A 111,127-nucleotide genomic window follows, 5' to 3' on the forward strand; every position below is an offset into this window, starting at 1 on the left:
TTCTCGAACAAGGACGAATTGAACGACGATCTTCTGGCGTTTATCGGTCGGTGACACCTCAAAAGGGCCGCTGATCAGCGGCCCTTTTTCATTTCACGAAAGTGACGAATGCCTCGATCGGTTCGCGCTCGGACCGAAGCGTATTCTCCGGTTTCGTCGTGTCCTCATGCCCCAGCGCCATGCCGCAGACGACGATTTCCTCGTCGGGAATGTCCAGAACGGGCCGTATCTGTCGGTGATACGGCGCGAAGGCGGCCTGCGGGCACGTATGAAGCCCCCGCGCCCTGGCCGCGACCATGATCGACTGCAAAAACATGCCGTGATCGACCCACGACCCCATGTTCAACCGCCGGTCGATAGTGAAGATCAAACCGACAGGTGCATCGAAGAACACGAAATTGCGATCATGCTGCTCGCGCATGCGGTCCGTTTCCCGCTTGCCGATTCCAAGCAGGCCGTAGAGGGCGAATCCGACGGCACGGCGGCGCGATAGATAGGGTTCGAAGAACTGGTCGGGATAATATTTGTATTCGTCCCACGCGGCCTTTTCGGCACGAACGCCCGAATTCAGGATGGCATCGGAAAGCTCCTGCTTCCGGTTCCCCTTCACCACGTAGACTTTCCATGGCTGCATATTGGTGCCTGACGGAGCGCGCGCCGCGACCTCCAGAATGTCGCAGATCGTCCGGTCGTCGACCGGCGTCGGCAGGAACGCGCGCACGGACTTGCGCGAGGTGATCGCCTCGTCCACAATCGCCGTCTTCTCATGCCCGGACGATTTCATGCTTTCGCCTCTTGGATGATGATTCATCTCTCCGCCTTGGTCGCTTTCGTGCGGTCGGGCATAGGCCATGCCATGCCAGCACGCAATTCCTTTGATCCAACGGCTGAAAACCCACCTGCTCAAGAACCGAATTGATAGAACATCGCGACACTCCTAATTCCAAGGACACTTGACGTGCCAAACCCCTCTTCGCGTATTTCCGGCATCGTTCCATCCGGCAAGGATGGTTGGGAGGTCCATTTCACCGCCTATCAGCGCAAGCAGGCGGGCGAAGCGATCACCATGCTGTCAGTCGGCGATCATGATTTCGACACGCCGGCACAGACCGTGGAAGCCTGTGTTCAGGCGGTGCGCGCCGGACATCACCACTATACGCCATTGCCGGGAATGCCGCGCCTGCGCGCCGCGATGGCTGCAGTCTCGGCCGAATGCACCGGCGTCGAAACCCTGACTGAAAACGTGCTCGCGACACCCGGCGGCCAGTCCTCGCTCTTTGCGGCCGTCATGGCGACATTGGACGCAGGAGGGCATGCGGTCGTGGTCGCGCCCTATTATGCGACCTATCCGGGCACGTTCCGCGCGGCAGGCGCCGGCTTCACGGTGGTCGAGACACGCGCCGAAGAAAGTTTCCAGCCCGACGCGGCGGCGATCGAAAATGCGATCGAGCCGAATACGCGCGTGATCCTGATCAACACGCCGAACAACCCCACCGGGGCCGTCTACACGCGCGAAAGCCTTGCCCACCTTGCCGACATCTGCATCAGACATGATCTGTGGCTGCTTTCGGACGAGGTCTACTGGTCGATTGCCGGAAGCAGGCAGCATCTGTCGCCGCGCGCGTTTCCGGGGATGCCGGAACGCACGCTCGTCATCAATTCGATGTCCAAGAGCCACGGCATGACCGGGTGGCGGATCGGATGGCTGACGGGGCCGAAAGCGATCATTTCGCGCCTGATCGACCTCAATCTCGTCACGACCTACGGCCTGCCCGATTTCGTATCCCGTGCGGCGATCGAGGCGCTGGAAAATCGCTATGGGGTGGCTGAAATCGCGGCGCGCTATGCCGAGCGACGCGAGATATTCCTACAAGCCATCGACGGCGCCGACGGTTTGATCGTGCGCGGATCGCAAGGCGGCATGTATGTGATGCTCGATATCTCCGCGGTCGATCCGGATTGCGAGGCCTTCGCCTGGAAACTGCTCGATACCGAGAAAATAGCCGTCATGCCCGGATCGAGTTTCGGTGATGCCGCGAAGGGCCATATTCGGGTGAGCCTGACCCAGCCCGACGATATTTTGCGCGACGCCGGCAATCGACTAAAGCGATTTGCCGCCCGATACGCCGACCTGAAGGTCAGTTGATGCTGACGTCTCCGGGACTCAATCCCAATCGATAAGCGGCTGATCGCAGCGATAGACCGGGCACTGATCCGTGTCGGCGGATGGTATCGTCGTATACCGGGCAACCTCCGGACTGAAGCAGAAGCGCCCGTCGACGACATACCGGTCATAGGTATATTGGCCGGTCGTCAGCACGATCGCGCCGCGCTGGTCGATCAGCGATTGCACGCTACGGCAGTCGAGTTGCCGCGCATCGACCCGGTGCTGGGCCATAGCCGGCGCCGCCGCAAGCATCGCCATCATGAACATCAGACCACGCATCGCAAATGTCCTTTCAACAGGGCGGGCGTCGTTTGCCCATCTTGGCCGGCACGGCTCGAAGCCTATATGCCCGCCCCCAATCCAACGATGTCGGCGCATCGCGCGTTCCACGAGTTCAAGCAAGGGTGACCATGACCGGCACAAAGCCTCTTTCGAGTTTCGACCTTCCCTGCCCCGTCGAGCAACTGGCGATCTTTCTGGACTTCGACGGCACGCTGGCCGATATCGTCGATCATCCCGATGACGTCCATCTGCCCGGCGAGATGATCGAAGCACTCGACATGCTGGCAAAACGTACCTCCGGTGCACTCGCCATCGTAACGGGTCGCCCGATCGAACAGATCGACAGGCTTTTGTCGCCCCTGGTTTTGCCGGTCGCCGGCGTGCATGGAATGGCACGGCGCGCGTTCGACGGAAAGCTGCATACGGCCGATCACGATCCGTCTGTTTTTGCCGAAGTGCAGGCACGGATGACGCATCTTCATACGGAGCATGCCGATACGATGATCGAGATCAAGCCGGGTTCGATCGCCTTTCACTACCGACGCCGGCCGGACCTGAGCGAAACGGTGGCCGAGCTCGTCCATGAAGCGCTCGGCGACCTTGACGGTATCGATATTCTGCATGGCAAGATGGTCGTGGAAGTGAAGACCGGCCACGCCAACAAAGGCAGCGCCATCCGTGCCTTCATGGAGGAGCCGCCTTTTGCAGATCGCGTGGCGGTCTTCGCGGGCGACGACGTCACCGACGAATTCGGGTTTCAAGCCGTTGCGGAAATCGGCGGCGTCGCGATCAAGATCGGAAGCGGAGAAACCCGCGCGAAATTGCGCACGGATACTCCAGCAGAATTTCGCGATTGGCTGGCAGCGACGGCAAGAGATCTTGCCTAAATTTTACCTCCCCGAAAAATCCTGCTACAAATTTGCGCAATCACACTTTCAGCCTCGACGGATCATTTGGCCGTCCTGAAAGTTTTGCCGCAGAAGAACGAGGGAGATGGTATTTTGGGAAGACTGGTGGTCGTCTCGAACAGGGTCGCGGATTTGACGCGATCCATGCAGTCGGGTGGCCTTGCGGTCGGCATTACCGACGCGCTGAAGAATCGTGGCGGTCTCTGGTTCGGCTGGAACGGTGAAATCTCGCAAGCTGGTGATGATGCTGCGCCGACGGTCGTTGAGGCAGGCAACGTCTCCATGGCGACGATCCCGCTGACGGAGGCGGACTACGCCAACTATTATCTCGGCTTTTCCAACAGCGTGCTTTGGCCCCTTTTTCACTACCGGCTCGATCTGGTTGATTTTCATTCCAGATTTCTGGACGGATATCGCCTGGTCAACCGACGCTTCGCACAGGCGCTTCTTCCTCTTCTGCGCGACGACGACACGATCTGGGTACATGATTACCACCTGATCCCGCTGGCGTCCGAATTGCGCAGGCTGGGTTGCAGGCAGCGGATCGGTTTCTTTCTCCACGTCCCCTTTCCGCCACCCGAAATCCTCGCTGCGGCACCGGGGCACAAATGGCTGGCCGACAGTCTTCTGGCTTACGATCTCGTCGGCTTCCAGACTCAGACGGACGTTTCAAATCTGGCGCGATATGCGGAAGACCATCTGCAGATGTCGCCACCGAAGGCCGGCCGGATGACAGGTCCGGCGGGCGATCTGCATCTCGATGCCTTTCCGATCGGCATCGATGCGCAAGCCTTCGCGCAGCTTGCCGCATCGCCTTCCGACGACGTCCAGATCGATTCGATGCGCCGCGAGACGCTCGGCCGAAAGCAGATCATCGGCGTCGACCGGCTGGACTATTCGAAGGGACTGCCCGATCGCATGAAGGCGTTCGGGCGCCTGCTCGAACTCCACCCCGATCACATGAAGAAGGTGACGTTTCTACAGATCGCGCCGCCGACCCGTGAGAACGTCAACGCCTATGCGGATATCCGCAGCGAGCTCGAACATCTTTCAGGCTCGATCAATGGGCAGTTCGCGGACTTCAACTGGACGCCCATCCGTTACATCCATCGCTCCGTGCCGCGTGAAATCCTGGCTGGGCTCTATCGCGTCAGCCGCGCCGGACTGGTCACACCCTTGCGGGATGGCATGAACCTTGTCGCGAAAGAATTCGTCGCCGCCCAGAATCCCGATGACCCCGGTGTTTTGATCCTGTCGAAATTCGCAGGCGCCGCGGAAGAACTGGTCGAGGCGCTGATCGTCAACCCCTATGATATAGACGCGATGGCAAGAGCCATCGACAATGCGCTGACGATGCCGCTTGAGGAACGCAAGGAACGGCACGCCGCCTTGTTCGAACGCGTCTCTCGGCGTGATGCCATCGCATGGCAGCAGGCATTTCTAAACGCGCTCGAGCAGCGATCGAGCGATGCCCGGATGAATGTCGCCTGATCACGATTTCTTGTTCGGCAATTTCTTCCGCTTGGTTTCGGCAAGTTCCTCAAGCTGCTTTTCCGACATCGATTCGACCATCTGTTTAGAGGCCCCTTTCAGGTCGGATTTGGCCGTCTCTCCGCGCTTGGCGGATAATGCGGCACCGGCCGCTTTCTGTTGGGCTTTCGATTTGGCAGGCATGGCGAACTCCCTGTTTCTCCTGTCATCAAAATCGCCGGGATGCTCCAATGTTCCTGTCGTTCTGAAACGCGCTGTGACCGGATCGACACGATGTAGATTGGACACCGCACCGGCCAGCCGGTAGGTTGCAGGGTGGAAACCGTCGCAGTTTGTTAGGAATTCATTATCAATATCACCAGCTTGGGTTTGGTATTGATGTGCGAATGTCCGCGTGCGGTTCGGACGAGGGAGAGGCAGGGCGATGGTTTGTGCGCCTGCCGGTTGTACGAGTTCGGGGAATAACGTGTCAGCAAAGTTCGGGTCCTGCCGTCGACGTCTTGCCCTTGTTGCTTCGCTGAGCATCGCGGCCGCAGCCCTACCCGCATCGCAGGCGTCGGCGTTTTTCGGCCTGTTCGGCTCGAACGACGATGCCGAGGTCGACGTTATCGGCGAACCTCAAAACTACTCGGCCGAATTTACGGTGCAGAACGATGAAAACGGGCTGGAACGCCGGTTGCGATCCACGTCCACCCTCTGGAACGATCGGGATGAACCGGCGTCGGGCTCCGGTGGCCTGCTTGCCAAGGCACGCGGAGATTATCGGCGCCTGCTCGCAGCTCTTTATGCCGAGGGCCGATATGGCGGCACGATCTCGATCCTGATCGACGGCCGCGAGGCTGCGGACCTTCCGCCGGACACGGTGCTCAACAATCCGGCGACCGTGGCAGTCTCGATCGATCCGGGGCCGGAATTCCTGTTCGGCGAAGCTGCCATCGTTAACCAGGCCCCGCCCCCGCAAAGCTGGCGCGACGAAGTGGACGATCCGCGCGAGGAGGGCTTCGCCACCGGCGAAATTGCACGTTCGACGGCGATCCTGCGCGCCGAACGTCTGTCGGTCGAAGCCTGGCGCCAGCAGGGCCATGCGAAGGCTGAGGTCGTCGATCGCCGCGTCGAGGCAGCCCACGACGCCGACATCGTCAATGCGCGCATCACGGTCGAACCGGGACAAAAAGCCTATTACGGCCCGATCACCGTCGAAGGCACGGAACGGCTCGATCCCGATTTCATCGCCTTCATGGCCGGCCTGCCCCTCGGCGCCGAATACGACCCCGACTACATCCGCCGCGCCGGTGAACGCCTCGCGCGGCTCGACGTTTTCCGCGCCTCCCGTTTTCAGGAAGCCGACACCATCGGGTCCGATGGCCTGTTGCCCATCGACCTGATCGTTCAGGAACGCGAGCGCCGCCGCATCGGCATCGGCGGTTCCTATTCGACGCTCGATGGCCTGGGCATCGAAACCTATTGGCTGCATCGCAATCTGTTCGGACGCGCCGAGCGACTGCGGGTCGACGCACGCGTCGCCGGTATCGGCCGCAATCTGGATGGCGGAAGCTTCGATCCCAAAGGCTTCAACTACCGTGTCGGGGCCAGCTTCGAAAAGCCGGGCGTCTTCACGCCGGACACGAACTACTTCGCATCGGTCTACGGGACCCGGGAGGTCCTCGACAACTACACCCGCACCGGTGTCGATGCACAGTCCGGCTATTCGCACATCTTCAATGAGGAACTGGCGGGCCGTTTCGCGGTTCAGGCGGGCCATGCCCGTTTCGAAGACGACGCATTCGGGACACGCGAATTCACTACCGCGGGCCTCTTCGGGTCGCTCACCTACGATTCGCGGGACGATGCAGCGAACCCGGCGCGCGGCTACTTCGCCGAAGCGGTGGTCGAGCCGTTTTACGAGTTCCAGTTCAACAACGCAGCCTTCCGCTCCACGGTCGAAGGCCGGACCTATTACGGATTCGGCGCGGAGAACCGCTTCATTCTCGCCGGGCGCGCGAAGGTCGGCACGCTCGTTGGTCCGTCCATCAGCGAAACCCCGCCGGATAAGCTGTTTTTCGCGGGCGGCGGCGGCTCGGTGCGCGGTTATGCCTTCCGCAATATCGGCGTCGAAGGGCCGGGCGGCACCGTCGTCGGCGGCAAGTCGCTGATCGAGGGATCGGTCGAGGCGCGCGTGCAGGTCACGGATACGATCGGCCTCGTCGGCTTCGCCGATGCCGGTCTTGTCGGCGCGGATTCGGTGCCGGACTTCGGCGAGGACGTAAAGATCGGCGTCGGCGCGGGCCTGCGCTATTTCACTGGGCTCGGGCCCATCCGTCTGGATGTCGCCGTGCCGCTCGACGCGCGCGAAGGCGATCCCTCCGTCGCCTTCTATGTCGGAATAGGACAGGCGTTTTGACCAGATTTCTCATCGCCCTCGCGTTCGTTTTCTTTTCCGCTCCCGCCTTCGCGCAGGAGACGGAAGCCGAGACGCGGTCGCTGTTCACGAATTTCATCCAGAACCAGCTCTCCACGCCCAATCGCCAGATCAGCATCAGCGGTATCCAGGGTGCTTTGTCGTCCAATGCCCGCATCGGCTCGATCACGGTCGCGGATCGCGAAGGCGTGTGGCTGCGCATCACCAACGCCTCGATCGAATGGAGTCGTACGGCGCTGCTCCTGCGCCAGCGGCTGGAAATCTCGTCGTTGCGCGCCGATCGTATCGATGTTTTGCGAAATCCTGTGCCAGAAGAAGGCTTGCCGCCGCCCGAATCCTCGGGTTTCGCGGTGCCGGAACTCCCGGTCGCCGTGAACCTTCAAAGCCTTGAGATACCGGTCGCCGCGTTCGGACCGACCGTGTTCGGCCTGGAATCGGAATTGTCGCTCTCCGGCCGTCTGCGTCTGGAAGACGGGTCGCTCGATACCGCGCTGGACGTTCAACGGCTCGACGGCCCCGGCGGACAGCTCGGCCTCACCTTCGTCTATTCCAACGCAACGGAAGTGGTCGATCTCGACCTCAATCTTTCCGAGCCCGAAAACGGCATTCTTGCCAATCTGCTCAATATCGATGGCCGCCCGCCTGTCGATCTGACGCTGGCCGGCAACGGTCCGCTCGGCGACCTCAACGTCGATCTGGCGCTTGATGCCGAACAGGAGCGGATGCTGACGGGTCAGGCGCAGGTGCGCGACGGCAATGGCGGCCGCGGCTTCTCGACACGACTTGCCGGGCCGATTGCCCGGCTGATCCCGGAGCAGTTCCGCGACTTTTTCGGAGCCGAAACAAGCTTGACCGCGCAAGGTTTCATCCGCGACGAAGGAGGCCTGCGGCTTGATGCGCTCGACCTCAACAGCGCGGCCATGACCCTGAGCGCATCGGCCGAAACGACCGCCGACAACTTCCTGCGCCGTCTCGCCATCGACGCGACCGTCGAGGATCCGCGCGGCGACGTCGTCGTCCTTCCGGTGCCCGGCGGCGACACGACGGTCGAGCGCGCAAGCCTCGTTCTGTCCTACGGCGAAGGCGCGTCCGACGACTGGTCCGGCGCCCTTGATATCGGCGCATTGAAAACCGCGGAATTCGCCGCCGAGACGATGGAACTCGATCTGACTGGCCTGGCACAGAATCTCGACCAGCCCGATGCGCGGCGCGTCACCTTCGACTTGTCGGGCGCCATCGACGGCGTGACCGCCACGCAGGAGGAAATTTCCCAGGCACTCGGCCAGCGCATCGCCCTCACCTCGTCCGGCGAATGGAATGCCGGTCAGCCGCTCGTTCTTTCGAACACCGAAGTCGAAGCGGAAGCGCTGATCCTGCGCCTTGCCGGCGAAATCGCCGAAAACGTCTTCGACGGCGACATCTCTGTCGAAACGTCGAGCATCGCGCCGTTTTCGGGCATTGCCGGGCGAGACCTGTCCGGCGCGATGACGCTGGGCGCTTCCGGCACGATCGCCGCGCTCTCGGGTGGCTTCAACCTGACGCTCGACAGCACGATCGACGAGTTGCGCATCGACAACGAAGCCGCCGACAACCTCATGGGCGGCCGCACGACGATTTCGGGCCGCGTCGAGCGCGGCGAGCAAGGTCTCGTCACGGACAATCTGCGCGTCGAGAACGAACAGTTCGACGTTCTGGCCGACGGCAGCTATGCAACGGGTGCGGCTGATTTCGATTTCAGCTTCAACCTGACCGATCTCGCGCTCGTCACCTCGCAGGCGTCCGGCGCGCTTGCCGCCGAGGGCCGCGCAGCCGGCGGCGACGGCATCATCAACCTGACCACCTCGGTGCGCGTGCCTTCTGGACGGCTCGCTGAAAAGCAGTTGCGCGATGCCGCCATCGCCTTTGACGGCACGCTGGAGGACGGCAACCTCGATGGAACGCTGGGCGGCAGCGCCTTTCTCGATGGCGTGCGGGTCGACCTGTCGACAGGCATCGCGCTGGTCGAAGAGGAACGCCGCCTGACGGACCTGACATTCACGGCGGGCGGTGCACGCCTGACCGGCGGCGTGGTCCAGGGGGCTGATGGGCTTTTGACAGGATCGCTCGACATCGACGCGGCCGATATTTCGACGCTCGCGGCGCTTGCCTTGCAGGAAGCATCGGGCGCCGTCCGCGCCTCGGTCGAACTGACGCCTGTCGATAACGAGCAGCGCGCGACGATCGACGCAGCCATCGACGGCTTCGAACTGGGCGAAACGGGGATCGAGCGCGCGCAGATCGAAGCGGCCATCGATGATCTGTTCGGCGTTCCCCGCATCGATGGCTCGGTGGACGCGGCCGGCATCGCAGCCGGCGGCGTCAACGTGGAAACCCTCCAGGCGAATGCGAACCGTCAGGGCGACGCGACCGAGTTCAGCGCCGATGCGCGTCTCGACAATGCGACGACCGCAGCCGTTGCCGGCACGCTGACGCCCGAGGGCGACGGTTTCAGGCTGGACCTGACCCAGGCCGATCTGGCACAGGGCAATCTTGCCGCGCGGCTGCGTCAGGCCGCGAGCCTGTCCATCATCGGCGACGTGATCACCATCGACCGCCTGGCACTCGATGTCGGCGGCGGCAGCATCGATGCGACAGGCCGCATCGCCGACGAAATCGATCTCAACGCGACGATCGCAGCCCTCCCTTTGTCGATCGCCAACACGGTGCGCCCCGATCTGGAACTTGCCGGCACAATCGACGGGACGGCGCGCGTGACCGGATCGCGCGACCGCCCGAATGTCGCCTTCGACATTCGCGGCGATACGATCCGCGCCGCCGCGCTGCGTCAGGCGGGCCTGTCCGCGCTGAACGTGACGGCGCGCGGAACGACCTCCGGCGAAAGCCTGAACATCGATGCGCGCGCCACCAGCCCCGAAGGGCTCGACGCGGCCGTGCGCGGCACTGCCCCTCTTGGCGACGGCCAGCTTGCGCTGGACGTGAACCTTGCGGCCTTCCCGCTGGGCATAGCCAATGCCGTCGTTCCCGACCAGAACCTCGCCGGAACGCTGACGGGAACCGCGCGCGTCACCGGCACCACATCCGATCCCCGCGCGGCGTTCGATCTCAACGCGGCCGGCCTTTCGGCCGCTCCCCTCGCTGAAAACGGGATCGACCCGCTTACCGCATCGGCCGCCGGCAATTTCGGCGACCGGACGGTGACCCTCTCGTCCGTCAACGTCTCGAATGGTCAGGGGATCGCCGTGTCCGCGAGCGGCCGCGTTCCGCTCGACGGTGCGGCACTCGCCGTCAATCTGACGGCCGAAGCGCCATTGTCGCTGGCCAATCGCTTCCTGATCGACCGCGGAACGCAGCTTTCGGGTACGGTCGCGTTTCAGGGGCAGGTCGCCGGCTCGACCAGCGATCCGCAGATCAATGGAACGGTCTCGACGCAAGGCGCGCAAATCGTCGATCCGGAGGCGAATGTTTCCGTGCAGTCGCTCAATCTGGCGGCGAGCATCGCCGGCCAGACCGTCACGATTCAGACCGCCAACGCCACGCTCGGCGCGGGCGGCACGATCACCGCCGGCGGAACGGTGTCAATCGCGGAGGGCCTGCCCGCCAACATCACGGTCGCGCTCAACGAGGCGCGCTACAATGACGGCAACATGATCGCAGCCACGGCGTCCGGCAATCTGGCAATCGTCGGTCCGCTTGCCGGCGATGCGCGGATCAGCGGCACGATCAACGTGGCGCGGGCCGAAATCAGCGTTCCCGACAGTTTCGGCGGCGCAGCCGCCGGCATCGACGTCGTCCACCGCAATCCGCCTCCGGGCGTGACCGCGACGCTGCAGCGCGCGCGTGCGAATGACGGGACGCCGGTTCCAACATCCCGCCCGAGCGTTATTCAGCTCGACGTAACGGTGAATGCCCCCAACCAGATTTTCGTGCGCGGCCGCGGTCTCGACGCCGAACTCGGCGGCAGCGTGAGAGTGCTTGGCCCCGTTACCAACGTGCAGCCGGTCGGTGCTTTCGAACTCATTCGCGGCCGGCTCGGCATTCTCGGCCAGCGGATCGAATTCGAGGAAGGCACCATCACCCTGATCGGTGATCTCGATCCGGTGCTGAACTTCGTCGCGAGTTCGAGTGCCGGTAGCGGAACCACGGTCTTCATCACCGTTTCCGGCCGTGTTTCGGATCTCGACATCTCCTTCTCTTCGACACCGCAACTGCCCGAAGACGAAGTGCTTGCGCAATTGATCTTCAATCGCAGCATCGGCGAACTCTCGCCCTTGCAGATCGCCCAGCTTGCCGCAGCGGCGGCCGAGCTTGCAGGCGGCGGCAACTCGTCGCTGCTCGGCAGCCTTCGCGGCGCAACCGGCCTCGACGATCTCGACATCATCACCGACAGCGAAGGCAATGCGGCCGTGCGTGCAGGCCGCTACATCCAGGACAACATCTATCTGGGCGTCGAAGCGGGCGCCGGTGGCACAGCACGCGGCACGATCAATCTCGACATTACCGACGAGTTTACGGCGCGCGGCGCCGTCGGTTCGGATGGAGATTCCAGCCTCGGCCTGTTCTTCGAACGGGACTATTGAACGAAGTGCTGAAACCGAAAAAAGGCGGCCACGGGCCGCCTTTTTCTATGGAAATCGCCATTGCATCACTTGTTTTTCGATTTGTCGCCCTTCGGCGCGCCGGTGATGCTCGACCCCGTCACGGAAACGGGATCGCTTGCCGGAAAGGAATCTTCGAGACCTTCCTGCAATTCGTCCTCCTTGCGGGTCTTGTCGTTGTTCTTTTCGATATCGAGATGACGTTTTTTCTCGTTCTCAGGCATGAAAGCCTCCTTTTCCAATCGGTCGCATCAGAAACGCCGATGATCGTTTGCCGGTTGCACGGCATGCCGCGTCATTCAGCCGCTTCGCGCCGGTCGGTCTGACTTGGGTGTTCGTGCTGGTCCGCCAATGGCGATATCTCGGCCATGGGAAAGGCATCGACTGCAACGACCTTGGCGATCGCGCCCTGCGCCTCATCCAGTCGGCGCTTTTCGTCGGCGGAGATCAGCCCCGTTTCCAGCGCCCTTTCAGGCTCCCGCACCTTCGCGTCGCGCATCTTGCGTTCGATTGGAGCGACCTGCGCGGCAAGGTCGAACGCGTGTTCGAGGTCCTTGAGGGCGTGCTCCGCGTCACCTTCGCCCAGATAGATGTCGGGCGTCAGCCGATCACGCTGCGAGCCTGGCTCCATCAGCATCTCCGCAACGCGCGACCGGTCCGTGTCTTTGGGTTCGGGATGCGGAACACCCAGAGGAAAGGCCACGAGTCGCACCAGAAATGACGCCCAACGCGCCGGAAGATTCGCCAGGATTCCCTTGAATGCGACGCCCATGCGCTGGCGCCCACGCACCATGATGAAGTCGACGAGCGGACGATCGGCGTCCGGCCGTCCCTCGTCCTCGAACCGCTTGAGCACAGCGGCGCCAAGGTAAAGTTCTGCCAGAATATCGCCGAGGCGGGCGGACAGCATTTCCTTGCGTTTGAGCGCGCCGCCAAGCGTCAGCAGCGACAGGTCGGAAAGAAGCGCGAAGGCTGCGGAATAGCGCGAAAGCTGACGCCAATGGCGTGACATGGAAGCTGTGGCCGGTGCCGGTGAGACCAGCCCCCCTGTCCAGCCGCGAACGAAAGCCCTAAACGCGTTGACGATGGAGTGTCCGGCATGACGCCAGAACTGCCGGTCGAATTCGGCAAGCCCCCGTTCACCGTCTTCATCGGAAAGAGCCAGCAACTCCTTGAGCATATAGGGATGCGAGCGGATGGCGCCCTGTCCGAAGATCATCAAATTGCGGGTGAGGATGTTCGCACCCTCAACCGTGATGCCGATCGGCACGGAGCGATACTGAGCTCCGAGATAGTTTTTCGGCCCGTCGATGACGGCCTTGCCGCCATGAATGTCCATCGCGTGCTCGATCGAGCGGCGCATGCGGTCGGTCGCGTGAAACTTCATGATCGCCGAGATGACCGATGGTTTGTGCCCCTCGTCGAGCGCGGCGACCGTCAGACGGCGCGCTGCATCGATCTGGTAGGCATTGGCCGCGATTTCGGCCATCGGCTCCTGAATGCCTTCGAACTTGCCGATGGGCACATTGAATTGGGTGCGCACGCGTGCATAGGCACCGGTGGCTCGGGCGCACATGGCGGCCGACGCGGCCGATTGCGAGGGAAGCGAAATCCCCCGCCCCGCTGCAAGCGCCGTCATCAGCATCTTCCACCCTTGCCCGACGCGCTCGGGAGCACCGAGCACCCAGTCGAGCGGAACGAACACATCCTTTCCGTATAGCGGCCCGTTCTGGAAAAACGTGAATTGCGGAATGTGCCGGTCGCCGTGGCTCACGCCCGGCGTCGCGGTCGGCAAGAGTGCGACCGTGATGCCGCGATCCGCACCGCCGCCGAGATGGTTTTCCGGGTCCAGAAGCTTGAAGGCAAGCCCCATGACGGTCGCGACCGGGCCGAGCGTGATATAGCGTTTCTCGAAATTGAGCCGGATGCCGAGAACGCGTTCCCCTTCATGCTCGCCATATTCGATAACGCCCGTATCCGTCATCGCCGCCGCATCGGACCCCGCTTCCGGCGAGGTCAGACCGAAACATGGAATTTCGCGCCCGTCGGCCAACCGTGGCAACCAGTGTTCGCGCTGGGCGTCCGTGCCGAAATGCATGAGAAGTTCGCCGGGACCGAGCGAGTTCGGCACCATCACGGTCACGCCCGCCACGACGCTCGCCGACGAAAGCGTCCGAACGACTTCCGAATGCGCGGTGTTGGAGAAACCGAGGCCACCGAACGCCTTGGGGATGATCATGCCGAAGAATTTCTTCTCGCGCATGAAGTCCCAGACCGGCTTCGGCAGGTCGCGATCCTCCCATGCCAGCTTCCAGTCATCGACCATGGCGCACAATTCGCGCACCGGACCTTCCATGAAAGCGCGTTCCTCGGCGGAAAGCGCGGCAGGCTTCATGGCGACCAGCTTGCTCCAGTCGGGCGTGCCGGTGAAGAGTTCACCATCCCACCAGACCGTACCGGCATCGATCGCGTCACGTTCGGTTTCCGAAATGGGCGGCATGACACCTTTGGCCCACCCGAAGATCGGTTTGGAAATACGGTCTCGCCGAAAGTCGCGGAAACTCATCTGTCACCCGAAGATCGTTTTTCTCGATCTTCGTGGAATGCGCGGCACCCGCGATCGTTCCCGCGTCAGTTCATTGCGTCAGATGCAAGGTGGCGACATCGCGGCCGATCTTGGCAAAAGCCTCCTCCAGAGCCACGGTATTGGCAGCCATGTGGAAATTCCCGGTCCGGCTGGCACACTGGCGAAAGAGGGTCGTTACAGCGGAATTCGTCGTATTGTAAAGGACGGTATAGACCTCGACGCCTTGTTCCTTCATTCGCGTACACATCGTCCTTGTGTAGGTGTTGAGCGCCGTTTCCGCCGCCCCCTGGCTCGTCGCGCCGCTGATCCGTCCACCCGAACTGCCTGCTGCGGGCGTGTTCAGAAATCCGTAGGATCCGTAATCCGACCTGTTGATCGTGTTGCTCGCGCCAAAGGAAACGTTGGTGCCATCGGTCATCAGGACGAGGAACTTGGAGACATTCTCGGCCTCGAAAGGCGCCGCGCCGGCAAACGGCTCGCCGGGTGACAACAGACGCCAGCCCCAGGCGAGTCCTTCCGAAATATTCGTGCCGGAACCGTTCCAGAACTGCATCGCATCGATGCCGGCATTCACCTTCGCCATGTCGGTCGTCAGCGGAGTGATGGGCGTCGGGCAGGCCCGGTTGGGACCGATCGTCAGGTTGTGCGTATCCTTGACTGATCGACCCGGCTTGCGATTGCCGGTCATGTCCTCGATCACATATTTCAAGGTCGACCGCTGAACCACATGACGGGTCGCATCCTGGTCGAGCGACAGGTTCACCGTCTTGTGGTCGAGCCAGACATTGTTGAAACGGCTGCCGTCGTTGCCGCCATTCGTCATGCGCTGCGCTGCCGGTTCGCTTGGCGCGAAGTAGGGAACGAACAAAGTGTCAGGCTTGGCGGGATCGGGCGGCGTCAAATCGAGATTGTACGGCGCGGGACGCGCCTCGACGCATCCCTTCCAACTCGTGCCGGACTGCCTGAACAGTTCCTGATGGTGGGGGTACTTTTTGACATTGGCGCAAACGCGGCGCATGTCGTCGGCCAGCGCTCCGGTCTGGGAGGTGGAGCACGTCATCAAACCGCGATGCTCCCAATTGTTGACGATCGCATCACGCGCCGCGTTCGTAAGATCGGCGCTACGCTGGGCAGGCGTCTGCGCCAATCGCACGTTGCGCATCTGATCGCTGATGAAGTTCCAGCCATTGTAAAGGGCTTCGCCCCTGGTATCGATCCAGTCTTCGTCGAACCCCTCCGCATTGATGTTGACCGCCGTCACGAACGGAACGACGCCGATATGGACCTCCTGGCGAGGGTCGCCATTGTTGTCGACGGCAGTGACCAGCGCCTTCGACGCCCGCTTCAGCGCATCGATGCCGGCCTGCCCCATCGACCCGGTATTGTCGAGAACCATCGCGATCTCGAGTGTCTTGGTGGATCGGAACGTCGTCGCCGATACGGTGATGTCCTGATTGCCGAAGCGGTCCATCAGGAAGAGACCGATCCTGGCTTCGACGTGGCCGGTGAGCTGAACGTAGTTCAGGCCCTCATCGATGATCAGACGGGTTTGGGCGGCTCCGACGATAAAGTTCGCCCCTTGCGAGGCGACGAAACTGTCGAAAAGGTCGCGGCGCTCCTTGTCGGACGCGTTTTCCTGCGAAGCGGCAAGAACGGCGCTGTCCACGATGTTTTGCAGCCGGCTTTTGGAATTGACGATGTTCGCCGTGTCGATTGCCACGCCCACGCCGGCCAGCAGCGCAGGAAGAATCACGGCAGTCATCATCGCGAAATTGCCTGACTCGGATCGCCAGAACGTCTTCATCGAACCCCCCGCATTGTCGCGAGGGAAATCTGCCCATCGAAACTTAACGAAATCAAACCGACATCATCGCTTCGGAAATGTCGGTTAAAACTGCGCTAAATTTATTGCATCAAATTTTCTAGACATGTCATCACGGATCAATATACGGCGCGCCCGCCCGAAATATCGAACACGGCGCCCGTCGTGAAGGAGCAGTCGTTCGAGGCGAGCCAGGCGATCATGGCCGCAACCTCCGACGGCTCGACGAACCTATTGAGCGGGATCTTCGACAGCATATAGTCGATATGCTCCTGCGTCATCTGATCAAAGATCGACGTGCGCGCCGCAGCCGGCGTCACGCAATTGACGAGGATGCCCGATCCGGCAAGTTCCTTTCCGAGCGACTTCGTCAGCGCGATCAGCCCGGCCTTCGACGCCGAATAATGCGACGCATTGGGATTGCCCTCCTTGCCAGCGATGGACGCCACATTGACGATGCGGCCATATCCTGCCTTCGCCATGAGCGGCACGAGCGCGTGGCAGGTCAGATAGGGCGCAACGAGATTGACCTCGATCGTGCGTCGCCAGATGTCGGGCGCCAGTTCCCAGGTCTTCGCATTGCCGCCCGTGATGCCTGCATTGTTCACGAGAATGTCGACCGGCCTTGCGTCGAACGTCTTTCCGGCAGCAACCGCAACCACCTTTTCATCCGTCAGTTCAACGACGTTGCCGGTGGCCTGGTCGCCAAGAGATTTGACGGCCTCGTCGATCGCTGCGGCGTCGATATCCCATAATTCGACGAAAGCGCCGCTTGCGATCATCCGCTCCGCAGTTGCATAGCCGATACCGCGCGCGCCGCCGGTGATGATCGCTTTTCGGCCTTCGAGATCGATGCGGTTCATGCGTGATTGTCCTTCGTGGTGCGGCGCACGCCGTTGAGTTCGGCGACGACGTCGGCCAGCATCGGCACGAAATCGTCGCCCCGTCCTATGGCCTCGGCCGTCGCAAAGCTGTTCTTGACGCCGGATGCGAGATGCGAGGCGATGCCGCTTTCGTTGGCAAGCCCCGTCACGTAACGCATATCCTTGTGAGCGTTGCGCAATGTGAATTTGTGCGCGTCACGGTCGCCATCGACGGCGTATTGCATGAAGGTCTGGAAGAAGCCGCAATCCATCCGGCTGCCATTGATGATGTCCCGGACCGTAGTTGCTTCGACACCGTTTTTGGCCGCGATCACAAGAACTTCCGAATAGAGCGCAGCATAGCCGAGCGCCACGAAGTTGTTGAGAAGCTTGACGGTGTGCCCCGCGCCAACGTCTCCGACCCGAACGATCCGGGCGGCCCAGCTTTCGAAAAGCGGTTCCAACCGCTCGAAATCCGCCGCATCGGCACCGACCATAGTGTCGAGTTGCCCTGCCCACGCCTCCTTCGGCGTTCGCGCCAGGGGTGCATCGACCAGCGTCACGCCCGCCTCTTTGCAGGTATCCGAAAGCGCACGGGTCGAGACCGGATTGCTTGTCGAGCAATCGACGATGGTGTGGACCGCGCCCTTGGCGGCAAGAATGTCCTGCACGGCTGCCTCGACCTGCGGGCTGCCCGGCAGGCACAGGAAAACGATCTCGCATCCCGCCGAGAGTTCGCCAATCGTTTCGGCTTCTCTCGCTCCCCTTTTCCGCAGATCCTCGACAGGCTCGCGGTTGCGATGCCCCATCACCGTCAACGGATACCCCGCCTCGACGATGTTCTTGGCAATGCCATGCCCCATCAGCCCGACGCCGATGAAACCGACCCGTTCCTTTTCGCCGCTCATGCTGCATCTCCATTCATTTGCGCCGCCCTGGCGCGCTCGTCAGCGATGTGCGCCCGCACGATCGCCGCGAAATCCGGGTCGGCGACGAAACCCGCCGCCTCGGCCCGCTCGGCGGAAAAGTCGCGCGGCCAGCCGGCAACGATCTTCTGGATCGCGGCGTCGGGCGTGCGCCTGATCAACGCCGCCGTTTCCTCGCCGGCGATTTCGCGCAGCGTCTCGATCATTTCGCCCACGGTGATCGACAGCCCCGGCATCGTCAGCGAGCGCCGGTTGCCCAGCGCCGCAGCGTCAAGCGTGGCGGCATGGAGGAGAAAGCCGACGGCAGCGGCCGGGCTTGCGACCCAGTGCCGGACATCGTCATCGACCGGCAGCACCGCCTCTATACCGGCCAGCGGCTCCCGGATGATGCCCGAAAAGAAGCCCGACGCCGCCTTGTTCGGCTTGCCCGGTCGCACGACGATGGTCGGCAGGCGTATCCCGACGCCATCCACGAACCCCTTGCGGCTGTAATCGGCGAGCAGCAATTCGCAGATCGCCTTTTGCGTGCCGTAGCTCGTCAGCGGCGCATGGAAGAAGCTGTCGCGGATCGGCTCCTCGAACGGCGCGCCGAAAACCGCGATCGAGGAGGTGAAAACGAGACGCGGGCGGTAATCGTCGCCCGCCTTGCGGATCGCCTCCAGAAGGTTCTGCATGCCGTCGAGATTGATGCGGTAACCTTTTTCGAAATCGATTTCCGCCTCGCCCGAAACGATCGACGCCAGATGGAAGATGACGTCCGGGCGCCCCTCCACCAGTCCTGTGATCGTTTTCGCATCGGCGATGTCGCCTGCCTGCGATGAAACCAGTGGGGAATCGAACGCGCCCTCGACGACATCGAAGGAATGGATGGCATCGATGCCGTGTCCGGCCAGTTCACCGCTCGCGACGAGCGCGTCGATCAGCCTGCGGCCGATCATGCCCGCGCCTCCAAGAACCAGTATACGCATCGCGCTCTCCCGTAATGTCAGTGATTGTCGCGCGGAACGAGCGGCATCGTGCCGGTCACCCCGCCCTGTGCGAGCCGGCGATAGGCGACGGCCGGTTCCAGCACCATGCCCGTTTCGAGCTGCGAGACGATGCCGCGCTGGATTTCCTGCCATGGCGTCTGGTGGGCGGGAAATTCGTATCCGCCGCGCGCCATCAGTTCGCGCCGGCGCGTATCGAGTTCGGCATCGTCGAGCAGCATGTCCGCCGACCCGGCTTTCAGATCGATGCGCACGCGATCGCCGGTCTTCAGGAGCGCCAGACCGCCGTTCAGCGCGGCTTCCGGCGACGCATTGAGGATCGACGGCGAGCCGGAAGTTCCCGATTGACGTCCGTCGCCGATGCAGGGCAGCGAGTGGACGCCGCGCTTGATGAGATAGTCCGGCGCGCGCATGTTCACGACCTCCGCCGCGCCCGGATAACCGATCGGCCCGGCCCCGCGCATGAAGAGGATGCAGTGCTCGTCGATCTTCAGCGCCGGATCGTCGATGCGGTGATGATAATCCTCAGGCCCGTCGAACACGATCGCCCTGCCCTCGAACGCCATCGGCTGCGCCGGGTCCGACAGATACCGGTCGCGAAATTCCTGCGAGATCACCGACATCTTCATGATCGCGCTGTCGAAAAGATTGCCGCGCAGGACGCGGAACCCGGCATTGGTCTTGAGCGGCTGGTCGAACGGGCGGATGACGCGTTCGTCCTCGATGGTCGCATTGCGGCAATTGTCGCCGATCGTGCGCCCGTTGGCGGTGATCGCATCCTCGGCGATCAGCCCGTTCGCCATGAGTTGCGCGACGACGGCCGGCACGCCGCCGGCGTGGTAATAATCTTCACCGAGATATTCGCCCGCCGGCTGGAGATTGACGAGCAGCGGCACATGCTCGCCCTGTTCCTGCCAGTCGTCGATCGACAATTCGACGCCGACATGGCGCGCCAGCGCGTTGAGATGGACCGGTGCGTTGGTCGAGCCGCCGATCGCCGAATTGACTCGGATGGCATTGACGAAGGCGTCGCGGGTGAGAATATCGGAAGGCTTCAGATCCTCCGCGACCATCTCCACGATGCGCTTGCCCGTCAGGTAGGCCATCTCCTGCCGGTCCCGGTAAGGCGCGGGAATGGCGGCAGAACCGGGAAGCTGCATGCCGAGCGCCTCGGCAAGACTGTTCATTGTGGTGGCCGTGCCCATCGTGTTGCAATAGCCGGTCGACGGTGCCGAACTCGCAACCAGCTTGATGAAGCCGGCATAGTCGATCTCGCCCGCCGCCATCATCTCGCGGGCTTTCCAAACGATGGTGCCTGACCCCGTGCGCTCGCCGCGAAACCAGCCATTGAGCATGGGACCGACAGACAAGGCGATGGCCGGAATATTGACCGTCGCCGCCCCCATGAGCATGGCCGGCGTGGTCTTGTCGCAGCCGATGTTCAGCACGACACCGTCGAGCGGATAGCCGTAGAGCACCTCCACGAGGCCGAGATAGGCAAGGTTCCGGTCGAGAGAGGCCGTCGGCCGTTTTCCGGTTTCCTGAATCGGATGGACCGGGAACTCGATCGCGATGCCGCCCGCCTCACGGATGCCCTCGCGCACCCGCCTGGTCAGTTCCAGGTGGTGCCGGTTGCACGGCGACAGGTCCGATCCGGTCTGCGCGATGCCGATGATCGGCTTGCCGGACTGGAGCTCGTCCTGGGACAGGCCGTAATTCAGGTAGCGCTCGAGATAAAGCGCCGTCATGTCGGGGTTCAGCGGATTGTCGAACCACGCACGCGAGCGCAGTTTCGAACCTTTACCATTCGTCGTCATGAACCCTCCCGATCTTCGTCAGCGTGACGATATTCAAGTTTGGCAGCGCTGCCAATCCATATAAAGCCGCTTTCGCGGATACAATTGCGAACCTTTGTCACGATGCGGCCGCGCCCCTCGACTGAAACGCCCGGTAGAGGACCGAGGCCCATATCAGGAAGAGGCCGACGGCGAGAACGGCGGCGATCGGTCGATCGACGAATGTGATGAAAGACCCGTCCGATTTGATCATCGTGGTGATGAAGTTGTGTTCCAGAATTGGCCCGATGACGATACCGAGGATGCACGGCGCGATCGGTATCTCGTTCTCCTCCATGAAGAACCCGAGAATGCCGAAGACCAGCATGATGATGATGCCGTAGACCGCGTTGTTCGAAGCGAAGGCCCCGACGATGCAGAAGATCAGGATGATCGGCATCAGGATGGAGCGCGGCGTGCGCAAGAGCCCCCGCGCCAGCTTGATGACCAGCCAGCCGAGCGGAATCATCAGGAGGTTGGCAAGGAGGAAGATGAGAAAGACGGCGTAGATCAACTGCGGATTGAAGATGAAAAGCGTCGGCCCCGGATTGAGCCCCTTGACGTAGAGCACGCCGATGACGATGGCGGTGATCGTATCACCTGGTATGCCGAAGACGAGGGCCGGCACCCACGCGCTCGACAGCGACGCGTTGTTCGACGACGTCGCCTCGACGACACCTTCCAGATGTCCGGTTCCGTACTTCTCCGGCGTCTTCGAAAAGCGCCGGCTCACCGCGTAGCTGACATAGGCGGCGACGTCGGCCCCCGCGCCCGGCAGAATGCCGATCGCCGTGCCCGTGACGTTGCCCCGCAGTTGCTGGCGCCAGTAAGTGACGACCATTCCGCCCCAGTTGCGGAATATGTTGCCGACCTTGACCTGAACATTGTCCCAGGCGGGCGCACCCGCAGCCACCGTACGGAAGACTTCCGACACGGCAAAAAGGCCGATCATCGCGGGGATGAAGTCGATGCCGGCCATGAGGTCCGTCGAGCCGAACGTAAAGCGCGGCACACCGGCCGCATTGTTGAGACCGACCGTCGCCACGAGCAGACCGATGAGCAGGCTCACAAGTCCCTTGATCGGTGATGGCGAGCCGATGAACGCCGAGCAGGTCAGACCCAGCATCGCCATCCAGAAATATTCCTGCGAGGAGAAGTTCAGCGCGAACTCCGCCAATGTCGGGGCCGCGAAGATCAGCACGGCCGTACCGAACAGCCCGCCGATGGCCGAGAAAAGGACGCAGGCACCGAGCGCGGTTTCCGCCTCGCCCTTGCGCGTCATGGCGTAAGCTTCGTGCGTGTAGGCGGCAGAGGCCGGCGTGCCGGGGATGCGCAGGAGCGCGCCCGGTATGTCGCCAGCGAAGATAGCCATGGCCGCGCAGGTGACCATGGCGCCGACGGCGGGGATCGGGTCCATGAAGAAGGTGAGCGGCACGAGCAACGCCGTCGCCATCGTCGCGGTCAGTCCAGGCACCGCCCCGACGAGCAGGCCGAACAGTGCCGCCCCGAGGATCGTGGTCATTACAGGCCATGTGAAGACCAGTTCGAATGCCTGGATGATCGCGTCCATTTCGCGCCTCCTACCAGGGCATTCGCGGCATCATGCCGAACGGCAACGGCACCAGCAGCAGGCTTCGAAAGACGTAATCGGTGACGAGCGTCGCCGCCACGGCGAAGAAGATCGTCTTTCCCCACGAAACCGAAAGCAGGCGGAACAGAACGACGAGAATGGCGACCGATACCGGTATGAAGCCGACGCGGCGCGCCAAAAGCATGTAGGCCACGATGCACAGGATCGTGACCCCGACGGCCACGAGCGCGCCCGGCTGACGGGTCCATTCGGTGAAGGAAACGAGCGGCACGGACCGCGCCTTCAGCCCTTGAACGAGGAGGATGAGCGCGCAACACACAAAGCCGACTCCTATGAGCGTCGGGAAGGCTGCCGCGCCGTATTGCTGGCCGGGAACGGCGGGCAATGTGCGCGCATAGGCCGTGACGGCGATACCCAAAATGAGAAGCATCGCGCCGAGCATGGTGTCGCTGAACCGCATGAACGTCTCCGCCTGATCGGTCTGGTACGTTTTCGACGATCCCTGCCGGCCCGGATGACCGGCAGGGCCGAAATCGAGCGCTAGCGGGCGAGGCCCACCGCTTCCATCGTCTGGCCAAGCGAAGCGTCCGCCTGTTCCATGAAGGTCCCGAACTCCTCGCCTCTGGCCCAGCGGACGCCATAGCCTTGCGCGGCCATGAAGTTCTTGTAGTCGTCGCTGTTGTAGACGGCTTCGAGCGCCACGATCAGACGTTCGGCGACGTCGTCAGGCAGACCCTCCGGCCCGACGATGCCGCGCCAGGCGCCGATCTGCCAGTCTGAACCGACCGCTTCGGAAACGGTCGGCACGTCTGGAAAGAGTTCAGCCCGCTCCGGTCCCATGAGGCCGAGCGACTTCACGCGACCCGCTTCGATCAAACCGCGCGCTTCGACGAGCGAACAGGGAACGATGCTGACACCGCCGGCCATCAGATCCTGCAGGCCCGGCGCAGCGCCTTCGCTCGGAACCCAGGGCACCTTCGTCGGATCGATCCCGCGATCGTTCAGCAGGCCCGCGATGGCGAGATGCCAGATGCCGCCCTGCCCCGTTCCCGACGCCCGAAACGTTCCCGCCGGCGAACTGTCGATGGCTTCGAGAAGGCTTTCCAGCGTCTCGTATTCGGAGTTTGCAAGAACCTGCACGCCCGCGGCGTCCTCGTTCATGAGCGCGAGCGGGGTGTAATCCTGGTGGGTCAGCTCCGTCAGCCCCTGCCAGTGCATCATGCCAATTTCGACGGTGGCGATGCCGATCGTGTAGCCGTCCGGATCGGCCTCGGCGATAGCGGAGTGGCCGACCACGCCCGAACCGCCGGTGCGGTTGACCACGCTGATCGACTGCCCCAGTTCACGCTCGAGGCCGGACCCGATGATGCGGGCCGTGGCGTCGGTGCCGCCGCCCGCGCCCCAAGGCACGATCAGCGTCAGGGGCCTGTCGGGATATTGCGCGGCTGCATGCGGAATGCTCCACACCGATGCGGCAAGCGCGGCGCTCAGTATCAGGATCGTTCTTCCAGTCATCTTCGGTCTCCTCCCTTTGATGATGATGCAAGTTTCTCGCCCGATGCCTCCTCGCACCGGTCGTCAGGTCGTCGCTCCTTCCAAAATTTCGAACGGCAGATCGACGACTTGCGGGTCGCCGCCTTCCATGACCATGCGCGCGCCGATCTCTCCGATTTCGGTGCGCGGCGTCAGCAGCGTCGTCAGCGGTTGCGGGGCGAACCTGCCGATATCCAGTCCGTTGTAGCCCATGATGGCCAGTCGCGACGGCACGGCGATGCCCTTGGCAAAACAGTGGAACAACCCGCCAACCGCGAAATCGTCATTCGAGAAATAGACCGCGTCGAGGTTGGAATTGCGGGCGAGCATGCGTTCGAGCGCAGCGCGGCCGGCCTCCGTCGATGAGGTCCGGCCGATCAATTCCGTCTCGGCCGGTTCGATACCGGCTTCCGCCAGAACCTGACTGAACCCCTCGAAACGCTTCCGCGCGCGCGGGTCGAACGAGAATTGCGGCCCGATATAGCCGATCCGACGATAGCCGCGCTCCAAAAGGTGACGGGCGCTGACGGCTCCCGCTTCGCGCTGCGAGAAGCCGACGACGAGGTCGATTCCCTCACCGTCGGTGTCAAGAAGCTCGGCAACGCGCACGCCGCTGTTCTTCAGCATCGAGCGGGTACGCCCGGTATGTTCGAGCCCCGTGACGAGGAACGCTGCCGGCCGCCATGCCAGCATCGACTGGATGACCTTCTGCTCCTGTTCAATGTCGTAGTCGGTGACGGCGATGACTGTTTGAAAACCGATGGGATTGAGCGCCACCGCCGCGCCACTCAACAGATCGGGAAAGACGATATTGTGCAGCGAAGGGATGACGATACCGACGAGATTGGAGCCGGAGGATGCGAGTGCTCCCGCGATCCGGTTGGGAACATAGCCGAGTTCATCGACCGCCTTCATCACCCTGTCGCGGGTGGCCTTGGAGAATGAGCCGTGATTGCGCAGAACCCGCGAGATCGTGCTCATTCCGAGGCCCACGGCCGCGCTCACATCGCGCAGCGTGACCTCGTTCCTGTGCTTGTGATCGTCGTCCTGGTTCATGCGACCGGCATCCTAGCCACGCTATTGCAGAACGGCTACCACATAATTGGCAGCGCTGCCAATTATTGCTTGCCAGCCTTTTGACGATGCGTTACCCGTTTGATCGAAGGTGCCGTTAAGGCAGTTTCCGAACGGCAGAATTGTCTCGGGAGGAGATCAATGACACCGGCGAAGCGGATGTTTCCGCATGGCTAGAACCGGCGACACAATGTCGGTCGCGCTCGTGACGGGCGGCGGCACGGGCGTCGGATTGGCGGTTGCCCGCGCGCTTGCCGAAGCCGGATGGCAGGTGGTCGTCACGGGCCGCCGCGCGGAAATTCTCGAAGGCGCGGTATCGACCCTTTCCGGTGAAGGCCTTGCCGTTTCGGCCATCCGGGCGGATGTCTCCGATCCGGACTCCGTCAAAATTCTTTTCGATGAAATCGTCGATCGTTTCGGCAGGCTCGATCTGCTCGTGAACAATGCCGGGATCAACGCACCGCCCGTGCCGCTCGAAGAGATTTCCTTTGCCGATTGGAATGCCGTCGTCGCATCCAATCTCACCTCCGCCTTCCTGTGCACGCAGCACGCGGTGCGGCTGTTCAAGTCGCAGCAGCCGAAGGGTGGACGCATCATCAACAACGGCTCGATCTCGGCGACGACGCCGCGCCCCAATTCCGCGCCCTATGCGGCCACGAAGCACGCGATCACGGGCCTGACTAAAGCCACGTCGCTCGAGGGTCGCATGCACGATATCGCGTGCGGCCAGATCGACATCGGCAACGCTGCCAGCGAAATGACGCAGACCATCTCGACAGGTGTCTTGCAGGCCGACGGAAGCATCGCAGCGGAGGCGACGATCGATCCGCGCCACGTCGGCGAAGCGGTCGTTTACATGGCCGGCCTGCCTCTTGGAACGAACGTACTGACCATCACCGTCATGGCGAACGCGATGCCGTTCGTCGGGCGAGGATAGGCGCTCGCAACGAACGGCGACGCGAAGGGACATGCAGGGAGGTTTCCAATGGCGTCAGTCGAAATCGACGACGTACGAAAGTCTTTCGGGAACCATCCCGTCATCAAGGGAGTGAGCGTCGCCATCGAGGACGGCGAATTCGTCATCCTGGTCGGCCCGTCTGGCTGCGGCAAGTCGACCTTGCTGCGCATGCTGGCCGGGCTCGAACACATCAGTTCCGGCGAAATCCGTATCGGCGACCGCGTCGTCAACGACCTGCCGCCCAAGGAACGCGACATCGCGATGGTGTTCCAGAACTATGCGCTCTATCCGCATATGACCGTGGCCGACAACATGTCGTTCTCGCTGATGCTCGCGGGCGTCCCGAAGGCGCAGATTCAGGAGCGCGTGAAGCCGGCAGCGGAAATTCTGGGGCTTTCCAGCCTGCTCGAACGCTATCCGCGCCAGCTTTCCGGCGGTCAGCGCCAGCGCGTCGCCATGGGACGCGCCATCGTTCGCGATCCGCAGGTCTTCCTGTTCGACGAACCGCTCTCCAATCTCGACGCCAAGCTGCGCGTATCGATGCGCACCGAAATCAAGAACCTGCATCAAAGGCTGACCACCACGACGGTCTACGTCACCCACGATCAGATCGAGGCGATGACGATGGCCGACAAGATCGTCGTCATGCATGACGGCATCGTGGAGCAGATCGGCGCACCGCTCGACCTTTACGACAAGCCCGCAAATCTCTTCGTCGCCGGCTTCATCGGCTCGCCCGCCATGAACATGCTGAGCGGTAAGCTGGACGAGGCCGACCCGTCGCGGTTCGTCACGGGCGACGGCATCGTCCTGCCTGCACCGCCGGGCATCGCGTCCGCACGCGGAAAAGAACTCGTCTACGGCATCCGGCCAGAGGGCGTCTCGCTCGGCGGGACGGTCGATCTCAAGGTGCAGGTCATCGAGCCGACCGGGTCGGAAAGCCAGATCGTCGCCCTTTTGGGAAAGACGCAGGTCACCTGTGTCTTTCGCGAACGCGTGATGCTGCAACCGGGCGAAATCCTGAACGTGTCGATCGATCCGCGCGCGGCGCATCTCTTCGACGCAAAATCGGGCATGCGACTGACGGACTGACGAAAAGGCAAGGAAACGGACGAAGAGGGTGGAGGACCCGAAGCGTCCAGAACAATGGGAGGAAACGATATGAGAATGAACCGCAGACAGATCATGACGGGTGCCGCAGGCCTCGTCGGCACGGCAGCTCTCGGCAAGCTCGCCATGCCCCGACGCGCATTCGCGCAGAACGGCATCCCCACCTACACGCCCGAAGAAGGCGCGCAACTCAGGCTCTTGCGCTGGGTGCCGTTCGTTCCCGCCGAAGAGGAAGCCTGGAACGCCAACACGCAGGCATTCACCGAAGCGACCGGCGTTCAGGTCCGCATCGAGCAGGAAAGCTGGGAGGACGTACGCCCAAAGGCCGCCGTTGCCGCCAATATCGGCTCAGGACCGGATCTAGTCATGGGCTGGTTCGACGACGCGCACCAATATCCCGATAAGCTGATCGACGTTACCGAACTTGGAAATGCACTCGGCGAAGCCCATGGCGGCTGGTATCCGGGGCTTGAAGGCTACGGGAAACGCGGCGACCAGTTCATCGCGCTGCCGCTTTGCACGATCGGCAATGCCATCTGCTATCGCGCCAGCCAGGTCGAAGCGGCGGGATTCTCGGAATTTCCGAACGATACCGCAGGCTTTCTGGAACTTTGCACCGCATTGCAGGCCAACGGTACACCTGCCGGCTTCCCGCACGGAAAGGCGGTCGGCGACGGCAACAATTACGCGCACTGGCTTTTGTGGAGCCATGGCGGACGGGCGGTCGACGAGAACGGTGCGGTGGCGATCGACAGCCCAGAGACGCTTGCGGCCATCGAATACGCACAGGCGCTCTACGCAACCTTCATCCCCGGCACGGAAAGCTGGCTCGACATCAACAACAACCGCGCATTTCTCGCCGGCCAATGCTCGCTCGTGGCCAACGGCGTCTCGCTTTACTACGCCGCGCGCAACGATCCCGCGATGCAGGAAATCGCCGACGACATCCGTACCACGACGATGCCGATCGGGCCGGTCGGTGAATCGGTCGAACTTCACCAGACTTCGACGCTGTCGATCTTCAACCACACGCCCTACCCTGAAGCCGCAAAAGCGTATCTCGCCTTCATGTACGAGGCGGACAGGATGAATGCCTGGATCGAAGGCGCCAGCGCCTATTGCTGCCAACCCTTGCGGGCATATGAATCCAACCCGGTCTGGACGGCCTCGCCGATTCACGAACCCTATTCCAAGGCTTCGGAAAGCCTGCGTCCGAACGGCTGGCCCGGCCCGCTGGGCACGGCATCGGCAGCGACGATGGCCGACTACGTCCTGGTCGACATGTTCGCCGAGGCCGTCACCGGCCAGCGTTCGCCTCAAGAGGCGATCGCCAACGCGGAACGGCGGATCGGCCGCTACTACCGAACCTGACGCACGGTTGCCGGGTTCTCACGAGAGCCCGGCATCTTCATGCCGGCGGGTTCGCCGCCGGTCGGCCCGCAACGGGCAACGGTGATCCAGCGACGGAGATCGGCCACACATGTCCACGACCATGGAAAACGGCAAGGCCGCGCCCCGGCCAGGCACGTCGATGCTGATGCGGCTGACCGAAAGCCGCAACGGCCTCGGCCTGTTCTTCATGCTGCCGGCGGCCGCCTTCCTCCTGTGCTTCCTGACCTACCCGCTCGGACTGGGCGTCTGGCTCGGCTTCACGGATACGTCGATCGGCCGTCCGGGCGTATTCATCGGCCTTGAAAACTACCAGTGGCTGTGGGACGATTCCGTATTCTGGATGTCCGTATTCAACACCCTGCTCTACACCTTCGTCGCATCGGTTCTGAAATTCGTGCTCGGACTTTGGCTGGCGCTGGTGCTCAACGAGCATCTGCCTTTCAAGAATTTCTTTCGTGCAATCATTCTGTTGCCGTGGGTCGTTCCCACAGTGCTTTCGGCGCTCGCCTTCTGGTGGATCTTCGATTCGCAATTTTCCATCATTTCCTTCGTCCTGATGGAATGGGGGTGGATCGACCGACCGATCAACTTCTTGGGCGATCCAAACAACGCGCGCGCCTCGGTCATCGCGGCCAATGTCTGGCGCGGAATTCCCTTCGTCGCGATCTGCCTTCTGGCCGGCCTTCAGACGATCCCGCAATCGCTGCACGAGGCGGCGGCACTCGATGGCGCGAGTTCCTGGCAACGCTTCCGCCATGTGACCTTGCCGCTGCTGACGCCCATCATCGCCGTGGTGATGACGTTCTCGGTCTTGTTCACCTTCACCGACTTCCAACTGATTTACGTGCTGACGCGCGGCGGGCCGGTCAACGCGACCCATCTGATGGCGACGCTGTCTTTCCAGCGCGCGATACCCGGCGGGCAACTGGGAGAAGGCGCGGCCATCGCGGTCGCGATGATCCCCTTCCTGCTCGGCGCCATCCTGTTCAGCTTCTTCGGACTGCAACGCCGCAAATGGCAGCAGGGCGGCGCGGATTGAGGACACATCGATGACCGATCAAGTATCCACCGCACAGCCTGCCCAGGACGACATCGTCGGCATGCGCCAGTACGACACGCTGATGCGCCGCATCGTGGTGATCTACCTGCCGCTCGCCCTCTTCGTCTTCGTGCTGCTCTTCCCGTTCTACTGGATGGCCGTAACGGCCGTGAAGCCGAACCACCAGCTCACAAACTACCGCGACTACAGCCCGTTCTGGGTCGTCGGACCGACACTGGAGCACATCCATTATCTCTTGTTCCGCACGTCCTATCCGGGATGGTTGTGGAACACGATGATCGTATCCGTCTTCTCGACAATCCTGTCGCTGGCCGCCTCGGTCTTCGCCGCCTACGCGATCGAACGCATTCGCTTCACGGGCGCCCGCGTCACCGGCCTGATGATCTTTCTGGCCTATCTCGTCCCGCCGTCGATCCTGTTCATTCCGCTCGCCTTCATGGTCTTTCAGGTCGGCATCTACGATTCCCGGCTTGCGCTGATCCTCACCTACCCGACCTTCCTGATCCCGTTCTGCACCTGGCTTTTGATGGGTTATTTCCGCTCGATCCCGTTCGAACTGGAGGAAAGCGCGTTGGTCGACGGGGCAAGCCGCTGGCAGATACTCACGAAGATCGTGCTGCCGCTTGCCATTCCGGGCCTGATATCGGCCGGCATCTTCGCGTTCACCCTGTCGTGGAACGAATTCATCTACGCCCTCACCTTCATCTCCTCTTCTGAGAACAAGACGGTGCCCGTCGGCGTGCTGACCGAACTCGTGCGCGGCGACGTCTATGAATGGGGAGCGCTGATGTCGGGCGCGCTGATCGGTTCGCTGCCCGTCGTCATCCTCTACTCTTTTTTCGTCGACTACTACGTCTCGTCGATGACCGGCGCCGTGAAGGAATAGGTCGAAAGCACAGCCTCCCAGGGCGAGACGCAAAAGGCCGGCGCTCGGATGCGCCGGCCTTTTCTGCGTTCGCAATAAGGTAGCTCAATCCGCTGCCGTCACCTGCCGCTGTTCGCCAAGCCCCTCGATGCCGAGCCGGATCGTCTGGCCGGCCTTGAGATAGACGGGCGGCTTCTGGCCCATACCGACACCCGGAGGCGTGCCGGTCGCGATGATGTCGCCCGGATGCAGGCTCATGAACTGCGAGAGATAGGAGACGAGATGGGCGACGCCGTAGACCATCGTCTTCGTCGAGCCGTCCTGATAGCGATGACCGTCTACGTCCAGCCACATGCCGAGCGCCTGCGGATCGGCGATCTCGTCGCTCGTCACCATCCAGGGACCGATCGGCCCGAACGTGTCGCAGCACTTGCCCTTATCCCAGGTGCCGTGCCGCTCCAGCTGGAATTCGCGCTCGGACACGTCGTTGACGACACAATAGCCCGCGACATGCGACAGCGCATCGGCTTCCGAAACATATTTCGCCGTCTGGCCGATGACGATGCCGAGTTCGACTTCCCAGTCGGTCTTCTTCGATCCACGCGGAATGCGAACCGTGTCGTTGGGGCCGACGATCGCGGAGGTCGGCTTCATGAACATGATCGGCTCGGGCGGCACCGCAGCGCCACTTTCGGCTGCGTGATCTGCGTAATTGAGACCGATGCAGATGAACTTGCCCACGTCGCCGACGCAGGGGCCGATCCGCGGATCGCCTTCGACAAGCGGCAGGCTCGACGGATCGATCCCGGCCAGTTTGTCAAGTCCCGACGGCGTCAACACATCGCCGGCAATGTCGTCGATTTTGTTGGAGAGATCGCGGATTCGTCCGTCATCGTCGAGCAGTCCGGGCTTTTCTTGCCCCACCTCGCCGTACCGCAGAAGCTTCATGAAATTCTCCTCTCGATTGAAAAGTCCTCAAATGGCCCAGCCGCCATCAACCAGATGAATGGCGCCCGTCGTGTAGGTTGCACCGGCGAGATAAACAACCAGGTCCGCGATCTCGTCGGCATGACCAATGCGGCCGATCGGCTGGCGTGAAATGAAAGCCGCGCGTGCGGCCTCGTAGTCGCCCTGCGCCCTCAGCCGCTCATGCAGTGACGGGCTATCGACCGTTCCGGGGCAGATCGCGTTGCAGCGGATTCCCTGCGCGACGTAGTCTGCCGCGACGGACTTGGTGAGACCGATCACGGCAGCTTTCGACGCGCTGTAAAGGCAGCGGTTCGGCACACCCTTCACGCTCGAGGCGACGGACGCCATATTGATGATGCAGCCGTCCTTGCGGTCGAGCATCCCCGGCAACACCGCCTGGATCATCCGTATCTGCGCCTTAACGTTGAGCGAGAATGCGAAGTCGAACTCCTCATCCGTGCAGTCGAGAACCGTGCCGGCATGAACGATGCCCGCGCAATTGAACAGGATATCGACCCGCCCGATCTCTTCGACGAGCGGCTGGATGGAATTCCTGTCGAGCACGTCGAGACGGCGCGTGACGATCGCAGCTTCACCATCCAGTTCCCGCAACATGTCGACATTGATATCGGTCGCGATGACCCTGGCCCCCGCTTTTGCCAGCGCGACGGCGCTTGCACGGCCGATGCCTTGCGCCGCAGCCGTAACCAATACCGTTTTCCCGCTCAAGTCGGTCATAAGCGATCCCCTCCTCTACAACGTCGAACCGAAATGAAATCGGTCCTGGACGATTCCTGCTCGATCAAGGCGTTCGAGATACGGCACAGATCAAACGAGACTTTGTCGACCTTTCGATATCACCCCATCCATCAGATGAGAACCGAAAATTGGCAGCGCTGCCATTGTTGCATGCTGTACGTCACGCGATGGCCTGCGAACAATCAAGTCCGGCGACCAGACCTGCATTCAACTGGATCGGTTGTACGTTGCCGTTCCACGGTCAACCTATCAGCGCGCCATGAGAAGCCAGGCAGGTGGCGGCTGTGCGATGTCCCTTCACAGCAGCTTCGCGGGCATCTTCTCCTGTCAATCGCGCAGCCAGATATGCACCGTTGAAACTGTCCCCCGCTCCCGTCGCATCGACGACATTCTCGACTTCTTGCGCCCCGACCTTGAAGCACCTTTGGCCGGTGTCGACATAGGCAGGCTGCCGTCCGTTCTTGACCACGATCTCGCTCACGCCCGCTGCCCTGTAGCGGACAGCCGTCGCGGCCGGATCGTCATCGCCGAACAATTGCGCTTCGTCGCCGAAGGTCGGCAGCGCGATGGTCGACACGCGTGCGCCTTCCATGAGCCAGTGGCGCATCTCGTCCTCATCGCGCCAGAGTGACGGACGGATATTGGGATCGAAGGCGACCCGCGTTCCCCTGGAAACGGAAGCGCCGAGTACGTCCAGAAACGCGCGCCGATCCGTATCGCTCAGGATCGCGAGCGTTATGCCCGAAAAATAGACGACATCCACCGCTGAGATCGCGTTGGCCAAAGCCGATCGATCGCGCGCAAGCAGCCTGGCGGCCGATGCGTCGCGCCAATAGGTGAAGTGACGGTCGCCATTTTCCTGATGGATGAAGTACAGGCCCGGACGGCGTTCGGGAATGGTCGCGATCAGGCCGGTCTCAATCCCGGCCCCGTCGATGAAATCGCGGATCGTGCCGGAATAGCGATCCTCGCCGAGCGCAGTGAAGTAGGAAACGCGCCAGTCGGCTCCCAGATGGCGGCGCGCATACCAGGCCGTGTTCAAGGTGTCGCCGGCCACGCCCATATTCCAATTGCCCTGCGAACCGCCCGCCATCTCGATCATCGCCTCGCCGATGGACAGGAAATGCCCGCTCATGATGCCGCCCCCGCGATATCGTCATAGGCCCTCACAGCCGAACGCGCCCTTTTATGCACCGCCGAAGCCACGTCGCCGGGTTTGTAAAGGTTCGATCCCAAGCCGAAAACGCCGACACCGGCTTTGGCATAGGCAGCGAAGTCCTGCGATGCAATTCCTCCAACGGCCGCCGTTACCGTATCGCCGGGCAGGACGGCACGGATGGCGGAAATGCCGGATGGACCAAGCGCGGAAGCGGGAAATATCTTGAGCGCGGACGCGCCGCAGCGCAGCGCCAGAAACGCCTCGGTCGGTGTAAAAACGCCCGGCATCGACACTAGCTTCAGTGCCGCCGCGCTTTCCAGAACGGCAGGATCGACATTCGGGCTCACGACCAGTTGCCCACCGGCCTCCGCGAGCCGTTTGACGTCTTCGCAAGTCAGCACGGTTCCCGCACCGATCAGGCAGGATTTGCCATGCCGTTCAGCGAGGATTCGTATGGAGGCGAACGGATCGGGCGAATTCAGCGGCACCTCGATCATGTCGATCCCCGCCTCGACAAGCGCGTCGGCGATGCCGGCGACTTCAGCGGGCGTGATGCCGCGCAAGATGGCCACGAGGCCGCGCCTCGACACCGGCCATGGCCGGCAGCTCGATGCAATTCCACTCATTCAGCCATCCTCTCCGGCCAGATACTACGCGCGGCGCGCAACAGTCCCGACAGCGCCGCATCGTCTGCGTCCATATGACGAAATTCGAAGCCTTCGTCTGCGAGCGCGCTCCGATAGAGCGCGGCGAGCGGACCGGAGGCGACAAGGACAAACTTCGATCCGCCCCCATGCAAACGCCGCGCCGCGGCGATCTCCGCTCCGATCAACAGGCCGGACAGATGCGCCGCTCCATCCGCGCGCTCCATCTGCCCCAGAAGCTGCGATGCCCGCAATGCGAACAGCCTCGTCCAGACGAGTTCGGGTGCAGCACCAGCAATGCGAACGGCCGACCGGAAGACGTCGTTCGCTACGGTGTCGCCCTTTTCGACCGCATGTTGCAGGATCGAATATGTGGACAGCACGTCGAAAAGCTCGCCCGTCAGGAAAGTCGAGAAGCGGCTCACGATCCCATCTTCGATTTCCACCCATTTGCAATGGGTGCCGGGCATGCAGACAAGCGTTTTTCCCTGTGCAGTTCCAAGTCCCAGAAGCTGCGTTTCCTCTCCGCGCATGACGCTCGGCATCGCCGGATCGCCGTGGGAAATTCCCGGCAGGATGCGTATGTCGCCAAGGCGGCTGTCCACCATGACCGAACGATCGACGAGCTGTGCGAGTGGTGCCGGCGTTTCGACATAAGCCGCCTCACGCCAGCCCTGGCGTGCGCCCGCCATTCCGCAGATCAGCACCGGCAGGCCGGACGGCGCGCCGGTCTGCGCTAGATGACGTTCGAGCACATTTTCGAAGCCCTGCCGGACAGCGTAGGTCATGCCCTCGCGCCCGTTCGCGCGGGCAACCACTTCGCCGGCCGCGTCCACGAGCCATAACCGGAAGCTTGTCGTGCCCCAGTCGACGAGGGCGAAGCGATGGTCGCTCAATTGCGAAACGCCACGATGGCTTCGATCTCGACGGTGATGTTGTTCGGCAAAGAGCCGAATCCCACGGCCGATCGCGCGTGCCGTCCCGCGTCGCCGAAGACGTCAACGAGCAGGTCGGAACACCCGTTGATCACCTTGGGATGGTCACCGAAATCGGGAACGGCGTTCACCATGCCCAGAAGCTTGATCACGCGCCGCACGCGGCCGAGATCGCCCAGCGCTTCCTGAATGACGGCCAGGAGGTTGACGCCCGTCAGGCGCGCGTCGGCATAGGCCTGATCGATGCCTATTTCGGCGCCGACCTTGCCGGTTCGCAACGTTCCGGCGGCCTCACGCGGCCCTTGGCCCGACAGGTAGAGATAATCGCCCTCGATCACGAACGGTACGTAGTTGGCGACGGGCCTTGGAGCGGACGGCAATATGATGCCGAGTTCGGCCAGACGGGAGGCGGGCGAATTGGTCAAGTCGTTTTCCTCGGATTGCGGCATTCAATTGTAAAGGTGGCACGCTACCTTTCGGCCACCCGTTTCGATAGCCTGCGGCGGTGTCGTCTTGCATATCGCCATAGCGCTTGGGCAACGGGTGTGGAAGGCACACCCCCTGGGTGGTGAAGCGGGGCTCGGAATATCGCCTTTCAAGGTAATGCGTTTTTGCGCCCCGCGCCGGCCCGGAATGGCCGACATCAAGGCCTTCGTATAGGGATGCAACGGCTCCTCATAGAGCGCATCGCGCGATGCCGTTTCCACGACCTCCCCCAGATACATGACCGCGACGCGGTCGCAAATGTGTTTCACGACGCTCAGATCGTGCGAGATGAAGATGTAGGACATTCCGTGCTTGGCCTTCACGTCCTGCATCAGGTTGATGATCTGGGCCTGCACCGAAACGTCGAGCGCGGAGACCGGTTCGTCGGCCACGATCATCTTCGGATTGAGGATAAGCGAGCGCGCGATGCCGATCCTCTGGCGCTGCCCTCCCGAAAATTCATGCGGATAGCGCGCGGCGTGGGCTGCCTGCAATCCGACCTCGGCGATGATGTCCATGACGCGCTCGCGTCTTTCGGCTGACGTGCCGATTTTCTGGATACCTAGTGGCTCGGTCAGAATCTGCTCGACGGTCATTCGGGGATCGAGCGAAGCGTAAGGATCTTGAAAAATGATCTGAAGATCCTGACGCAAGCGCCGCATGTCGCGTGCGCCAACTGAGGCGAGATCGACACCGTCATATTCGATGGAACCGGAAGACGGCTCGATCAGGCGGATCGCCGCGCGGCCGGTGGTCGACTTGCCGCAACCGCTCTCCCCCACCAGCCCAAGCGTCTCGCCCTTGTTCAGGACAAAGGACACGCCGCGAATGGCTTGCACCGTCTTGCGCCTGAACATGGGACCGACAACGAAATCCTTGCGCAATTCGTTCACGCGCAGAAGAGCCTCAGGCATGGTGCACTCCGCTGATCTGTCGGGCCTTCCAGCATTTGACCTTTTGTCCGCCGATGACTTCGACAGGCGGATCGCGACGGCAGCCGTCGTCGGCATAGGAACAACGCGGGCGGAAACGACAGCCCCGCGGCATATCGAAAAGAGCCGGAACCGAACCCGGGATCGTTTCGAGACGCTCCTGCCGAGTATCGAGCGAGGGAAGCGAGCGCATCAGCCCCTGCGTATAGGGATGCCTCGGAGATGACAGGACCTCGTCTGTGCGCCCTGTCTCCACTACCTTGCCGGCATACATGACCACCACGCGGTCGCAGATTTCCGCGACGACCCCAAGATCGTGCGTGATGAACAGGATCGAGGTTCCGAACGTGTCGCGTGCCTCCACCATCAGGTCGAGAATCTGGCCCTGGATTGTCACATCGAGCGCCGTCGTCGGCTCGTCGGCGATGATGAGGCTCGGATTACAAGCCAGCGCGATCGCGATCATCACACGCTGGCGCATACCGCCCGACAATTGGTGCGGGTAATCCGGTAGGATATTGCGAGACCGGGGAATGCCGACCTTATCCAACACGTCGAGCGCATGTTCGGTAACCGCCGCTCCTTTCAAGCCAAGATGCAACCGGATCGGTTCGGCGATCTGATCGCCGATCGGCATGATCGGGTTCAGGCTCGTCATCGGTTCCTGAAAGACCATCGCGATGTCGCGGCCACGCATCTGCCTTCGCTCGCGCGGCGGAAGCGTAAGCAGATCATCGCCTCTGAACTCGATGCTGCCGCCCATGACGCGCGTGGTCCCTTCCGGCAGGAGCCCCATCACGCTGAGCGCGGTTATGCTCTTGCCGCACCCGCTTTCGCCCACGATACCGACGATTTCGCGTTCGCCTACCTCGATGGAAACGCCGGCAAGCGCCTGAACGTCGCCGCGATGCGAACGGAAGCCGAGTTGCAGGTCACGGATTGCAAGCATCGGCGGGGAAGTCTCGCCTGCAACGCTCATTGATTTTTCACCCTTGGATCGATGAACCCGTAGAGAATGTCGACGAACAGGTTGATGAAGATGAAGGTCAGCGCCATGAACAGCACCACGCCCTGGATGACCGGGTAATCACGCCGCGCCACCGCATTGACCAGCAATCTGCCGATACCGGGAATATTGAACACCGTTTCGATCGCGATCGCGCCTCCCATCAGGACGGCGAAGGTGATTCCGATGACCGTGAGCACAGGAATCAACGCGTTCTTGAGAGCATGGCGCAGGATGACCACACGCGATGGCAGGCCCTTGGCGCGCGCGGTGCGAATAAAATCTTCGCCGATGACGTCGAGCATACTGGAGCGCGTTATACGTGCGATGAAACCGGCCTGCACGAGACCGACCGAAACGGCTGGAAGGGTCAGGGACCAGATGCACGCCCAGAAGCCCTGATCGAGCGGTGTGTAACCTGCAACAGGGAACAGCCGGAACTCGACCGCGAACACGACGATGAGCATCAGCCCGAACCAGAATTCAGGCATTGAGACACCCACCATAGCGACCGTCATCGACACTTGGTCGAGAACGCCGTTGCGGTTGACCGCGGCCACGATGCCCGAGACCATGCCGACCACCACGGCGATCGTCAGCGCATAAAGCGTAAGCATGATCGTGGGTTCGAGGCGCTGCAAAATGGCGTCCATCACGGGCATTCGCAGGAAGATGGAGTCACCCAGGTCGAGCGTCGCCATGCGGCCGAGCCAGGTGAACAGTTGCACGAGGAATGGGTCGTTGAGACCAAGCTGCTCGCGGAGCGCCTGAACCTGCTGGGCGGTGGCGTCAGCGCCAAGCATCACGGCCGCCGGATCGCCTGGCGACAGATGCAGCAGGGTGAAGACCAGGAAAAGAGGCACGATCAGCGTCGGCAGCAGCGTTATGAGACGCCGCATGATGAAGAAAATCATGGCGCGGCATCCTCCCGGCAGCGTTCGCCCAGAAGACCGTCCAGCGACGCGCCGGCCGCCACGCTTGTCTCGCGCATGTCCATTTCACGGTAGACCTTGAAGTCCTTGAAGCCGTGGCCGGTAATCATGCACACGATGCTGGCCTTCCGATCGATGATGCCGGCAGCGATCAGTTTTTCAGCCGCCGCCACCGAGCTCGCCGCCGTCGGTTCGGCAAAGATGCCGGTCCCGGCCGCCAGCCGGCGCATGGCAGCGCGAATTTCATCGTCGCTGACCGCTATCGCAACGCCGCACGTCTCGCGGACAAGGCGGAGAGTGTAGCTTCCGTCCTTCTCGTATCCGATCAGCGGGTCGGAGATGCCGGAGGCGATCGTCGTCGGCTCTCCCCATGCCGTCACAGCCGACAGCCCCTTGTCGTAGGCGTCGACGACGGGGGCGCATCCCTCGGCCTGCACGGCAACGACGCGTGGCATGCCTCCTGCCTTGTCGGCGAAACCTTGCACGACACCCTTGACGAGCGGCCCTGCACCGGTGGGAACCAGAACCCAGTCCGGCACGTCGCCGTTCAGTTGATCGGAGAGTTCGCGGCCGACGACGCGGAGGGCGTCCGTGCCGTAAGGATTGATGTAGGTGGTGGTCAAATTGACGTAACCCGCTTCCCGCGCGATACGCAGCGCAAGGTCGTAGGAGTTGCTGTAGTGGCCCTCTACCTTGATCAGTTGCGCGCCATAGGCCCCGATCTGCGTCATCTTCTCCAATGGCGTGCGCTGCGGCACGACGATGATCGCCGGCAGGCCGGCCCGGGCCGCATAGGCCGCCGCCGAGGCTCCCGCGTTGCCGCTCGACGCACACACCACGCCGTTTGCACCGAGAGCGATAGCACGCGTCAAGGCGGCAGCAACGTGACGGTCCTTGAAGGACCCGGACGGATTGCGCGTCTCGTCCTTGAACCACAGCCGACCCGAAAAACCGATCTCGGCAAGAAAATCATCCGGCGCGCGCAGAAGAGGAGTTTCACCTTCGCCGAGGCTGACGCGTTCGGAAATCAGCCCATCAAGGCGGGCTGTGCTTTTTTCATCGCGCACCAGTTCCAGAATGTCGCCGCAAGCGGCGCACTCGTAGATGAGCGCACACGGGTAGCGCGCACCACAATCCACGCAGGACAAATGCTCTTCGTTCATTTCATCGACCTTTCAATTTCGGATCGAGCGCATCGCGCAAACCGTCGCCGAACAAGTTCAGCCCGAGCACGGTGATCATGATGGCCAGGCCAGGAAACAGCGCCATCCACCACGCGAGCACGATGAAGGTGCGCGCTTCGGCGAGCATGTTCCCCCAACTCGGCTGCGTCGGCGGCACGCCGACTCCGAGGAACGACAGCGCCGCCTCACCAAGAACGGCGTAGGAAAAGATGAAGGTCGCCTGGATGATGATAGGCGACATCACGTTCGGCAGCACATGCCGGAAAAGCACGTAAAAGCGTGTCGCTCCCAGCGCGAAGCACGCCTCCACGTAGGAGAGTTCCCGCACCACCAGAACCGCGCTGCGGATGATCCGCGCGACGCGGGGCATGTAGACGATGCCGAGCGCGAGCACGACCGTCGTGCTGCTCGCACCCATGACGCCCGTCATGGCGATCGCGAGCACGAGGCCGGGAAACGACATCAGGCCGTCCATTATACGCGACAGGACCATGTCGACGCGATTGTAGAAGCCGGTGACGAGACCGATCAGGGTTCCGATACCCACAGCGAAGGCGACGATTGCGATGCCGATTGCCAACGAGGTGCGCGCGCCATGGATCACGCGCGACAGGACGTCTCGTCCGAACTCGTCGGTTCCCAGAAGATGCGCCGCACTGCCGGGTGGCTGCAGGCGATTGGCGATGTTCAACGCATTGGGATCGAACGGCGCAATCCAATGGGCCAGAACCGCGGTCAGCACCATGAGCGCGATCAGAAACGAGCCGGCAATGACGCTGCCGCGCGAAAAGAGCAGAACCAGAAAGGACGGTTCGCGAGATGTCGATACGGCAGGCTGTTCGGCTGCAATGCTCATTGGACGGCTCCGTCCCGTGACGACATGTCGATCCTGTAAAGGGTGGCGGGGCGTCCCTGACCGACGGCTACGCTTTCGCCGACCGAGCGCGCGAACCCGGCCTCGGCCAGACGTGCGAGCACCCGGCGGGCCGTACGCGACGTGGTGTCGAGTATCCTGGCAAGCTCGATGGCGCTGTAATTCGCGTTGCGATCGGTCTCCAGCGCTTCCAGGATTCGCGCCAGATTGGCCGAGGTGATGCCGATTCTGTCGGCCAGGCGCGTGATTTCCACATCCGCGACCCGGATGATGCGGCTGCTCGATCCCGCTCCGAGCGGTCCGATCAGGCGATCATTGTCGAAGACGACGAACACGCTGTCATTTTGGTCGAGTTCCGCCCGATAAAGGGCCTTGCGCGCGCCTTCCTCGGCAATGGCCGCGCTCGGTCCCGTGCCGATTCCCATCTGGAAACTGTAATTGCCCAGTTGCGGTGACGACTGGAAATAGGGCGCCGTGGTGAAATCCTGCGTCTGTGTCTTCAACGCGCCGTAAGTCGAGTAAAACAAATGCAGCCCGTTGCCGATATCCACGAGATGGACACCGAGGCGGTCGGCGGATTCCAGAAGCTGGCTTTCCATTTCCAGCGCCATGCGCCGTGTTTCGGCGATCGACGCGTTGACGCTGGGGATGCCAACCCGCAGCAGGCCGACCGCGATCTGCGACCCCCGGTAGCGGGCCTGGATGTAGCGCGACACCAGAAGATCGAGCGCCTTCAGGATCGTGTGCTTGGTCCAGAACATGAAATGGCAGGGGATGCCCGCTTCGTCCAGTTTCGCTTTCACCACGGAACGGCAGGTGAGCGCATGGGTGGTGCGGCCAGAACGATAATTCTCGATATGAAAGCTTGCGAAATCGTCATGGATTCCGCCCTCGACGAGCGGCATCGTGCGGATGCCGCTCGGGTCGATCCCGATCTCGCCGCAGACATCGCGCACCGTGGCGGTCGATATCGTATCGACGCTGATGGTCGACAGATCGGTATTGCGACTTGCAAGATCGAAAAACGCCTTGAGAAGGGAGACCTCGTCATAGACGACGAAATCGGCGGGCACGGACAAAGCTCCCCTCTCTTCGAGAGAAATATAATAGGGCACCGGCCCGGAGAACAGAATCGCATCGACGATGGGTTCGAGTTCGGCGGCATAGCCACTCGCCTCTTCCTGATGCGCATAGCAGCGCACCTCGAATTGCAGGCGAGGATCGGCATCGGCCAAAGCGGCGTCGAGCCTGTCCCGAAAATCGGCATTGCAAACGATGCCGATCCTGATTTCGTTCGTCATATCCGTCTCCTGCCGGATCGCCCCATTTTCGCGGGAAGCAACCAGCGTCACTCTTTCCAGACGTTCCAGTAGAACGGGAAGGGCGTGGCTTCGAAATTCTGCACCTGGGTGCTCTTGACGCCCAGGATGAAGAAATCGCCGAATTTGGCCATAGGCGCGGCCTCCCAGAAATGAGTTTGCAACTCTTCCCACACGCCAAGACGGGCTTCCGGGTCCATCTGCGTGTTCAGGCGCTGCACCAGATCATCCTTGACGGAGTCTTCCCAAAAACCAGGCCACGCGCTGTCAAAGCAGGGCCACACGCCGGGATCGGGTGTGAAGGTCGTCGCGCCGCTGAAGATGTGATAGGCCTCAGGATCGTTGCGCTGCTGCACGATCGTCGCCCAATCCACGACCTCCAATTCGATGTTGAAACCGACGGCGCGCAACTGATCGACCGCCACGAGCGCATTGCGATACATGAAATCGTATTCGCGCGTCGTCAGCCATTTCAGCGGCTCGCCGTCATAGCCGGCTTCTTCAAGAAGGGCGCGAGCGCGTTCGACGTCATTGGCGCCGTACATGCCGCCATCGGCATCGGTCCACCAGTTCGCCTGCTCCTGAAAGAGGATGCCGGGGTCGAGGCGATAGAAGTCCTGCGACGCGAAGGCCGCGCCCATGATCTCCTCATTGTTCACGCCGAGTACGAAGGCCTGCCGCACGCGCTGATCATCGAAGGGAGCGCGGCTCTTATTGAAAACCGCCATAGTCCACCAGTAGGGCTTAGTGATCGTGGCTTCGACATTGGGATAAAGATCGATCATCGGCGCCATGTCCTGGCTGACCTGATCGGTGATGTCGAAGAGACCGGTCTGGACACCTTCGAGACGGACTGACACTTCCGGCGTCGGGACGAACGTCAGTTGTTCGAAATGCGCCGTGCGCGCTCCCCCCATTCCGTCCGCCTCGCCTTCAAGAGCGGCATAATCTTCAAACCGCATCAGGCGGATATGCTGGTCGGGAACATGCTCGTCGAACCTGAATGGTCCGGTTCCGACATAGCTTCGGATTTCGCCTTCGCCATATTCCTCGATGACGCTGGCGGGATAGATCGCCGCCTGTTGATTGGGAAAGGCCAGCATCATGGGAACGATCGGCGAAGCTTCGGCAAGCTCGATCTCGATCGTCAGATCACCGGTCTTTCGAAGCTCGACGACATTGTCGAACATCAGGCGACCGTAGTTCGACTTGTCGCTCCAGCGTTCGAGAGAGGCGATGACATCGTCCGCGTCAAGGACCGTTCCGTCGTGAAAAGGCACGTCGGCTCGGATGTCGATTACATAGGTATTTCGGTTCTCGTCGAACTCATAGCTCTCGGCAAGCATCGGAACGGCATCGTAATTCGCGTCGAGCGTGAACAACCCTTCGTAGATGTGCCAGCCGATCGACTGCGTGATGAAGGCCGTGGATTGATGGGCATCGAGCGTCGGCGGCTCGCCCGTGATCGCAACGTTGAGCGTTCCTCCCGAAGCCTCCTGCGTCCAAGCCGCCTGCGGGACGGCCCAAACCGTCGCCGCAAGACCGATCACCGCCGAAAACCGGCCAATCGTCGTCGTGATGTCCATTTCCTTCTCCCTTTTTTGCTCGTCGTGTTCCCGTTGATGGATGCGCCGGGCTCTTGCGGATCAGTGGCTCGAATGCAGACCGCCATTGCAGCAAACGCAGCCGAAGCGCTGGAGACGTCCGGGCCGCTCGGCGGAAATGCTGCCCGCGCTCGCAACAAGCCTGCCGTTGACGTGGACGCTGTCGAGCCCGACCGGAAATCGGCGCGGGTCCTCGAAAGTCGCCTTGTCCTCGATATCGTTTTCATCGAAGACGATGAGGTCGGCGTGAGCCCCCTCCGCGATCAGGCCGCGCCCAGACAATCCGAAACGACGCGCTGAGATCGCCGTCATCTTGCGGACGGCGTGCTCGACGGACATGATGTTTTCCTGGCGCACGTAGCGCGCGATCATGCGCGGAAACGTTCCATAGTGACGCGGATGGACGCGGCCGGTTTCGAGAGGAATGCCATCGGAGCCGACCATCGCGAAGTCCGAACGCAGCACCGACTTCACGTCCTCGTCGGACATCTGATGAAGAATCATCGTGATCTGCGCCTGCTCCTCCACGAGAAGATCGAGCATGCAGTCGACTGGATTCTGACCACGGGAACTTGCGATCGCGGCCATGTTCATGCCTTCCAAGGAGCGATTGGCCTCGCCGGCAACGCCCGAGATGACAACCCTGTCCCAGCCGAGCATCAGGGCGAAATTGTCCCAGCCGGGAACGCTCGTCTCCATGTCGCGCTTGATGCGCGTCCGCGCATCCTTGTTCGCCAGCCTCGCCATCACGTCGGCGCCGCTGCCCGACGACACCCAGGGCGGCAGCACGGACATCAGCGTGCTGGAGCCGGCCGTATAGGTGTAGATATCGCAAGTCACATCGAGCCCGGCCTGCCGACGCTGATCGATCATTTCCAGCGCCCGGCCGATCGTGCCCCAGTTTTTCAGGCCGACGACCTTCAAATGGCTGATGTGAAGCGGCGAGCCCGCCGCCTCGGCGATCTCCATGACTTCGGTTAGCGAGACCAGTAGGCTGTCGCCTTCGGTGCGGATATGGCAGTTGAGAATGCCGCCGTGACGCGCCGATGCCGCGGCGAGCGCGACAAGCTCGGAGCGGTCGGCATAGCATCCCGGCGCGTAAAGAAGGCCGAGCGACAGCCCGATCGCGCCGGCCCGCATGGCCTCCGAAACCATCGCGCTCATGCGCTCGATCTCCGCCGGCTTCGCATGACGGTTTTCAAACCCCATGACCGCTATGCGAACTGCACCATGGGCGACCTGTGAAACTGAATTTATCGTCGACGGCGTCTCGTCGAGCGTGTTCAGATAGTCACCGAAGCTCGACCAGGAGGCCCTTTCCGGCAATTTGCCGAGGACCGGGCTGGCATATCGCGCAAGGTCACTTTCTCGGCCCGCGCCCAGCGGGGCCGCTCCAAAACCGCAATTTCCAAGCACGACGGACGTGACGCCCTGCAAAAGCTTGGGCGCGTGCGTTTGATCGCGCAGGACCGCAATGTCGTCATGGGTATGAACGTCAATGAACCCTGGCGCCAGAATCTGGCCATCGAGGTCGACCACTTCGACCGCATCTCCGGCGACCGCGCGGCCGACAGCGACGATCCTGCCGTCGCGTATCGCAACCTCGCCGAACATCCAAGGGCTGCCTGTCCCATCGATGATCTTCGCATTGACGAACTTCAAATCAAACACTGTGGCTGCTCTCAATATGTCACTAAATGTCCATTAATAAATATCCTCTTATCGTGTTCAAGTCAATTGGTCGCCAGCGCCCTTACCGTGCGCACGATCTCTGATGCTGAAAATGCGCCTTAAGCTGGTAGCCCGGCGCCGCAAACCGGAGCTACGACCGTCTGCCCCTTCTCCACCGACACTTTCCCGGTGGACAGGGCGGCGATAGCCGCTGCGCCGCTCAGATCCGCGGCCAGTCCGCATTCAAACCAGAGCCAATTCGCAGCAGCCTGCATATCGGCGTCACTGACCAGAACGACCTCGTCGATCACAGTCCGCGACAGCTCGAACAAGGCGTCGTCCGTGCGCTTGCACGCCATCGTCGGAACGGTCGTCGTGATCTGCGGCAGCGAAACCACTTCGCCGGCCGCCAGTGAAGCGTAGAGCGTCGGGGACCCGACAGGCTCGACGCCGATGACCCTGACGGACGGCTTCACCGCTTTTAATGCCACGCCGGCGCCGGTTATGAATCCACCGCCGCCGACAGCGATGACAACCACATTCACGTCCGGCAAATCCTCGAGGATTTCGAGGCCGACGGTTCCCTGCCCGGCGACGATGAGCGGATCGGCGAAGGAATGGAAATAGGTTGCGCCCTTCTTCTCGGCAAAGGCACGCGCGCCCGCATTGGCTTCATCGTAGCTGGCGCCGCCAACGATAGCCGTTGCACCCCAATCCCGGATTTTAGCGATCTTGTCGGCCGCGACATTGTCCGGCAGGAACAAGGTGGCCTGAATACCTGCAACATGAGCGCTGCGCGCTACCGCCAGCCCGTGGTTACCGCCGGAGGCTGCGACAAGGCCTCGGCTTAGTTCCTTCGCCGACAAGGATAGAAGCTTGTTGGTCGCGCCCCGCGCCTTGAAGGAACCGGAAGGCTGAAGGCATTCCAGCTTGAGGTGAAGATCGCCATCGGTCACCGGACGGCGCAGCCCCGTCGCGGCCAGAAGAGGCGTCCGCCTTACGAAGGGACGAATGCGCTTATGCGCGGATCGGATATCATTCAAATCGATCATGCGAGATCTCCCTGAAACGGTGAAGCAACGACGATGCAGCAATTGCCGGGCTTGACGCGTCCCGGTTGTCGCCGTGCATAGACAATCCCGTCCTGACGATAGATCAATTCGGCAGGCAGACGCATGGGATCGTCAAGGAAGTGGACACGGCCCGCAGGCTGACCGGCCGAAATTTCCGTCCCGTTCGCATGAAATGGCTCGAAAACGCCATCACCGCTCGCCAGCACGTAGCTCTGCGAACCGGCGACTTCGAAGAGAGTACGATCCTCGCGCACAGCGCTCTTGTTTTCGACAAGTCCGAGATGAGCAAGGACATTGTGAATGCCGCGCCGGCAGATGGCCAGCGCCTCCAGCCCGACCGTACCGCCGCCGCCCATTTCGGTGCCGACCGTCGTGAGCCCGGCACGCACTGCGCTTGCCGTCGACGTGCGCGTCTCGCCGAGATTGGAAACCACGACGGTCAGCGGGGCATCGAAAGCAAGAACGGCTTCGACGTTTCGCTTCTGGTGAGCCGGATCAAGGGCCGGCTCGACGATCGCGCTTGGTAGAATATCGAGCGACGAGCCACCCGAATGCAGGTCGAGGAAGGCATCACCATGCGGATAAACGACATCGTTCATGAAGGCCGATATCTGCTGGGAAATCGTGCCCTCGGGATTTCCAGGATAGGTGCGATTGAGGTTCAACCCATCGACGGGAGAAGTACGCGTACCTGCCATGACGGCAGGAATGTTGAGCGCGGGAAGAACGATCAGGCACCCCTGGATGGCGCCGGGGTCGATGTCACGGATAAGTTCCCCAAGCGCGATCGGCCCCTCATATTCGTCACCGTGATTGCCCCCCGATAGAATAAGCGTCGGCCCTGTTCCGTTCTTTACGACGGCGATCGGCAAGACCGTCGCTCCCCACGCATCGCTGTGAGGAGAATGGGGGATATTGACGGACCCGACCTGCTTGCCGTCCTTTCCGAAATCGACGGTCATATAGGCCGTGCTGCGCCTGGTCATACTGAGTTATCTCCTTCTTCAGCGCATGGACAATTTTGGACATTGCCAATGCTGCAGATAATGATAACGTTGTCATATGCGCCATCCTGCTGGCCCGCAAGGGCGATACAGAGGCTTGAGAAAATGATTTTGGGTGAAGACTTGCTGATCGATGGACGAATACGAGGCATTCCGGTCGACCTGACATGTGAAGACGCCACCGATATAATCGGCCTGCGCCCAAGCGCCGGGGAGACGGCATTTCCGGTACTCACAGTCTCACGCAGCGCGTTCGTGGCGAACGCGCGCGCCATGTTCGCATACGCCCGGGCGGCAGACGTCGATCTCGCCCCTCACGCGAAGACACCCATGGCCCCGGAACTATGCGCTGATCTCGTTGAATCGGGAGCTTGGGGCTTGACCGTTGCCGATGCGCGGCAGGCCAGAGTACTTCTGGAAAGCGGCTTTCGGCGCATCGTCGTCGCGAACCAGATCGGCGGATTGCGCAGTGCAGAGCGTTTCGGGCGCATGTTGGGACATTATCGGAACGCGGAAATTCTCGTCTTCGTCGACAGTATCACGGCGCTCGAATCGGTTGCCGCCGCAGGGCGTGAAGCTGAACTCGAAGTCGGCGTGTTGATCGAGGTAGGCGGCGCACGAAGCGGGGCGCGCGATATCGACACGGTCCGCGAAATCGCAGCGCGCGCAGCCGCCACGCCAATGATCGAGCTTGCCGGCGTGTCCGCCTATGAAGGAGCCTCGGCTCTTGCCGACCCGCAAGCCACTCGCGAGGCGATCGGCCGGCTTCACGAACTGGCGAGGCAGGCATTCGACCTAGTCCGCCAGATGCGCCCCGCCGGCCGTCTCATCCTGTCATCGGGCGGCTCGTCATTTTTCGATCTAGTAGTGGATGATCTTGCCGGTCTCGTGCGTGCCGACAGCAATGCACGCCTTCTGTTGCGCAGCGGCGCGATTTATTTCCACGATCACGGCGTCTACAAGCGCGGCTTGGCCGCGATGGACCATCGCGGCGGTTTCGAGCCTGCGGGCCTGGGCCGTGCCGTCGACGCATTCACACCCGCGCTTCGACTATGGGCCGAAATTCTGTCGCGGCCGGAGCCGGGATTGGCGATCTGCGGCATGGGCATGCGCGACGTCTCGTTCGACCAGGACCTCCCCTGCCCGCTTTCGCTATGGCGCGACGGCGCATCGACCGACGTGTCCAGCACGGCGCGGGTTCGAAAGCTCAACGATCAGCATGCCTTCATCGACATCGGCGAAGCGGCCGATTGGCAGGTCGGCGACATCATCGAATTCGGCATATCGCATCCCTGCACCAGTATCGACCGTTGGCGATCGATCTTCGAACTTGACGACAATGGCGCGGTGCGGCGCATCCTTCCAACATTTTTCGGCTAGATCGACATGGGAAATCTGAATTTTCGGCCGCTATGGCGCTACGAGGATGCTTTCATCGAAGGTATCCTGAACACGCTGTGGCTGACCGTCATAGCGGCCGGTATCGGGCTGATCATCGCGATCGCATGTGCCGCGATCCTGCGTAGCGGGCCCAAACTGCTTCGCTATCCCGTCCTCGGCTACATCGAGTTGATCCGCAACACGCCACCGATCATTCAGATCTTCATCGTCTTCTTCGTGTTTCCCGGTTTTGGCATCAGGCTGCCGCCATTTACGGCAGCTTCCATAGCTTTGGCACTCTATTTCGGCGCATATGCTGCGGAAATCATACGCTCCGGCCTCGATTCAATTCCCCGCTCGCAGGTCGAAGCGGGTCATTGTCTCGGCATCAGCGGCTTTCAGGTGTTCATGCATGTCGTCCTGCCGCCGGCCTTGCGCAACATCTATCCCTCGATCACGAGCCAGTTCGTGCTTCTTCTTCTGGGCACGTCGATCGCCTCGCAGATTTCTGCGGAAGAACTCTTTCACACCGCAGGTGTGGTCGAGAGCAGGACGTTCCGCAGTTTTGAAATCTACGCCCTGATCGCCGGAATCTATGTCTGTCTGGTCATGGCTTTCCGTGTGTTTTTCGCCGCGCTCGGCCGTCTGGCCTTCCGCTGGCCGACACGGCGCTGAAGGAGGTCACATCCATGCGCTCCTTGTCAACGATCGATCTCATCGCCTTCGCGACCGGCCTGCAATATACGCTTCTGCTGGTTTTGATGGCTCTGGCCTTCGGCGCGCCGTTCGGCCTTTTCCTGGCGCTGTTGCGAACGGCGAATATGGCTGTGCTGCGTTGGGCCTCGGCACTCTTCCTTCAGGTCGTGCAAGCCGTTCCACTGCTTGCGCTTCTCATGTTCTTCTATTTCGGGCTTCCGGTCTTTCTGGGCATCCAGATACCCGCTCTGGCCGCCGTCACCGTCGCGTTCACCATCTACACGGCCGTCTTTCTCGGCGAGATCTGGCGAGGCGGCATCGAGGCGGTGAAGCAAACGCAATGGGAGGCCGCCGCCTCGCTCGGCATCAGCCGCTGGCAGCAATTCCGCTACGTCATTGCCCCCCAAGCCTTCAAGATCGCCCTGCCGGCGACGGTCGGCTTCCTCGTTCAGCTCATCAAGGGAACGTCGCTCGCCGCTGTCGTCGGCTTCATCGAACTGACGCGAGCCGGGCAGCTAGCCAGTGCAGCCACCTTCCAGCCCCTTCTCGTCTATTCCGTCGTCGCAGCGATCTATTTCGCGATCTGCTTCCCCTTGACCCTTTGGTCGCGCAATCTGGAGACCCGTCTCAATGGCTCTCGTTGAAATCAACAACGTCCACAAATCCTTCGGCGCCGTGGAGGTGCTGAAGGACGTCTCCTTATCCGTCGAAGAGGGCGAGATCGTTACCATTATCGGCCGGTCTGGCTCCGGAAAATCGACGCTGCTGCGTTGCATCAATGCGCTCGAACCGATCAATTCGGGAAGGATCACGATCGAGGGCCAGCAAGTCGCCGCGGGCATGCGCAATCTGAAGGAACTGCGTCAGCGTGTCGGAATCGTCTTTCAGGCGTTCAACCTGTTTCCGCATCTGAAGGTCGAGCGCAATATCACGCTGGCTCCAACGCTGACCGGGCGCGTTTCGAAGCGTGAGGCGCGGGCGCTCGCCCTCGAATGCCTGACCAAGGTCGGGCTGGCCGAAAAAATAGACGCCTTCCCGGAACAGCTTTCCGGTGGACAGCAACAGCGTGTCGCGATCGCGCGGTGCCTGGCCATGCGCCCGCATCTGATGCTTTTCGACGAGGTCACGTCCGCACTCGATCCCGAACTCGTCGGCGAAGTGCTGAAAGTCATGGAAGACATGGCCCGGCAGGGCATGACCATGATCCTCGTCACGCACGAGATGAACTTCGCCCGCAATGTCGCGAGCAAGATCGTCTTCATGCATCAGGGCCGCGTCTGGGAAGAAGGCCCACCTTCGAAGCTTTTCACGAATCCGCAAACCCCGGAACTCAAGGCCTTTATCGGCTCGACCCGGCACAATTAAACCCAACTAAAACAAGGAGTGAGGATTGATGTACGCTTTCAAATCGATGGTCGTGGCAGCCGCTTTCGGCATGGCCGCGTCGCTCATGCAGCCGGGTCCGGCACACGCCGACAAGCTGCAGGACATTCTCAATTCCGGAACGGTTCGCATAGGCGTGTTGCTCGACGTCCCGCCATGGGGGTTTACCGATGAGGAAGGCCGTCCGTCGGGTCTCGATGTCGAAGTCGCCGCTCTCATGGCAGAAGAACTCGGCGTTGACCTTGAGCTTGTCCAGCTTACCGGCACCAACCGGATTCCCAGCCTTCTGGCGAACCAGGTCGATGTGATCATATCCGCCATTGGCGCAACCTCCGAACGGGCGCAGCAGGTCATGTTCTCGCAGCCTTATGCGGCCGTCCAGCTGGGTGTCTACGGTCCGGCAAGCATCGAATCCACCGAGGACGTCTCCGATCTAGACGGTCGTCAGATCGCGGTTGCGCGCGGGACCACACTGGACCTTTGGCTGACTGACAACGCGCAGGGCGCCAACCTGGTCCGTTTCGAGGACGTGCCGTCGACGCTCGCCGCCTATCTCGCTGGCCAGGCCGAAATGTTCGCCGAAAACAGCGCCATTGTCGTCAATGCCCAGAACGATCATCCCGGCGCGGAAATGGAACTGAAATTCACCATTCGCCAATCTCCCGCGCATGTGGGGATGCCGATGGGCGAACATAATCTGCTGCAATGGGTCAATACGTTCGTTTTCGCCAATAAGCTGAACGGGCGCCTGCCGGAATTGCAGGAGAAATGGTTCCGCGAGGAACAAGGCGTGTTGCCGGCGCTGTGACGTCTATCGAGTGAAGCGATGGAGTTCTCATCGCTTCCGACTCGAAAAAACAAACGGGAGTGCCTTTGCTTCAACGACATGCGAAGGCACTTTCGCACGGGAAATCGAAGCGAAAACACATCACATTGTTCCGCTTCCGCAAAATTCAGAAAGACAGAACATGAGTATCAAGCGTTATCAGGTCGGCTCGCGCATGAGCCAAGGCGTCGTTGCAAATGGCGTTTTGCACATCGCCGGACAGGTTCCAAATGACCGCAAGGCATCAATCGAGAACCAGACGAAGGACGTCCTGGCGAAAATCGACGCATTGCTTTCGGAGGCCGGGACCGACAAGTCCAAGCTCGTTGCCGTCAACGTGTTCTTGCCCAATATCGTCGATTTCGACGCGATGAATTCCGTCTACGACGCCTGGATCGATCCTGCCAATCCGCCTGCCCGCGCCTGCGTGGAAGCGCGCCTTGCCGATCCGGATCTGCGCGTCGAAATGACGGCGATGGCTCTCGTCTGAAAATACCCAATTCCGGGCGGCTGATGACGTCGCCCGTTCAAGGAATTCGCATTTGCACACCGGTCTCTTCCATTCGATCGATTTCAATGCCGAGGGCCGTCAGGACGGCTTCCTCAGCATTCCGTTCTCGATCGATCGATCGCCCTATTTTCAGGTAAAAATCCCGATCGTCCGCATCAAGAACGGCAAGGGACCGCGCCTGCTTCTGATGGCCGGAAACCATGGCGACGAATATGAGGGCAACATAGCGCTGTCCCGCCTGTGCCGACGCCTCGATGCCGCCAGCATTCGCGGCGAGATCACGATCCTGCCTTTCGCGAATGCACCCGCCGTATTTGCCGCGAAGCGACGTTCTCCGCTCGACGGAGGAAATCTCAATCGTCTGTTTCCCGGCGATCCTGCCGGCAAGCCAAGCGCGCGGCTGGCGCATTTCCTCGAACACGAGCTTTTGCCACGCCACGACGTGTTCATGGATTTGCATTCGGGCGGAACCAGCATGGCGCACATGCCGATCGCGCTCATGGAGCGGCAGGGAAACACCGAGCATTTCACCCGAATGCTCGACCTGATGCATGCGCTTGGACTGCCGTTCGGGTTTATTGCAGAAAACGGGCCGGACGCGCCAACCTCGCTCGGCGCCGCCGGGCGCGCTGGCGTGATCGGCCTGAGTGGGGAATTCGGCGGCGGCGGAACCGTCACGCCCCTTAGCATGCGCTCAACCATGGCAGCACTCGACAACCTGCTGCATGCACTCGGCATCGTAAGCTCACCTGTACTTCTCGACCGCTTCGAGGTCGCCGAGATGCGCCTGCTGGCACTTACCAGTCACGATCAGGCCATCTATGCGACGCGACCGGGCTGGTACGAGCCTGCGCGTGACGTTGGTGAAGAGGTTCGCGCTGGCGACGTCGCGGGCTGGTATCATGATTTTACACGCCTGGATGCCGCGGAAGATGTCCTGCATTTCAGTTGCGACGGCGTCGTCCTGTCGCAACGTCTTCACACCATGTGCGAGGCTGGCGATTGCCTTGTCCAGGTCGCCGTACCATACAGTTGAATTGCATATCAGTTGAGGGAGAGAGCCCCGAATGACGATTGGTTCTCCACCTTTCGCAGCAACGCTTGATCCGGTTTTGCGGGTCGGCACACGGATCGAGCAAACCGGCGCATCGTCGAAAAAGCGTGTGCGCATCGAGGAAGTCGCCCGGCTCGCGGGCGTTTCGCCAATCACCGTGTCCCGCGCCCTTCACAGTCCCCACATGGTCTCGGAAGCACGCCGGCTTCGCATCGACGAGGCCGTCACGCAAACCGGCTATGCTTCGAATCCGCATGCGCGGGCTCTGAAAAGCGGTCGATCGAATATCGTCGCAGCATTCCTGTCGACGCTTGCCAGCCAGCAATACACACAGGCAGCCGATGGTTGTGCGCGAGTGCTGGAAGATGCCGGATATCACATGGTGATGGGGCGTACCTTCTATTCCTATGCGCGCGAAACGCCGCTCATCCACGCCATCATGGATATGCGCCCGGCCGCCGCGTTCATCACCGGCGTCATGGAACTGGAGGAAAACCGCAGCTTCCTGCGCAATCTGAAGATCCCCATCGTGGAGAGCTGGGCCAACGCCTCGGATCCGATCGACATGCTCGCCGGTTTTTCCAACGTCGACGGGGTCACGCTGGTCATCGATCATCTGGCTGCTCGGGGCTATCGAAGGCTCGGCTTTCTTGGCCGTAACAGTGGTCGCGGACAAATCCGCCAGAATGCATTCGAGCAACTGGCCGCACAGCGTGGTCTCGAGATCGCCGGCACCCTCAGCGTTCCGAATGTGGCCGGAATCGCAGACGGGCGCAGGGCATTTCGCCGGTTGATCGAGAGCGCATCGGGAATCGAGGCCGTTTTCTGCGCCAACGATCTTCTGGGAATCGGCGCCATGCTCGAAGCGAGGACGATGGGCCTCACGATGCCCGGCGACATCGCGATCGTCGGTTTCGGCGACAGCGACGTCGCCTCCGAGGTTCCTCCCGGCATGACGACCGTTTCCGTTGACGCCTACGCCCTCGGCGCGGCGGCCGGCGAGATGATCCTGACGCGCTTGAGCGGTGATCTGCCCGATGCCCCCAGCCGGATATTCCCGGTCACGCTCATCCAACGCGGATCATCCTGAGTGTGATTCGGGCGCACTGCCCTGACGATCCAAAACAGAACGAAAAGACCTCCAAAGAGACAGCCGCCAGATAGAGGTGGTCCCGCCTGGTGAGACAGTTTGGCGGCTGGCTAAGGTGGATCGAGTTTGGAGCTTACGCCGCCTGTTGTCGAAAGCTCACGGTCAATGAGCATGGGTCCTGCGATCCGGAGCGGGCATTTCCAAATCTAGTCCATGACCGCTTCGATGAGGAAAGGTCCCTTGCGGCTGAAGCCGACATCCAGCAGTTTCGTAAACTCCTCGACCGTTGTCGCTCGCCCCGCTTCGACACCCATGCCGTTCGCCATCTTGCACCAGTCGAGATCGGGCTTATCGAGGTCGAGCATGCGCCGGGCGTTGACGCCGAAATCGTTGACGCCGACATTGCGCATCTCGCCCTGAAGGATCGCATAGGCACGGTTCGAATAGACGACGGTCAGAACGTCGAGGTTCTCGCGTGCCTGGGTCCACAATCCCTGTATCGTATACATGCCGCTGCCGTCGGCCTGCATGGCGACGATCTTGCGGTCGGGACAGGCGATGCCGGCACCGACTGCAAGGGGAATGCCTTCGCCGATCGAGCCGCCAGTCAGCGGGATATGATCGTGCGGGTGAAGGCCGGGCGAAAGTGCGGCGAGCTTGCCACCCGATGTGATGGATTCCTCGCAGATGATCGCGTTCTCGGGCAGGCGACGCGCGACCGCCAGCGCGATCGATTCGGCATTCAATGACCCGGTCGGCTCGGAAATCCCGGTCTGCGTAAAAGGGTTTGCAACGAAGGCGGCATTGGACGCGACGCCTAACTCATCTGCAAGCGCAGCAAGACTTGCCGCCAGGTCGTGCTCGTGACCGGCCATCTCGATCACCTCGCAGGCCGGATCCAGGATCGTGCTCGGCTTGCCCGGATAGGCAAAAAACGCGACGGGTTGCTTGCCGCCCAGGCAGATCGCAACCTCGAACTCCTTGAGCGTCGCGACGGCGATGTCGACATTGTAGGGAACGGGACGTGCCGCAACCCGGCCCGCGCCGCGCTGGGTGCGATCCGACGTTTGCGAGAAGAGCGCCGCGCCGGTCGCTGCCGAAATCCGCCCTGCGGTCTCCAGCGCATCTGCCCGCAATGCCTTGCCGGCAAGGATGAGTACGGCACGCTTGCCGCTCTTCAGCGTCTTTGCAGCGGCAAGAACCACATCCGCATCGGCGACGGGACGACGAGGGATGGCAACCGGCGACGGGACCTCATGCACGATCTCGCCCCAGGCGGCATCGGCCGGCAGGATCATGGTCGACACGCCGCGATTCATGAGCGAAGCGACATAGCCTTCCTCGGTGACGCGGCGAACCTCCTCGGCGGCATTTGCTCGCCCAACCCAGTGAGACATCGGCCGCGCGAGGCTTTCGATATCGCTTGTCAAAGGCGCATCATGCGCGACGTGATAGGTCGCGTGATCGCCCACGACGTTGAGGACAGGCGTGCGGGCGCGTCGTGCATTGTGCAGATTGGCCAGACCGTTGGCGAGGCCGGGGCCGGTGTGCAGAAGCGTCACGGCGGGCTTGTCGGCCATGCGCGCATAGCCGTCAGCCGCGCCGGTGACGACGCCCTCGAAAAGGCCAAGTACGCACCGCATCTGCGGCTTGCGATCGAGCGCGGCAACGAAATGCATCTCCGAAGTACCCGGATTGGCGAAACAGACGTCGACGCCGTTGACCAGCAGTGTATCGCACAGAATATCGGCGCCGTTCATAGACGCTCTCCTTTTCCTATCGTCAGGCTGCGGTCTGGGTAACGAATTTGGTGACCAGATACGCGTCGATGGCTTCCGATCCGCCCTCGGTGCCGTGGCCCGAATCCTTGATCCCTCCGAACGGCACTTCCGGCAGCGCAAGGCCGATATGGTTAATCGTCGTCATGCCCGCTTCGATTTCGGTGCCGAGACGGTTGGCCGTATCTGTCGAGCCGGTGAAGGCGTAGCTGGCAAGGCCGAATGGCAGACGGTTCGCCTCCTCGATCACCTCGTCCACGGTACCGAAGGCGCGGAAGGCGGCGACCGGACCAAAGGGCTCCTCGTTCATGATGCGCGCATCCAGCGGCACGTCGGCCAACACGGTCGGCTCGAAGAAATTGCCCTTGTTGCCGATGCGCCGTCCGCCGGTCTTCAGTTTCGCGCCACGCTCGACGGCGTCGGTGATCAGCGGCTCCAGCGAAGGAATGCGGCGCTCGTTGGCAAGCGGCCCCATTTGGACGCCATCCTCGAAGCCGTGGCCGACCTTGATGGCTTTGGCCGCATCGGTGAACCGCTCAACGACGTTGTTATAAACGCCTTCCTGAACGAGAAAACGGGTCGGCGAGATGCAGACCTGACCGGCATTTCGGAACTTGGACGCGGCCAGAAGCTTGACCGCCTTGTCGACATCGGCGTCATCGAAGATGATCGCGGGCGCGTGGCCACCCAGTTCCATCGTGGCCAGCTTCATGTGCTCGCCGGCGAGCGCCGCGAGCTTCTTGCCGATGGGAGTGGAGCCGGTGAAGGAAATCTTGCGGATCACCGGATGCGGGATCAGATATTCGGAGATTTCCGACGGCACGCCGTAGACGAGGTTGACGACGCCGGCTGGCACGCCGGCATCGGCGAAGGCGCGAATCAATTCCGCAGGCGAGGCCGGCGTTTCCTCCGGCGCCTTGACGATGATTGAACAGCCCGCGCCGAGCGCTGCGGAGAGCTTGCGCACGACCTGGTTGATCGGGAAGTTCCATGGGGTGAATGCAGCGACCGGTCCGACCGGCAGCTTGATCGCCATTTGCGTGACGCCGACGGTGCGGGCCGGAATGATCTGGCCGTAAGTGCGGCGCGCTTCCTCGGCGAACCAGTCGATCACATCGGCGGCGGCCATCACCTCGCCCTTGGCCTCAGTCACCGGCTTGCCCTGCTCGCGCGTCATCATCGGTGCGATGCGGGGTGCCCGCTCCCGCAGAAGTTCCGCTGCCTTGCGCATGATCTTCGAGCGTTCGAAAGGCGACGTCGCGCTCCAGACCTTGAAGCCGGCGGCAACCGCATCGAGCGCCGCGTCGAGATCGCCGCGATTTGCGTGCGCAACCTTGCCGATCACCTCGTCCGTTGCCGGATCGACGATTTCGATCCATCCGCCGCCACCTGCGCGCCATTCGCCGTTGATGAAAAGCTGAGTGTCAGGATAAGCGGTAATGTCGGACATTGATCTTTTCCCTGCTGAATAATGAGTGATCGGCTTTGCCAATCAGAACGAAGACGTCGCGCACCATGCACGGCCTCGACGCAATGGCGACCGTCAGCCGCTTGAGGCACAACGAGCGGCCTCGACCGCTCATCGAATGGGCCTTGAGGAAGCCTTAAGACCGCTTAGCATCGCTCAAAATCCTGAGCAACAATCGTTCAAATTTTTGAGCAATCAAAGATAGGGCGGCGTGCAGGCCGAGATCACCACGGTCCGGCCTTCCGCCAGATTGCGGAAGCGGTGCGGCGTACGGCTGTCGAACAGGTAGGACTCCCCGACCTGCAATATGCGCACATTGTCGGCGACCGTGACTTCCAGTTCACCCTCGACGACATATCCTCCCTCGCTCGATGGGTGCTGAAGCAGGGTCTCGCCGGTATCGGCGCCGGGCTCATAGACCTCGTGCAAAATCTGCAGATTGTGGACGCGCGCGTCTCCGATCTGACGGAAAGACATCCCACCTTGCCCTTCCCCTATAGCATGCGCCGCCAGCTTTGACGTGAGATCGATCAGTTCGTCGCGACCGAAAAACGGCCCTGTCGGCATGCTGCGCTCAGGCTCGAAAAAGTCCGCCATGCTGACGCCGAGGCCGCTCAGCACCTTTCGCAAAGTCGCGACCGAGGGACTGATCTTGTTCTTCTCGATATTCGATATTTGCGCGTGCGGAACATTCGCCAAATCCGCCAACTGGCGCTGAGAAAATCCGGCGGCAAGTCGCATCGTTTTCAGTGTGGGCAAACGGATGAAATGGCGACATTAAGTCGGATACTCAGTTTGAAATTAAACGAGACCGGCCGACTGTGCATCTGGAATGTCCGAGCTATACGCGCCCTGCTCTCCAACGCTGCCTTGGGCGCTGTCCCACCAATCTCCTAACGCATCGATGAGCGGCACCAGCCTTTCGCCCGCCGGGGTCAGATCGTACTCGACACGAAGCGGATAGCCGCCGAATTCGGTCCGGCGAATGATTCCAGCGTCTTCCAGTTTGCGCAGTTCGAGCGTCAGCATCTTGTGGGAGATCGTCGGATTGTCCCGGCGAAGATCGCTGAACCGCTTCGTGCCTTCCTGCAGATAATAGATCAGCAATGTCGGCCAGCGACCGCTGAGAACCTGCATGACCTCTTCGATCGGGCAGCGGGAAACAAGGTCTTTCATCGGCAACTCATGGTAACAAAAAGGTGCGTAATTTACTTGGGCAAGCCACCCGCTAAGGTCCGGCTTCGCTGCGCAGCGTGATCAGAAGAAATCACGGAGAACAAGAACATGGAACCCATACTCCTATACGGCTTCCCATCGGGAAGCTCCATGGGGCTCGTCGCCGCTCTGGAATGGATGGGCAGGCCCTATAGGCTCTGCCGCGTCGATATGTTCGGCGAGATGCGCGATCCATCCTACAAGCGGATCAACCCGCGCGTCGAGACGCCCGCATTGATCACCGACCGGGGTGACGTGCTCACCGAAACCATGGCGATTGCCGCATGGCTGGAGGCCCGGGACACGGAACGACGGATCAGCTTCGATCCGCTCTCGCCCGAGGCCGACCGGATGCACCAGTTGATGGCGTTCACCAATACCGGATTCACCGGCGCGTTCGGCCCCCTTTGGGCTGCGATGGAAATGCAGCCACCCAACCCGGCACTGCAATCGGCATTGAAACAATGGGGCAGCGAAGGCGTCATCGAACGCCACGACCGGCTTGAAGAGATGATCGCAAACACGCGATTTCTGATCGCCGATCATCCGACATTGGCCGACGGCATTTTGATCGGGGTCGCCCGCTGGCTCGATTTCCATCAAGTAGCCGACAAGGCCCGCTGGCCAAAGCTTGCCGCCCTTAGAGATCGCATCGAAACCGACCCGGCCGTCGTTTATGCGACATCGCTTGAGAACGGTGAGATGTCGCCCGGCAATGGTGCGTGTCAAGGTCATGTCGAGTTGACGGAACTGATCGACCGGTTCGGTTCAAAATAGCTCCTGCGGCGCGCGGCCTGATCATTGATTGCGGTCGCGCGCAACCCGTTTCATTCCGAGCCAACCGAAGTGCCGGTGCGAGCAGCAATTTTCAGGATCACTCAAATCGTTTTCAAACGGCAGGAATGGGGTCGAAAGCCGCCAATCCAGCTTAGCTTTCACCCGCCATGCACCAACGAAACTCGTGACCGTGATGGAAATCGGCTAATGGTTTGTGGGCATGGCTGTGATCGATGCTCACCCGGTAGGAAAAGCCATCGTAGTTTTTTGTGCTCTGGCGAATATTCGGGGCTGGGAACTGCGACCGTCTCAAATTGAGATCTGCCCCTCCCCCGTATCGTCGGCACTTTGAGAGTTTCAAATAGCGAACTATCTCAGCCTCTTCCTCGCCGCAGTCTGACTGCACAAAGCTCTTCAGCGCTACCCAGGCCACGGATGGCGGTGCCGATACCTGAGTGTCTGGCATTGGGGAGGCTCTGCGGAACCCGCCGCTCTGCACTCGGCACTCCCCTGGAAGGAATGGAAATTGACATCCAGCCTTGCGCTATTTCTTTCTGATTCCTGACCCGAGTGAGCCCCTGCTATGGCCATTCGGCGAAGCTTGGCGCGGGCGGTTCCCGATGGTTGCGCCGTGCTTCCAGCACTGCCTTGCGGTGAATGCCGGGGCGTGTGCCGGTGACGCTCTTGAAGAAGTTTGAGAAATGCGCCGGATCGGTAAAGCCGAGGGAGCCGGCCAGTTGCTGAATCGTCAGCGACGACCGTTCCAGCCGCATCACCGCTTCGCCTGCCAGACGTTCCGAAATCAGCGCCTTTGGCGATTTACCCACGCCTTGCGTGCAGATCGCATGCAGGCGATCGGTCGTCACGCCGAGCGCATCGGCATAGCGTGTCACGGGCCAGTGGTTGCGGAAATTCATTTCGACGAGCTGACGAAAGCGTTGCAGCAGGCCGAGCTGCGCACCCGCGCCGGTATGCTCCAGTTCACCGCCCGATATGCGTAGCACCGAAACGAGAATGATGCGTAGGAGCGCCGAAAGGATCAGGTCCGAACCCGGCTGTGGTTCGCGCCGCTCGCGAACGATGCCCGTCAGACAACGTTCGACGACGCCGGCCGCTTCGCCGTAGCCGGACAGGGACAGCGCGAAATCGCGATCGATCAGATGGCGAAGGGCCGCCGATTCCGGGCCGTCACCCACCGCATCGACGAGCAACGGATCGCCGACCCGCGCGCGAAAGCCGGTCGCGCCCGCTTCCATCCGCAATCGACTGCCATCGGCCTGGCCGATCCAGACCAGCGCAGGCGCGGACAGCGAAAATCGCTGTCCTGCCGCCTCGACCTCCCCGCTGCCGTCCGTCAGAAGAAAAAACTGCCGGCTGCGCTCACCGCTTGCCGGACCATATGTCCATCGGCGCGCATTCAGACCGCATTCGACCGGTTCGACGTCCATTTCCACCCTCATAACGCGCCAGATTTTTACAATAGAACGCCAGATTTCTTCATATCAAGTGCGCGTCTTTTGCGATTTCCTGTATCCGGCATGGTGCAAAGAGGCTGGGGAGAGCCCGCACCGAGGGAGGAAACGTGACGCAGGCAATGCGCCGGAACGCGCAGGACGGCCCTTTTCTGGAGCGGAAAAGCCCGGTTTCGGGGCTTGTCGTGACCCGCGTGCATGCGGCACAGGTCGCCGATGCGCGCCATGCCGCCAACCGCGCCGCCGCCGCCTTCCCGAAATGGTCGCAGACCAGCCCGTCGGGCCGCCGCGAAATCCTCAACCGCGCCGCGCAGATACTGCTCGACCGCCGCGAAGAATTTATCAAGAAAATCAACGAAGAAACTGGTGGAACACGCGCCTGGGGCGAATTGAACTGCAAGCTCGGCGTGTCGATCCTGCGCGAGGCGGCGGCCCTGACGACGCAGCTTTCCGGCGAAATCATTCCCGCCGACCGGCCTGGCTCCCTGTCGCTCGCCATGCGCCAGCCATGCGGCGTCGTCCTGTCGCTGGCGCCATGGAACGCGCCGGTCGTCCTGTCGGTAAGGTCGCTCGCCACACCGCTCGCCTGCGGCAACACGGTGGTTTTCAAGGCTTCGGAGCTGTGTCCGGGAACGCATCAGCTTGTCGGCGACGTATTTGCCGAAGCCGGCCTTCCCGACGGTGCGGTCGCCATCGTCCACAATGAGGAACACCACGCCTCCGAGATCATCGAGGCGCTGATCGCCCATCCGGCGGTGCGCCGCGTCAATTTCACAGGGTCGACGCGGTCGGGGCGGATGGTCGCCGAGATGGCCGCGCGGCATCTGAAAAAGCCGCTTCTGGAACTCGGCGGAAAGGCGCCGCTGATCGTTCTTGCCGACGCCGATCTCGACGAGGCGGTGCGGGCGGCCGCGTTCGGAGCGTTCTTCAATCAGGGCCAGCTTTGCATGTCGACCGAGCGGCTTCTGGTCGACGCCGCCGTCGCCGATCTGTTCCTGGACAAGCTGACTGCCGAGTTGCAGCGCGTGGGTTTCGGCGATCCGGCGAACACGATCGGACCGATGATCAGCGAGCAGGCGGCGATGCGCGTCAAGGCTCTGGTGGACGACGCGGTTTCCAAAGGCGCGCGGCTCGTCGCGGGCGGCACACAGCAATCGATCTGGATGGACGCGACGATCCTCGACGGCGTGCGGCCCGACATGCGCATCTATTACGAGGAAAGCTTCGGCCCGGTCGCTTCGCTGATCCGGTTTGCGGATGTCGAGGAAGCGATCTCGATCGCCAACGACACGGAATACGGGCTGACGGCTGCTGTTTTCAGCAGCGATGTGACGCGGGCGCTGTCGATCGCGCAACGGCTGGAGACCGGCATCTGCCACATCAATTCGGCGACGATCCATGACGAGCCGCAAATGCCGTTCGGGGGCGTCAAGTCGTCCGGCTATGGGCGCTTCGGCGGGCGCGCGGGCATCGATGAATTCACGGAGCTGCGCTGGATCACGATCCAGAACGGCAAGCCGGACTATCCGATCTGAAACACTGGCGCGGGGAGCGCCAGACTGAACCGTAACCGGGAGGAAGCAACATGATCAGACGTACATTCATGGCATTGGCGACGAGCGTCGCCGTTCTGGGACTTGGCGGCGCGGCATTCGCGCAGGAGACGATCAAGATCGGCGCGAGCGCGCCAAAAACCGGACCGCTCGCGGCCGGCGCGACCGTCAGCCACTGGCCGAACGTGCAGCTTTGGGTTCACGAGGTGAACGAACGCGGCGGGCTTCAGGTCGGCGACCAGCAGATGAAGATCGAACTGGTCGAATATGACGACCGCACCTCGGCCGAAACGGCGGTCCAGAACATCCAGCGCCTTGCGACGGTCGATAATGTCGACTTCATTGTGACGCCCTATTCGACCGGCCTCAACGTCGCGACCGCGCCGATCATCGCGCGCTATGGCTATCCGCACATTACCACGAGCGCGATCACCGACGGCGTCGAGGAATTCGCCGAACGCTGGCCGAACTCCTTCTGGATGCTCGGCACCTCGCGCGAACTTGCCATCGGCGCGGCGGAGGCGTTGAAGAAACTGCGCGATGCCGGAGAAATCGGCGACAAGGTCGCATTGGTCCATGTCGCCGACGCCTTCGGACTGGAACTTGCCGGTGCCGGCAAGCCGGCGCTGGAGGAAGCCGGTTTCGAGATCGTCTACGAGGCGTCTTATCCGCTCGGCACGCAGGATGTCGCACCTATCATCAGCCAGGCAAAGGCCGCCGCGCCGGACGCCTTCGTCGGCTTCTCCTATCCGGGCGACACCTTCGCGCTGACCGAGCAGGCGCAAATCCAGGATCTCGACGTCGGCGCATTTTACGTTGGCGTCGGAACCTCGTTCCCGGCCTATGCAGGCCGCTTCGGTGCAACCGCCAACGGCATCCTCGGCGCGGGCGGAACCAATCCCGACGATCCGAAAATCCAGGAATACCGCGCCAAGCACAAGGAAGTGACGGGCGCGGATGCCGACTACTGGGCAAGCGCCGTGACCTATTCGGGCTTGCAGGTTCTGGAACAGGCCATCGAGGCCGCAGGCAGCAAGGACCGCGAGGCGGTCGTCGAGGCGATCAGGACCGGCACGTTCGACACGGTAATGGGCGAGGTTAAGTTCGAGAACAACGTCAACCGCAATCTGTGGACCGTCGGCCAGTGGAAGGACGGCACCTTCCACGGCGTCGCCGCCAACGGCATCGATGGTTCGATCGAGCCGGTCGCCAAGGGCGGCTGGCAGTAACATCACGCGAAATAAGGCTCCCCGGCAGAAGCGCCGGGGAGCCGTCGACCAAGGGTTTCGGGAATGCAGATTATCGTCACGGGCATATTGCTGGGCGGCACCTACGCGCTGATCGCGTTGGGGCTGACGCTGCAATACGGCGTCGCGCGCATCATGAACCTCGCCAATGGCGAGACGTTCGTGGCCGCGTGCTTCATCGCCTTCTGGCTGTTCACCGCCATGCAGATCAACCCGCTCGTCGGGCTGGTCATCATCGCGCCGGCGGCCTTCGCGATCAACTGGGCGATCTATTCCGTTCTCCTGAAACCGCTGGTCGACCGGGCGAAGAACCGGGGCATGCTGGAAGTCGATTCCATTCTGGCAACATTCGGCCTCCTGTTCCTTCTGCAAGGGCTGATGCTGCTGGCCTTCGGCGGCTCGTATTTCTCCTACACCTTCCTTGCCGAGCGTTTCATGATCCTCGGCAATCCGTTCGGGCTGAACCGCGTGGTGGCGTTCGTCGCGGCCGTGGTCATTGCCGTAGCGCTCTACTGGTTCCTCTACCGCACCCGTCACGGAACGGCCGTGCGCGCGGTCGCGGTCGATCCGAACTCCGCCAAGCTCGTCGCGATCGACGTGGCCAAGACCGCCGCCTTCGCCTTCGCGCTCGGCGGCGCACTGACTGCCTGTGGCGGCGCGCTGCTCTCTACCTTCTATACGTTCAACGCATCGATGGGCGTCGTCTTCACCATGAAGGCGCTGATCATCGTGATCATGGGCGGCGTGGGCGACGTGCGCGGTGCGGTGCTGGCCGCGCTGATCCTCGGCATCACGGAGACGGCGGTTGCGAGCCTCATCGATCCCGGCCTCACGATTGCGGCGACCTACGCGCTCTTCATCATCGTGCTCCTCTTCCGCCCGCAGGGCATGTTCGGAAGGCAGACGACATGATGCGGCTCGACAATACCGAAATCCGCATCGGGTTTTTCGGCGCGCTCGCCGTGGCGGCGCTGGCGACGCTGCCGCTGTTCAGCCAGGGCTATTATCTGTCGCTCGGCGTGAACCTGATGCTCTATGCGGCGCTGTGTACGGCGTGGTCGCTGTTTTCCGGGCCGACGCATTACATTTCGCTGGCGACGGCGGCGTTTTTCGGCCTCGGCACCTATACGGTCGGGCTGTGGGTCGATCACGTCTCGTTCCCGCTTCTTGTGCTGGGTGGCGGGCTGGTCGCCGCCGGCCTTGCGGCGCTCGTCGGTCTCGCTACGCTACGGCTGTCGGGCGTCTACTTCGTCATCTTCACGCTGGGCCTTGCCGAACTCGTTCGCCAAATCGTCTCATGGACGCAGACGAAGGTGTCGACCCGAATGGGCCTCTATGTCTTCACCGACTTCACCGAGGTTCACATCTACTGGATGCTGCTGGCGCTGACCGTCGCCGTGTTCGTCACTGGCTGGCTGATCGGCCGTTCGCGGCTGGGCTTCGCCATGAAGATCATCGGCAATGACGAAACGGTCGCCCGCCATGTCGGCATCGATACGGCACGAGCGAAAATCCTGCTGTTCATGATTTCCGGCGCGTTCATCGGCATTGCCGGCGCGATCTCCGCCCCACGCTATGCCTATATCGAGCCGCCGTCGGCCTTCAATCCGATGATCTCGTTCCTCGTCGTCATCATGGCGCTGCTGGGTGGCACGAAGCGCCTGTGGGGGCCGCTGGTCGGGGTCATTCCCTTCACCATCCTGTTCGATCAGGTTTCGGCGCAGTTTCCGAACCACACGCCGATCGTCATGGGGCTGGCGTTTCTTGCGATCGTCTATCTGCTGCCGGATGGGGTGACGGGGCGGCTGGAGCAGCTTCGGGCGCGGATGAAGCGGCCGCGCGAAAAGTTGGGCGAGGAGGTGCGGGCATGAGTCGATATGGTCGCATTTCTTCACGCTCCCCTCTGTCCTGCCGGACATCGCCCCCGCGAGGGGGGAGATTATTCGCTTCATCGCCGCGCTCTGACGATTGTGAGGCAGGCCAGGTGCTCGACGTGCTTGATCTCCCCCCTTGCGGGGGAGATATCCGGCAGGACAGAGGGGGGCAACGTCGAGCGCCTTTGCCTGGAGGTCGGCCATGAACGCCATCCTTTCCGTCGACCACGCAAGGCGTACCTTCGGCGGCCTTATCGCCGTCAACGACGTGTCCTTCGACGTACGCGAGGGTGAGCTTCTCGGCCTGATCGGGCCGAACGGGTCGGGCAAGACGACGATGCTCAATTTGATTTCGGGCGCGCTGAAGCCGACCGCCGGCGAAATCCGGCTGAAGGGCGAGCGACTGTCGGGCCGCTCCGCACACCACATCGCCCGGCAGGGCGTGGCGCGGACATTCCAGCTCGTGCGCATCCTGCCGTCGATGACGGCGGAGGAGAATGTGATGGCCGGCGCGGTCTTCGCGCGCAACCGGCTGTGGGGCAGTGATGCGCGCGCTCTTGCGCGTACGCTTCTGGCGCGCGTCGGGCTGGAGGGCCGCGCCGACATGGCGGTATCCGCCATGACCTATATCGACCAGAAGCGCATCGAACTGGCCCGTGCGCTGGCAAGCGACCCGCGCGTGCTTTTGCTCGACGAATGGCTCGCCGGGTTGAATCCGACCGAACTCAAGATCGGCATTGCGCTGATCGACGATCTGCGCCGCGAGGGGCGCACGATCATCATGGTCGAACATGTGATGGATGCGATCCGCACGCTGTGCGACCGCTGCGTCGTCATGAACACCGGCAGCAAGATCGCCGAGGGCGATGTTGCAGAGGTTCTGGCCGATCCTCAGGTCGTCCGCGCTTATCTGGGGGACGACGAAGATGCTTGAGGTTCACGACCTCGGCGTCCGCTACGGCCGCCACATCGCGCTCGACGGCGTGTCGCTCAAGGTCGCCAAGGGCGAAATCTGCGTCATGCTGGGCGCGAACGGGGCCGGCAAGTCGAGTCTGCTGAAAGCGATCGCGGGCATGGTTTCGACCATGCCCGGCACGAAGGCGGTGATGAACGGCAAGCCGATCACCGCGATGAAGGCCCACAAGATCGTTGAGGAAGGCATCGCGCTGGTGCCTGAAGGGCGCGGTATTTTCGGCGAACTGACCGTAGCCGAGAATCTGAAGCTCGGTGCGTTCGCGGCGCGGGCGCGCGGCGACGAAGCGGCGACGCTCAGGCGCATCTACGAATTGTTCCCGCGTCTTGCCGAGCGCAAAAGCCAGATCGCGCGCACCATGTCGGGCGGCGAGCAGCAGATGGTGGCGATCGGCCGCGCGCTTATGTCGAAGCCGGACATCTTGATGCTGGACGAGCCGTCGCTCGGCCTGTCGCCGCTTTTATCCAAGGAATTGTTCAAGTCGCTGAAGACGGTAGCGGCGACGGGGGTCGGTATCCTTCTGGTCGAGCAGAACGCGCGGCTCAGCCTCAAGATCGCCGATCGCGGCTATCTGATCGAGAACGGGCTGATCACCGGCGAGGATACGGCTATCAATCTGATGAACGATCCGGCCGTCGCCAACGCTTATCTGGGCGGCGGCAAGCCGGACGGCGAAAAGCGCACGGCGAGCCGCGGCATCGCGCTGCCGCCTTTCCTCGGACTCCCGTCGTCGCTGGAAGGCATCGCGCGCATGGCCGGTGATCTGGCGCGGCGCGCGGGCGTGATCGGGCAGGCCTTCGTGCGCCATCTGCGGCGGGAGACACCGGCACCGAGCGCATTCATCGGGCGCTACGATCCGAAGGCGGGGCCGGATCCATGGGAGGTCGCTGCAAGTGAATTGACGCAGTCGAAGCCGGTTGCGCGGGAGGCCAGTAGCCTGTCGGATCAGGCAGGCGAATTGGCGCGTCGTGCGCAGGAGCGGCTGGCGCGACATGTCGAGACGCAGCGCCTGACGCGGCGACATGCGTTCCCGGTGCCGAAGCCTCGGGTGACGGAATCGGCGAAAACGGCGGACGGCACTTATGGCATGGTTGGCCACAACAGCGCCGGCTATGATCTCAACGATGAGGCGAGGCCCCGCATCGACTATTCCGACATGGCCGCGCGCGCAGCGTCCATTCAGGCGCGGCATATCACCGGGCGCCGCAAAACACCGACCGCCTTCATGGTCTCGCCACAACCGGCGGTGACGCTCGATGACGGCGTGCAACCCGAAACCAAATCCCCCAAGAAGCGAAAAAAGCAGAAGGAGACCTGATATGGCTCGCGTTTTCGAAGGCATGTATATCGGCGGCGGTTGGACCGCCACGAAGAAGACCTTCAAGGATTTAAACCCGTCCGATGGCTCCGTCTGGGCCGAGGTGCCGGATTCCGGCAAGGCCGAGACGACCGCCGCGATCGAGGCCGCGCACGCCGCGTTTCCCGAATGGTCGAAGCTGCCCTTTTCCAAGCGGGCGCACTACCTGCACAAGGCGGCCGAGATCTGGGAACGGCGGAAGATGGAAATCATCGACGCGATTCAGGCCGAAGGCGGTGGCTGGTTCGGCAAAGGCATGTTCGAGACCGGCTATGTGCCGGAAGTCTTCCACGCCGCCGCCGCGTCCGTATGGAACGCGACGGGTGAGGTGCTGCCGTCCGAATATGGCAAGGTGTCGATGGCCGTTCGCCGTCCGATGGGCGTCGTCTCGGTCATTTCGCCATGGAACTTCCCGTGCATCCTGACGGCACGCGGCTTCCTGTTCCCGCTCGTCGCGGGCAATACGATCGTCCTGAAACCTTCCGAGGAAACGCCTTATCTCGGCGGGCTTCTGTTCGCCGAAATCTTCGAGGAAGCGGGCCTGCCGAAGGGCGTCTTCAACGTCGTCACCTGCTCGCGCGAGAATGTGGCTGAAGTCGGCGACGAACTGATCGAGCATCCTTACGTGAAGGGCATTTCCTTTACCGGATCGACAGCCGTCGGCCGCCAGATCGCGGCAAAGGCGGGCGCGCATCTGAAGAAGTGCTGCGTCGAACTCGGCGGCAAGGATTCGCTCATCGTGCTCGAAGACGCCGAGATGGAGCGCGCCACGCAGGCGGCCAATTTCGGCTCGTTCATGCACCAGGGCCAGATCTGCATGTCGGTCGAGAAGGTGCTCGTCCACGAGAAGATCTTCGATGACTTCCTGGCGAAGTTCGTGGAGCGCGCGAAGAAGCTCAAGGTCGGCGATCCGACGCTGAGCAAGGAGCACATCATCGGGCCGCTCATCAACGACAAGCAGGTCGCACGCGTGAAGGAACAGCTCGACGACGCGATCGCCAAGGGTGCGAAAGTGGTGCTCGGCGGCAAGATCGAGGGCCGCTTTGTCGAACCGACGATCCTGACGGGCGTGACGCCCGACATGAAGCTCTATCAGGACGAGACGTTCGGCCCCGTCGTGCCGGTCATCCCGTTCCGCACCGACGACGAGGCGATCGAAATCGCCAATGACAGCGAATACGGGCTTTCGGCGGGCGTCATGACAAAGGACGAAGCGCGGGGTCTTGCGATCGTCAACAGCCTCGACACGGGCAACTGCCATATCAACTGTTCGTCGGTGAATGACGAGCCGCACGTCCCGTTTGGCGGTTTCAAGGCATCCGGTGTCGGCAAGCATGGCGGCCGCTGGTCGCTGGAGACGTTCACGGAAACGCGCTGGATCACCCTCGATCGTGGCGGTCGCCCCTATCCGCCGATGTTCTGACGACGGGAGAAAGGCCGGGTGCGAGCCCGGCCTTTCTTCACTTAAGTTTCCGAGTCGCCGTAAAGATGCAGCGACAGGTTTTTCGCCGCGTCTCGCAGAGCCGGAATGAACCCGTCCATGGCCTCGTCGCTCATGCGCGCTGAGGCGCCGAATACGGACAGGCCGCAGATCATCTGTCCGGATCGTGCGAGGACCGGAACGGCAATGCCGTGAATCTCGCTTTCGCGTTCGCCGCGATTATAGGCGACACGCTTGCGACGCACGTCGTCGAGTTCGGCTTCCAGTTTCGCCCTCGTCGTCGCGGTCGCCTCCGTCATGGTCCTGAAATCCGTCCGCTCGAAATACCGATCGAGATCGGATTCCCCGAGCTGTGCCAGCCACAATTTGCCATGCGCGGTCGCGTAGGCCTCCAGCCGCGAGCCTTTGCGAACATCGACGAAGAGCGGCCGGTCTGCAACCGCCTTGGCGATACAAACCGCCGCCTCGCCGTCGAAAATGGTCGCCATCGACCCCTCGCCGAGGTCTCGCGTCAGCTTTTCCAGAACAGGCTGGACGGCGCCCGCCAGGCTTCCGGGGTCGGCCGCGCGCTTGCCCAGATCGGCAATCGCGTAGCCAAGCCGATAGCTGCCTCGCGATACGGCGACGAGCGCGCCGGTTCGCTCCAGCGTGCGCAAGAAGCGGTGTGCGCTGACCGCGTTCATGCCGAACCGCGTGGCAAGTGTTGCCGCCGAAATCTGCTCGATCCCCTCGTTGAAGAGCGAGAGGATTTCGAACGCCTTAACGACCGAGTTGTTGATTTGACTGATCAAATTTCTGCCGTCGCGGGCTTGGCGACGCCTTCCATGCTGAAAACCGACAATTGCAGATTGACAAGGTGAGCCGCTACTGTCAATTTTTAGATATATAAATTACACATATAGCAATATCATGAATGCAGACGTCATACCCAGCTTTTCCGGATTTCCCGCCTCTTCCGGCGAGGACAAGGCAGACGTCGTCAAGATGACTGCCGGGGGCGCATTGCTAGCGCGGCTCAAGGCCGTCGGCGTCGATTACATCTTCGCCAATTCCGGCACCGACTTCCCACCCATTATCGAGGGGTTGGCCGAGGCATCGGCAAAGAACATCGATTTGCCGCAGGCGCTGGTGATGCCGCACGAATCCGCTGCCATGGGCATGGCTCATGGCTACTATCTGGCGACGCGCCGCGCGCAGGCGGTGATGGCGCACACGAATGTGGGACTTGCAAATTGCGCGATGGGCGCGATCAACGCCGCAGCCGAACAGATTCCCGTCCTGCTGTTTTCCGGTCGCACTCCGACGACGGAAGAAGGCAGACTTGGCACACGCACGGTTCCCATAGGATGGGGACAGGAAATGCGCGACCAGACGGCCCTGGTACGTGAGGCTTCCAAGTGGGATTACGAACTGCGCTTTCCCGAGCAGGTGCCGCAACTCGTCGACCGTGCATACGCCATCGCCAATTCGACGCCGCCCGGACCGGTCTATGTCAGCCTGCCGCGCGAGACGTTGTGCGAATCGATCGAATTCAAGGCGCTATCCGCGCCCGCGACGATGAAAGCCGCGCGTGCCGCCGCTCATCCCGACAGCCTCGCGGATGCAATCAAGCTTCTGGCGGCCGCCGAACGCCCGCTGATCATTGCGCAGCGGGGCTGCGGCGACGCGACGGGCTTCGAGGCGCTTGGACAACTGGCGCAGGATTGGGCCATCCCGGTCGTCCAGTACTGGGCGATCCAGCTTGCGATTTCCGCCGATCATCCGATGTCGGCGGGCACCGATCCCGCGCCCTATATCGGTGATGCGGATGTCGTTCTCGTCATCGACAGCCTCGCGCCCTGGTCCCCTGACACTCACAAGCTGCGCGACGACGCGAAGGTCATCCAGATCGGCCGCGACCCGCTCTATGCCCGTTTTCCGATCCGCAATTTCGCCGCGCATGTATCGATCCAGGGTGCGGTCGAAGATGTGCTCGCGTCCCTGCATAAGGGGCTGGAGCCGCACCGGGTGGACGCCGCTTCCCGCATCGAGACACGGCGCGCGCCGATCGCGCAGCAGGCCAATGACCGCCGACGCCGCGTGACGGTTCAGGCGCGCAGCGGCGGCGGCGAGCCGATGACGAAGGACTTCGTCAGCCTGACTTTGTCCGAGGCGCTTTGGGATCGGGACGCCGCCATACTTTCCGAACTCGGATGCCCGCTCGAACCGCTGCAGCTCAAGCGGCCGAACTCTTGGTATCAGGAGCCGCATTCCGGCGGCCTCGGCTGGGCCTTTCCGGCTGCGCTCGGCATGTCGCTCGCCAATCGCGACCGGCTGACGATCGCGACGATGGGCGACGGTTCCTACCTCTTTTCGAACGCACCTGCCTGCCACCAGATCGCCGAAGCGCTCGAATTGCCGGTGCTGGTGTTGGTTTTGAATAACAGCGAATGGGGCGCGGTGCGCAATTCGGTGCTCGGCATTTATCCAGACGGCTACGCGGCAAAAAGCAACGCGATGCCGTTGACATCGCTCAACCCCACGCCGGACTTCACCAAGATCGCCGCCGCCAGCCGCGCGTGGACTGCAAGCGTGCGAGACGGGGGCGCTCTGCCGCAGGTTCTCGCCGAGGCCATTCACCATATCGAAACCAAGCGAAGCCAGGCGCTCGTCGAAATCGCGATACGTGCCTGACGAGAGGAACGAAACGACCGGCGAAGCGGAGGACAATTGCTTCGCCATCACGAAAGGGAGAGAGATGAAGATCATTGCCAATGCCACCGCGCTGGTTCTTCTGGCCACCGCATCCGCCGCCGCGCAGGACGTCGACCTACGTTTTTCGACCTGGTTGCCACCTAAACATGGCGTCCACGAGGGTTTGGAAAAATGGGCCGCATCAATTCGCGAACAAAGCGGAAATACGATCGACGTGACGCTCTACCCGGCCGAGCAACTGGGCCGTGCCAACGATCACTACGACATGGCGCGTGACGGCATCGCCGATCTGTCTTTCCTCAATGTCGGCTATCAGGCTGGACGTTTTCCGATCGCCGAGGCGATCCACCTGCCCTTCACGGTCGCCAGCGGCATTGGCGGCTCGACGGCCTTCGACAGCTGGTATCGTGAACATGCCCAGACCGAAATGGCGGACGTGAAATTCTGCCTCGGCTTCGTCCATGAACCGGGAACGATTCACGCCAAGACCGAAATCCGCACACCGGACCAGATGCGTGGCCTCAACATCCGCTCCGCGCACGCGACGATGGCGAATTACGTGACTGCGCTCGGCGGCTCCAACGTGCGCGTATCAGCGCCTGAAAGCCGCTCGGCGTTGGAATCTGGCGTGGCGGATGCCGTCACCTTCCCCTGGGAATCCGCGATCATCTTCGGTCTCGACAATGTCGTGAACTATTCGATGGATGCGCCGCTCTATGTGTCCGGCTTCGTATGGGTCATGAACCAGGGCACCTACGACGCCATGACCGACGAGCAGAAGTCCGTCATGGATGCACATTGCTCGACCGAGTGGGCAACCGAGATCGCCTCGACCTGGAGCGCGCATGAGAAGGCGGGGCACGAAGCGCTCGAAGCCAAGGCCGGTCACACCGTTTACGCGTTGACGCCTGAGGAAATCGGAGCGTGGCGAGAAGCCGCCGCTTCCCTGCACGACAGCTGGCTCGCAGCGGCCGGACCGAACGGGGCCGACGCCCTTCAGGGGCTCGAAGCGGCGCTCGAAGCTGAAGGCGCCAAGGTCGAATAACACAACGTCAACAACGCCCGATCGGCCGCGACGTCGCGGCCGGCCGCCTATGCGCCGGCCTTGAGGACACCACGATATGAGACGCCTTCTTTCCGCAATCGAAATGCTTGCCGGTTTCGCACTGGCACTCGTCGCGGGATTGATCTTCCTGACGGCGGCTTTGCGCTACGGCCTGTCGACCAGCCTGCCGGACGGGTTCGATCTGGCGCGCTATCTTCAGGGTATCGCGCTGATGTGGGGCATGTCCGTCGCCACCTATCGCAGCGGGCACATCAAGGTCGATCTCGTCTGGGAGTTGTCTGGCCCGCGCATGCAGCGCGCGATCGATATCTTCGCGGCTTTCGTGACCGCTGCCTTCTTCTGCGTCTTCGCATGGGCGCTCATTGACGGCCTCGGCGGGCGCATTCGCTCGAATGAACTGACCGCAGACATGCGCATCGTGGTCTGGCCGTTCTACCTCACCGCTATCCTCGGCGTCGTCGCGACCGCCCTCGTCTCGCTCGTCGTGCTTTTCAGATCATTCCAACCGACGGACAGTCACGCACATGGATAGGGAAATCGTCGCCATAGGCGGCTTCGTCGTTCTTTTCGTCCTGATGTTCCTGCGCGTTCCCGTCGGCATCGCAATGGCCATCGTCGGATTCGGCGGGTTCGGTCTGCTGACCGGTTGGACAGCCGCCTTCCGGCAGCTTGCGCAGTCGCCGCTGTCAACCGTTATGGACTTCAACCTGTCGGTCATTCCGATGTTCATCCTCATGGGCGCGTTCGCATCGGGCTCCGGCATGTCGCGCGATCTGTTCGCGGCGAGCCGCGCCTGGCTCGGACACTGGCGCGGCGGCCTGGGCATCGCCACCATCGCGACCTGCGGCGGCTTCGCCGCGATCAACGGTTCTTCGGTGGCAACGGCGGCGACCATGACCCAGGTCGCGCTGCCCGAACTGCGAAAGGCGGGCTATGGCGACAAGCTGTCGACCGGCATGATCGCGGCCGGCGGCACACTCGGCATCATGATCCCGCCTTCCGTCATTCTCGTGCTCTACGCGATAATCACCAACCAGGACGTGACGCGGCTGTTCATTGCGGGCGTCATTCCCGGCCTGCTCGGCATCGTGATGTATGCCATTACCGTGCGCATTCTGGTTGCGAGACGCTCGGATGACTTTCCGCCGGCGGAAGCCGTATCCTGGAACACACGTTTCTCGACGCTGCTGGCCGTTTGGCCCGCGATCGTGCTGTTCGCTTTCGTGCTTGGTGGACTTTATGGGGGCCTTTTCACGATCACCGAAGCAGCGGGCATGGGCGCGGTCGGTGCGCTTCTGATCGGCATCGCGCAAGGGCGGCTCGGACCGAAGCAGATCATGGAATGCTTCATAGCGTCGTTGCGCACGACGTCGGCAATCTTCCTGATCGTCATCGGCGCCTATCTGTTCGGCTACTTTTTGACGATCACGCAGACCACGCAGAACATGGTCGAGTTTCTGGTGAATCTGCCGTTCGGCCCCTACGGCATCCTGTTGCTCGTCATCATGGTCTATATTGTGCTCGGCGCGGTGATGGACGAACTCGCGATCATTCTTGTGACGATACCGGTGGTGTTCCCGGCGATCGTGCAACTTGGCTTCGACCCGGTCTGGTTCGGCATCGTCATCGTCATGACCTGCACGCTCGGCATGATCACGCCGCCGGTCGGGATGAACGTCTTCGTCATCAATTCGATCGCACGGGACGTCTCGCTCGGCACCGTCTATCGGGGCGTCGTACCGTTCGTCCTTTCGGATGTCGTCAGGCTGTTCCTCATCTGCGCATTCCCGGCGATCGCTCTCTTTTTGCCAAATACAATGTGATGGCCCACCGCACGTCGACTTCTTTTTGTAGGATGGTGACGGCATAAAAAAGCCTTCCGTTCGCGCTCACGGGAACGGTCCGCTTCCGGCCAAGTCAAATTCGGGCAGATGTAATTTCTTAAAGGTTCTCAGCTCTTGCCGACGGCCTTGTTGAGGCCCATCGTGCGCTCCACGATCAGGACCACCGCAACAGTGCCAAGGATCAGGAATACCGAAGCGGCGGCGACGAGCGGATCGGCGCGCGTATCTACATAGCGGTAGAGTTCGACAGGCAACGTGGTGATGCGTGGGCCGACGACGAAGAGCGAGATGACAACCTCATCGAACGAGACGAGGAACGCCAGCGCGGCGGCCGCCACGATTCCCGGCGTCATCAGTGGCAGTGTCACACGCCGAAACACCGTAAACGGCGTTGCGCCGAGACTAGAAGCGGCTTCCTCCACCTGATGCGGCAATGTCGAAAGGGCGGTCGCCAGCACGCGCAGCGCGTAGGGCAAGGTAACGACCAGATGGGCAAGGACGAGCCCGGGAAAGGTTGAGATGAGCCCGACGCCGACGAAGACGATCAGGATCGCAAGGCCAAGCACAATCGAGGGCAGAAGCAGCGGCGCGGTGAACAACGCGAACAGCGCCTCGCGGCCAAAGAAGTCCATTCGGGCGATGGCGTAGGCTGCCGGAATCGCGATGACCAGAGACAGGATCGTCACGACCGACGCGAGACCGAGGCTCGTCCACAATGCATTGATCAGTACCCGGTTCTGCGGCAGCGCTTCATACCAGCGCAAGCTCCAGGATGATGGCGGGAACGACATAAAGCTGTCGCCCGAAAAGCTCATCGGGAAGACAAGAAGCACTGGTGCCAGCAGGAAAATGAACAGCAGGCCGACGACGATGGTGAAAGGAATCGAGTTCTTCTGTTCCATCGATCAATCCAATGCCTTGACGATACGCGAATAGACGACGAGCGCCGCGCCGAAGATGACGAGAACGAGCATCGAGAGCGAAGCGGCGAGCGGCCAGTTCAACAGCACGATCGACTGGTCGTAGATTTCGGTCGCGAGCAGGAAGACCCGACCGCCGCCGAGAAGCTTCGGTGTGACAAAGGACGAGATCGACAGAACGAAAACCAGAAGACAGCCAAGCGCAATGCCCGGCGCAGTCAGCGGAATGGTGACGCGCCGGAGTGTGGTGAATCTCTTCGCGCCGAGCGATTGCGCCGCTTCTTCCAGCCGCGGATCGAGCCGCCCGAAACCGGCCATCAGCGACAGGATCATATAGGGCATCAGGATTTCGATAAGGCCGACGACAACGCCGAAATTGTTGAAGATCAGACGGGCGGGTCGCTCGACCAGACCCGTACTCATCAGGAAGGCGTTGATGAGACCCTGATCCCCCAGGATGATGACCCATCCATATGTGCGCACGACGGCACTGACCAGCAGCGGCGAGATCACCATCAAAGTCAGGATACTACGCCATTTCGGGTCTGCGCGATGGATGAAGAGCGCTATCGGATAAGACAGGATCAGCGTCACGATCGTGATGATCGAGCACAGGTAGATCGAGTTCCAAACGAGCTCCAGATAAAAGCCGTCCGTCATCACATCGATGTAGGTTTGCAGCGTCAGCGTCTCGCGGATCGCGCCGCCCGCAACGGGTTCGTTGAGGCTCATGCGCAGAAGGCTGAAGGTCGGCCAAAGAAACGAGATCGCATTAACGAGCAGAATCGGAAGAATGAGGATCGGGACGAGTTGGCGTCCGTTCAGCCTGAACGGCGACCGTGCCGGCTCGGCTTGCGCGGCGTTCATGCCTGGGCTCCGAACACGATCGTGTCGTCCGGCGACCAGCGCAGTTCGACCTCGTCTCCGTGCGAAAAGGTGCGGCTGTGGCCGCCCGTCGCGGTTTCCACCGCAAGTGTGACGCCGTCGGTGAGTTCGACGGAATATTCGAGGATGTCGCCGACATAGGTTGCGCGCGCGATCGTTCCATGCGCCACATTGCGGCCGTCGGAAGGAGTTCCGCGCTTCACCATTTCAATGCGATGTGGACGGATCATCATCGTGACGTCGCCGCTTTCGCCGACATTCCGGGTCGTCTTGAATGTGCGCTCGGCGACGGTGATGGTGGAGTTGTCTCTCATCTGGCCGGGCAGCTTATTGATGCGCCCGACGAATTCGGCGACGAAAGGCGTCGCGGGCCGCTCATAGATATCCTGAGGCGTACCGATCTGTGCCAGCCGCCCCTTGTCCATGACGGCGATACGGTCGCACATCGACAGCGCCTCGACCTGATCATGGGTGACGAAGACACTGGTGATGCCGAGCCTCTGCTGGATGTCGCGGATTTCCACGCGCATCTGGTCGCGCAGCTTGGCATCGAGGTTGGATAGCGGCTCGTCGAGAAGCAGGATGCTCGGCTCGATGACGAGCGCGCGCGCCAGAGCCACACGCTGCTGCTGACCGCCTGACAGTTCGCGCGGGCGGCGTTGAGCAAGATGGCCGAGTTGGACAAGTTCGAGCGCCTTGGCAACACGCGCCTTGAGCTGATCCCTGGCGATGCCGCGCATTTCGAGCCCGAAGGCCACATTGCGCTCGACGCTCATGTGCGGAAAAAGGGCATAGCTCTGGAAGACAAGGCCCATGTCCCGGTCGTGGGCGGGCAACGACTGGATTTCGCGCCCGTCCACCAGAATGCGCCCGGATGTCGCCGAAGAAAGGCCGGCGATCATACGCAAGGTTGTCGTCTTGCCGCAACCGGATGGTCCGAGGAGTGCAATCAGTTCGCCGCGCCTGACCGAAACATTCAGATCCTCGACCGCTTGGAAATCGCCGAAGCTCTTTTGAAGGTGGTCGAGCAGAAGATGCGCGTCCCCTTCTTCTGCGCCGGGTGCTTGCGTGGCGACGGGACTGGTTGCGAGCATATAGATTCTCCTGCCTGTGCGGCTTCGTAACGATCTGCTCTGTGGCGGACCGTTCGGCCTTCGGGCTTGCCTCCTGCACGAGTGCCGGCAGGCTATCACGTCGGGATGAGGAAGAGCATATCGCAGGCACGAACCTGCGATATGCAGTCGTATCCTAGCGGCTGCGCGGAATGATCTCGCGGCGCCAGCGCTCGGTCAGCGCCTCACGGAACTGTGCAACCTCAAGCCAGTTGATATCTATCATCGTTTCCATGCGCTCAGGGGTGGCGGCCGTGCGATCGAGGGCTTCAGTCGACGGCTCGGATTTTTCGTTGGTGGGCGCGTAGAACATGCGCTCGGTAAAGAGGGCTTGCGCCTCCGGCGACAACGCGAAGTTCATGAAGGTCTTGGCGGCTTCCTCGTTGGCGCTGCCCTCGACCGTGCCGATCACGTTAATCTGGTACACTGATCCTTCGGAAGGGATGACGACGCCCATCGAACCGTTCGACTGATCCGAGAATATCTGGCCGCGCGCATTCCAGCCGATACCGATATCAGCCTGTGCGTTCATGATCGGCTGGTAGGGATCGGGCGTCGGCTCCCAGGTTTGAACGAGCGGCGCGAGTTCGGCCATCTTCTCCACGCCCGCATCGAGCCCGTCCAGGTAGGATTCTCCCCCGGCAAGCTGGTTCGCAATGATCGTCAAGGCGACGCCCTGAATGTCAGGTGCGGCTGGAATGATCACACGTCCTTCGCGCGCGGGGTCCCAGAGGGCTTCCCAACTGGTCGGCGCCTCGCTGATGGCGCCGGTGTTGTAAAGAAGAACGAGATTGTCGAATGTGACGGCAGCCGCGTTCACGCCTTCGGTGAAGGCGGTGTCGTAGAGATCGTTGAGATTGGTGACAGCGTCACGGTCGAGTTCGGCAAGCAGGCCTTCATCGGTGGCGGCCTTGGCGACCGAGACATCGAAAATTACGACATCGACCTGCGGGGCTGAGCGCTGCGCACGCAATGTGCCGAGCGTGGCTGCCGAATTCGCCATCGGGTAGTAGTTTACCGTGATGTCGGGATATGCCTCTTCAAACGCGGCGATGACGGTATCCATGTATTCGGTCTGGAATATGCCGTCATAGGACGCGATCGTTACTTCTCCTGACTGTGCCTGTGCGGCGTTGAGGGACTGCATAAAGGCCAGGGCGGCGATGCCGCCCATCAATAGTTTCGTTTTCATGCGCACTCTCCCGTTGTTGATTTTTGTTTCCCCTAAGGCGGCGCCATCCGGCCCACCTTCCATTTTTGTTGTCGAAGCCTGAGTTCCGAATCCGGCGATTTTTGCTGCGCCGGTCAGCCTGTTGCGTTTGCCGCCACGATCTTGTCGGTCGCACCGGAGATCACGGGAAGCTTTTCTCCATTTCGAAGGCGTTCCAGAAGCGTGATCTCCCGCTCCTGCATGGCGATGGCGCGTTCGGCGATCGAACGGGCTTGAGCAGGCTTCAGAACCAGGACGCCGGATTCGTCGGCAAGAATCGCATCGCCCGGCTCGACGGTCTGACCGCCGACGCTGACCGGCACGTTGAACGCACCTTCGAGGCCCAGAAGCTTGGTGGTGATCGGCGACGGGCCGGCGCACCAGAGCGGCATCTCGACCTTGCGCACTTCCGAGAAATCGGTCGCGGGTCCGTCGATCACCCCACCTTTGATACCCGCAAGCTTGGCCGCGTGGGTGACGACGCCTCCCCAGCAGGCATGGCGCGTGTCTCCACAGCGATCGATGACCAGAAAATCGCCGGGTCGCACCAACGACAGGACGTGGTGCAAAAGGGTGGAATCGGCTCCGGGAATGCGAAGGGTTACCGCCGTGCCGGCAACCCGTTTTTCAGGCAGGACCGCGCGCAGGCGCGGATCGACGAAGCCTGAATGAAGGATATGGCCGACCGTTGCGGTCTCGACCTTTTCCAAAAGGTCGATCGTCTCTGCGGGAATCTGTGGGGGAAGTTCATTGATGACGAACATGATGCTGACTGCTCTCAAAGAACGTGGTGGTTAGCGACGGGAAGGTTTTGACGGACCGTTTCCAGGTAGGGGAAATCGAGCCGCGCGACGGCAAGACCGACCTGATCGCCGGCCTGCGCGATCACATGCCCCCACGGATTGACGGCCATCGTGTGGCCGTAGCAGGCCTTCTTGCCATCCGCATGCGTGCCGAACTGACCAGTCGCAAGGAAATAGGTCTGCGTTTCGACTGCGCGTGCGCGAGCCAGAAGCTCCCAGTGATCCTTGCCCGTCATCAGCGTAAAGGCTGCGGGAAGCATGATGACTTCAGCACCCTTGTCGCGCAGTGCCTGGAACAGTTCAGGGAAACGGATGTCGTAGCAAATGGAACATCCCACAGTGCGTCCGTCGACCTCATAGGTCACCACATCCTCGCCGCGGGCGATCGTCTCGCTCTCGCGGTGGCGCGCTCCGCCGGGAACGTCGACATCGAAAAGATGGATCTTGCGGTAGCGGGCAACCTCGTCGCCGGACCGGTTAAACACGACGGTGGTGTTGTAGAAAGAATTTCCATCCTTCTCGACGATGGAGCCGCCGTGGACGTAGTAGCCGTGCTCGGCCGCCTTCGCCTTCATGAGCGCATATGCGTCACCATCGGGGAACGTCTCGGCGCTGGCGTGGAATTCATCGGGGCTGTTGCCGAGCAAGGCCCAGTATTCCGGGAGGACGACGATGTCCGGTTTTTCCTGGGCTGCCTCGTCAAAAAGTCGGGCCGCGTCGGCAAGATTTCCAGCCTTATCGCCCTGGCTGTTCATCTGGATTTGGACGATCTTCATGTTTCTCCATCCCATGAGGTTCCGTATCGGCAGGAGGGTGATGCAGGATGATGCGGTCTGTCCAACGCGAAATTTTTTTCCAAATCTACAAAATAAATTTGTAGATCATGTTGGGTTGCCGGCCTTTTCCATAAAGTTTTTCTTTTTATCCACGTAGTTCGCTGCAACCTCCACAGCCATCATGGCGATGCTGCCGGGCAGGATGGAATGACCGTCGTCTACATAGGATGCGTGAACGAGAAGGGGCGGAAAATCCGGCGTCACGTCGAGAATCTCGAGCCCCTTTGCAGCCGCCTCTTCCTCGATGAGTACAGTGGGCAGGGCGGCCACTCCGATACCGTCGCGCGCCAGCCTTACCTTGGTTGCAAGCGAGTTCGATTCGAATACGAGAGGCGTTTCGGCGCCGGCTGCCAGAAGAAGCCTTGCCAGCCAGGCATGCGGCTTGGAGCCGGCAGGAAACGAGATGATCGGATGCGCCGCGAGTTCCCTTATGGTCACAGGTCGCCCACCCAGCCCGTAGACCGGCGAAGCGACCCATGAGCAGCGATAGCGACACAGCTCCAGATTGAGGATATTCTGGCCGATGACCGGCCCCATCAGAAGGCCGATGTCCAGTTCGTTTCGCAGCAGCATGTCATTGATGGCGAGGCTGGTGTCGACATAAAGCTCGAAGCGCACATTCGGATAGCGCAGGCGCGCCATATCGATCAATTCGACCAGCCAACTCAGCGAGATCGTGTCGATCACCCCGAGCCGCAAGGTGCCGCGCTGGCTTTCCGGATTCGAAACTTCCGCCACGAAATTGCGCACCAGGGACACGATCGTCTGTGCGCGTTCCTGGGCCTTTATGCCATGCGACGTAAGCTGGACGCTACGGCCCTCGCGTTCGAACAGACGAACGCCCAGCTCATCCTCGAGGCTGGCGATCCGCGCCGAGACAGCGGCCTGCGTGATGTTCAGCTTATCGGCCGCCGCCGAGAAGCTCTTCAGGCGAGCGACCCACAGGAAGGTTTCGAGAAACTTGAGGTTCATAGGTGCGGCTGTGACCGAATAATCGTCTCATGTGCCGTTCTGCGCATGAGCCTGATAAAAGGCTTCGAGTGACGTGAACTGGGCATTGGTAGTTTACGCCAACTATGCGGATTTTTTCAGGAATGTTTCACGCTGACGTAATGAATAGAATTTCAAACGGGGAATGATCGAGAGTGTTACAAAAAGTGCTCCCCCAAATGTCTCATCACAAATAGCAGTTGACCTTTTCGAAATGGCAAAGCGAACAGTCCGCTGTCGGCACGGCTCTGCCGTTGAGCAGAAGTTAGGAGAACGGCAGGTTCCGGCAGCGACGCGAGTAACTGGAGCGGCGCCGCCTCGATCTCATCCTGACGGAATCCCGCGACTGTCGTAATTTAGATCGTGATGACGTTACGCTGCACCATATCCTGAATTTTGAGGTAGTTGGCGCATTCTGCGGCCGGAAAGAGGTCGAGGAGTTTGCCTATGCGCCGCCAGGTCGCTTCCTTTGTGCGTTCGGCGGCGGCGCGCAGCAGGTTGACCTGGTTGTCGCTGGTCGCGCCAACCTGATAACGAATTTCCCCACCAATGCGCAGGCACGTTTCCGTTCCTGGTATATAGAAGAAGCCGGCGCCTTATACATCGCAGGTGCGAACGTATTCGACCGGCTCCGGTTCGGCATAAATAATGGCGTCGGACGCTTGAGCGACCGATGCGATCGCCAGGCCGGATGTAGACCCGATAATAAGTACCTTGAAATTCATGGCTAACCTCCAGCTAAACCAGTTGAATTGTGATTGTCGCCGCCTTGTGGATCAGAGCGATGGCTTGGAATGCGGAGAAATTATTCCTTTCTCCGACACAGGCATCCTGCTTTGCGATGCCCATGGCATGGGCATCGCTGATCTCTCTGTTGTTCGTGACCGCGCTTTAATCAGCGCCCGCCGTTTTCAACCGGGATGGAGACGTTGCTGAGTGGTGGCTGAGCACCCTCAGTGCGCGTGACGTTACGGGCAGATTCTTCGCCGATCGACGCTGTCGTCAGCGTCTCGTCCACCGTCGAGCCGGTTCGAAAAGCCGGGACGGTGCGGTCGCGATTAAGCTCCTCAAGTACGGAGGCGCTGTAATCGCCCACCGTATATGGCGGCTCGGCGAAAGCTGATCCAGTCAATCCAAGTACCAAACAGGAGGCAACAGTAATGCGTTTCATAGTCTTTATTCCTTGGTGAATGTTCCCCTCCAGGGGGCGAAACGGATCGGAGGGGATAGAAAGTCGATACTGCACCGTCGATCGATGCCAGACGCCTTCAGCGAGGTCGGAATGCAGCCCGTTTCGATAATTGGGATAGACGGCGCTTGTCGCAGGACTGTGCCGCGCGTGTCGCGTACTGTACCGAATTGTATCGGTGCAGACGCGAGGGGTGCGACGGGCCGAGTATTGACACGGACTGAGACACTTGAAGCCCGACCGGCCCAGGAAATTTGGCCGCGTTCCTTCTCGATCTCGAGGCGAAGAGGCCATGATCAGCCGTCCCGGCAGGACATGTTCCGCGGGACTTCGAGTTCGTTAAGCTGGCCAGCCCTGCGCGACAAATCCGCGAACGATGAGGCGTTGCGCCTCGCGTGGGCCGTCAAACGCAAAACCGGGGGCGCCCGACACAGGCGCCCCCGGTTCTGTTGACTATCGCCGCCGCCTTCTTGCAGACAGTCCTCGTGGCCTTGCAGTGTTCGAAGAGGTGTTGCGCATGTCGGATTTCGGCAACGCACCCGAAGGCCGCGCGCATGGCCTTGCCTTTGCCGGATACAAGGCAAGCAGGGGAGCGGGCGTAGCCGAAGTCTCCGTCGACGACGATACCGGCCGCATTAAAGTGCACCGGTTCTGGGCAGCAGTGGACGTTGGCACAGTCATCCACCCCGACAATCTGATTGCGCAGGTCGAGGGCGGCATTCTGTTCGGCCTGTCCGGTCTGCTGCGCGAGCGCATCAGCATAAGCGGTGGGATGGTCGAGCAGTCGAATTTCCACGACTACGATTTGCTGCGCATGGCGGATATCCCCGAAATCACCGTACACGTCATTCCGTCATCGGAATCGCCGACCGGCGCGGGCGAACTCGGCGTGCCGATGACAGGGGGAGCGGTATCTAATGCCGTCTTCGCCCTTAACGGTACAAGGCTGCGGCAGATGCCGTTTCAACCGGCCTGATGTGAGCTAATCCCGATTAGCGGATTAGAAGCAACCACTAAAGGCGGGTGGCAAATGCGCCGCCCGCCTTTAGTTACTCGTATCGTAGATCAATCGGCCGTAACGGGCCGGTCAAGCCGTCGCGACTGTTGCTAAGGGACAAGGTTCCGCCGTACAAGTTTCCGTCCAGACCGCTGCGATCTCGGCGAGTATGGACAGAGCCAGCATCGATGCGTCGCGCATCGAGGGAAGCAATCCAACCGGCCCTGAATCCGAGCGATCTTTTCTGGTCCCTGACCGCCCGCCATTGGCTGCCACAGCCATCATTGCCTTGGTGCCCTAACGCCGCCGCCCTCAGTTCTCGTTATGACAACGAGCGCTGCGTCGCCAGTTTCTCGCCATGCCAGCCAGGCGGCCAGGACGTCCTGCGCGTGTTCGGCAATTTCATCATGATGATCGTCACCCGCTTTGTCCGGCAGGCAAGGTCGGCGCGGTTTCACACGCGACGTCCCCCCGGGGAGTGTCAGGCAATTCCGCCATTGGCAAAAACATTCTGGCCGTTGATCCAGGCCCCACTTTCGGAACACAACATCGCGATGACGTCGGCGATGTCCTCAGGCTCGCCCAGACGACCCAAAGGCGTTGCCTCCGGTATGCCACGAAGCGCATCCTCTCCATGCTGACGAAGCAGTTGCGTGTCGACAGCGCCGGGTGACACGGCGTTGACGGATATGCTGCGCCCGTCGAGTTCCTTCGATAACGCGCGAACGAAGATCTCCTGATCTGCCTTGCTTGCGGCATAAGCGCCGGTTCCGGGGGGCGTTTGACGAATGATGCTGGAACTCAGTGCAATGATCCGTCCACCGTCGCGGGTGCGGCGTGCGGCCTCGCGCAACGTGTTGAACGAACCCTTGACATTGGTTGCCATCATCCGATCGAACGCTTCATCGGTTGTCTGGGCAAATAGACCGACATTCATGATGCCAGCTTTGGCGACGACCACATCCACGCCACCGAAAGCCTCGTCATTGGCGTCGAACACGGCGCGCAGAGCGACCGGATCGGCTACATCGCCCTGGCATAAGATGGCCCGGCCACCTGCCGCTTCGATGTCGGCGACGACTTCAGCGGCCAGATCGTGATTGGTCAGATAGTTCACGGTCACCGCATATCCCTCACGCGCAAGGCGTTTGGCAGTGGCGGCTCCGATGCCTCGAGACGAACCGGTGATGACAGCGGCGCGACCGGCGCCGGGCAAAGCGCTCGGGGCGGAGGCAGACGTCTGGGCAGAAGCTACTCCTGCGAGTGCAAGAGTGGCCGGAGCAGCGGCCGCCAGCGTCAGAAAATTGCGGCGGGAATCGTCATGTGTCTCGGACGTTTTGGTCATTGGTACTCTTTGTCTCTGTCACAATAAGGTGGAAAATTGCGTGACGTGTGTTTCAACTAGCCCGGTTCAATTGCCAGCTTTGGGCAACTGAGGAACAAAAGCGGCGGCGCGTCGGAGCCTGTAGACGGATGCGGGAGGCAGATTGGCGAATGTGCCGCTGATGCGTTCTGCCTTGAGGCCAAGACGCTCCAGTACGGCGAGCGAAACCGGGCAGCGGGGGCCATAGGTGAACTGGTAAAACGCGCCGTCGGTCGACAGTTTGCCAAAGGCTGACCGCAAGATTGCCTCGACCTTCTTTTCCGGCATCGATAGGAGCGGCAGGCCGCTTACGACGGCTCCGGCATATCGGCCGCCGAACAGGTCGACCGTGTCCAACTCCGCCGCGTCGATGCAAAGCGTTTGAGCATGCGGAAAGGCAAGAGAAAGAGCCCGGGCAAAAGGCTCGCCGAACTCGACGAGTGCAAGGTCCTCCTCACGGACACTGCGTGCCAGAAGTGCGCGCGTGAAGGGGCCGGTGCCCGGTCCAAGCTCGATCACCGGACCGGTCGAACCCGAGATTTCCGCCGTCATCAGCCGGGCGAGAGCTGTGCTGGAGGGAGCGATCGCTGCTACACGCAAGGGCGAGCGGAGCCACGCGCCGAAGAAGCGGAAAGTTTCCCGGATGCGATCCAGACGCGCCGGCTGCATCTTGGTGTCGGGCAGCGGTGTGGCCGGGCTCTGTCCGGCTCTGCGTTCGGCGAAAGCGGTGACGAGCAAACCAACGGCATTCAACGCAGCGATGCCGGTGACGAGAGTTCCGAACGTGTCCATATTCAATCGACCAGAACAGCGTTTGGCGTTTTGCCGAAGGTGACCCCGGCCAGTTCCTCGGACACGTCCCAGAGTTTGCTGGCGACATGCCTTTCACGGGCAGCGGGCGGCACCTTTGCTTCGCCGGGAAAGCCGCGAACCTCTACGATCCCTGTCGGCCCGTAATATGTGGACGCGCGCGCATCCGGTGAGGTCGCCGCGAAAAGGGTCGGAAGAGCGCCTTGCGCCACTGGCTGGAAAAGGAACCAGAGCGCGGAGCGGGCGATGCCCTGCACGCTGTAGCGACCCGGCGCATTGTGCAGGAGGTTGGTTCTGGAGACGCCGGGATGAGCCGCGATACTCGTGATCCCCCAATTCGCGTTGTCGCTGCGCCGTTGCAGTTCGTAGGCGAACATGAGGCAGGCGAGCTTCGACTGGCTGTAGACGGACATGGGTTTGTAGTCCCGTTCGGCCTGGAGATCGTCAAAGTCGATCCGGCCGTTCCGCGCGGCGATGCTGGAAAGCGTCACCACGCGCGGCGCGCTCGACTTGCGCAGCAGCGGCAGAAGATGCGCCGTTAGCGCGAAGTGGGCAAGATAGTTGACCCCGAATTGAAGCTCGAAGCCGTCGCGGGTCACCTCGCGGCGCGGCGGTGTCATGACGCCAGCATTGTTGATCAGGACATCGATCTTGTTTCGTTGCGCAGCAAGGCGGCTGCCGAAGGCTTCCACCGAAGCCAGGTTCGCGAGATCGACAGGCTCGAAACTCACCGTGGCAAGACCGTAAGCGTTCTTGATGCTGGCCACCGCCGCAGCGCCCTTTTTCGGGTCGCGCCCCGCAATGATGACGTCTCCTCCTGCCAGAGCCAGCGCGAGCGCATCCTCGAAACCAAGGCCGCCTGTGCCGGTGACGACGATAGTACGACCTCGCTGAGAGGGGATGTCTTCAGTGGTCCAACGCTTGGTCATGACGGGCTCCTGGGTTGCCTGGTGGTGCGGGCTTTAGGCTGCGTGATCGGGAAGGCCTATGCGGGCAGAACGGTTCGTGTCCGCCGCTCGCCGATGGTTTCGGTGATTGCGAGAGGAAGTGATCGGAGGCGGCGGCCGGTGGCGGCATGGATCGCATTGGCGATAGCACCGGCAACCGGCACGATGCCGGGCTCGCCAGCGCCGCCGGGCGGCAAGTCGCTTTCGACGATCTCGACAATGATTTCGGGCGCGTTGTGCATTCGCTGCATCGGAAAGTCATGGAAGTTCGATTCCACCACGGCGCCCGCTTCGAGCGTGATGGCACTGTTCAGCGTCGATGTAACGCCGAAGATGATGCCGCCCTCCATCTGGGCGATCACGGCGTCGGGGTTGATCACCAATCCGACATCGATTGCGCAATAGACGCGGTCGACGGTGATCTCGCCATCGTCGGCCACGGTGACTTCGGCGACCTGCGCTACGACGCTGCGATAACACTCCTCGATGGCGATGCCGCGTCCGCGCCCGGAGGCCATGGGTGTACCCCATCCGGCGATTGCCGCGACGCGATCGAGCACGGCAAGATGGCGCGGGTTTTCGCGAAGCATCGCTCGGCGATAGTCCAGAGAGTCCGCCCCGGCAGCCAGCGCGCATTCGTCGATGAAGCTTTCGGAAAAGAAGGTGTTGAACGAGAAGCCGTTCGAGCGCCAGACGTGGATGGGCATGTGGCTGGGCACGTTCTGGCTGCGCATCCGCCGGTTGGGAATGGCGTAATGCAGCTTGTCCAGCCCTTCGACCGTGAGGCGATCCCCATCGGAACTGGCAGTGAAGGGCGCATTGCGGCTGGTGATGGCATTGACGACGGATTGCGCTGCGACGAGTGCGTCATAGGCGACGGGAAGACCGTCCGGTCCGAGCGCTGCGCGGAGACGCGCAGCCGCATGGGTGCGGAAAAGCCCCCGGGCGATGTCCTCCTCACGCGACCAGATCAGCTTTACAGGTCTGCCAACGTGACGTGCGGCAAGGAATGCCGCCTGCGCGGAAATGTCAGGATCGCTGCGTCGCCCGAAACCGCCGCCATTCATGGTGATGTTGCAAGTGATCGAGGACGGCCGCAACCCGGCCCATTCCGTACCGCGGCCGATGCCTGTCCGCACGAAAAGCGGCGACTGCGACGGCACCCATGCTTCAACCGACCCGTCATCGCGCACCAGAACGGTCGCGTTGATCGGCTCCATGCAGGCATGCGCCAGAAACGGAACCTCGTATTCGGCTTCGACCAAGGTATCTGCGTTGCCATTGATTGCCGCTTCCGCGTCTCCGTCATTGATGTTCTCGTAAGGGCTTTCGCTGTCGAGAGCCGCATGCAGTCGCGCCGCCATGCCCGCGCTGTCGACGCCGTCGGCTTCCGTTTGCGTCCATTGGACGTCCAGGAGCCAGGCGGCCTGTTCGGCTCGCCACCAGGAGTCGGCGACGATCGCAACCTGACGCCCGTCCACGATCACGACGTCCTCGACACCTGGTTGCGCGCGCACTTCGGCCTCGTTGGCGATCCTGACAATTTGCGCGCCGAAGACCGGCGCCTGGCGGATCGTGGCATGGAGCATATTCGGCAAGACGACATCCATGCCGAAGACCGGCTCGCCGCGAACCTTGGCAGGCACATCGACACGCGGCTGACGCGTGCCGATGATCTGCCAGTCGGATGCAGGCTTCAAAGCGGGCTCAGCAGGAGGCGGCAGAACTGCAGCCTCGCGGGCAAGATCGCCATAGGAAAGGCTGCGACCCGAAGCGTCGTGCCGCACGAAACCTTCGCCGGTGGTCAATTGCGAAGCCGGCACGCCAAGGCGCGCAGCGCCGGCATCGATAAGCATCTGGCGGGCCGAGGCCCCCGCTACGCGCATCGGATGCCATAGCGACATCGTGGACGCCGACGCGCCGGTCGCGATAAAGCCAAGCTGGCCGAGGACACGCCGCCCGACCCATACGATCGGGCCGCTCGCCTCTTCGGGGCGTTGTTGAAGCACGTTGGACCAACTGGAATAGGCCGGCAGCGGTTCGGTTGGAAACTCCACGCTGATGCGTTCGTCGAAAGGGATGTCCAGTTCTTCGGCCACCACCATGGCAAGCCCGGTATGGATACCCTGCCCCATTTCCGTGCGGGGCACCTGAACGACCACTCGGCCATCTTCACGGATGGTGAGAAATGCATTGAGAACAGCACTGTCGCCATCGACGAAGCCGTTAAGGCCGTCCACATCGACCGTGGCAAGATAGCCGACACCGCCAATGGCGGCGACAAGGGCGGTGCCGCCAAGAGCTGCACCCGTCAAAAGGAAGCCGCGTCGGGAGATGATACGGGGCATCGTTGGTTCCTAGCTTTGCGAAAGTGCGTCGGCAGCGCGATGGATCGCGCGGCGAATGCGCGGATAGGTCCCGCAGCGGCAGATATTGGTGATTGCCTCATCGATCTCGGCGTCCGTCGGCCGCGGCGTGCGTGCTAGAAGCGCCGTTGTCGCGATCATGAAGCCGGGCTGGCAGAAGCCGCATTGCGGCACCTGCTCGTCAACCCATGCCTGCTGGACGATCGAAAGGTCGCCGCTCGTGCTCGGTAGCCCTTCGATCGTGACCACCGACGCGCCGGCCAGACTACCGAGCGGCACGATGCACGAGGGCGTGGATTCGCCGTCGACGAGCACGCGGCAGGCGCCGCACTGAGCGACGCCGCACCCATATTTGGGCCCGAGTAGCCCAAGGTCTTCGCGCAACGCCCAAAGGAGCGGCTTGTCGTCCGCGCCCTCGATGTCGATGGGAATGTTGTTGACGGTCAGCGCTACCATGCGATCTCCAGAACGGGTGCTGCGAAATCATCGGCGGAGACGCGCGGGCCGACCGGCCACAGCGCGCCTCCGGAAGCAAAGGGGGACGGAGGTCCGCGTCAGGCATCTGCTTGCCCGTGCCGGTTGGGGATGCCCCGTTGCTTCGAGGCTCAAGCTAGACCGCATGCGTCGTAAACCTGTGCCAGCAGCGTGTCGCTCTGTATTAAATTGTATCAAGAAGAAGCCCACCGGCGCGAAGCACCGTCACCCCGATACAAACGGTTACATTTTCGAGGGAGCATTCGCCGAGGGACGAATATATAAGACGACATAGTTTCAGCATCAGAGGCTGATATGGAGCCAGTGCCACACATCGCCATTGTCGATGATCATCGTGATATTCGCGAGCTCGTCGGCAAATACTTGCAGCAGCAAGGCTACCGCGTCACCACCGTGGAGAACGGTGCTGCGCTACGACGCCTGCTCGAACGCGGTGCGCCTGATCTCGTCGTGCTCGACATCATGATGCCGGGCGAGGACGGCCTCACCTTGTGCCGCGAACTTCGCGCCGGACCAGGCAGCGGCGTGCCGATCATTTTCCTCACTGCAAAAACGGACGAGACGGATCGCGTGATTGGCCTCGAACTTGGGGCGGACGACTATCTGACCAAGCCGTTCTCCTCGCGCGAACTCCTGGCACGCATCAAAGCAGTTCTGCGCCGAGCCAACAGCCTTCCGCCGCAGCGCTCAGCGGTCCGTGTCGGTTCCATGCGTTTTGATCGCTGGATGCTGAATCTCGCGCGGCGCGAGCTGCAAGGCGCAGATGGCGTCGGCGTTCCGCTCTCGACAGCCGAATTCCGGTTGTTGAAGGTGTTCGTCGAACGTCCGGGAATGGTTCTTACCCGCGATCAGCTGCTCGATCTGACCGTAGGACGCGAGGCCGATCCGTTCGATCGTTCCATCGACAATCAGGTCAGCCGCTTGCGTCGCAAGATTGAGGCTGATCCGAAGAACCCGACGATCATCCAGACCTATCGCGGTGATGGCTACAGCTTCGTGCCAGAGGTTTGCACGCTATGATGCGTCTTTTGACGTTCTGGCAAAAGAGCCTGTCTGCCCAGCTTCTGGCCTCAATGCTGCTCGCGCTTTTCGTGTCGCAGTTCATCGGTCTTGGCATTTCCTGGGGCAAGTTCCGTTCCGACCTCTATACGACTGTGCGCACGGAGCTCGGCAGTAGATCCGAGGCCGTTGCCCGGCTGGTCGAGACGGTTCCTGCCGGGCTTGAGGACGATATCGCGCGGGTCAACAGCACGGACTATACCCGTTTCTGGATTTCCGCGGCTCCTGCGACTTCGCTGGACGACTGGGTTGAGGAGGCTTTTCACCGCTTCGAAGTCCCGCTGAGCGCGCTTTTGAACGGCTCTGAGGCGGAAGTGCCTAATATCGGATCGTCCTATTCCAGCCCGATTCCCCAAGGCGCCGAACCGGACCTGTTCCTTGCCGGATCAAGCTGGACATCTGCAACGCCCGAAAGCGCCGGTGGTTCGAACTCAGCGCTCACTCTCGACTTCGCCAGAGGAGGAGGAGCCGGATTGATGGTGCCGCTCAGCGATGGCCGGGCGCTCAATATCGCCTACTACAAGAGGATGCCCTCGATCTGGTCGACGCACCTGCCCTTCTCGCTTGCGCTAACGGCCGTGCTGGTCTCGCTGATCGGTGCGCTTACGGTACGACGCATCTCACGTCCGCTCGGCCGGTTGACGAAAGCCGCCGAAACGCTTGGACGAGGCGAGGCCGTGACGCCGCTTCGCGAAAGCGGACCTGAAGATATCCGCCGGACAGCAGAGGCGTTCAATCTGATGCAGGATCGGCTGCACCGCTTCGTGACGGATCGGACGCGGATGCTGGGCGCTATCGGCCATGATTTGAGAACTCCGCTGACGACATTGCGCCTGCGCGCGGAACTCGTGGAGGATGCCGAACTCCAGGAACGCATGCTCGACACGATAAGCGAAATGCAGACGATGACCGAGGCGACGCTTGCGCTGGCCCGTCAGGAAGCAACCCTCGAAGAAACCCGCACGATCGACCTGTCCGCGCTCGTCGAAACCGTCTGCGACGATCTGGCTGAACTCGGGCTGTCCGTGCGGTTCATCGCGGGAGAGCGCGTCAATTATCGCTGCCGACCGGACGGTCTTCGTCGTACGATCCGCAACCTCGTCGAAAATGCCGTGCGCTACGCTGGCAGCGCAGAGGTACGGCTTGAAACGAAAAACGCGGCCGTTGAAATTCTGGTCGACGACAATGGTCCCGGCATACCTGTCGACAAGATGGAAGACGTCTTCGCGCCCTTCTTTCGTCTGGAGGGGTCGCGCTCGCGCGAAACCGGAGGTGTAGGCCTTGGCCTGTCGATTTCCCGCGCCATCGCGCGCCAGCACGGGGGCGATATTGTCCTGTCGCAGCGCGAGCCTGGTCTCAGGGCGGCGATCGTCCTGCCGACCTAGCGATCGTGCGGCATGGGCCGCTGCCCGGACCGATACGGTTCCTATACGAAAGCCCTCCGAGGCGTAACGGCACACTGTCTCGTTCGGCGTTGCGGCGACTTTCGCTCCTTCGATTTCGGGGGGTTATGCTATGATCGTCGTTTAACCAGTCAGCACCCTCACCGGCACCGATTTAGCGGCTGGCGTCTTGCTTTCTTCGGCATACTGGTAAAGCGGAACGAGTGGATTGGTTTCAGGATAATAGGCAGCGACACAGCCACGCGGCACGTCGAATTCCAGCACTCGAAGGCCGACCACTCTGCGAGTGACGCCGTCGTCGCTGGCCGTTTCGAGCCCCACGACATCGCCGTTGTTCAGACCCAGACGTTCCATGTCGTGCTCATTCATCATAACCACCATCCGCGAGCCATCGATGCCGCGAAGACGGTCGTGATATCCGTAGATCGTAGTGTTGAACTGATCGTTTGAACGGATTGTCATCAGCCGCATCACATCCTGCTCACCATTGTCGAAGGTCGCCTGCAAGGCTTTCGGCAGGACGAAGTTTGCTTTGCCCGTCTTGGTTTCCCATTTGCGCTGGCGCGCGCCGATGGGGCGCGGAAAGCCGCCCGGTGTATCGAGACGGTCATTGAAATCGTGAAAAGCGTCCGGATAGGTGGTGGCTATCGCATCGCGGATGAGCCCGTAATCGCCAACCCATTCGTCCCAAGTCACATCCGGGTTCGGCGCGAGCGTTGCCTTGGCGATACCGGCGACGATGGCGGGTTCGGACAAGAGCTGTTTACTGGCGGGTGTCGCGACACCGCGCGAAGCGTGGATGCAGGCGGTCGAATCCTCGACTGTGACGACTTGCTTGCCACGGGCCTGCTCGTCGATCTCGGTGCGTACGAGACAGGGCAGGATGTAACTGGACCCGGCGGTGACGAGGTGACTGCGATTGAGCTTCGTCGCCACCTGCACCGACAGGTCGAGACCGCGCCATGCTGCTTCCATTCGATTGGTGTCCGGAATAGCGCGCACGAAGTTGCCACCGAGACTGATGAATGCCTTCACCCTGCCGTCGAGTATGCCTTCGCAGGCTTCGACGGTGTTCATGCCGTCCTTCATCGGTGGCGAAAAGCCGAACTGTTTGGCCAGTTTTTCGAGCGGCACGAGTTCGGTCTTCTCCGAAATGCCGACCGTACGCTGGCCCTGCACGTTGGAGTGGCCACGAATCGGACACATACCTGCGCCCGGCTTTCCGATATTGCCGCGCATCAGCATGAGATTGACCAGCATCTGCACATTGTCGACGCCGAGCCTGTGCTGGGTCAGCCCCATACCGTAGATGGCGATCGTCGCCTTCGAGCGGGCATAGGCGGTGGCGGCCTCTTCCATCGCCGTTCGGTCAAGCCCGGCTTCACGCTCGAGGTCGTCCCATGATTGGTGGCGTATATAAGCTTCGAACGCTTCGAAGCCGTGCGTGTGTTCGGTGATGAAATCGATATCGACCACGCGGCTCGCGCCATTGTGTCGAAGGTCGTCGTCCAGCGCGAACAGTGCTTTGGCAACGCCGACCATGGCGGCGATGTCGCCGCCGGTGCGGACCTGATGATATTGCGTGGCGATCTGCGTGCCGCTGTTCAAAAGCATTTCGCCGGGTTTTTGAGGATTGGCGAATTCTTCCCAGCCGCGCTCGCGCAACGGGTTGAAGACGAGAATTTCGGCTCCGCGCTTGCGCGCTTCCTGCAAAGGATGAAGCAGTCGCGGCGAATTCGTTCCGACATTCTGCCCGAAAGACAGGATACAATCCGTGTGCTCGAAATCTTCCAGGAGCACGGTTCCGACCGGCGTCCCGATGCTCTGAGGCAGCGCCACGGAGGTCGTCTCGTGGCACATATTCGAACTATCCGGGAGATTGTTGTTGCCGTAGAGGCGAGCCAGCAGCGCATACATATAGGAGGTTTCGAGCGAGGCCCGGCCTGACGCATAAAAGACAACGCTTTCGGGATCGTAGCCTTTGAGGTGCGTACCGATTTCGGCAAATGCCTCCTCCCATTCGACAGGCCGATAGGTGTCGCTTGCCCGGTCATAGCGCATCGGGTGCGTCAAGCGGCCCTCGTTCTCAAGATCATGATCGGCCCACCCGAGCAGTTCCGCGACCGTATGTTTTGCGAAAAATTCCGGCGTCGTGCGCTTCGAGGTCAAATCCCAGAACGTCGCCTTCGCGCCGTTCTCGCAGAACTCGGCCGTATGCGGCTTTGCGGGCTTCGCCCAGGCGCAACTCGTACAGGCATAGCCGCCAAGCTTGTTGTGATGGCGCAGCAGGTCTGGCGCGGTGCCGACCGCATGCTGGCCGAGCGAGTTGCTGATCAGTGATTTAACCGATCCCCACCCGCCTGTTGGCGATTTGTAAGGGTGGTAGGTCAGTTCGTCGGCCATAATGGTCTCCCTGCTTGTGGTGACCAACACGGCGAGGGCTTGGCTCGTTCCATTAGGATGCGTGCTCGCGGGAAGGTGATCCGGACAATTCGGGAACACCTTTCGGGGGCTGGGGTTTGATAGGGACCAAGCCGGGCAGTGCCTCAGGACAGTTGGGACCACAACCAGGTCGAGACGGTTAACGAGCTTATGCGCTTCAGCGTGTGGACCGGCCTGGAGGCGCACCGGCCTCTCGGCAACATCAACCGCTCCCGCCGTCGCACCTACAAGCACTCGGCCGAGTATCGCGAAGCTTTCAACAAATGTCCGATTCATGAAACGCAAGGTTTGGCGAACGACAGGGTTTCCCAACCGCAAACGCAAGTACGCGACGCATGAGCGCCGCCAATAAAGAGTTATTTTCGATGCAAACCGAACTGAACATCCACGGCGAACGCCACGAAGGAGCAACGTTCGACAAGGTACTCCAAGGGTTGTGACCGCCGTCATGTGCCGCAATCTGGAACATCGCGGCGATTGAAAGGTTCGGGATCACATCATACGCAAATTGGAGATCGACATGACTTTGCAGGGACGCAAGATTGCCATCCTGATCGCACCGCGTGGCACGGAAGAACCGGAATTCGTAAAGCCGAAGGAGGCTGTCACGAAGGCGGGTGCGAGCGTTACCGTGGTTGGACTGAAGAGCGGACAGGCCGAGACGGTCAACAACGACCTTGACGCCGGAGGATCCTACGATGTCGATCATACGGTTTCGGAGGTAGCGGCCGACCAGTTCGATGGCCTCGTCATTCCGGGCGGCAGCGTCGGCGCCGATAAGCTTCGTGGCGATAAAGATGCGGTTTCGTTCGTTCGCGCGTTCTTCGAGGCCGGAAAGCCTGTCGGCGTCATCTGCCACGGCCCTTGGGTACTTATCGAGGCTGACGTCGTCAAAGGGCGCACGCTGACCTCATTTCCGACCTTGAAGACGGATATCGTCAACGCTGGTGCGAAATGGATCGACGAAGAGGTTGTCGTCGATCAAGGTTTGGTCACGAGCCGCAACCCTGACGACCTGCCGGCCTTCTGCGCCAAGATCGTCGAGGAATTCGAGGAAGGCAGGCACGAGGGCCAGAGGCGCAGCGCGTAACGAATGCGGAGCGCGAGAGGAAAGACCTTTCGCGCTCGCAGTTACCCGTAGTAGGCCGCGTCGCGTGGCAGTCCCTTCGATCATCGCAATAGGGACGTCAGCAGGACCCGTAACTGGATGCGAACACGAACGGGATGCCGCCTTCGCAGAGTGTCGGCTATGGGAAAAGACTGAGCCCCGGCCCGATTGACATCGAGCACGGCAAAGTCAATTTCGCTTTTCGGGCGAGGTCGAGAGCATCGATCCGGAGCGTGGAACCGACCACCTCGTGCCCCGCGGATGATTTTTGGGTTCGGCCGGAGCGTTCGTCCTTACGAGAGGTTTTTTTCGCCATCTGCTCGTTCGCCACGATGCTTCGACTCATGGGCCAGGCCATGCCCGGCGAGGAGCCGCGTGATGCTGCAGTATGAGTGATTGTAAGATCGACTTTGCACACGCCCGGCTTACCGCAAAGAACATTTGGAGAAACCCACAGCGAAATAAGCCCGATGGCGGCGTTTCACTTTTTCTCTTTCCCTGCCAGTCAGGCACGCATTTCACGGAACGTTCCGATCAGCTTTCCATTGTCAACGATCAGGAGGCTGCTCATGTACGACACCCCGCTCCGGCAGGAGCCGGACGACGAACGCGACGGCATCGTCGCGCTCATCCCGGCACTGCGGGCTTTCGCTCGAACTTTTCATCGCAGCTCGGACGAAGCTGATGATCTTGTCCAAGAGACGCTCGTAAAAGCCATCGGCAATTTGCACCAATTTACGCCGGGCACCCGAATGAAGTCGTGGCTTTTCACGATCATGCGCAACGCGTTCTACACGCGCACCAAGAAAAGCAGTCGCGAACCAACCGGCTCCGAAGACTGTGTGTCAGCCATGCCGATCATGGCGCCTACGCAGGAATGGTCGTGTCGCGGACGCGAATTGCAACAGGCCCTGCACCGTCTGCCTGAAACTCACAGGCAGGTGTTGATACTGGTCGGTGTTCTGGGCGTCAGTTACGAAGAGGCTGCCCGGATCTGCGATTGCGAGATGGGCACGATCAAAAGCCGCTTGAGCAGGGCAAGAAACAAGCTGGCTGCCGAACTTGGTGAGCCTGTCGGGCCGCTCATGATGAGGCAGGACGGGCAACAGACGACGATCAATTAGCAGGCTGATCGTCCCGGCTATCCTTCGCTTCGATTATCGGAGCAGCGACGACCTCTTTATCAAGTTGTTTTGCCAGCTTCGTCAGTTTGTGCGGCACATCTTCTTCAGCGATCCGGCTGAGCCATTCTTTCTTCAGTTCATCATAAATCTTGTCGTCGCCCATTCGACTCTCCCCAAACACGCCAACACACAAATCTAACATTTGACAGATGTGTGTTTCATCAAATGTACGTCAGGATCAAGTCGCAAACCGCTTCGGGGCGGTTTTGAGTCTGCGTATGAAGGAGTGCGCCATCGTGAGCGAAATCCCGGCTTCGCAAGAACTTACTGAGCACGAGGCATTTCAATTTTTCAATCCGCTGCCTGTGCCTTGTCGCAGTTGGCATGTACTAGGACCATGGCTCACCGGCGTTATTCCGGTTTTGGCGTCTATCCAGGATGGGGCTCTGTTTCATCGGTCTCGTAGCGATCCTTGTCGAATTCGCCCTTGTCTTGCCTTCGGATCGAGCGGCGTCTTTTCGACTTCCGGCTTCCATGTCGGGGACGGCATCGGCTTGTCGGCCGGCTCTTCGCGCGGATCAGGCTCGACTGCTTTCGGCGTCATCCATTCGGGGGTAATTTCTGCAGCGAGGCCGCGCAGGATACTGGTCATGACGAAGTTCCTTTCGATCGTTAGTGCGTGTCAGGCGATACCCTTGCCGCCCGTTGCGCCGAGCACTTCGCCGTTGAGAAAGCTGCCTTCCTGCGACGCGAGGAGCACATAGAGGGGCGCGATCTCTACGGGTTGTCCCGGCCGGCCGAAATCGCTGTTGCCGCCGAAATTCCGGACCTTCTCGTCAGGCTGACCGCCGCTGGGTTGCAGCGCGGTCCAGAACGGCCCGGGTGCGACGACATTGGCGCGTATGCCCTTTTCGATGAGCTGCTTGGCAAGTGCCTTCGTATAAGCGGTGATGCCTGCCTTGGTGGTCGCGTAGTCGAGCAGGATTTCAGACGGCTCATACGCCTGAATTGACGCCGTGGTGATGACCGAGCCGCCGGGCGGCAGATGCGGCACTGCGGCCTTTACGATCCAGTGAAGCGCATAAAGATTGGTCTTCATGGTCTTGTCGAAGTCCTCGGTCGAGACTTCCAACACGCTTTCGCGATATTGCTGGCGGCCGGCATTGACGACGAGAACATCGAGACCGCCAAGTTCGGACACCGCCCTTTCGACGAGTTCGCGGCACCATTCCTCGTTCATGACGTCACCCGGCAGTGAAACCGCCTTGCGCCCTTCGGCTTCGATCAGCGCGACGACTTCAGCGGCATCGACCTCTTCGTCCGGCAGGTGGGAGATGGCGACGTCCGCGCCTTCGCGCGCGAATGCAATCGCGGCTGCCCGGCCGATGCCCGAATCTCCGCCCGTGATCAAAGCCTTACGCCCTTCAAGCCTGCCGGAACCGCGGTAACTCTCCTCGCCATGGTCGGGCACAGGCTCCATTCTGCCCGCCAGGCCGGGCATCGGTTGCGGCTGGTCGGGAAATGGCGGCGCGGGATATTGCGTGCGCGGATCCTGCATTTTGAAGCGATCTGTCATTTGCGGCGTTTCCTTCATCGTTAAAGCTTCACCGCCTTTTCGCGCGCCCAAAGCCGCAGCTTGCGGCAGCTTTCGATAAAGCCTGCGATATCGGCGGCGCTGGAAATGGCGATCACGCCTTCGTCGGGCTGGACGCCGGCCTTTTCGAACAATGGCTGTGCCGCCTCGACATGGGCGATAAACTTGCAATGGGCGAAGGCATCGGCGACGAAATCGCGCGCCGTCGCTTCTCCCAGCAAGCGCTCGACGCCCTCCTCGCTGACGATCAGCGCGACGGAGTCGAAGAGCACCGACGGCCCACCATCGATCATCTGGTTGCCTTCGATGAAAGACCCGTCGGCGGCTTCGACGCCGCCGACCTTCGGCGCGACGATTTCCATCATGGCGCCCTCGGCGGTCAGCGCCGTGTGAAGAGATTTCAACAGTCCGGCGTCGCATCCGTCAGTGACCAGAACGCCGACTTTGCGTCCCTTGAAACTGTCCGGCCCGTTTTTCAGGATCGACAAAGCGTCGGACACCGGCAGGTCGTCGCGCGGGGCGACGGCGGCATCGGCGGGTTCCGGCATGTCCTTGATGCCGAGCTTGTCGGCGACCTTCGTCGCCAGCGTCTCGTCGATATTGAGAAGATGCGAGATCATGCGCTCGCGAATGACGAGCGTCTCGACCTTCGCCAGTTCGAAGGTGAGCGCCATGGCGATATGTTCCTGCTCGGGAGCCGTCTGGCTGTTGTAGAACTGCCCCGCCTGACTGTAGTGATCCGCGAAGCTTGCAGCGCGCAGGCGCACCTTCGGCCCCTCGACTTCGTCGCGGTAGGAGCGATGCCCGCGAGCGGGATGCTCACGCGCCCCCTCGCCCCACGAATTAGGCTGATAGTTGGCGCGTCCCACAGGATTGCGCATCGCCATGTGCCCATCCTGCTGGAAGTGATGGAACGGGCATTTGGGCGCATTGATCGGCAGATGGGTGAAGTTGGTCGAGCCGAGCCGTTTCAGTTGGGTGTCCAGATAGGAAAAGTTGCGACCCTGAAGCAACGGATCGTTGGAAAAATCGATGCCGGGCGGCACGTTCTGCGTCATGAACGCCACCTGCTCGGTCTCGGCGAAGAAATTGTCGGGCATGCGGTCGAGCACGAGCCGACCGACCGGAATGGGCGCGAGTATTTCTTCCGGGATAAGCTTCGTCGCGTCGAGGACGTCGAAATCGAAATTGTCGGCGAAGTCTTGATCGAAGAGCTGAACGCACAACTCCCATTCCGGGAAGTCGCCAGCCTGAATGGCGTCCCACAAGTCGCGGCGGTGAAAGTCTGGATCGGCACCGTTGATTTTAACCGCCTCGTTCCAAACGACCGACTGCATGCCGAGTTTCGGCTTCCAGATGAATTTGACGAAGGTGGATTCGTCGTCGGCGTTCAGGAAGCGGAAGGTGTGGACGCCGAAACCCTGCATGAAGCGGAACGACCGCGGGATAGCTCGGTCCGACATGACCCACATGATCATGTGCATGGATTCCGGCGTCAGCGAGATGAAGTCCCAGAAATTGTCATGCGCCGACTGCGCCTGCGGAAAGCCGCGATCGGGCTCCGGCTTCACCGCATGGACCATGTCGGGAAACTTGATCGCATCCTGGATGAAGAAGACCGGGATATTGTTGCCGACGATGTCCCAATTGCCCTCCTGCGTGTAGAGCTTGACCGCGAAGCCGCGCACATCGCGCGCCAGGTCGAAGGAGCCTTTCGACCCGGCCACCGTCGAGAACCGCACGAAGGCGGGCGTCTTTTCGCCCGCGCGCTGAAAGATGTCGGCGCGGGTATACTTCGCAAGCGATTCATAGGTCTCGAAATAGCCGTGCGCGCCGTAGCCGCGTGCATGAACCACGCGCTCGGGAATACGCTCGTGGTCGAAATGAAAAATCTTCTCGCGGAAATGAAAATCCTCGATGAGCGAGGGTCCGCGCTCGCCGTATTTGAGCGTGTTTTGGTCGTCAGCGACAGGCCCGCCCTGCGCGGTGGTCAGCAGCGGCGTGTCACCATCGGCGAACTGATGCAGCTCTCCGCCGTTTCCGCGCTCGACCTTCTGATCGTGGATCGTAACGGTTTGCGACTTCTTTTCCATGGCTTGCTCTCTCGCTGGCTGTTGCGTGGTGTTCACATGAACGGAAAAGGGCAGCGTATACGCTGCCCTTTTTCACCAATGTCAGGCTGCCTTGGCGCGCTGGTTCACCGAGGCGTCGGCCAGTTTCGTCAGGTCGCTGTCGGTTTTCGTTTCTTCCTTCAGCGTCGCATCGAAAAGTGTTGCGGCATCGTTGAGTCCAAGTTCGGTCGCCCAGCGCTTGAGCGTGCCGTAACGCGTCATCTCGTAGTGCTCGACGGCCTGTGCGGACGAAATCAGACCTGCATCGAGCGCGGCCGTTCCCTTGAACTCGTCGATGATCTCTTCGCCTTCGGCGACGATGCCTTCGATGGCGTCGCAGGTCTTGCCCTGCGGACGTTTGCCGAGAAGTTCGAACACCTGCTGGAGCCGTTCGATATGGCCTTCCGTCTCCTCACGGTGCTTTTCGAACGCTGCCTTGAGGCTGTCCGATTGCGCTGCCCGCGCCATCTTCGGCAGCGTCTTCAAAATCTTGCGTTCGGCGTAGTAAATGTCCTTGAGCGTGTCGTGGAAGAGGTCTTCGAGTGTCTTTTCCTTAGCCATCAACAGGTCCCTTTCTTTCAGCGGTCACCTATCGGTGATCCTGCCTCCGAAGCGACGGTCGGGGCCAATGTTCCCTGCGTCGAAAAAAGAATGTCACAGGCGCGCCCGGTCATCCGGCAGAACCCGGCTCCGCCATTTTCCGGTGCTGTTCGGCAGCATGCCGGCAGGGGTTATGTTGGCGAGGGTCGACTGGAGCTTGTTCTTCCAGCCGCTCGCTGTCCTGTCCGTCTACCCGGTTGCGGGCAATGATATGGAGACCGCGTCCTATAGCGAAAACGCGGAAGCCCTGCCGCTCGGCAAGGCCGACATGAAATGGTTCGTCGAAAACGTGCTCAATGGTATGGAAAATGCCGAGGATACGCGGATCAGCCTTCTTGCCGCCAATCTGTCGGACCTTCCGCTCGTGACCATCGTCGCCGCCGAAATCGATCCGCTGACGAGCCAAGGCGAGGCACTCGCTGCCGCGCTGACCGAGGCGGGCGTCGACGTTGAACACCGTCTTTTTGATGGCGTGACGCATGAGTTCTTCGGCATGGCTGCGGGCGTGCCGCAGGCAACGTCTGCCGCCGGGGCCTAAAATTGAGGATCGAACGTCGTTTTCGATCAAACGAGATGCAAGGGGTTCGAATTTCCCGAAAAGCCCGTGACGGCCGCAAGGTCGCCAAGACCCGACTGACCGATAAACCCGAGATCGAGAGGTACGGTATCGAGCACCGTCGAGGCCGCTGCCGCAGCGATGTCCATTGCTGAACCTGCCGGGCTTTCAAGGGCCTGAGACGCATCGCCATCATCATAGAACAGCTTTCCAAGCGCGCCCTGCGTCCCGTCGCTCCCGCCAAGTATCGAAGCCGGTAACGACGCCAAATCACTGATTGCCGAACCGGGTCCGCTCAATGCTCCGCCGTCGGATGAGATCAGGCCGGCATCGGCCAATGCGTCATCGACGCGGCCGGTCAACTGATCGATCATATCTGCGGAAGACGCGACCAGTGTCCCGGCATCGCCGCCAATTCTTCCGAGCGTCTCGGCAACGTCGGCGCGAATGGACGATGCAAGATCGGTCGTTGCTGGCAGTGCCTCGTCGAGTATGGATCGAACATTTGCAACGATCTCGCCAGCGAGGTTCTGCGCGAAACCGGGTTCGAGCGTACCACTGGAAATGCCGTCGACGATGCGATCGAGACTTGATGAAATCTGCGTCGCCATGCCTTCGGTCAGCTTTTCAGTGAGCGTGGCCGAGTTCGGCATTGCCGGCTCCGGATCGGCAAGAACCGCGGTATCCTGAGCCCGCGGGACGGTTTGCGCATCCTCGACGTGACGCGCAACGACGGCCATATCCATCTCTGCTGCATCAATGAGAGGTGCACTCTCAACATCGACGTTTTGGGGAGGGACATCGATCGCTGCGACAGGAAGTGTGACGCCTTGCGGTTCCGCAACCTGATCGGCCGCAACTTGCGTTTCGACCTCGCTTTGCCGCGCTTCTTTTAGTGGCATCTGTTCGTCCGGATCATCTCGCAAGAGCCGCGCAAAGACGTTGTTCGCCAATAGGTCGTCATCGGCGCGCGCCATATCGATCGCGCCGAGGGCAAGACCGCTTGCGGCCGCCGTCAACGTCGCCATCTCGGCAATTTTGCCACCGATCTGGGCCTGGACGTTTTGCTGACGTGCCGCGTCGCTTCGATCCCGAACGGCCGCCGTCTTGGTTTTTCGATCTGTCATGGCACATCTCCCGAAATTGAACCTTGCAAGGTTTTAGCGTTCACGGAATGCTCCGCTGACTTCATCAAGCAACGGACTGGTCAGGTAGCCAACGAGCGTGCGCGGCCTTGTTTCGATGACGACCTGAACCGGCATGCCCGGCTGCAACTCCATGCCCGCCGACGCCACTTCATCCGCCTCGAGCGCGAGTTGCAGCGCGTAGTATTGCTCGCCCGTAGCCTGATCGTTCAGACTGTCGGGCGAGATGTTGCGGATCGTCGCGCTAAGCTTGGGACGAACATCGCGCGGCATACCGACCAGTCGCACGTCGGCAATCTGTCCTGCTTCGACATCGCCGATGTCGATCAGCCGCAATTGCGCCTCGACGAAAAGCGGCGTGCCACTCGGCACGACATCCATCAGACGCGTTCCAGCCTCGATCACGCCGCCCTCGGTGAAAACGGACAATCCGACCACACGGCCGGAAGCGGGCGCGCGGATTTGCGAGCGCGCCAGAATATCACCGGCCGCTTCGAGTTTGGGACGGTTATCGGCCAATGCGGTGTCGGTCTGCTGCAATTGCTCGGTCACCTCGCTCAGGCGCTCCTGCTCGAGACGAGCGATTTCGAGCCGCGCTTCGCTGATCGATTCCTGGACGCCCATCAGTTCGGACCGTCTCACACCGGCCTGCGTGCGCACCTCATCGATCGACCGCTCCAACTCGACGACGCGGCTGCGCGGTGCGAAACCCTCGTCCAGAAGACGGCGTGCGCCGACCGTTTCCTCTTCAAGCGATGCCGCCTGGCGATCCAGCCCGTCGATCTGCGTTTCGATCCCTTCAGCCTGTTCGCGCAACTGCGCCATCCGCTGCTCAACGAGGTCAACATTGGCGGCATGCTGGCGGCTTCTGGCTTCGAAAAGCGACAATTCATTCTCGATGAGCTGGCGGCCGGCATCGCCTCTCTCGTTCAGATCGTCGGGGAAAGTCGGCGTAACGTCACCCTGCCGCTCGGCGATCAGCCGCGCGCGGCGGGCGCGCAACGCGTCGTTCGATCCCTGCAAGACATCGTATTGCGCCTGTGGCTCGGAAGGCGAAAGCCGCACCAGAACATCGCCGCGTTCGACGGTTTGTCCTTCCGTCACCAGCAATTCAGTCACGACGCCGCCATACGGATGCTGAACGCTTTGCCTGCGGCCTTCGACCTCGAATGAACCGTTGGCGATCACGGCCCCGGCAAGCGGTGCGGCGCTTCCCCACAAGGCAAGCAGGACGACGAAGCCGACGATTGCGGCGACGCCCCAGCGAGCGGGCCGCCAGGGATCGGAATAGATCGAGCGCGTTTGAGTAGGGGGCAACATCTTTTCCATCCCTATGCCGCCGTTCGGGGAACGGTCGCCTCGGCGACGTTCGTCTTGATATAGGCGTATACTTCGTCCGGCTTACCCATGGTTTCGACCGTGCCTTCGCGCATGAAGATGAGCCGGTCCATGACATCCAGAACGGTCGGACGGTGCGTCACGACGACGATCGTCGATCCATGTTCCTTGAGGGCGACAAGCGCGCCGCGAAGCCCCTCTTCGCCGGCGGCGTCGAGATTGGCATTCGGCTCGTCGAGGATGAGAAGCGAAGGCGCGCCGAGAAGCGCGCGGGCAAGGCCGAGCCGTTGGCGCTGGCCGCCCGACAGACCTACACCGCCGGGTCCAAGCTCGGTATCGTACTGCTTCGGCAAATCCATGATCATGTCGTGGATGCCGGCGACGCGGGCCGCGCCGACTATCTGTTCGATCGGCGGTTCGCCGAACCGTGCTATGTTCTCGCGTACGGTTCCTGCGAAAAGGCCGACGTCCTGCGGCAGATAACCCATCTGGCGGCCAAAGGCGGAGTTGTCCCACTTGTTCAGGTCGATGTCGCCATACTTGATGGTACCGTTATCCGGCCGGATCGCACCGACCAGAAGGCGCGAAAGCGTACTCTTGCCCGAGCCGCTCGGACCGACGATCCCGACTGCGCACCCAGCGGGGATGCTGAACTTCACATCGCGCAGGACGAGCTTTTTCGCACCGGGAAAACGGTAGCTGACGCCCTCGGCATTGAGCGCGTTCCCCGCCTTCGGAATGATCGTCTCGACATTGCTGTGCGGCACATCGGCCAGAAGCGTGCTGACATGGTCGAATGCGTTGCGCGCCTCGGAAAACTGTTTCCAGGCTCCCACGCCCTGCTCCACCGGAACCAGCGCGCGTCCCATGATGATGCTGGCCGCAAAGATCGTCGCGGGAAGGATCGTGCCGTTGATGACGAGAAGCGCACCGGTCCCAAGCATGAGTGCCTGAAGGACGAGCCGTGCGAACCGAATGCCGGCGGAGATGACCGCATTGCGGTCGCTGGCGAATGCCTGCCGCGTCAGCATCGTGTCGCGATTGATGCTCCAGCGATTCTCGATCGCGGGCTGCATGCCCATCGCGACGACAACGTCGGCGTGCCGCAGCAGATTTTCGGTAAAGCCGTAAGAGCGGTTCCCGGCGTCTTCGGCTTCGCTCAGAGACGGACGCGTAAAGCGCTCGTTCATAAGTGCCAGACCGAACAGCCCGATCGCGCCGACGGTGGCGATTATGCCGAGAACAGGATCGATCAGGAATAACAGGAGGAGGTAGACCGGTATCCACGGCAGATCGAACGCGAAATGCACGCCGGGTCCGGTGATGAACGAGCGGAACTGATCGAGCTGGCGCATCTCGTGCGCGCCGCGCGAAAAACCCTGTTGTGCGGACTTGACCATCAATGCGCGGAAGACACGCGCTGAAACGGCTTCATCAAGCTGGAAACCGGTACGGATCAGAAGTTTCGCCCGCATGCTGTCGAGAATGCCCATTGTGATCAGGGCAAGAAGAAGCACAAGCGTCAGAAGCAGCAGCGTCGTGATGTTCTCGCTGACGAGGACGCGATTGTAGATCTGCATGAGGTAGAGCGGCGAACTGAGGTAAAGCAGGTTGATGACACCACTGAACAAACCCGCCATCGCGAATTGCGGATAGAGGGCGCGGAGTGCCTGCTTCAATTCAGTTGATACTGCCAAAACTTCTACCGATGGTTCTGAAATAAAAAGAACGGGGCCGAAGCCCCGTTCCCATTTCTCAGCCCGCTGTTAGAGCAGGCCGCCGAGAAGACCGCCGCCGCTGCCACCGGCAGAAGCAGACGCATTCTCGGACGAATTGTCGCCGCTGAACCCGATCAGGGTTGGTGCGCCGAAGCCAACGCCGAGCCCACCGATACCGGTGAAGTCGGTTGCGCTGGCGCTTTCCGGGCCACCATCACCTGCAGACGAGGCGTCGGCGCTCGAGAAGCTCAAAATGTCACCCGTACCGAGAGACAGGCCAGGAGCCGTACCGATCGAACCATCAAACGATGACGAGTCCGAGGAGGCCGACTGCTGGCTACCATTACCCAGAAGCTGATTGAGAATGGACATATGTATTTCTCCTTCGTGGTTGGTGGTATGTCACGCATTCGATACGCGACAGTGACAGTGCCAAGAACGAAACGGAGAGTCGGAAAGTTTCAATCACATGAAATTTTCAATAATATTAATAAGTCATCATTCAGATTTTCATTTATATTCAAAAATTCAATATTAGTATATACGAAATTCTCATATGTTATTATTTTATGACGCTGCCGAAGGCAACATCCGTCCTGTGCTGAACAGCAGCCCGACACCTCTCGTTTTGCAATTGCTCAACCATCTGATGCTAAAGGAACAACCGTTCATTTTGCCCGTGATCTGGCGAGTGTGCGCGCTTTCCGGGCGTAAGGTGAAACCTTACGGTCGCGATTCATATCGAATGCTCGGGTTGCGCCGATTATTGCGACCAGTCGGCGCGAGGCCGGGCTAGCGATCCACGGTGACTAAGGCAAACTTTCAAACCGCCGCCAGGATCCAACTCCGCTGTTTTCTCGTTTGGTGACCGTCGATCCCACAGCTTCACGCTGGCAGCTACACGTAGCGGTCATGGTGGCGCACCCACTCCATTCCCCCCACTTCGTTGCGGCCTTTTGGCGTGAGATCGAGCATGGCGTAGGTGCCCATCATCACTTCCACACCGCGGCCGAAGGTGGAGTAAGTGTGGAAGACGTCGCCAGCCTCGTCCTTGAAGAATGCGCTGACGCCGGGCCATTCTTCGCCAGTCTCCTGCCATTCACCGAAATTGTAGTCGATGTGTCCACTGGCAACCTGCTCGGGTGTGAAACTGACCCGGAAATCATAATTGAACGGGCTGCCGTTCGAGGATACCCACGGGAACTTCCAGCCCATGCGATGGCGAAAGCGCTCGATCTCGGCAAGTGGCGCGCGCGAGACGGCAACCATGGTGACGTCGTGATTGGCCAGATGCAGGTTCATGCCGTCGGTGTGGTCGGCCATGTAGGAGCAGCTCGGACAGCCCTGTTTCCATCCCGGCCCGAACATGAAATGCTGCACCAGAAGCTGCGATCGCCCGTCGAATAGATCGGCCAGCGTGCGCGGGCCATCTGGCGTATCGAAGGTGTATTCCTTGTCGATCCGCACCCATGGGAGTGCGAGACGCTGCCGGGTGACCTTGTCTCGAAGACGGGTCAAATCCTTCTCCGCCTTCAGGAGGTCCCGGCGGGTGGCCAACCAGTCATCGCGTGAAACGACATTGTGTTGCATTGTCAGTCTCCTTCAGTTTGGGTGATGGGCGCTGCGAACCGTTGAGAAAGCAGATGCAGCCACGGCGACAGATGAAATACGCTCATCAGTAAATACATCAGGGCCATGTCGTTGATCGGCACCAATGGCGAAGCGACGGAACACATTGACATGCCCGGTGCGCTGGCGGCCGAAACCCCGGCCATCAGGGCGAATGTCGGGGTCGCAGCAAACCCAAGTCGGCCGGTCATATCGGCCATCGGCTTGAGCGACGCGTCGCCGGTCCCTGTTGCTGCAAACCTCGTCATGTCCGATCCTCCGTCGAATACGGTTCAACGATTGTGATACGAAAACACTATCTCGTGCGGATGGACGGGTGGGAGTTACAAGTGTGACGGGATTGCGATGGACGTCCTGATTGCCGCCGCGGCGCGCGCACTCTCGGCCGGCGACCCGCTTGCGGCGCTGAAAAGGATCGCGTTGCGCAATGACGCTCCCGCGCTGGCGATGCGCGGCATCGCGATGGCCCAACTCGGCGACTTCGCGCGCGCCAGGGAACTGCTGCGCAGCGCGGCACGCGCATTTGGCCCGAAAAACCCCGCGCCCCATGCGCGCTGTGTCGTTGCCGAAGCCGAGATAGCACTCGTTTCGCGTGATCTGGGTTGGTCTTTGCAGATGCTCAAGGCGGCGCGGACGACGCTTGCGGCGTGCGATGACCAAATGAATGCCGCACATGCCGGCTATCTCGAAGCCAGGCTCCTTCTCCTGATAGGTCGTCTCAATGAAGCCGAAGCGGTGCTCGGTGAGGTCGATGTCGGCATTCTGCCGCGACCTTCGCAGGTCGGGTACGAGTTGGTCATGGCGGGCATAGCCATACGGCGCATCAGGACCGGGCCGGCCAGAGCCGCTCTGGAGCGGGCCTGGAAAGTGGCAGAAATGGCACGCATTCCAGCGCTCACGGCCGAGGCGGATCAAGCAATGCGAGCGTTCGAAGCACCGGTCGCCCGTCTCATCGCGCAAGGCACTGAGCGATTGTTCCATCTTGAGGAGGTTGAAGCGCTCTTGGCCTCGGATACGCTTATTGTGGATGCCTGCCGGAACGTCGTGCGTGCGGGAACAGCCATCATTCCGCTCACCACTCGTGCCGTACTTCTCAATCTCATCCGTGCTCTTGCAGAGGCATGGCCGGTGGATGTGCCGCGCGAGGTGCTGCTCAAGCGCGCTTTCCGGGCACAGCATGCCGACGAGTCGCACCGCGCGAGGCTGCGTGTCGAAATCGCCCGGCTGCGCGAGGTGATCGGGCCGCTGGCGGCGCTCGTCGCAACCAGGCGAGGCTTTGTTCTGAAGCCTCACGCCGCGCGTGACGTTGCCGTGCTGGTGCCACCTGTCGAAGGCGACCATGCCAAAGTGTTCGCTTTGCTCGCTGACGGTCAAGCCTGGTCGAGTTCTGCATTGGCGCTGGCGCTGGGCGTGAGCACGCGTACTGTACAACGGGCACTCGAAGAGCTTGCCCTTGAAAACAAGGTCGAGTCTTTCGGGCGGGGGCGGGCCTGCCTTTGGATCGCGTCGAGCGTGCCGAGATTCCCGACAAGCTTGTTACTTCCGGCCGTGGAATTACCTGTCTAGAATAAAGACATGAAACATTCGGCTGCTGAGATTATCCGTGAGTACGGGCCCTTTCCCGATGTCGATGACGTGCACGGTGTTACGTTCGACGGCCAGCAGGTCTGGTTCGCAACAGGCGACAGGCTGAATGCTCTCGATCCCGAAAGCGGAAATGTCATGAGATCGCTCGACATTGCCGCCGATGCAGGGACCGCATTCGACGGCACGCATCTGTATCAGATCGCCGGCGCCAAAATCTGCAAAATCGACCCCAAGACCGGCGAGGTAATCGCCACCATACCCGCACCTGGGAATGGCGGGGACTCAGGGCTGGCCTGGGCGGAGGGGTCACTCTGGGTCGGCCAGCACCGCGGCCGCAAGATCCATCAGGTCGATGCCGAGACGGGAGCGGTGTTACGCACGATCGAATCCGACCGATTTGTCACAGGAGTGACCTGGGTCGATGGCGAGCTTTGGCATGGCACCTGGGACGATCGCGAAAGTGATCTCCGGCGAATAGATCCCAAGACGGGCGACGTGCTCGAGCGGCTGAATATGCCACCCGGAACCGGCGTTTCAGGGCTCGAATCCGATGGCCGCGATCGCTTTTTCTGCGGCGGCGGAAGCAGCGGAACGGTGAGAGCCGTTCATCGGCCTTGACCTGCCACTGAGTTTTTCCTCCATCTGGAGTTAGAGTCCGGCCTCGATTGAAGGACGGACAGATGAAGCGGAAGCGGTTTACGGAAGAGCAGATCATCGGGGTTCTGCGCGAGCACGAGGCGGGTGCGAAGGCGACCGATCTGGCCCGCAAGCACGAGGTGAGCGAGGCGACCCTGTATAACTGGAAGGCGAAGTATGGCGGGATGGCGTGTCCGACGCCGAGCGCCTGAAGGCTCTGGAGGACGAGAATGCAAAGCTCAAGAAGCTGCTCGCCGACCAGATGCTGGAAGCCTCAGCTTTTCGCGAGCTTCTGTCAAAAAATGGTAGGGCCCGCCGCCAAGCGCGAAGCCGTCGCGCATCTTCAGGCCGTGATGGGCCTGTCGGAGCGTCGGTCCTGTTCCTTCGTCGGTGCCGATCGCAAGATGGTCCGCTACCAGTCCTGCCGTCCGCCGGAGACCGAACTGCGCGGCCGACTACGGGACCTCGCCAATGAGCGTCGGCGCTTCGGCTATCGGCGACTGTTCACCCTGCCGCGGCGGGAAGGCGAGCCATACGGCATCAATCGCATATACCGGCAAGAAGAGCCGACGGTTTGCAAGCGCCGGGCGCGACGACGAGCGGTGGGCACACGAGCGCCGATCCTGGTTGAGGCGAGACCGAACGCACGCTGGTCGCTGGACTTCGTGCACGACCAGTTCGCCTGCGGGCGGCGCTTTCGCGTGCTCAATACTGTCGATGACGTGACGCGCGAGTGCCTGGCCGCGATCCGGACACATCGATCTCCGGTCGTCGGGTCGCACGTGAGCTGACTGATCTGATCAGCCGTCGCGGCAAGCCAGACATGATCGTTTCCGACCACGGCACCGAGTTCACCTTGAACGCCATCCTCGCCTGGTCGAAGGATCACCGTGTGGACTGGCACGACATCGCGCCCGGAAAGCCGATGCAGAATGGCTATGTCGAATCCTTCAACGGCCGCATGCGTGACGAGCTGCTAAACGAGAGCCTGTTCTTCGGCATCGACCATGCGCGCAGCGCCATCGCCGAATGGAAGGAAGATTTCAACACCGCGAGGCCGCATTCCTCGCTCGGCTACCAGACCCCGGCGCCCTTCGCCGAGATACTCATCGCAACCGGCTCCGACGCTTCGCTCGATGTGGGCTTCGCGTCTCCACCGGTTGCTCAACCCGCACCTTACGGCGTAACAGAAACGACCGAGGCTCTAAGCGGCACTGGATGACAGTTCAATGGCTGGTCAGGCGATCTGGGTGGAATCCTTACAATTTCCGCACAAAGCAAAAAAACCCGCAGCGGGCGCTACGGGTTTGTCGAGAACGACCCGAGACATAGGTGACGTTTTGTACCGGACACATGGGTAACACTTTTCGGCTTTGCCGGGAGGTGTTGATGCCGTGGATGGAGTGTTCGGTGATGGAAGAACGTCTACGCTTCGTGGCC

99 protein-coding genes and 4 pseudogenes (1 of these 103 running past the window's edge) are annotated in these 111,127 nt (G+C 61.4%); 41 read left to right on the forward strand and 62 right to left on the reverse strand.

The genetic code is table 11. The features are described from left to right. Nucleotides 1-54, forward strand: partial view of an alpha/beta fold hydrolase gene (locus GTW25_RS07110; protein WP_252911246.1) — the 3' portion only. Its footprint begins 768 nt before the window's first position; 54 of the gene's 822 nt are visible here — the last part of the coding sequence; its start codon lies beyond the left edge, outside the window; its stop codon occupies nucleotides 52-54. 34 nt (nucleotides 55-88) lie between these two features. Here GTW25_RS07110 and GTW25_RS07115 read toward each other — a convergent pair whose 3' ends face one another. Then, nucleotides 89-784 (reverse strand): nitroreductase, encoded by a 696-nt coding sequence (locus GTW25_RS07115; protein ID WP_252911247.1) that lies wholly within the window; start codon nucleotides 782-784, stop codon nucleotides 89-91. A 174-nt stretch (nucleotides 785-958) separates the two neighbouring features. Between GTW25_RS07115 and GTW25_RS07120 the strand changes: the two genes are divergently transcribed. Next, nucleotides 959-2,146, forward strand: coding sequence for a pyridoxal phosphate-dependent aminotransferase (locus GTW25_RS07120; protein WP_252911248.1), 1,188 nt, complete (start codon nucleotides 959-961; stop codon nucleotides 2,144-2,146). Nucleotides 2,147-2,164: 18 nt separating this feature from the next. Here the strand turns inward: GTW25_RS07120 and GTW25_RS07125 are convergent, their stop codons facing one another. Beyond that, nucleotides 2,165-2,446, reverse strand: a complete 282-nt coding sequence (locus GTW25_RS07125) for a hypothetical protein (RefSeq protein ID WP_252911249.1) — start codon at nucleotides 2,444-2,446, stop codon at nucleotides 2,165-2,167. Between the two features lie 131 nt (nucleotides 2,447-2,577). Between GTW25_RS07125 and otsB the strand changes: the two genes are divergently transcribed. Both otsB and otsA read left to right on the forward strand, forming a co-directional pair. After that, on the forward strand, nucleotides 2,578-3,336 hold the full coding sequence (otsB, locus tag GTW25_RS07130) for a trehalose-phosphatase (RefSeq protein ID WP_252911250.1): 759 nt from the start codon (nucleotides 2,578-2,580) through the stop codon (nucleotides 3,334-3,336). 114 nt (nucleotides 3,337-3,450) lie between these two features. Next, nucleotides 3,451-4,848 carry an alpha,alpha-trehalose-phosphate synthase (UDP-forming) gene (otsA, locus tag GTW25_RS07135; RefSeq protein WP_252911251.1) on the forward strand — a complete coding sequence of 466 codons (1,398 nt, stop codon included), beginning with the start codon at nucleotides 3,451-3,453 and terminating at the stop codon, nucleotides 4,846-4,848. Here the strand turns inward: otsA and GTW25_RS07140 are convergent, their stop codons facing one another. Then, on the reverse strand, nucleotides 4,849-5,031 hold the full coding sequence (locus GTW25_RS07140) for a DUF3008 family protein (protein WP_252911453.1): 183 nt from the start codon (nucleotides 5,029-5,031) through the stop codon (nucleotides 4,849-4,851). Between the two features lie 283 nt (nucleotides 5,032-5,314). Between GTW25_RS07140 and GTW25_RS07145 the strand changes: the two genes are divergently transcribed. Beyond that, a complete protein-coding gene (locus GTW25_RS07145) occupies nucleotides 5,315-7,249 on the forward strand; it encodes an autotransporter assembly complex protein TamA (protein WP_252911252.1) in 1,935 nt (644 codons plus the stop codon). Further along, the gene (locus GTW25_RS07150; protein WP_252911253.1) at nucleotides 7,246-11,844 is read left to right on the forward strand and encodes a translocation/assembly module TamB domain-containing protein; all 4,599 of its coding nucleotides are present in this window, start codon (nucleotides 7,246-7,248) and stop codon (nucleotides 11,842-11,844) included. Before GTW25_RS07145 ends, GTW25_RS07150 begins: the two co-directional genes overlap by 4 nt. Nucleotides 11,845-11,909: 65 nt before the next feature. Here the strand turns inward: GTW25_RS07150 and GTW25_RS07155 are convergent, their stop codons facing one another. The 11 genes from GTW25_RS07155 to GTW25_RS07205 all read right to left on the reverse strand — a co-directional run bounded on the left by GTW25_RS07155 (nucleotide 11,910) and on the right by GTW25_RS07205 (nucleotide 25,061). Beyond that, the gene (locus GTW25_RS07155; protein WP_252911254.1) at nucleotides 11,910-12,086 is read right to left on the reverse strand and encodes a hypothetical protein; all 177 of its coding nucleotides are present in this window, start codon (nucleotides 12,084-12,086) and stop codon (nucleotides 11,910-11,912) included. Between the two features lie 71 nt (nucleotides 12,087-12,157). Beyond that, nucleotides 12,158-14,428, reverse strand: a complete 2,271-nt coding sequence (locus tag GTW25_RS07160) for an acyl-CoA dehydrogenase (protein WP_252911255.1) — start codon at nucleotides 14,426-14,428, stop codon at nucleotides 12,158-12,160. A 70-nt stretch (nucleotides 14,429-14,498) separates the two neighbouring features. Continuing rightward, complete coding sequence (locus tag GTW25_RS07165) at nucleotides 14,499-16,214, reverse strand: pilus assembly protein (RefSeq protein WP_252911256.1); 1,716 nt, start codon at nucleotides 16,212-16,214, stop codon at nucleotides 14,499-14,501. A gap of 176 nt (nucleotides 16,215-16,390) precedes the next feature. Beyond that, on the reverse strand, nucleotides 16,391-17,134 hold the full coding sequence (locus tag GTW25_RS07170; protein WP_252911257.1) for an SDR family NAD(P)-dependent oxidoreductase: 744 nt from the start codon (nucleotides 17,132-17,134) through the stop codon (nucleotides 16,391-16,393). Next, nucleotides 17,131-18,042, reverse strand: a complete 912-nt coding sequence (locus GTW25_RS07175; RefSeq protein WP_252911258.1) for an NAD(P)-dependent oxidoreductase — start codon at nucleotides 18,040-18,042, stop codon at nucleotides 17,131-17,133. Before GTW25_RS07175 ends, GTW25_RS07170 begins: the two co-directional genes overlap by 4 nt. Next, nucleotides 18,039-19,028 (reverse strand): D-erythronate dehydrogenase, encoded by a 990-nt coding sequence (gene denD / locus GTW25_RS07180; protein ID WP_252911259.1) that lies wholly within the window; start codon nucleotides 19,026-19,028, stop codon nucleotides 18,039-18,041. The genes GTW25_RS07175 and denD overlap by 4 nt, the downstream gene beginning before the upstream one ends. A gap of 17 nt (nucleotides 19,029-19,045) precedes the next feature. Next, the gene (locus tag GTW25_RS07185; protein WP_252911260.1) at nucleotides 19,046-20,863 is read right to left on the reverse strand and encodes an IlvD/Edd family dehydratase; all 1,818 of its coding nucleotides are present in this window, start codon (nucleotides 20,861-20,863) and stop codon (nucleotides 19,046-19,048) included. A 97-nt stretch (nucleotides 20,864-20,960) separates the two neighbouring features. Continuing rightward, complete coding sequence (locus GTW25_RS07190; RefSeq protein WP_252911261.1) at nucleotides 20,961-22,451, reverse strand: tripartite tricarboxylate transporter permease; 1,491 nt, start codon at nucleotides 22,449-22,451, stop codon at nucleotides 20,961-20,963. Between the two features lie 10 nt (nucleotides 22,452-22,461). Then, a complete protein-coding gene (locus GTW25_RS07195; protein WP_252911262.1) occupies nucleotides 22,462-22,932 on the reverse strand; it encodes a tripartite tricarboxylate transporter TctB family protein in 471 nt (156 codons plus the stop codon). Between the two features lie 80 nt (nucleotides 22,933-23,012). Beyond that, nucleotides 23,013-23,987 carry a Bug family tripartite tricarboxylate transporter substrate binding protein gene (locus tag GTW25_RS07200; RefSeq protein WP_252911263.1) on the reverse strand — a complete coding sequence of 325 codons (975 nt, stop codon included), beginning with the start codon at nucleotides 23,985-23,987 and terminating at the stop codon, nucleotides 23,013-23,015. 63 nt (nucleotides 23,988-24,050) lie between these two features. Continuing rightward, nucleotides 24,051-25,061: a LacI family DNA-binding transcriptional regulator gene (locus GTW25_RS07205; RefSeq protein ID WP_252911264.1), complete on the reverse strand. Its 1,011-nt coding sequence runs from the start codon at nucleotides 25,059-25,061 to the stop codon at nucleotides 24,051-24,053. Nucleotides 25,062-25,248: 187 nt separating this feature from the next. Here GTW25_RS07205 and GTW25_RS07210 point away from each other — a divergent pair, with 187 nt between their 5' ends. The 5 genes from GTW25_RS07210 (at nucleotide 25,249) to GTW25_RS07230 (ending at nucleotide 30,485) form a co-directional block, all read left to right on the forward strand. Next, nucleotides 25,249-26,016, forward strand: a complete 768-nt coding sequence (locus GTW25_RS07210) for an SDR family oxidoreductase (protein ID WP_252911265.1) — start codon at nucleotides 25,249-25,251, stop codon at nucleotides 26,014-26,016. 48 nt (nucleotides 26,017-26,064) lie between these two features. Continuing rightward, a complete protein-coding gene (locus GTW25_RS07215) occupies nucleotides 26,065-27,129 on the forward strand; it encodes an ABC transporter ATP-binding protein (RefSeq protein ID WP_252911266.1) in 1,065 nt (354 codons plus the stop codon). Between the two features lie 69 nt (nucleotides 27,130-27,198). Continuing rightward, on the forward strand, nucleotides 27,199-28,518 hold the full coding sequence (locus GTW25_RS07220; protein ID WP_252911268.1) for an ABC transporter substrate-binding protein: 1,320 nt from the start codon (nucleotides 27,199-27,201) through the stop codon (nucleotides 28,516-28,518). Between the two features lie 109 nt (nucleotides 28,519-28,627). Then, nucleotides 28,628-29,578, forward strand: coding sequence for a carbohydrate ABC transporter permease (locus GTW25_RS07225; RefSeq protein ID WP_252911270.1), 951 nt, complete (start codon nucleotides 28,628-28,630; stop codon nucleotides 29,576-29,578). A gap of 10 nt (nucleotides 29,579-29,588) precedes the next feature. Beyond that, nucleotides 29,589-30,485: a carbohydrate ABC transporter permease gene (locus GTW25_RS07230; RefSeq protein WP_252911272.1), complete on the forward strand. Its 897-nt coding sequence runs from the start codon at nucleotides 29,589-29,591 to the stop codon at nucleotides 30,483-30,485. 84 nt (nucleotides 30,486-30,569) lie between these two features. Here the strand turns inward: GTW25_RS07230 and GTW25_RS07235 are convergent, their stop codons facing one another. The 16 genes from GTW25_RS07235 to GTW25_RS07310 all read right to left on the reverse strand — a co-directional run bounded on the left by GTW25_RS07235 (nucleotide 30,570) and on the right by GTW25_RS07310 (nucleotide 46,997). Continuing rightward, the gene (locus tag GTW25_RS07235) at nucleotides 30,570-31,412 is read right to left on the reverse strand and encodes a fumarylacetoacetate hydrolase family protein (protein WP_252911274.1); all 843 of its coding nucleotides are present in this window, start codon (nucleotides 31,410-31,412) and stop codon (nucleotides 30,570-30,572) included. A gap of 27 nt (nucleotides 31,413-31,439) precedes the next feature. Then, a complete protein-coding gene (locus tag GTW25_RS07240) occupies nucleotides 31,440-32,171 on the reverse strand; it encodes an SDR family oxidoreductase (protein ID WP_252911276.1) in 732 nt (243 codons plus the stop codon). Nucleotides 32,172-32,433: 262 nt separating this feature from the next. Continuing rightward, nucleotides 32,434-33,327, reverse strand: a complete 894-nt coding sequence (locus tag GTW25_RS07245) for a sugar kinase (RefSeq protein ID WP_252911278.1) — start codon at nucleotides 33,325-33,327, stop codon at nucleotides 32,434-32,436. Further along, on the reverse strand, nucleotides 33,324-33,977 hold the full coding sequence (locus GTW25_RS07250) for a 2-dehydro-3-deoxy-6-phosphogalactonate aldolase (RefSeq protein WP_252911279.1): 654 nt from the start codon (nucleotides 33,975-33,977) through the stop codon (nucleotides 33,324-33,326). Before GTW25_RS07250 ends, GTW25_RS07245 begins: the two co-directional genes overlap by 4 nt. Then, nucleotides 33,974-34,891, reverse strand: a complete 918-nt coding sequence (locus GTW25_RS07255; protein ID WP_252911281.1) for a 2-dehydro-3-deoxygalactonokinase — start codon at nucleotides 34,889-34,891, stop codon at nucleotides 33,974-33,976. The genes GTW25_RS07250 and GTW25_RS07255 overlap by 4 nt, the downstream gene beginning before the upstream one ends. Beyond that, on the reverse strand, nucleotides 34,888-35,379 hold the full coding sequence (locus tag GTW25_RS07260) for a RidA family protein (RefSeq protein WP_252911283.1): 492 nt from the start codon (nucleotides 35,377-35,379) through the stop codon (nucleotides 34,888-34,890). The genes GTW25_RS07255 and GTW25_RS07260 overlap by 4 nt, the downstream gene beginning before the upstream one ends. Next, nucleotides 35,380-36,330, reverse strand: a complete 951-nt coding sequence (locus tag GTW25_RS07265; RefSeq protein ID WP_252911285.1) for an ABC transporter ATP-binding protein — start codon at nucleotides 36,328-36,330, stop codon at nucleotides 35,380-35,382. After that, nucleotides 36,323-37,327, reverse strand: a complete 1,005-nt coding sequence (locus GTW25_RS07270) for an ABC transporter ATP-binding protein (RefSeq protein ID WP_252911286.1) — start codon at nucleotides 37,325-37,327, stop codon at nucleotides 36,323-36,325. The genes GTW25_RS07265 and GTW25_RS07270 overlap by 8 nt, the downstream gene beginning before the upstream one ends. Further along, nucleotides 37,324-38,268 carry an ABC transporter permease gene (locus GTW25_RS07275; protein WP_252911288.1) on the reverse strand — a complete coding sequence of 315 codons (945 nt, stop codon included), beginning with the start codon at nucleotides 38,266-38,268 and terminating at the stop codon, nucleotides 37,324-37,326. Before GTW25_RS07275 ends, GTW25_RS07270 begins: the two co-directional genes overlap by 4 nt. Then, the gene (gene thrC, locus GTW25_RS07280) at nucleotides 38,265-39,449 is read right to left on the reverse strand and encodes a threonine synthase (protein WP_252911290.1); all 1,185 of its coding nucleotides are present in this window, start codon (nucleotides 39,447-39,449) and stop codon (nucleotides 38,265-38,267) included. Before thrC ends, GTW25_RS07275 begins: the two co-directional genes overlap by 4 nt. A 1-nt stretch (nucleotide 39,450) precedes the next feature. Then, nucleotides 39,451-40,326, reverse strand: coding sequence for an ABC transporter permease (locus GTW25_RS07285; RefSeq protein ID WP_252911292.1), 876 nt, complete (start codon nucleotides 40,324-40,326; stop codon nucleotides 39,451-39,453). Beyond that, nucleotides 40,323-41,645: a helix-turn-helix domain-containing protein gene (locus GTW25_RS07290; RefSeq protein ID WP_252911293.1), complete on the reverse strand. Its 1,323-nt coding sequence runs from the start codon at nucleotides 41,643-41,645 to the stop codon at nucleotides 40,323-40,325. The genes GTW25_RS07285 and GTW25_RS07290 overlap by 4 nt, the downstream gene beginning before the upstream one ends. 47 nt (nucleotides 41,646-41,692) lie before the next feature. Continuing rightward, nucleotides 41,693-43,249: an ABC transporter substrate-binding protein gene (locus GTW25_RS07295; RefSeq protein ID WP_252911295.1), complete on the reverse strand. Its 1,557-nt coding sequence runs from the start codon at nucleotides 43,247-43,249 to the stop codon at nucleotides 41,693-41,695. A 60-nt stretch (nucleotides 43,250-43,309) separates the two neighbouring features. Beyond that, nucleotides 43,310-44,938: an N-acyl-D-amino-acid deacylase family protein gene (locus GTW25_RS07300; RefSeq protein ID WP_252911297.1), complete on the reverse strand. Its 1,629-nt coding sequence runs from the start codon at nucleotides 44,936-44,938 to the stop codon at nucleotides 43,310-43,312. A gap of 119 nt (nucleotides 44,939-45,057) precedes the next feature. After that, the gene (locus GTW25_RS07305; protein WP_252911299.1) at nucleotides 45,058-45,990 is read right to left on the reverse strand and encodes a threonine ammonia-lyase; all 933 of its coding nucleotides are present in this window, start codon (nucleotides 45,988-45,990) and stop codon (nucleotides 45,058-45,060) included. Beyond that, nucleotides 45,987-46,997, reverse strand: coding sequence for a succinylglutamate desuccinylase/aspartoacylase family protein (locus GTW25_RS07310; RefSeq protein WP_252911301.1), 1,011 nt, complete (start codon nucleotides 46,995-46,997; stop codon nucleotides 45,987-45,989). The genes GTW25_RS07305 and GTW25_RS07310 overlap by 4 nt, the downstream gene beginning before the upstream one ends. A 123-nt stretch (nucleotides 46,998-47,120) precedes the next feature. Between GTW25_RS07310 and GTW25_RS07315 the strand changes: the two genes are divergently transcribed. The 8 genes from GTW25_RS07315 to GTW25_RS07350 all read left to right on the forward strand — a co-directional run bounded on the left by GTW25_RS07315 (nucleotide 47,121) and on the right by GTW25_RS07350 (nucleotide 53,955). Continuing rightward, a complete protein-coding gene (locus GTW25_RS07315) occupies nucleotides 47,121-48,395 on the forward strand; it encodes an alanine racemase (protein WP_290127922.1) in 1,275 nt (424 codons plus the stop codon). Between the two features lie 6 nt (nucleotides 48,396-48,401). Then, the gene (locus GTW25_RS07320; protein ID WP_252911304.1) at nucleotides 48,402-49,070 is read left to right on the forward strand and encodes an amino acid ABC transporter permease; all 669 of its coding nucleotides are present in this window, start codon (nucleotides 48,402-48,404) and stop codon (nucleotides 49,068-49,070) included. A gap of 14 nt (nucleotides 49,071-49,084) precedes the next feature. Further along, nucleotides 49,085-49,735, forward strand: coding sequence for an amino acid ABC transporter permease (locus GTW25_RS07325; protein ID WP_252911306.1), 651 nt, complete (start codon nucleotides 49,085-49,087; stop codon nucleotides 49,733-49,735). Further along, nucleotides 49,722-50,456 carry an amino acid ABC transporter ATP-binding protein gene (locus GTW25_RS07330; protein ID WP_252911308.1) on the forward strand — a complete coding sequence of 245 codons (735 nt, stop codon included), beginning with the start codon at nucleotides 49,722-49,724 and terminating at the stop codon, nucleotides 50,454-50,456. The genes GTW25_RS07325 and GTW25_RS07330 overlap by 14 nt, the downstream gene beginning before the upstream one ends. Before the next feature lie 28 nt (nucleotides 50,457-50,484). Beyond that, nucleotides 50,485-51,282: a transporter substrate-binding domain-containing protein gene (locus tag GTW25_RS07335; RefSeq protein WP_252911309.1), complete on the forward strand. Its 798-nt coding sequence runs from the start codon at nucleotides 50,485-50,487 to the stop codon at nucleotides 51,280-51,282. Nucleotides 51,283-51,442: 160 nt separating this feature from the next. Continuing rightward, entirely contained in the window at nucleotides 51,443-51,790 is a 348-nt protein-coding gene (locus GTW25_RS07340) for a RidA family protein (RefSeq protein ID WP_252911310.1), read from the forward strand. A 52-nt stretch (nucleotides 51,791-51,842) separates the two neighbouring features. Beyond that, nucleotides 51,843-52,847 (forward strand): succinylglutamate desuccinylase/aspartoacylase family protein, encoded by a 1,005-nt coding sequence (locus tag GTW25_RS07345; RefSeq protein WP_252911311.1) that lies wholly within the window; start codon nucleotides 51,843-51,845, stop codon nucleotides 52,845-52,847. Between the two features lie 31 nt (nucleotides 52,848-52,878). Further along, nucleotides 52,879-53,955 (forward strand): LacI family DNA-binding transcriptional regulator, encoded by a 1,077-nt coding sequence (locus tag GTW25_RS07350; protein ID WP_252911312.1) that lies wholly within the window; start codon nucleotides 52,879-52,881, stop codon nucleotides 53,953-53,955. 206 nt (nucleotides 53,956-54,161) lie between these two features. Here GTW25_RS07350 and GTW25_RS07355 read toward each other — a convergent pair whose 3' ends face one another. The 4 genes from GTW25_RS07355 to GTW25_RS07370 all read right to left on the reverse strand — a co-directional run bounded on the left by GTW25_RS07355 (nucleotide 54,162) and on the right by GTW25_RS07370 (nucleotide 58,377). Continuing rightward, nucleotides 54,162-55,715 carry an acetolactate synthase large subunit gene (locus GTW25_RS07355; protein ID WP_252911313.1) on the reverse strand — a complete coding sequence of 518 codons (1,554 nt, stop codon included), beginning with the start codon at nucleotides 55,713-55,715 and terminating at the stop codon, nucleotides 54,162-54,164. 22 nt (nucleotides 55,716-55,737) lie between these two features. Then, nucleotides 55,738-57,183: an NAD-dependent succinate-semialdehyde dehydrogenase gene (locus GTW25_RS07360; protein WP_252911314.1), complete on the reverse strand. Its 1,446-nt coding sequence runs from the start codon at nucleotides 57,181-57,183 to the stop codon at nucleotides 55,738-55,740. Between the two features lie 213 nt (nucleotides 57,184-57,396). Further along, the gene (locus GTW25_RS07365) at nucleotides 57,397-57,942 is read right to left on the reverse strand and encodes a cupin domain-containing protein (RefSeq protein WP_252911317.1); all 546 of its coding nucleotides are present in this window, start codon (nucleotides 57,940-57,942) and stop codon (nucleotides 57,397-57,399) included. A 60-nt stretch (nucleotides 57,943-58,002) separates the two neighbouring features. Then, nucleotides 58,003-58,377: a winged helix-turn-helix transcriptional regulator gene (locus GTW25_RS07370; RefSeq protein ID WP_252911319.1), complete on the reverse strand. Its 375-nt coding sequence runs from the start codon at nucleotides 58,375-58,377 to the stop codon at nucleotides 58,003-58,005. Nucleotides 58,378-58,485: 108 nt separating this feature from the next. Here GTW25_RS07370 and GTW25_RS07375 point away from each other — a divergent pair, with 108 nt between their 5' ends. Next, nucleotides 58,486-59,193, forward strand: a complete 708-nt coding sequence (locus GTW25_RS07375; protein ID WP_252911321.1) for a glutathione S-transferase family protein — start codon at nucleotides 58,486-58,488, stop codon at nucleotides 59,191-59,193. 581 nt (nucleotides 59,194-59,774) lie between these two features. Here GTW25_RS07375 and GTW25_RS07380 read toward each other — a convergent pair. After that, entirely contained in the window at nucleotides 59,775-60,641 is an 867-nt protein-coding gene (locus GTW25_RS07380; RefSeq protein ID WP_252911323.1) for an AraC family transcriptional regulator, read from the reverse strand. A 146-nt stretch (nucleotides 60,642-60,787) separates the two neighbouring features. Here GTW25_RS07380 and GTW25_RS07385 point away from each other — a divergent pair, with 146 nt between their 5' ends. The 7 genes and pseudogenes from GTW25_RS07385 (at nucleotide 60,788) to GTW25_RS07415 (ending at nucleotide 69,092) form a co-directional block, all read left to right on the forward strand. Then, entirely contained in the window at nucleotides 60,788-62,200 is a 1,413-nt protein-coding gene (locus tag GTW25_RS07385; RefSeq protein ID WP_252911454.1) for an aldehyde dehydrogenase, read from the forward strand. Between the two features lie 50 nt (nucleotides 62,201-62,250). Further along, a complete protein-coding gene (locus tag GTW25_RS07390) occupies nucleotides 62,251-63,447 on the forward strand; it encodes an amino acid ABC transporter substrate-binding protein (RefSeq protein ID WP_252911325.1) in 1,197 nt (398 codons plus the stop codon). Between the two features lie 63 nt (nucleotides 63,448-63,510). Beyond that, complete coding sequence (locus GTW25_RS07395) at nucleotides 63,511-64,377, forward strand: branched-chain amino acid ABC transporter permease (protein WP_252911327.1); 867 nt, start codon at nucleotides 63,511-63,513, stop codon at nucleotides 64,375-64,377. Next, entirely contained in the window at nucleotides 64,374-65,336 is a 963-nt protein-coding gene (locus GTW25_RS07400; RefSeq protein ID WP_308206233.1) for a branched-chain amino acid ABC transporter permease, read from the forward strand. Before GTW25_RS07395 ends, GTW25_RS07400 begins: the two co-directional genes overlap by 4 nt. 205 nt (nucleotides 65,337-65,541) lie before the next feature. Beyond that, on the forward strand, nucleotides 65,542-66,273 hold the full coding sequence (locus GTW25_RS07405) for an ABC transporter ATP-binding protein (RefSeq protein ID WP_252911329.1): 732 nt from the start codon (nucleotides 65,542-65,544) through the stop codon (nucleotides 66,271-66,273). After that, nucleotides 66,266-66,970 (forward strand): annotated as a pseudogene (locus GTW25_RS07410) (ABC transporter ATP-binding protein); the annotation flags it as partial. The gene GTW25_RS07405 and the pseudogene GTW25_RS07410, both read left to right, overlap by 8 nt. 661 nt (nucleotides 66,971-67,631) lie before the next feature. Further along, nucleotides 67,632-69,092 (forward strand): aldehyde dehydrogenase family protein, encoded by a 1,461-nt coding sequence (locus GTW25_RS07415; RefSeq protein WP_252911331.1) that lies wholly within the window; start codon nucleotides 67,632-67,634, stop codon nucleotides 69,090-69,092. A gap of 41 nt (nucleotides 69,093-69,133) precedes the next feature. Here GTW25_RS07415 and GTW25_RS07420 read toward each other — a convergent pair whose 3' ends face one another. Further along, nucleotides 69,134-69,901, reverse strand: a complete 768-nt coding sequence (locus GTW25_RS07420; protein WP_252911333.1) for an IclR family transcriptional regulator — start codon at nucleotides 69,899-69,901, stop codon at nucleotides 69,134-69,136. A gap of 118 nt (nucleotides 69,902-70,019) precedes the next feature. Between GTW25_RS07420 and GTW25_RS07425 the strand changes: the two genes are divergently transcribed. From GTW25_RS07425 to GTW25_RS07440, 4 genes are all read left to right on the forward strand, one after another. Then, nucleotides 70,020-71,783, forward strand: a complete 1,764-nt coding sequence (locus tag GTW25_RS07425; protein ID WP_308206234.1) for a thiamine pyrophosphate-requiring protein — start codon at nucleotides 70,020-70,022, stop codon at nucleotides 71,781-71,783. A gap of 64 nt (nucleotides 71,784-71,847) precedes the next feature. Then, nucleotides 71,848-72,849, forward strand: a complete 1,002-nt coding sequence (locus tag GTW25_RS07430) for a TRAP transporter substrate-binding protein (protein WP_252911335.1) — start codon at nucleotides 71,848-71,850, stop codon at nucleotides 72,847-72,849. Nucleotides 72,850-72,925: 76 nt separating this feature from the next. Then, complete coding sequence (locus GTW25_RS07435; RefSeq protein WP_252911337.1) at nucleotides 72,926-73,402, forward strand: TRAP transporter small permease; 477 nt, start codon at nucleotides 72,926-72,928, stop codon at nucleotides 73,400-73,402. Then, nucleotides 73,395-74,693: a TRAP transporter large permease gene (locus tag GTW25_RS07440; RefSeq protein WP_252911339.1), complete on the forward strand. Its 1,299-nt coding sequence runs from the start codon at nucleotides 73,395-73,397 to the stop codon at nucleotides 74,691-74,693. The genes GTW25_RS07435 and GTW25_RS07440 overlap by 8 nt, the downstream gene beginning before the upstream one ends. Before the next feature lie 128 nt (nucleotides 74,694-74,821). On the opposite strand, the gene GTW25_RS07445 is transcribed toward GTW25_RS07440, so the two are convergent. The 9 genes and pseudogenes from GTW25_RS07445 to GTW25_RS07485 all read right to left on the reverse strand — a co-directional run bounded on the left by GTW25_RS07445 (nucleotide 74,822) and on the right by GTW25_RS07485 (nucleotide 82,641). Further along, entirely contained in the window at nucleotides 74,822-75,616 is a 795-nt protein-coding gene (locus GTW25_RS07445; protein WP_252911342.1) for an ABC transporter permease, read from the reverse strand. Nucleotides 75,617-75,619: 3 nt separating this feature from the next. After that, nucleotides 75,620-76,501 carry an ABC transporter permease gene (locus GTW25_RS07450; RefSeq protein WP_252911345.1) on the reverse strand — a complete coding sequence of 294 codons (882 nt, stop codon included), beginning with the start codon at nucleotides 76,499-76,501 and terminating at the stop codon, nucleotides 75,620-75,622. After that, nucleotides 76,498-77,613 carry an ABC transporter ATP-binding protein gene (locus tag GTW25_RS07455; protein WP_252911347.1) on the reverse strand — a complete coding sequence of 372 codons (1,116 nt, stop codon included), beginning with the start codon at nucleotides 77,611-77,613 and terminating at the stop codon, nucleotides 76,498-76,500. The genes GTW25_RS07450 and GTW25_RS07455 overlap by 4 nt, the downstream gene beginning before the upstream one ends. A 154-nt stretch (nucleotides 77,614-77,767) precedes the next feature. Continuing rightward, the gene (locus tag GTW25_RS07460) at nucleotides 77,768-78,823 is read right to left on the reverse strand and encodes an ABC transporter substrate-binding protein (RefSeq protein ID WP_252911348.1); all 1,056 of its coding nucleotides are present in this window, start codon (nucleotides 78,821-78,823) and stop codon (nucleotides 77,768-77,770) included. Between the two features lie 113 nt (nucleotides 78,824-78,936). After that, complete coding sequence (locus GTW25_RS07465) at nucleotides 78,937-79,605, reverse strand: RraA family protein (protein WP_252911350.1); 669 nt, start codon at nucleotides 79,603-79,605, stop codon at nucleotides 78,937-78,939. A gap of 14 nt (nucleotides 79,606-79,619) precedes the next feature. Next, entirely contained in the window at nucleotides 79,620-80,420 is an 801-nt protein-coding gene (locus tag GTW25_RS07470; protein ID WP_252911352.1) for a carbon-nitrogen hydrolase family protein, read from the reverse strand. Nucleotides 80,421-80,525: 105 nt separating this feature from the next. Beyond that, entirely contained in the window at nucleotides 80,526-81,452 is a 927-nt protein-coding gene (locus GTW25_RS07475) for a LysR family transcriptional regulator (RefSeq protein ID WP_252911354.1), read from the reverse strand. A 527-nt stretch (nucleotides 81,453-81,979) separates the two neighbouring features. Continuing rightward, nucleotides 81,980-82,195 (reverse strand): annotated as a pseudogene (locus GTW25_RS20660) (porin); the annotation flags it as partial. Nucleotides 82,196-82,365: 170 nt separating this feature from the next. Then, complete coding sequence (locus GTW25_RS07485; protein ID WP_252911356.1) at nucleotides 82,366-82,641, reverse strand: hypothetical protein; 276 nt, start codon at nucleotides 82,639-82,641, stop codon at nucleotides 82,366-82,368. Nucleotides 82,642-83,176: 535 nt separating this feature from the next. Here GTW25_RS07485 and GTW25_RS07490 point away from each other — a divergent pair. Beyond that, nucleotides 83,177-83,635: a molybdopterin cofactor-binding domain-containing protein gene (locus tag GTW25_RS07490; protein ID WP_252911357.1), complete on the forward strand. Its 459-nt coding sequence runs from the start codon at nucleotides 83,177-83,179 to the stop codon at nucleotides 83,633-83,635. 502 nt (nucleotides 83,636-84,137) lie between these two features. Here GTW25_RS07490 and GTW25_RS07495 read toward each other — a convergent pair. The 5 genes from GTW25_RS07495 to GTW25_RS07515 all read right to left on the reverse strand — a co-directional run bounded on the left by GTW25_RS07495 (nucleotide 84,138) and on the right by GTW25_RS07515 (nucleotide 89,598). Next, nucleotides 84,138-85,001, reverse strand: a complete 864-nt coding sequence (locus GTW25_RS07495; protein ID WP_252911358.1) for an SDR family oxidoreductase — start codon at nucleotides 84,999-85,001, stop codon at nucleotides 84,138-84,140. A 66-nt stretch (nucleotides 85,002-85,067) separates the two neighbouring features. Further along, complete coding sequence (locus tag GTW25_RS07500) at nucleotides 85,068-85,688, reverse strand: class I SAM-dependent methyltransferase (RefSeq protein WP_252911459.1); 621 nt, start codon at nucleotides 85,686-85,688, stop codon at nucleotides 85,068-85,070. A 125-nt stretch (nucleotides 85,689-85,813) separates the two neighbouring features. Further along, nucleotides 85,814-86,758 carry an SDR family oxidoreductase gene (locus GTW25_RS07505; RefSeq protein WP_252911359.1) on the reverse strand — a complete coding sequence of 315 codons (945 nt, stop codon included), beginning with the start codon at nucleotides 86,756-86,758 and terminating at the stop codon, nucleotides 85,814-85,816. A gap of 56 nt (nucleotides 86,759-86,814) precedes the next feature. Further along, nucleotides 86,815-89,124 carry a xanthine dehydrogenase family protein molybdopterin-binding subunit gene (locus tag GTW25_RS07510; RefSeq protein ID WP_252911361.1) on the reverse strand — a complete coding sequence of 770 codons (2,310 nt, stop codon included), beginning with the start codon at nucleotides 89,122-89,124 and terminating at the stop codon, nucleotides 86,815-86,817. A gap of 9 nt (nucleotides 89,125-89,133) precedes the next feature. Beyond that, the gene (locus GTW25_RS07515; protein WP_252911363.1) at nucleotides 89,134-89,598 is read right to left on the reverse strand and encodes a (2Fe-2S)-binding protein; all 465 of its coding nucleotides are present in this window, start codon (nucleotides 89,596-89,598) and stop codon (nucleotides 89,134-89,136) included. A 333-nt stretch (nucleotides 89,599-89,931) separates the two neighbouring features. On the opposite strand from GTW25_RS07515, the gene GTW25_RS07520 reads away from it, so the two are divergent. Next, nucleotides 89,932-90,657 carry a response regulator gene (locus tag GTW25_RS07520; RefSeq protein ID WP_252911364.1) on the forward strand — a complete coding sequence of 242 codons (726 nt, stop codon included), beginning with the start codon at nucleotides 89,932-89,934 and terminating at the stop codon, nucleotides 90,655-90,657. Next, nucleotides 90,654-92,081 carry an ATP-binding protein gene (locus tag GTW25_RS07525; protein ID WP_252911366.1) on the forward strand — a complete coding sequence of 476 codons (1,428 nt, stop codon included), beginning with the start codon at nucleotides 90,654-90,656 and terminating at the stop codon, nucleotides 92,079-92,081. The genes GTW25_RS07520 and GTW25_RS07525 overlap by 4 nt, the downstream gene beginning before the upstream one ends. A 141-nt stretch (nucleotides 92,082-92,222) precedes the next feature. Here GTW25_RS07525 and GTW25_RS07530 read toward each other — a convergent pair whose 3' ends face one another. Beyond that, nucleotides 92,223-94,502: an FdhF/YdeP family oxidoreductase gene (locus tag GTW25_RS07530; RefSeq protein WP_252911368.1), complete on the reverse strand. Its 2,280-nt coding sequence runs from the start codon at nucleotides 94,500-94,502 to the stop codon at nucleotides 92,223-92,225. 135 nt (nucleotides 94,503-94,637) lie between these two features. On the opposite strand from GTW25_RS07530, the pseudogene GTW25_RS20665 reads away from it, so the two are divergent. The 3 genes and pseudogenes from GTW25_RS20665 to GTW25_RS07545 all read left to right on the forward strand — a co-directional run. Beyond that, a pseudogene (locus tag GTW25_RS20665) lies at nucleotides 94,638-94,880 on the forward strand (hypothetical protein); the annotation flags it as partial. A gap of 181 nt (nucleotides 94,881-95,061) precedes the next feature. Further along, nucleotides 95,062-95,631 (forward strand): type 1 glutamine amidotransferase domain-containing protein, encoded by a 570-nt coding sequence (locus GTW25_RS07540; RefSeq protein WP_252911369.1) that lies wholly within the window; start codon nucleotides 95,062-95,064, stop codon nucleotides 95,629-95,631. A gap of 587 nt (nucleotides 95,632-96,218) precedes the next feature. Next, complete coding sequence (locus GTW25_RS07545) at nucleotides 96,219-96,773, forward strand: sigma-70 family RNA polymerase sigma factor (RefSeq protein WP_252911370.1); 555 nt, start codon at nucleotides 96,219-96,221, stop codon at nucleotides 96,771-96,773. Here the strand turns inward: GTW25_RS07545 and GTW25_RS07550 are convergent. The 5 genes from GTW25_RS07550 to GTW25_RS07570 all read right to left on the reverse strand — a co-directional run bounded on the left by GTW25_RS07550 (nucleotide 96,766) and on the right by GTW25_RS07570 (nucleotide 101,039). Beyond that, entirely contained in the window at nucleotides 96,766-96,936 is a 171-nt protein-coding gene (locus GTW25_RS07550) for a hypothetical protein (protein WP_252911371.1), read from the reverse strand. The genes GTW25_RS07545 and GTW25_RS07550 overlap by 8 nt on opposite strands. Nucleotides 96,937-97,224: 288 nt before the next feature. Further along, complete coding sequence (locus GTW25_RS07555; protein ID WP_252911372.1) at nucleotides 97,225-97,425, reverse strand: hypothetical protein; 201 nt, start codon at nucleotides 97,423-97,425, stop codon at nucleotides 97,225-97,227. A 30-nt stretch (nucleotides 97,426-97,455) separates the two neighbouring features. Then, nucleotides 97,456-98,349 carry an SDR family oxidoreductase gene (locus tag GTW25_RS07560; protein ID WP_252911374.1) on the reverse strand — a complete coding sequence of 298 codons (894 nt, stop codon included), beginning with the start codon at nucleotides 98,347-98,349 and terminating at the stop codon, nucleotides 97,456-97,458. 20 nt (nucleotides 98,350-98,369) lie between these two features. Next, nucleotides 98,370-100,460, reverse strand: coding sequence for a catalase (katE, locus tag GTW25_RS07565; RefSeq protein WP_252911376.1), 2,091 nt, complete (start codon nucleotides 100,458-100,460; stop codon nucleotides 98,370-98,372). 81 nt (nucleotides 100,461-100,541) lie between these two features. Further along, the gene (locus tag GTW25_RS07570) at nucleotides 100,542-101,039 is read right to left on the reverse strand and encodes a YciE/YciF ferroxidase family protein (RefSeq protein ID WP_252911377.1); all 498 of its coding nucleotides are present in this window, start codon (nucleotides 101,037-101,039) and stop codon (nucleotides 100,542-100,544) included. Between the two features lie 172 nt (nucleotides 101,040-101,211). Between GTW25_RS07570 and GTW25_RS07575 the strand changes: the two genes are divergently transcribed. After that, entirely contained in the window at nucleotides 101,212-101,616 is a 405-nt protein-coding gene (locus GTW25_RS07575) for an alpha/beta hydrolase fold domain-containing protein (protein ID WP_252911379.1), read from the forward strand. Nucleotides 101,617-101,642: 26 nt separating this feature from the next. Here GTW25_RS07575 and GTW25_RS07580 read toward each other — a convergent pair whose 3' ends face one another. From GTW25_RS07580 to GTW25_RS07605, 6 genes are all read right to left on the reverse strand, one after another. Beyond that, on the reverse strand, nucleotides 101,643-102,761 hold the full coding sequence (locus tag GTW25_RS07580; protein WP_252911380.1) for a hypothetical protein: 1,119 nt from the start codon (nucleotides 102,759-102,761) through the stop codon (nucleotides 101,643-101,645). A 33-nt stretch (nucleotides 102,762-102,794) separates the two neighbouring features. After that, entirely contained in the window at nucleotides 102,795-104,099 is a 1,305-nt protein-coding gene (locus GTW25_RS07585; RefSeq protein WP_252911382.1) for an HlyD family type I secretion periplasmic adaptor subunit, read from the reverse strand. A gap of 11 nt (nucleotides 104,100-104,110) precedes the next feature. Beyond that, nucleotides 104,111-105,796 (reverse strand): type I secretion system permease/ATPase, encoded by a 1,686-nt coding sequence (locus GTW25_RS07590; RefSeq protein ID WP_252911383.1) that lies wholly within the window; start codon nucleotides 105,794-105,796, stop codon nucleotides 104,111-104,113. Between the two features lie 87 nt (nucleotides 105,797-105,883). Then, nucleotides 105,884-106,207, reverse strand: a complete 324-nt coding sequence (locus GTW25_RS07595) for a hypothetical protein (protein WP_252911385.1) — start codon at nucleotides 106,205-106,207, stop codon at nucleotides 105,884-105,886. Nucleotides 106,208-106,732: 525 nt separating this feature from the next. Next, the gene (locus tag GTW25_RS07600) at nucleotides 106,733-107,425 is read right to left on the reverse strand and encodes a DUF899 domain-containing protein (protein WP_252911387.1); all 693 of its coding nucleotides are present in this window, start codon (nucleotides 107,423-107,425) and stop codon (nucleotides 106,733-106,735) included. Nucleotides 107,426-107,427: 2 nt separating this feature from the next. After that, entirely contained in the window at nucleotides 107,428-107,712 is a 285-nt protein-coding gene (locus tag GTW25_RS07605; RefSeq protein ID WP_252911390.1) for a hypothetical protein, read from the reverse strand. Between the two features lie 97 nt (nucleotides 107,713-107,809). On the opposite strand from GTW25_RS07605, the gene GTW25_RS07610 reads away from it, so the two are divergent. The 3 genes and pseudogenes from GTW25_RS07610 to GTW25_RS07620 all read left to right on the forward strand — a co-directional run bounded on the left by GTW25_RS07610 (nucleotide 107,810) and on the right by GTW25_RS07620 (nucleotide 110,909). Next, nucleotides 107,810-109,030: a helix-turn-helix domain-containing protein gene (locus tag GTW25_RS07610; RefSeq protein WP_252911391.1), complete on the forward strand. Its 1,221-nt coding sequence runs from the start codon at nucleotides 107,810-107,812 to the stop codon at nucleotides 109,028-109,030. Nucleotides 109,031-109,039: 9 nt separating this feature from the next. Then, nucleotides 109,040-109,669: a Vgb family protein gene (locus tag GTW25_RS07615; RefSeq protein ID WP_252911393.1), complete on the forward strand. Its 630-nt coding sequence runs from the start codon at nucleotides 109,040-109,042 to the stop codon at nucleotides 109,667-109,669. A 62-nt stretch (nucleotides 109,670-109,731) separates the two neighbouring features. Beyond that, nucleotides 109,732-110,909 (forward strand): annotated as a pseudogene (locus GTW25_RS07620) (IS3 family transposase). Nucleotides 110,910-111,127 lie beyond the last annotated feature (218 nt).

It is taken from the genome of Aliihoeflea aestuarii (genome assembly GCF_024105665.1).
Taxonomy (GTDB): Bacteria; Pseudomonadota; Alphaproteobacteria; order Rhizobiales; family Rhizobiaceae; genus Aliihoeflea; species Aliihoeflea aestuarii.

Coding starts and splice junctions, on each gene's coding strand:
- GTW25_RS07160 (WP_252911255.1), bottom strand. CDS start 14,428: ATGAGTTTCCGCGACTTTCGGCGAGACCGTATTTCCAAACCGATCTTC.
- GTW25_RS07555 (WP_252911372.1), bottom strand. CDS start 97,425: ATGACCAGTATCCTGCGCGGCCTCGCTGCAGAAATTACCCCCGAATGG.
- GTW25_RS07525 (WP_252911366.1), top strand. CDS start 90,654: ATGATGCGTCTTTTGACGTTCTGGCAAAAGAGCCTGTCTGCCCAGCTT.
- GTW25_RS07515 (WP_252911363.1), bottom strand. CDS start 89,598: ATGGTAGCGCTGACCGTCAACAACATTCCCATCGACATCGAGGGCGCG.
- GTW25_RS07425 (WP_308206234.1), top strand. CDS start 70,020: ATGAATGCAGACGTCATACCCAGCTTTTCCGGATTTCCCGCCTCTTCC.
- GTW25_RS07235 (WP_252911274.1), bottom strand. CDS start 31,412: ATGAAGCTTCTGCGGTACGGCGAGGTGGGGCAAGAAAAGCCCGGACTG.
- GTW25_RS07460 (WP_252911348.1), bottom strand. CDS start 78,823: ATGAAAACGAAACTATTGATGGGCGGCATCGCCGCCCTGGCCTTTATG.
- GTW25_RS07170 (WP_252911257.1), bottom strand. CDS start 17,134: ATGAACCGCATCGATCTCGAAGGCCGAAAAGCGATCATCACCGGCGGC.
- GTW25_RS07605 (WP_252911390.1), bottom strand. CDS start 107,712: ATGACGAGGTTTGCAGCAACAGGGACCGGCGACGCGTCGCTCAAGCCG.
- GTW25_RS07530 (WP_252911368.1), bottom strand. CDS start 94,502: ATGGCCGACGAACTGACCTACCACCCTTACAAATCGCCAACAGGCGGG.
- GTW25_RS07305 (WP_252911299.1), bottom strand. CDS start 45,990: ATGATCGATTTGAATGATATCCGATCCGCGCATAAGCGCATTCGTCCC.
- GTW25_RS07595 (WP_252911385.1), bottom strand. CDS start 106,207: ATGTCCATTCTCAATCAGCTTCTGGGTAATGGTAGCCAGCAGTCGGCC.
- GTW25_RS07320 (WP_252911304.1), top strand. CDS start 48,402: ATGGGAAATCTGAATTTTCGGCCGCTATGGCGCTACGAGGATGCTTTC.
- GTW25_RS07445 (WP_252911342.1), bottom strand. CDS start 75,616: ATGGAACAGAAGAACTCGATTCCTTTCACCATCGTCGTCGGCCTGCTG.
- GTW25_RS07500 (WP_252911459.1), bottom strand. CDS start 85,688: ATGCAGCCGGCGCGTCTGGATCGCATCCGGGAAACTTTCCGCTTCTTC.
- GTW25_RS07415 (WP_252911331.1), top strand. CDS start 67,632: ATGGCTCGCGTTTTCGAAGGCATGTATATCGGCGGCGGTTGGACCGCC.
- GTW25_RS07250 (WP_252911279.1), bottom strand. CDS start 33,977: ATGAGTGGAATTGCATCGAGCTGCCGGCCATGGCCGGTGTCGAGGCGC.
- GTW25_RS07505 (WP_252911359.1), bottom strand. CDS start 86,758: ATGACCAAGCGTTGGACCACTGAAGACATCCCCTCTCAGCGAGGTCGT.
- GTW25_RS07185 (WP_252911260.1), bottom strand. CDS start 20,863: ATGACGACGAATGGTAAAGGTTCGAAACTGCGCTCGCGTGCGTGGTTC.
- GTW25_RS07405 (WP_252911329.1), top strand. CDS start 65,542: ATGAACGCCATCCTTTCCGTCGACCACGCAAGGCGTACCTTCGGCGGC.
- GTW25_RS07275 (WP_252911288.1), bottom strand. CDS start 38,268: ATGATTTTCTTCATCATGCGGCGTCTCATAACGCTGCTGCCGACGCTG.
- GTW25_RS07380 (WP_252911323.1), bottom strand. CDS start 60,641: ATGGACGTCGAACCGGTCGAATGCGGTCTGAATGCGCGCCGATGGACA.
- GTW25_RS07155 (WP_252911254.1), bottom strand. CDS start 12,086: ATGCCTGAGAACGAGAAAAAACGTCATCTCGATATCGAAAAGAACAAC.
- GTW25_RS07550 (WP_252911371.1), bottom strand. CDS start 96,936: ATGGGCGACGACAAGATTTATGATGAACTGAAGAAAGAATGGCTCAGC.
- GTW25_RS07270 (WP_252911286.1), bottom strand. CDS start 37,327: ATGAGCGTTGCAGGCGAGACTTCCCCGCCGATGCTTGCAATCCGTGAC.
- otsB (WP_252911250.1), top strand. CDS start 2,578: ATGACCGGCACAAAGCCTCTTTCGAGTTTCGACCTTCCCTGCCCCGTC.
- GTW25_RS07365 (WP_252911317.1), bottom strand. CDS start 57,942: ATGCGACTTGCCGCCGGATTTTCTCAGCGCCAGTTGGCGGATTTGGCG.
- GTW25_RS07370 (WP_252911319.1), bottom strand. CDS start 58,377: ATGAAAGACCTTGTTTCCCGCTGCCCGATCGAAGAGGTCATGCAGGTT.
- GTW25_RS07355 (WP_252911313.1), bottom strand. CDS start 55,715: ATGAACGGCGCCGATATTCTGTGCGATACACTGCTGGTCAACGGCGTC.
- GTW25_RS07450 (WP_252911345.1), bottom strand. CDS start 76,501: ATGAACGCCGCGCAAGCCGAGCCGGCACGGTCGCCGTTCAGGCTGAAC.
- GTW25_RS07580 (WP_252911380.1), bottom strand. CDS start 102,761: ATGACAGATCGAAAAACCAAGACGGCGGCCGTTCGGGATCGAAGCGAC.
- GTW25_RS07470 (WP_252911352.1), bottom strand. CDS start 80,420: ATGAAGATCGTCCAAATCCAGATGAACAGCCAGGGCGATAAGGCTGGA.
- GTW25_RS07575 (WP_252911379.1), top strand. CDS start 101,212: ATGTTGGCGAGGGTCGACTGGAGCTTGTTCTTCCAGCCGCTCGCTGTC.
- GTW25_RS07175 (WP_252911258.1), bottom strand. CDS start 18,042: ATGAGCGGCGAAAAGGAACGGGTCGGTTTCATCGGCGTCGGGCTGATG.
- GTW25_RS07310 (WP_252911301.1), bottom strand. CDS start 46,997: ATGACCAGGCGCAGCACGGCCTATATGACCGTCGATTTCGGAAAGGAC.
- GTW25_RS07495 (WP_252911358.1), bottom strand. CDS start 85,001: ATGACCAAAACGTCCGAGACACATGACGATTCCCGCCGCAATTTTCTG.
- GTW25_RS07430 (WP_252911335.1), top strand. CDS start 71,848: ATGAAGATCATTGCCAATGCCACCGCGCTGGTTCTTCTGGCCACCGCA.
- GTW25_RS07570 (WP_252911377.1), bottom strand. CDS start 101,039: ATGGCTAAGGAAAAGACACTCGAAGACCTCTTCCACGACACGCTCAAG.
- GTW25_RS07260 (WP_252911283.1), bottom strand. CDS start 35,379: ATGCCGCAATCCGAGGAAAACGACTTGACCAATTCGCCCGCCTCCCGT.
- GTW25_RS07245 (WP_252911278.1), bottom strand. CDS start 33,327: ATGAGCGGGCATTTCCTGTCCATCGGCGAGGCGATGATCGAGATGGCG.
- GTW25_RS07290 (WP_252911293.1), bottom strand. CDS start 41,645: ATGACGAACGAAATCAGGATCGGCATCGTTTGCAATGCCGATTTTCGG.
- GTW25_RS07210 (WP_252911265.1), top strand. CDS start 25,249: ATGGCTAGAACCGGCGACACAATGTCGGTCGCGCTCGTGACGGGCGGC.
- thrC (WP_252911290.1), bottom strand. CDS start 39,449: ATGAACGAAGAGCATTTGTCCTGCGTGGATTGTGGTGCGCGCTACCCG.
- GTW25_RS07330 (WP_252911308.1), top strand. CDS start 49,722: ATGGCTCTCGTTGAAATCAACAACGTCCACAAATCCTTCGGCGCCGTG.
- GTW25_RS07265 (WP_252911285.1), bottom strand. CDS start 36,330: ATGCCTGAGGCTCTTCTGCGCGTGAACGAATTGCGCAAGGATTTCGTT.
- GTW25_RS07165 (WP_252911256.1), bottom strand. CDS start 16,214: ATGATGACTGCCGTGATTCTTCCTGCGCTGCTGGCCGGCGTGGGCGTG.
- GTW25_RS07490 (WP_252911357.1), top strand. CDS start 83,177: ATGTCGGATTTCGGCAACGCACCCGAAGGCCGCGCGCATGGCCTTGCC.
- GTW25_RS07455 (WP_252911347.1), bottom strand. CDS start 77,613: ATGCTCGCAACCAGTCCCGTCGCCACGCAAGCACCCGGCGCAGAAGAA.
- GTW25_RS07600 (WP_252911387.1), bottom strand. CDS start 107,425: ATGCAACACAATGTCGTTTCACGCGATGACTGGTTGGCCACCCGCCGG.
- GTW25_RS07230 (WP_252911272.1), top strand. CDS start 29,589: ATGACCGATCAAGTATCCACCGCACAGCCTGCCCAGGACGACATCGTC.
- GTW25_RS07440 (WP_252911339.1), top strand. CDS start 73,395: ATGGATAGGGAAATCGTCGCCATAGGCGGCTTCGTCGTTCTTTTCGTC.
- GTW25_RS07205 (WP_252911264.1), bottom strand. CDS start 25,061: ATGAACCAGGACGACGATCACAAGCACAGGAACGAGGTCACGCTGCGC.
- GTW25_RS07285 (WP_252911292.1), bottom strand. CDS start 40,326: ATGAGCATTGCAGCCGAACAGCCTGCCGTATCGACATCTCGCGAACCG.
- GTW25_RS07190 (WP_252911261.1), bottom strand. CDS start 22,451: ATGGACGCGATCATCCAGGCATTCGAACTGGTCTTCACATGGCCTGTA.
- GTW25_RS07195 (WP_252911262.1), bottom strand. CDS start 22,932: ATGCGGTTCAGCGACACCATGCTCGGCGCGATGCTTCTCATTTTGGGT.
- GTW25_RS07510 (WP_252911361.1), bottom strand. CDS start 89,124: ATGCCCCGTATCATCTCCCGACGCGGCTTCCTTTTGACGGGTGCAGCT.
- katE (WP_252911376.1), bottom strand. CDS start 100,460: ATGGAAAAGAAGTCGCAAACCGTTACGATCCACGATCAGAAGGTCGAG.
- GTW25_RS07465 (WP_252911350.1), bottom strand. CDS start 79,605: ATGTTCGTCATCAATGAACTTCCCCCACAGATTCCCGCAGAGACGATC.
- GTW25_RS07375 (WP_252911321.1), top strand. CDS start 58,486: ATGGAACCCATACTCCTATACGGCTTCCCATCGGGAAGCTCCATGGGG.
- GTW25_RS07240 (WP_252911276.1), bottom strand. CDS start 32,171: ATGACCGACTTGAGCGGGAAAACGGTATTGGTTACGGCTGCGGCGCAA.
- GTW25_RS07400 (WP_308206233.1), top strand. CDS start 64,374: ATGATGCGGCTCGACAATACCGAAATCCGCATCGGGTTTTTCGGCGCG.
- GTW25_RS07125 (WP_252911249.1), bottom strand. CDS start 2,446: ATGCGTGGTCTGATGTTCATGATGGCGATGCTTGCGGCGGCGCCGGCT.
- GTW25_RS07140 (WP_252911453.1), bottom strand. CDS start 5,031: ATGCCTGCCAAATCGAAAGCCCAACAGAAAGCGGCCGGTGCCGCATTA.
- GTW25_RS07200 (WP_252911263.1), bottom strand. CDS start 23,987: ATGACTGGAAGAACGATCCTGATACTGAGCGCCGCGCTTGCCGCATCG.
- GTW25_RS07540 (WP_252911369.1), top strand. CDS start 95,062: ATGACTTTGCAGGGACGCAAGATTGCCATCCTGATCGCACCGCGTGGC.
- GTW25_RS07615 (WP_252911393.1), top strand. CDS start 109,040: ATGAAACATTCGGCTGCTGAGATTATCCGTGAGTACGGGCCCTTTCCC.
- GTW25_RS07485 (WP_252911356.1), bottom strand. CDS start 82,641: ATGAAACGCATTACTGTTGCCTCCTGTTTGGTACTTGGATTGACTGGA.
- GTW25_RS07395 (WP_252911327.1), top strand. CDS start 63,511: ATGCAGATTATCGTCACGGGCATATTGCTGGGCGGCACCTACGCGCTG.
- GTW25_RS07350 (WP_252911312.1), top strand. CDS start 52,879: ATGACGATTGGTTCTCCACCTTTCGCAGCAACGCTTGATCCGGTTTTG.
- GTW25_RS07340 (WP_252911310.1), top strand. CDS start 51,443: ATGAGTATCAAGCGTTATCAGGTCGGCTCGCGCATGAGCCAAGGCGTC.
- GTW25_RS07315 (WP_290127922.1), top strand. CDS start 47,121: ATGATTTTGGGTGAAGACTTGCTGATCGATGGACGAATACGAGGCATT.
- GTW25_RS07295 (WP_252911295.1), bottom strand. CDS start 43,249: ATGGACATCACGACGACGATTGGCCGGTTTTCGGCGGTGATCGGTCTT.
- GTW25_RS07115 (WP_252911247.1), bottom strand. CDS start 784: ATGAAATCGTCCGGGCATGAGAAGACGGCGATTGTGGACGAGGCGATC.
- GTW25_RS07545 (WP_252911370.1), top strand. CDS start 96,219: ATGTACGACACCCCGCTCCGGCAGGAGCCGGACGACGAACGCGACGGC.
- GTW25_RS07215 (WP_252911266.1), top strand. CDS start 26,065: ATGGCGTCAGTCGAAATCGACGACGTACGAAAGTCTTTCGGGAACCAT.
- GTW25_RS07560 (WP_252911374.1), bottom strand. CDS start 98,349: ATGACAGATCGCTTCAAAATGCAGGATCCGCGCACGCAATATCCCGCG.
- GTW25_RS07390 (WP_252911325.1), top strand. CDS start 62,251: ATGATCAGACGTACATTCATGGCATTGGCGACGAGCGTCGCCGTTCTG.
- GTW25_RS07335 (WP_252911309.1), top strand. CDS start 50,485: ATGTACGCTTTCAAATCGATGGTCGTGGCAGCCGCTTTCGGCATGGCC.
- GTW25_RS07220 (WP_252911268.1), top strand. CDS start 27,199: ATGAGAATGAACCGCAGACAGATCATGACGGGTGCCGCAGGCCTCGTC.
- GTW25_RS07520 (WP_252911364.1), top strand. CDS start 89,932: ATGGAGCCAGTGCCACACATCGCCATTGTCGATGATCATCGTGATATT.
- GTW25_RS07225 (WP_252911270.1), top strand. CDS start 28,628: ATGTCCACGACCATGGAAAACGGCAAGGCCGCGCCCCGGCCAGGCACG.
- denD (WP_252911259.1), bottom strand. CDS start 19,028: ATGCGTATACTGGTTCTTGGAGGCGCGGGCATGATCGGCCGCAGGCTG.
- GTW25_RS07435 (WP_252911337.1), top strand. CDS start 72,926: ATGAGACGCCTTCTTTCCGCAATCGAAATGCTTGCCGGTTTCGCACTG.
- GTW25_RS07585 (WP_252911382.1), bottom strand. CDS start 104,099: ATGTTGCCCCCTACTCAAACGCGCTCGATCTATTCCGATCCCTGGCGG.
- GTW25_RS07610 (WP_252911391.1), top strand. CDS start 107,810: ATGGACGTCCTGATTGCCGCCGCGGCGCGCGCACTCTCGGCCGGCGAC.
- GTW25_RS07385 (WP_252911454.1), top strand. CDS start 60,788: ATGCGCCGGAACGCGCAGGACGGCCCTTTTCTGGAGCGGAAAAGCCCG.
- GTW25_RS07475 (WP_252911354.1), bottom strand. CDS start 81,452: ATGAACCTCAAGTTTCTCGAAACCTTCCTGTGGGTCGCTCGCCTGAAG.
- GTW25_RS07360 (WP_252911314.1), bottom strand. CDS start 57,183: ATGTCCGACATTACCGCTTATCCTGACACTCAGCTTTTCATCAACGGC.
- GTW25_RS07325 (WP_252911306.1), top strand. CDS start 49,085: ATGCGCTCCTTGTCAACGATCGATCTCATCGCCTTCGCGACCGGCCTG.